Source organism: Gillisia sp. CAL575, from assembly GCF_000403785.1.
In the GTDB taxonomy this organism is placed as follows: Bacteria; Bacteroidota; Bacteroidia; order Flavobacteriales; family Flavobacteriaceae; genus Gillisia.
Genome location: NZ_APHJ01000018.1, coordinates 1 through 115,343, shown reverse-complemented (window position 1 = coordinate 115,343; position 115,343 = coordinate 1). Strand labels below are relative to the sequence as shown.

Here is a 115,343-nt window from a genome sequence, read left to right as displayed (position 1 = left end):
GTTTCTATTATAGCTGCCGTTTGCTTAATTATTTCAAAGGTATTTGCAATTCATATTGACGACTTCCATCTTTTGCGCTAATTTCAAACAGTACAATATTTAAAGTTGAGTTATCTCTTTTTTTGTGAGCTTCAATTGTAAAGTCAAATTTACCCCATTCAGGCGCGCCAGCATCTGTCATTTCGTAACCTTTTTTTAATTCATAATGACCATCTTCTATCACCCAATTAAAATTTGCTTCAAAAATTTGAGCTTCTCCTTGAAAACGGAATTTATTCGATGCTATTTTTTCAACTGTAACTTTGCGAAATCGTTGATTAGCATATTTCTCCGCAATTTCCTTTTTGGTTTTTATAGGATTATCTATTTGAGTTGAATCGCCGGAAATCAATACGTCATTTACCTTTAATTTTTCATCCTCTTTTTGATGATCATTACACGAAAAAAGAAGCAATATTATAAAACACGTTATAAATTTCATAGAAATAGATTTTCGTTTAAATCGATACATTCCTTAAAATAGTTCAAGTCTAATTAATCCGCTTAAACGTAAAGACCTTTAATACAAGAAATGTGATGTAGAGACGGATATCTTATCGGCTTTTTTGTTTTTTAATTGGTGTCTAAAATATCACTTTTCACTGGAACGCAGGCTATTTGCGCTTAACCGCTGTAATCTTTATAGGAGTTATTTTAACTAATTCTTAAAAGTTCATTTTCGATTGTTCTCCAATTATCTTTGGTAACAAGTATAGAAGCTTTTTTACAATGTATAAGAAAATTTAATGTTTTGAAATAGTCTAAAATGTTCTGGGTGGAAGACTGTTCAAAATCCAAAAATTCTATATTTAACAATTTTAAAGTTTCGTTAGTAATATCAACAGAATTATCTTTCTGATATCTTTTTAAAACGAGATTAATGTACTTGCATATTTTACTTTCTATTTCCAGTTTATCTAAAAGTTCAATATATAAACTTAGGTGATGTTTTATATCAACTTTCTTTTCAATAATCCATGAGAAGTCAATAATTCTTCCAAGCTCATTATCAATATTGCTTATTATGCCAATAAGCATCTTTGTGCCTTTATATTTATCAATATTAGAACAGAATACTAGAACTAGAAATAAATCTGTAAATTTATTTTTTAGAGGTCGTTCATAATCATTGTCTATTAAGTTTATAGTTTTAATAAAAGTGTCTTCCTCTTTTATTAAAACTTTTGACCTTTCAGAAACTGCATTTAACAACTTATCTGAACCAGTTTTCATAATACCAGATAAAAGAATAAAAATTTCTCTCCATTTAGAATTACCCAAATGCTTTTTCATTACATCATCTAATAATCTATAATCGTCAATATATTTAGCTACAAAATATTCTTGAAAAGTTAAATGAGAGAAAGAATATATATTTTTGGCTCTCTCTAATAATATACCTTGTTGAATTGAAATGGCTTTTAATATGTCGGAACCATCTAAATATTTTGGAGCATTTAAGTTATTACTCATAAATTCTGATATAAACTGAGACAAATCAATCTTGTTAAAAAAATATTCCTCTTTTATATAATAATTGTAAGCAATATGAGAGAGTAATAATTCTTCGAACGGTAAAGTCATGTCTTTATAAATAGGATTATTATGAATCCTTTTAGAAGCATTCCATTCTTTTAATTGAACATCAATAGCTTCTTTATATAATAATGACCGATTGGAAGGAAAATCCTGTTGATAATTATAGACTAGACACAACAGGGTTAGCATTAGAGGCGATTGAGCTAGTTCCATTGTAGCATGCATGTCCGGACTTGAAAGTTTTTTCCAACATTCATCTGAGATATCTTTAAAATCTCTATTTTCTTTACTTTTCTCTTTAAACCATTTTTTAATAAAATTCTCAATTTGTTTTCTATCAAAATTGGCAATTTCAATATTGGTAAAATTGTTTAAGCCTCCCTTATAGGCTGCTATTCTGCAAGAAACAACAAATTTGTTGCGAGAATATTTGTCGCTAAAGTCACGAATTTCATTTAACGTTTTTGCTTCTAGATCTTGTGGAATTTCATCCAAACCGTCAAATAGCAAAAGTAATTTTCCCTCTTTCAAACTCTTTTCAAGAAACTCGGGTGGGTTTGGGAAATTAGCTATATCGAGTTCATTTAATATCAATTGATATAGATCATTTTCATTATCAATATTTTTAAGTTCTATTAATACTGGGAGGAAATTTTTCAAAGCCTTGTTTTGCCCTTTAAGACTTTCAAAACCAATTTTCTTTAAATATGTAGACTTTCCGCCGCCTGGAGCACCTAAAACCATTAGCCTATTTTCTCTTTCCACAGTTTTAATCCCATCAGATTTATTTTCTTCAATGACTTGTAAACTCCTATTGGTTTCAAGACTTTCCTTAAAGGACTCCATTAACTTGATTATGGATGCATATCTATCGTTTCCATTGGAATCTAACATTTCAATATCAATAAATACGTTGTTTAAATGCATTGGTTTACTCATTCCTAAAACTTGAATATGACCATATCTATTAAAAAAATTTATCAAATATTTTGTAGATATACTATGGAAATAGTTACTATTATTCTTAACCTTCTTATTGATTAAATCTTTGACATCACCTCCGAACGATTTTGAAATTTCAAAAATTAATTTCCCAAATTGTTCTGCACTTTCTTGAATTATTTCATCCATTTTTTATATAAAAATTTGAGGTATTGAGTACAACTCGTTATACTTTATCTATTTTATTTCACAAACTCAACTTGTTCAGGGATAAGAATATTTTTAAAATTCTTTCTATTCTGAAATTAGAATCTATCCTACATCATACACTCTCAACAATCCCAATTTATCCATTGTCTCTAATTTTTTAAGAAATCATGAATCGCCAATAAAACTCCATTTTTCTAAGAACTTTCAACTATGGAAATTTCCTCCTCCGTTAAACCATAAAGCCGATAAACAAGTGGGCGAGATTTTGGGATCTAGACATCGGACTTTAAATTGATAATGATACATTCAATCTATTTACCATGTTTATATATACGATACTTTTTACCATCAGATTTCTTAGAACTAATAATCCCTTCCCTCTCTAGAGTTTCCAATAAAATTGTTGTGTCTCGATCTTTAGGGATTGATGGTCTTGAGGAACTATCAGCCAACTCCTTAAAAGGACTTTTCATATTGCTCAGATAAGATTGCATTTGTTCCTTAGATAATTTACCAGAAATTCGGTTAAAAAGTTTGATGGAACGATCAATTTTCAACTGAACATCAAGAAGTAGAAAAATAATTTCAGTCGGCACATAAAATTCCTTCTCATCTATAAGTAGGCTAGCTATAATTTGAAGCAACTGAAGATCATTATTAAAGTTTGAAGATTCTTGAAATTTAAATAGTTCCGCTTTTTCAGAACTGCTGAATTTGGAAGTAGTTAAAACCTGTTTTAATTCTCTTGTGTTAATTTTGTATTTGTCTGGATCATTTAAAAAATCAAATGAAAATTTTTCCAATAGTACAATAACTAAAGATGGAGCTTCCTTCCGCAGTTCATTTAAATTATCTTCCGATAATAAAAGAAGACCTTGGTCAATTAGAATTTTAATTTTCTCCTCTTCAATGTTTTCTAAAACAAGATTATCATATTTTAGGAATTTTCTAATTAGGAGATCATATTGTTCATTATTTATTTTAGAACTATTTAATATAAGAACTTCTAAATTTTCAACAAGAAGGTTTTCTTCCGTTAATGTTTGTTTACCCAGGGCTTCAGCAACTTCCCTTATATTCAAGTAATTTATTATAAGTTCTGGCAACTCTATGGGTGTCTTAGATTCGAAGAATTTGTGAACAAAATAATCCAAATTAATCCAGCTAGGTAGCAACTTTTGTTCATTGAACAAAAGCTTTACAAGTTCAAAATTTTCAACTTCTGAAACCTTGGAAATTTTTGTGATTTGCTTTTGTATTAAACTTACTTTATTATCAAAAGTAATGGACGCAGAATTAAGAAGTATCAAATAATATTGCTCATCCTCCACTTCATTCTGTGGAGTTTTCAAAGTTATAGAACTAACATATTTATCCAAGTTGTCTTGAACATATTGGTGCATCTTACTTAATAGGGGATCTTTTGAAATAATAGAATAAGGGCATTTTAAAAAATTTTCTCCCTTACTTTTAGTTCTGTTTTCATGTAACCCTACAAGCATTGATTGGGTAAATGCGTAATGATTGTTATCATAAATAAAATCTAGCATTTCATTATTGGTCCCTTGGAAATTAATGTTTGCCAGTTTTATTTCAGATCCTTTTAATATCTTTTGTAATCTGTCTTGGTTTTCAATCCTATTTAAGAAATTATCATCACTTATTATTTGTGCTTTAAAGTGGGATTTTTCGATCATCTCATGAAGTATTGGTAAATCTGCATATTTAAGAAGCAACTCATATAATAACTCTTCTTGATCTTCTGTTTTGGCACCAAAAGTCAGAAATTCGTCCCATAGTAATATATTACGATGTGATATTTCTTGGATGAATATTTTCAGATTAACCGAATTAGAAATAAAATAAATGATATAATTTAAAGCGGCTTCCTCACATTTAGCAATTGAATTAAATAATAAATCTTTTTCAGCTTTATATCCATTCTGAATCAATAAAAAATCTGTTAAATCTTTATTATAAACATGTTTTGATTCCAAATTTCGCTGATTGAGAAATCCAATAACACCTACGATTTTATCAAGCTTTATATCAAATTCCAGATTTTTGGAATTTTTTACATCTTGAATAAATTTAAAATCATTTCTCGTAATCCTTTCTTCATAGAAGATTGATATGTATGTAAAGTAGTCTTCATCAATAAATCCATTAGTTACCAAAGATTTTAAAAGCCCTCCTTTTTGATTTACTATTTTTTCAAGCTCCCCTTTTACTGTTTCTTTTTGAGAAATAGAAGTGAGATAATTTATGAGGGTATTATCAATTATTTTCTCCGTGATTACCTCACTTAAATTGGCTTTGTTAACTTCTGATATTTTAGTTTTAAGTGCGGAAATTTTATTTCTATTAATTGAAATTTGGTTATTGGACCTACTGGAAATTAACGACTCACGTTCCTTATACGACCTTAACGAATCAACTTTTTTTTCTATTTCTTCAAATCTGATTGGAAAATCTCGTGCTCCGTGATTCTGAAAAACATATTTTACCCGATTATGAATCAGTGCATCAAAATTTTCTTCTGTCTTCATTTCAACAATCGATAAATTTCGATGTCCAAGCCAAAATGACTTAAAACTAAGATTAGGATTACTTTCAAGACTTTCGACAAAATGCAATAGATAAATAGAACGAAGTTCTTTTAAATCTACAAGAAAATGTTTTTCAATTTTCTCAACTTCACTTCTTAATTCTAAAATTTCCTTTTCCAATTCTTTCCCAAAATCAGCTATTATTTCTACTTTCTTTTCAAAAAGAGCGTGCAATAACCCCTGATTTTGGGATAGAAGTGCAAAATCATCTGGCAAAAGATTTTTGTAAATAATAACAGCCAATATCTTATCTCGACTCACATCTGGAATCTTGGAATCATATATTAAAAATTCATTAAATATGTTAAGTAAGAGCCGCATATCATCAATGTAAATTGCTAACTCGTTAATTAATGTGTTGCTCACCTCCAAATGATGATCTTTTTTTATTTTAAGCAACTTGTCTATAGAATTATTCACATTAACAACCGGAATAATAGGTAAAATGAAATCAAAAAATTTGGTTCGATCTTTTTTATTCTTAAACTGATCATCTTTTATGGCATATATAAACACAATATGTAAACTCTTCGTGATTTCAGAGTTGTTGAGAATAAGATTAATCTCTCGAAGCTTCGTGAAAATTTCAGTAGTCTCAAATCGATCAATATCTTCTATAATGACAACTTGATATTTCGTTTTTTTAAAAAAATAGATTATTTCATCTATATATTTATTGAGCACTGATAAATCATCATTTTTTTTAGCCAAATCAACCTCTAAATTTTTTACGCTCAATTTATTTAAAGTAAGACTTTTAAGTCTCCAAAGGATAAGAAGAATTACTGTTATACCTGAAATTACAAAACTATTAGAGATTTGTTTATTTGTCAATTCCCATCCTAAGGAAGTGTTGATTTCCTTGAAAAAGAATAAGGATAATGATAGCACGAAAAAAACTATTGGTATTGCAAATAGGAGATATTGAAAAGTTAAGTTTTCCGGTATTTTGCTGAACCGAGAATTTGGGATTTTATTATCCCTTACATTATAAAAAATTTGTTGCAAAATACTTTCTTCAATCTCCTTTATAGTATCTTTAGTAACATCGGTTGTGTCAAAATCTTTAAAAGTGGCAAGAGATAGAGAAAGGAAATTAAATTTATGATTATAGTGTGCAATAAAATTTTTAATAACACTACTTTTTCCTGAACCGTAATATCCGGTTATGGCGATATTTTTAATGTCTTCATTTTTCCTATTACTCAGAGCCCAATCCAGAGCCTCATGATAAATTTTAGGATTGTCAATTTCTACTGTTGGAGCAAGAGATTTGAATCTTGAAGATTTACTCGTTTTAGTCAATGAATCAATCATTGCTTGACATGATTTAATGATTTTTTTTAGGAGTTTGATTTTGGTATTCTTCATATTCTAATTGGCTTCTATAATCTCGATTTCCTCCTCCGTCAAACCATAAAGTTGGTAAACCAACTGGTCGATTTCAGTTTTTAACCTTAAGGCATCCAATTCTTCATCTTCTTTTTTGATCAATTGATTTACTTTATAGCTTATTTCTTTATGTAAGTTGGTGTTGTAAACTACTGGAAAGGTTTCAACATACGCTTTTGACATTGAAAAATATCCACCTCTCATTTTTGAGACAATAAAATCGAAATAGAATTTTGCAACACTAGAATTTAGAACACCCATTAATCCTGAATCAAACATTGGAGTAAAAAAGCAAGTTTTATTCAAATAAAAACCAGAAGGCACTAAGCAGAACTGGTTGTCTTGAGATGTTTCGGGCCATACCAGTTTGTTCTTTTCAAATTCTTCATAATAATCACAAGCTCTTAGCTCCCACCAAAATTTCCCTTTATCAGAACGTTTCTTGGCCTTATCTTCAAATTTTTCGAGGTGTTGCATAATAGCTGGAAATGCTTTACTGATTTGAAGAAAAGCTGCATTTTCGTTTAATTCCCCGAACAGTTTATGAGTTTGTCCGTTTTTAAAAAGAATAAGATACTTATTACTTTTAGGTTTTTGATATTTCTTAATATCTCGTCCAGCTAAAAAAGGTTTTATTATATCAGCAGATTTTGGGTCTTCCTTTATTAGGTTATCCTTAATTAGCTCATCGATAATAAAGGCTTCGTTAAGTCCTGTCAAGATTCCTCTATTAATAGTTCCATTTACATATGCTCCGAATGGTTTTCCTTCCTTACGTAATTTTTTCAAGAGATTCTGCACTTTTATATCAGTAAGGCTCCATCCATTGCTTTGGAGAAGTCTACTATCTACTAGAAATAACTTATCAATCAGAAAGTGACCTAATTCATTCTCAAAAGAAAGCGTCTCTATATTTGCGCTTTGAAAATAATGATCTGCTGTTGATTTATTAACTTCTAATATACAGGGATAAGTAGTTGCTTCTTCAAAAACTGGAAGGTCTCCAAAATTCAATATTTTTTCAATTTGAAATTTTAAAAGATACTTGCGCAAATTCAAACCATATCCAGCTCTCATCCATTTGTTGGGAAGAATATAAATAAATTGCCCTCCTTTCCGAAGTACGGAAAGACCTCTTTCCACAAAATAAACGTAGAGATCAGCTGTTCCTAAATAAGTTTTATATATGATTTCAAGATAAGGCTTCACTACTTTTAATTCCTCCTGACGTATATAAGGCGGATTCCCAATCACCACATCAAAGCCAATATAATCCCCTGCATCATCCAGTACTTCCGGGAACTCAAAGCGCCATTCAAAAGCGTTTTCGTAGATTTTGTTATCCTTGATCTCCTGAATTTCGATTTCCAGTTTTTTGCTGTCTTTGGAGAGTTTTTCCAGCTTTTTGTTCCAAGTGGCCTTTTCCCGCTTGGACATCTCGAACATCTGAGTTTGGTTGGTCAAAAGGAATAACTCCCCTTTAACTTTTTGCAGGCGTTTTACCTTGGGATCGTTGGAGGAGATCTCGCTCCTAAAGTCATTCTTGATGTCATGAATGATCTTTTCCATCTCCCGCTTCTGTTCCTTGTTTTCGGCATTACGGTAGGTGTCTACAGCCACACGGTAACTGTCAATACTCCATTTGCTCTCCTTCAGCGCCTTGCTTAAATCGGCATCCAGATCGAAGCGACTGATAAGGGAATTCCCACATTTGATGTTGATATCTATATTCGGCAGCGTTTCCAGCTCCGTTTCGTTCTTGTAGTAAGCGTTCTTTAGCAATTCAATCCACAATCGAAGTCGGCAAATCTTAACTGAATTCGGGTTGATATCTACCCCAAAAAGGCAGTTTTCAATGATTTGCTGCTTTTCATGAAAAAGTGCTTCTTGTATTCGCTGGCTTTCTTTTCCGGAGGGATTGTATTCAAAGAGCTCGCCATCTTCATCGGTTACAATAAGTTCATCGTTCACCACTTCCACTTGGTATTCCTTGAGACGCCTTCCTGAGCGATCCTGCAGAATATTCAGATCGTTTTTAATTGCGATCATCTCATTGAGCGCAGAAACCAAAAAATGGCCCGAGCCAACAGCCGGATCACAGATCTTCAGGCTATTAATAAGCTCATTGGCTTCCTTACGGTCTTCTATATTATCATACAATTCTTCCAGATCTTTACACGCCCAGCCTTTGGTTTCATTGAACTTTTGCACCACCGCTTTCCTGATGGTCTCTCGGCACATATACATCGTAATAAACCCTGGCGTAAAGAAAGAACCGTCTTTATAACCATTAATCTTTTCAAAAATAAGTCCTAGTACAGAGGCGTTGATTAGTGTCTTGTTATCTTCCTGGATGCTCTCCCCTCCTTCACTGCTAAAATCGTAGGAGTTTAGGAATTTAAACAAATATTCCAGCGCATTGATTTCGCCGCTGCGCTTCTTTCCTTTCTTGTCCTTAAGAACCGTTCCACTGTAAATCGGTAGCATTTTATCATCCCGAAGGTTGCTAATAAACAGGGTTGCATGTTCTATATCTGTAGGTTCAAAAAGGGAACTGTTGAGATATGGTACCTTTTCAAAAAGCACTTTTACATCTTCATTTCGTTCAGAATGTTTTCTCGCCAGTACCTGAAAGAACAAACTATTAAGATCATCGTAATTATGGATCCTGTCCAGGCTTAAAAATTCGTAGGATTTATCTCCCTTCTGATAGGTGAGCAACTGTGCTTCCAGCAGCTTAAGGAATAATATCCTGTTTAGCCAAGTAATGCTTAGCTCTAGGCCTACATTAAAAAGCCGATCTTGGTGGGAATCACCAAATTGAGAAGCATTCGGCAATTGCCCAATTTTATCCATGCTGTCCAGTTGGATAATGGCATTTTCCAGAAAAGAACCGGTATTACGGTTTCCTTCTTTATGGCGTTCAATTAATTTCTTTCCGCCCTGTTTGGTTTCGGTGAGGCCAATTATATGCAACAATTCGCCATAAAACCGTTTATCAAGGCTGTTACTGTCATTGATAAATGGGAGTTTTAGCAGATGTTCGGGAGATAAAAGTTTGAAAAGGGCGATTAGCTTATTATCATCCTTGGGGTTATTGTTCCGCAAGGGCTTTTCATAGTTTCTGATATCAAAATAGGTGAATTCCACCTCGTGTTGCATTTCAGAAATAAAAGGTTCGGCTATTTCTTTGTAGAAAAAATCGGTAGTTTTTCCTGCTAGTCTTCCAGCTTCAAAATCTATAAACTGGCTTACCAGCCGCTTGTTTTGTGCAAAGGCCTTTTCAAAAATATTGGCATCAAAAATAAACCACTCATTGATATTAGTGGCGACCACATATTTTACTTCAAGATTCTTCTGTGATATTCGCTCCCTTAAATAATACAACACCAACTCCTGAAAAGCTTTTACGTTTAACTTTTCTTTGCTGAGCATCTCTGCCCTGTTTGTTGGTTTTTTTGCTTCAATAATAACACCAACGCTACTCTTGGCTTTGTTGCCATTATGGATAACAAGATCTGTTCGGCCTTTTGTATTTATAAAATGAGCAGGTTCGTAGTATGTTTTCTTAAGAAAATCTGTGACTAAGTTCTTGTGGAATTCTTCACTTTCGGTATCATTAGTCCTATCCAGTAATTGAATAAGATTCTCTTTGAATCGTTCGATCTGTGATCGGTTAGGCTTTACCTTTAAAAATGCCTTGTTAAGTGCTTTACGCGGCTTAAGTATATTTGTATTCCCTGAATTGATTGACTGTTCTGTCTGCATGCAGAAATGGGGGTTATTTTTATTAACAAGAAGCTTGTAGGGATGCTCTTGTTTCACACCTTGTTAATGAGTTCTTAAAAATATGAATTTTTGGGAGATATTTTTAAAAAACAGAATAAGAATTATCAACCCAACTTACCAGAGCAAAGTAAATTGGATAAAAGTCATATACTGAATCTACTTAATTGATGTTTCTGTAAAATAATTTATTAAAACCTCTCATTGATTTCGCATATTATATAATTTAGACATCTGATTCTCAAGTATTTTCAAGGCTGCACATTGTCATATTTGGTAAGGAAAAAAAATTACATTCTCTATGATCATGAAGGTTTTAAGGTTCTATTCATATTCAAAAATTGATTAAATTGTATGTTAAAAATTTCAATATGTGTTATCGCACAGAATTAAATTCTAAGTTATCTGCCATTGAGAGATCATTTGATGCTCGGTTCATAGAGCCTGAAGCCTATTCCCCCTTGGGTGAGATTAATGCTTTCACGTTTATTAAAACCCCAGTTATTACAGATGAAAATCAAGGAGAAATCCAATTGTATAATTGGGGTTTAATTCCATTTTGGGCAAAGGATGATAAGATTAAAAAAATGACTCTAAACGCAAGAATTGAAACAGTTACCGAGAAACCTTCCTACCGAGAGTCAGTAAGAAACCGCTGCCTGATTATTGCAGATGCCTATTATGAATGGCAATGGCTTAATGCTAACGGTAAGGAAAAACAGAAATTTTTAATTAGACGAAAAGATCAGGAAATTTTTGCATTTGCAGGAATTTATTCAAGTTGGAAAAATCCCACAAACAATGAACTTGTAAACTCCTACTCTATTGTTACAACCGAAGCCAATGAACTAATGAGTAAGATACATAACAACAAAAAAAGGATGCCCGTAGTGCTAAAAGAAAAAGATAGAAATAGATGGTTAGGTGGCGAAGAAGTTAGAAGTTTTGCTTTTCCGTATGATGTTAATCTAGAAGCTAGAGAAGTTTAAATTTGAAATACTTAAATCACATTATTAATTCAATCTTCGAAATAAATTAATTGAGTACTAATATTACTTATCAATCTAACTAAAGCCAAAAATATAATATTTTATATATTCCATTCTAAATATTAAATTCCTACCACTATTTCAAGTTGAATTGTTTCAAAATTTTCCTCTCAAACCATATTAAATTTATCTACACCTCATGCATTCCCCTTAAAAATAATTTTATTGCTGAAAAGGTTTTTCTTCCGCATCAATATAAAATCTGAAATGATCATCAGAATCATCAGTAAAAGAAGGTTGAATAATTAGGATTTCAGTGGTGACTTTTCGTTGTGGAATAAAAAGAATCGTTGGGTAAACCCCATCTGGAGAACTACAATTGTATATCATTATGGGCGGAATTGTCTGTTTTAACTCCTTGCTCAGAATTTTTAAAGTTTGAAGATCGTATCCAAAGTTAGTCTCTGTTTTAATTAGAATCGTTTCCTGTTCAATTGTTATAGTCCTATTTATAATTGACTTTTCTCCAGATTCCAAATTTTCTGTCATTGGAGAATAATAGATATCCTGCCCCAAGAAAGAAGATGTATAAAAAAGAATTATAAATGCTAGAACGATTTTCATAAGGATCATTGGACACTCTAAATTAGTAAAAATAGTCTTGCACTGGAAATACCACAATAGAGGATCCTAATATTCAAAAAAACAATGTTTCAGCTAGAAAAATTCTAAAACATTTTTTCTCTAACTCCACTCTCTGTAACCTTCCACATACCTTCATCCTTAATAAGTTTAAAGATCTCCGGTTTTTCCTCATAAGCGGTAGTGAATTTTACCCACGCATTGTTTCCATTAATGCTGTCGCGAATCAGATTAAAATTTGACTTTTTAACAGTATTCTCCTGAGTAAACAGTTCTTGCACATTTAGGAAAGATTCATAACTTTCAGAAGTAGTGTATTTCTTTAAGTCTGAATTTTGCTTTTGGTAAAAACTTTCTACCACAGTCTGAGCAGTTTCAGCAGGGCTCATTTGAGATTCCCCACAGGAAATAAAAGTGGTCAGAATCAAAATAAAAATTGAATTTCTCATGATAAGTTTTAATTAGGACTATTTATAAAACGCTGTTTAACTTTCAGTTTTAAATTTCGTTCACCATTTTTTTCGTTGAGATCTAGCATAACCACTTTATCATCTGCAATAGAAAATTTTGGCAGTACATAAATAAATCTGGCAGATTGACCTTCCTTAATTATCTCAGGCATTTGAAATTTCAGGGATGGCTCTTGAACCAGTTTTTGCATAGATTTCCTTTTTCCATTCTTCTCAGTTTGCACCGATAGTTCCAGAAAGTTTACTTCATAATCTATAGTAGATCTATTTTGAATTTCTAGCACAAAAAACAATTGCTCCTTCTCGAATACAATATTTTCTAAGCTTAGAACAATATCATTTTTTCGCTTTTTAATCTTTCCAATACCTTGCTTCTTTTCAATTAAATAAGAACAAAACTTCCTGAAATAATTTTCATTAGAATAGGATATGCTTTTAGCTGAATCCTCCTTCAAACCTTCATCTTTCTTGATGTCTTCATTATCTTCAGAAACCGGAATAACATTGCCTATACTATTGGATGCAGCAATAAAATAATTCAGTTTTTTAAGATCGTTGGAATACTTTACAATATACGAAAAAATAGCTCCTGAATCACTGATTACAAGCAAGTTACTTACTCTTCCAGGTGTGGCCTGCAGCAATCCGAAATGTTGTTCTTTCTCCCGATTATAAGTGAAAACAAAATTTTCTGAACCTGTAATTCCTTGCTGAATAGGAGAAGGAAAAAATAAGGCTACATTCTTATGATCATTAGCGTAAATAGTGTCCAATTTTAGACTCTGGCTGTATAATTTGAGCGAGGACAGAACCAATAGTATTATTAAAATTGCATTTTTCATTTCTTAAAAATTTAGTTTTTATAAGTTTTAATTAACCTGTTTTAAAATGAGCTTATAGTTATTGGTAATAGTCACTTTGATATTTTTATTATTTCTCTGAAAAATCTTTTTGATCCCTCCTACCTGCGGAACTCCTGCAATATTAATATCATCCACCACATCGCCAATTACTTCTCTAGTGGCATCTGCTCGAAAACTGTTCTCTATATAAATACCCTCACTTCCATCCTGAAGATCGTAAGCTTTCAGTTTTACCGGATGCTGATTGATATTCTCAATTTCGATGATCGCACGGTTGGGCTGAAAATGGATAAACCCATAAATAAGACTGTTCTTTTTAATAGCCAATCCATCGATTACTGTTTCTTTTACCAACCTCATACGCAATCGGCTATTCACCATAACCATTTGCTCCCCATCCACTTTTGCATAAATAAATTCTTCAGATTTTGGGATGGTTACAGTAGTATTCTTCAGCGGATTTGAACTAAAAAACAACTGATGTTCCAGGCCGATTTCCTTGCTGGCAATCTTATTTTCTTTATTCTGAATAAATGAGGTGTCCACAATTACTTCAGTAGAATTGGCCTTTTCAGTTACACTATTACGATAGCGGTTTTCAGTATAATTAATCCGTCCAGAATTATAGATGCTGTCCACAATCCGCTCTTTTTCCTTTTCCCTTAAATCAGGATCATAAAAACCAAGCGAATCTATCAGTTTTTCATCATAGATGCTTGGCGCGTTGGTTTCCCTTACCTCCTTAAGTGCATTGACCGCATCCAGCTTAGATTTGTATTCTTTCTGATCCTGTTTCAATTCAGGAACTTCAGTTTGTTCGAGGGTTTCAGACTCACTATCCCCATCCCCCATCACAATAACAGAATATGATATGATGAATATGAGGATCAATGCCAGCACACTCCCGAATACGATTTTGTTTTTCTCAATTTTCATTAGTTATCTTTTTTAAAGTGTTTTCAAAATAATTTGTGATTAGCAGTCCGTGGGTATTATTTGGGAAGTTCCTATCAACTTTAATCAGGTTTCCGGTGGAAACCAGTTCATAAGTATCCACAATAGAACCCCTATTGATTTCAAAAACTGTAGTAGTCCTGAATTGGTAAGGTTCCACTTCCAGATCTACTTCAGATTCTATGCTTAGAACATTCTGTACCAAAGAATACTGAAGCAAACGATTATAGACGCCATCTGCCTTTTTCTGACGGTATAAATTATCTACCGAACTATTCCCAAGCCATAGTGCTTTTTCAAGATTTCGTTCATAATTGCTAGCATCGATATCATAAAAATAGCGATGGAATAATTCCAGATGCGCCAGTGCCTCCACCTTCAGATTTTCTTTCTGACTCACCCATTTTAAAGGAATTACAGCTCCGTCGGAATTAATAGCAAAAGCATTATTTAAGGCCTCCTGATTTATTTGAAAAACAATCCATGCAGAAATTGAGGTGGAGAAAAATGCCATCAGAACAACGCTGATCACTACGAACCGATTGATTTTAAGTACCGAGTAAATATTTTTATAAGGTGTTTTCATTTCTTAGTTATTAATCTTTTTAAGATGTAAAGAGTTTAAGGGTGAATGAAGTTGCACGGGTATAAAGCTTGAATTTTAGAAATACGATAAAACCAATTGAGCCGGCTTCTACAATGATTTTTATAATACTATTATCTGATGATGAGCCCAGAAGGTTTGACCAAAAATTAATGTTGATCTCTGAATAAAGCGTATTCACGAAAATATTTACCAGAAAAAATGCCGGTACAAGCATGTACACCCCTGCATACAGTCTGAAAAAATTATAGGCCATCGTGCGGAATTTTTCAAAAACAGCGAGACTGATCACCAAAGGAAAAAAAGCTTGCATGATCCCTAGTAAAAAATACCTTTCCGCTAAAAACAACGGGTAAATAAAAAGATCCAGAACCCATAAAAACAGCCCTAAAACAAAAGAGATAACCTTTACCGGGTATAATGGAGTTACTAGGGCTTCATACAATAATGCCATTGCTTTCTTCGCAGCTTCCAGTGCACCTACGTCCTGTTCAATATCTATATCTTGAAGCTGCAGAGGGATGAGCGCGGGTGCCGTATCCCGATAATTAGATTCAACAGCCACCAAGATTCCGTCAAAAACTCCTAACACTTGGGTTGAAAAAATGACCAGCAGAACAACCGCAAAATTTTTAGCAAGTTCCCCGGGACTCAATCCCCAGGTGTAGCCTGAATTTTCCGCAATGCCTTCATTGTATTTTTTTAGAATATTCACCAGAAAAAATAGTACGCCAAGGCTTTTCATCCCTGTAATGGTATATTGGGAGAAATCACTGCTTTTTATAGTTTGAAAAACAGCGTCTACATATTCGAGCCCGATTCCTAAAAAAATAACTGCAGCCATGGGTTAGTAATTTGATTCCCTGTTATTGATCTTGTCCTGCATTTCCCTAAATGAAATTATATCCTGATACCTTAAGATCTTTTGATTGATCTCCGCTACCATCTCTTTCGAGCTGAGTTCTTTTTCTTTAAGAATAATCGCTCGTTCCGCATCGGTCATTTTTAAATAGTCGCTGGAAAGAACTTCATCAATAAAATCCAGGTCTTCCAGGGAGTTGTTGATGATGGCGTTGAACGAATCAGAGATTCGAGTAACTTCTTCGGCTTTGATATACGGAGAGTTGAGAATTTCCCGAAGGTCATCCCGAACTACATTGAAAAGACGCTGATTATTTTCTGTGATCTCGCGTACAGCTTTCAACTGCTTGATTACGCTGTTTACTTTTTCCAGATTTTCCTTCTGTTGTTTTAGAAAATCTACCGTTTTAAGCAATTGCGATGTCTGTTTCGCCGATTCTATCAGCGATTTGGCCAGGCTTATAAAATTAGTGTTATCATAAACTGGCATTCCCTGAGCCGCAGCACGGCCAGGCATTAATAAGACAATGGTCATTAAGACTAAAATGGTCTTAATTTTAATTTTGCTCACGACACTCTTAATCTTTAAGTGTTCTTGAATTTTCTGTGAAATTTTCATACTACTTGATTTTTGGATTAATAAATTCTGTGATTGCTTTTTCCATATTCTGATGCTTTTCATAAAGTGACATTATTTCTTCATTTTCGACACCATCAGTCAGGTAGGCAGCATAAACTTCTTTAGGAACTTCCAGACGGAACACATTGCTCTGCTTTCCTATCTTGATAAATATTTCGGTGTATTTTCTTGGGCCTGTAAGGTTGTTTTTTATGGACTTAAGTTGATTTAGATCATGACTGGAGAGGTTAAGTCGTTTCTGCAGTTCATCATATCCTTTTTCATTATGAAGGCTGTAGATCACCTGAGTGTTTTCCAAGATGCTTGCTGAAACGGAATTATTCGGAAGCTGGTTGATGGACTGTAGGATAATACCAATTGCCCCATTCTGCTTCCGGATTGCCTGATAGTAGAATTCCACGCTTTCCAATACATTCTCGAACTTCAGTTGCTTCGCGAACTCATCAAAAAGGATGATCCCCTTCTCTGCCCTATTTTTCCAGATGGTACGCTGAATGGCCGATTTTATCAATTTCAGCATTACAGAAAGGACCTCTTTATTATCCTTTACTTCATCCAGTTCAAAAACAATTAGCCGTTTATCTTCAATTTTATAGGTCTGATCTTCTCCTGCTTCAAAAAGAAAACTATAAAGACCATCTCCCACATATTCTGACATGATGTGCAGGAAGTTTTGAATGTTGAAATAATCTGAATGGATACTTAGATCCGTAAGCAGGGTTTTCTGATTGTTTTCTATAAACCGATAAAAACTCTCCAAGGAATGCTGGCTTGGTAAAGTCTGATAATAATGAAGCAGAATCTTTTTAGCGGAAACCGATTGACTTCGGCTAATTTTTACATCTGAAGCAAAAAGTTCAAAAATAAAGACCGATAGATCTTCCAGCCTTTCCGGACTCAAATCATCCAGGCTACTTATATAAAATGGATTTATTCCTAAATTTTTACCGCTCTCATAACGTAGAATGGTATATTGGCCAGGATATAATTTGGCAAATTTGGTATAGGAACCACCAAGGTCAATAATCACTAAACGCACTCCGGTTTCGAAATACTGACGGAGGATGTTATTGGCTAGGAAAGATTTCCCTTCACCCGTGGGTGCGAAAATGGCAAAGTTCCTTGCTTTAATCCGTTTTTTCTTCTCATCCCAAACATCTTTAAGTACAGGAATATTAAACTCTCGATCATTGAAAATAACCCCTGTGAAATCCGATTTATAGTTGGTGTTATTAATAAACAGGCAGAGTGCATGTTTAAGATCGGTTACATACAGATCTTCATTTGAAAAATTGGGGGAAAAGCAGAAAAAGCTATTCAGAAAATAATTCTTACGCTCTTCCCCTCCCGGTGAGTAAGGAATGATATCGAGTTCCTTGAATTCGGTCTTTATCTTAGAGGCTATTTTTTTGAGCTCTTTAGATTCCGCAGCCCAATAAATTACATTTAATTGTCCGCGAATTATGCGTGAGCTGTCATCAGCATTGATCTGTTCCAGAATCTGCTGGATCTTTTTAAGCACTACTTTGTTCTGCGATCCGAAATTGGAACTTTTACTAAGCTCTTCTATTTTCTTATCCAGAAGTTTTCGCCATTTCTGTTTATCATCTAAATAAATAAGCTGGTTTATAATATGGTTCTCATTCAAAGTAAGACCGAGACCGTCTATAAATCCTTGGTGAAACTTGAAATCGTCTGAGGTAAAATGTTCATTGGTCTTACTGCTTTGAACGTTTTCTCCAAAACATAGCTCACTATTCACGGCCAGAACATCAAAATAATTTTCTCCAATATGGATGTGGGATTTATCTAATAGAATATCAGCATCGAAATCCTGATTAAATCCGTTGAAATAAGTGTTACAGATTTCCTTGATTTTTTCGGAAGAAAGTGGTAAAAGTTGAAGCTTACGGCTATTATTTATATAGGAAACCGAATCGCTTACAGCTCCAATAAAACTATGAACGTTCTCATCCAACTGCTGAGGGATCTGCTTTAAGATATTTCGAAAAGGATTTACAAATTTTGAATTATTTAAAGCCCTGTTCTTGGTGTAGATAAAAAACACGTAACAATCGTGTATAATATAATCCCGCCCCTTAAAATGTTGATAGGTAGCTTTTTCAAGAAAAGTAGTATTGGGTAAGTCTGTAGAGGAATATTTCATTTTTTGATAGACATCCTGTTTATGAACGATGGAACCAACAGGCAAAGACTTTAAAGCCTGAAACCAGCTAGTATGCAGATCCTCAAAATCCTTTTCAGATAAAGAATGGATCTCCGGTAATTTGATTTCATAGCAAAGAGCCACATTACCATTTCCGGTAAATACAATATTCTCCTGAATATTGGCTATAGGTGGATGAGATGTTAGATTAATCCTGCTCATAACTGAAAAAATTTGATTTCTTATTGCTGATGATCTCGGGAAACACCTTTGAATAATGAAATAGCTGAGGAGAATTCGTAATTCTGGTAAGTGCGATATACAATGCGGCATTAAAAATGAATATTCCGACTATCACAGTAAGACTGAATGAAAAAATAACTATTAGCAGCGATCCCACTATAGAAAGCATTATTAGCGCAAAGAGCGAAATGGGCAAGCCCCATATCAGTGCTCTTTTCCTGATGTTTTTATAAATTTCAAATTTCTTCATAGTGTATTGATAATTAAAAGCTTTACAAGGCTTGATTATACTGTGATTGAAATGAGGTAGGTGAAAATGCCCACTACTGCTCCTGCAATTAACACGAATACTAAAACCCTGGTAATACCTTTTTTTAGATCCGCGTTTTCACCAAAAAAATGACCGGCATTAAAGAGGAATCCTACAAGAAATATCACTCCTAAAAGGATGGGGAAAATTGTTCTAACAGTATCAGAAATATCCGATACAGAATTTTCTATTCCACCAATTTGTGCGAAAAGTGGAATAGAAAAAAGAGATAAAAAAAGTGTTGGGTAAATTGATTTTTTCATAATGAACGTTTTTTGATCTGCTCTCGCAGAGTGGTTGATGAGACCACTTGATGATGAATTTTTATGAAATTTATTGTGAAAAGGAAAGGATGGGGCTAAATGTTCAAACTTTAACGTGAGCTCATGTTAAACTTTGGAAGATTGTTAAAAAATAGATTGATTCTTTGAATTTTGTTGAAACAAAGAATCATTTATGGAACTCAGGAAGTCAATATTCAGCATCTTTTTTTTAAGCACTATAGCTTTTTTCCCAATTGAAAATTACTCTCAGACGGTGGAAAAGGATCAAATTACCATTGTTGTAGATCCCGGACATGGAGGAAGTGACCCAGGTGCAATTGGAATCAATGGAAATAAGGAAAAAGAAGTGGTATTGAAAATAGCCCGGAAGATGATAGAAATAAGTAAGTCTTCTCCAGAAAATGGATTTAAAATATACCTCACGAGATATAAAGACAGCTTAATCTCTTTAAATGACAGGACTAAACTTGCAAAAGCTTTAAAAGCCGATGTCTTTATCTCGTTGCACTGTAATCATTCCAATAATCCCAATGCCCACGGACTTGAAGCTTATGTATCCAACATCAGATCCCAGCAGTCCAAAGAGTCGATCCTATTTGCTTACCAAATCCAAAAAGAACTCAGTAAAGAATTGGGATTAAAAAGTAGGGGTGTCAAATTTTCCAATTTTCAGGTACTTCAGGAATCTATTGGATTTTATCCATCGGTGTTGGTAGAATTGGGATTTTTAAGTAATTGGGAAGAGGAAAAATGGTTGAGTAACCTAGAAAATATAAATCAAATTGCTTATTCTATATTAGTTGCTATTCGGGAAAGTTTGGATTTTAGATAAATAAAACGAAATCTTGATTTATCCTGAAGGGTTTTTTATTAATATGGTATATTCGATTGCATACAAAACGTTGGTGTAATTTTGATAGAACTTTGTTTTTTGTCCAATCGAGATGAATCAGAATAAGTGTCTGAAAAACCCAACTTAAACCCCTGGCATTTTCAATACTGAATATCTTGATTAAATCATTGGAATTAAGAAAGAATTATATGTGCTTCTGGCTGGAATGCTTTGTAATATTTTGAAGATTTTGGTGAGGGAAATGAAGAGGACTTTTAGGAAGAAATGAGAATTGGAATAATTGGTATTTCGGGAAAGGTGATTGGTTAGTCAACCGGGAGCTAAAAATAAATCAATAAAATTAAAACCTAAAAGTGGCGTCATTCAAACTGTAATATCCACCTGTGCCTGGATGTTGACTGTAAATTAAAACATCGTGATAATGAGTGCCTTTTTATAGAAATTAAGATTTTGTATATTTATTATGATTAGTTATGAAAATTAAAAAATAGGTTTTAATGGATTGCCAAATACATCGGTATTAAAAGAAGTATCCAGATAGACATTGCAATTAGGCATACGTTCTTTTAACTCAAATGCTTTTTCAAGTATGTTTTCTTCTTTGTCTTCTGAATCCAAAAACACTTCTTTTAGACTTTGATTGTTTAAAAGTTCACATATATCGGTAAGGGTGATTTTTGTTTTGGTGATGTTTAAGCTTAATAAAGATTCCATTTTATTAAAATACGGAATGCTTTCTTTGGTGATTTTTTTATGGTTTCTTAAATACAGAATTTCTAAATCCTTGAACTTGCTAATATGTTTGATACCTGCATCTGTAACCAGTGTTTCTTTTAGATGAATCTCCAAGATAGAAGTAACACGTAAGCTAAGAAAATAGAAGAAATCGTCATCTTCTTCGGAATCTATCCTTTTGAAGGTGCCCCATTCTTTGGGAATATCTTCTGCTTTTTCAATGTGAAAATGCCTTTGCCAGAATTTTTTCTCTTCTTTTGTGAGCTTCATTTTTTTTATAAAATAGTTGTAAATCGATCGCATGTGTGGCTGGGTTTTTATAAATTTTTACTAATTTTTTGACGCTTACCTCCTCATATCTCTCATTAAAGCGGATACTCAGTAATATAACCTCAATACGTGCTCGTGCTTCTTGCAATACATATTGCTTATCACGTTTTGCATTCGCTCTATAAAATAAGGTTTGCAACTCTATGGTCTATTTTTCAAATTTTCGCCCACTATGTACTTGAATTCCTCCAAATCCATTTGTAAAGCGGAAGATAATCAGCAATACATCATATGTTGTTTTGTAAACCGATAAATTATCAAATGTATTAATCCCTAAGGGCGCGCACAGACAACCCTTTATCCTTATTGTAGTTGCCACTACCGTTAACACTACCATTACTGTATTGTAGGAAGCTGATCCAAGCGCAACAACTAGTATTCTCCGTAGAACTCCACCAGTAACCGTACTCACCAATACCATCGAAATTTCCATAGTTGCGCCATCCGCCAGGCAGACCTAGATAACCGCTTTTATTCGTTCCTTTGCCCTTATGCATCCAACCACTTTCGCTTTTCATTTTAGTGCCTGCTTTATCTTCTCCTCCCAAATAGTCAGTTAATTGAGTCCACTCTTTATTACTCGGTATATGCCAGCCAGAAGGTGCCAAGCCACGTGAGTCGCTTACTGCATACCAATTATACAATTTCCCATAGGTGGTGCCATTTTCTGAATCATTTTCGTAGTAGCACCAAGCGGGTTGTTCATTTATTCCAGCATTTTCCCATTCTTTCTTGGATTTGACTTCAGGAATCAAATCACCATTGCTGAACTTGTCCACATTTAGGTTTTCAGCCATCCAGGTTTGATCACCGATTTTAATTTGTTTAAAAGTTTGCGAAAAAAGAGTATTAGTACAAGATATTAGCGCAATTGCAAATCCTGTCATTAAGAAGATTTTTCTCATTTTTTTAAATTTAAAGGTTAATTCTTATTTTTTAATTTTATTAAATCTTCAAAGGCTTTATAAATCTTAGTTTGCTCAACATCTTCATCCACTTCATAATAGATATTGACGTCGTAAGATTCATCTGCTGTTATAAACGCCAATTTCCCTGTAATCGGAATAACGAGTGTTTCAAAATCATAAATTTCAACCACGTCTGTGCCATTGGGCTCAAGACTTATCACTTCTTTTAGGTTGATGGTTATGGTTTGGTTATTAAGGTTCTTTTGTTCATCAAATGTGTCAAATGTCAATGTAAAGATGAAACCGGAAAATATTGCTTTGTAATTGTTTGAAAGTACTATATCCTTGCCATCAAAATCATAGCCTGTCGAGAAAGAGGAATAATAGTCTTGTATATAAATTATTGAATTGTTTTTCACACTTTGTCCTATTAAATTAAAAGAGTAGAATAATAGAATTAATTGGAGTGTTACGTTTTTCATTTATTTTTTTTGTGATTAATGCTATTTAACTTTTTGTAACTCGACACTGTCTTATTTTTTTGTTTAAATTTAATCTTTTACCAAAAAATGGAATCTTAAAAGAATCCCATAACTAAATGCGTCTAAATCTGGCCGATAATCAATCCCTAGTGTCCATTTATCGGTAGGATGTGTAATAAATGCATCATTGTATTCTTTTGTAATTTTATAATATTTTGGAGACAATTCTGTTGTGATATAATCAACAATTCTGTTGAACTCTTTAACCCTATCAGTCATAGTATTAAGTTGCATATAATAGAAATAATCCGAAAGTTTTTCATTTTTAAACGCAAGTGTTTCGATTTGAGGAAATTTCTTCCTTGAATTATAAGATTTATAGCTTCCACCATCAGATGTGTACATATTTTTCTTTCTAAATAGCTCTTCAGCTATTTCGGTATTCTTCAGTCTATAGTCATCCTCTGTCATGCCCATTTTTATTTTGAATGATTTAGAAATACTATCCATAAACATAATGGTTTTCTCTACTTTTTTTGCAATATCTACTTTTGCCTGCATCGTTCTAATAGAACCTGGATGTTTTTTTACAAAATCTTCCTTTTCCATTTTAAACCAGTCATTGTTTTCAATTTCTAACTTTTCTTTTTTTATCAACCCCATATCTATTTGTTGTGCTATACTTAGTTGATGAATAGTTTTATAAAGGTTTGAATTTCTTATTTCCCCACTATATTTTGCATAGACAATCAAATTGTTTTGGTAAGTAGAATCGATTACTTCGCCGTTATCAAAAATTTTGGTGGTTACATAAAATTTACCAAAATGCAACTTATATAAAATTACATCATTGTCTATTAGTTCTATCGTTATTCCCACTAATCTAGACATAGAGAAGTTTTCACTTAGATATAAAAGCTCTTTTCCGTTTATTTTTTTATAAACGCTATTTGTAGCTAATTGACTATTGAATGCTACTGAAAAGTTTGATTCCGGAAAACTAATTTCAACGTCGGATGTGCCATCATTATAAGTTTTACCATTGACTTCCAATTGTGCCTTGCTTATTTTTTTTGAAAATTCTTCAAGTTTTTCAAATGGAACTTTTTGTGCAAAACTTATAAAAGAACACAAAAGAAGGGTTGAAAGGAATAATGTTTTTTTCATGTTCTATATATTCGTTCTTACCGTTTTTTGTTTGTTCTTCATTATTAATTTTAAACATAGCTATACCAACTCCTATTCCAATCCACGGTTGATTCGATACACCCATTTTTGTTGTAAATTTCCAGAAGGGAAATCAATACCCATTAAAATACCAAGTTGAACATTGTTTTTTTCCCACATCCAACCAAGAGCTGGAGAAAAAGCAGCAATCGTATAGTCTTCCCGCGTTTCTTTTATTTTGGACTCATCCGCTTTGTAGCTGCTGATACCAGCATAAATTTAAAAACTATGTGTGAAATTAGTTTTCCAATTATGATGGACAGTCCAAGAAAAAGTAGTTCCAACTGAGAATCCATTGGTAAAATCAAACTGACCACTTTCAGTAGCAAAAGGTCTTAATTTTATGGGTAAAACTAAAAGGCCTATACTCCATAAACCATTTTTATTCTCAAATTCTGTTGAATTGTTTATAAGGGTTTTGGTTTGTGCTAGATAATATGTTTTAGATAAGTCGTAATCCTTACCATCAATCACAGCCGTCAGTCCTTCTATATTCATTTTGTCAAAACTCTTTTCTAATTCTAACTCATTTCTTTCTAAAGAGTCATTGTTTTTATAAGATTTTATCTTTCAATTAAACTTTCTGCGTGTGATACTTTTAAATTCCAAAATTTTATCACACTAAATGAGCCTATTTCTTGAATAATAGCAAAAGCATTACCTTTTTCTATTAAAATATTTTTAAGTAAAATAGTGTCTTTTACTGATTTTTTAGTAAACATTTCTTTGTTAATGCCATCTACAGCAACCATTACTTTTATCTTAATTGAATCTTCTTGTATTTTTAAAGATATACCATCATTCCCTCCTATCAATCCTTCTTTGCTATATGACTTTGTAATATCTATTGGGCAAAGTAATGTAGCATGTTTTAAGTATCTTGGCTTTTCAAATTTGTTTGTTTGCCCAAAACTATTTATCCCAAATATTAAAATGACTATAACGATAAGAATTTTCATAAGTGTTGATATTTAATTTTTCTTGATAATTTGAAACAGTTTAATCTGGGATTATTATCCAACCAGTTTCTTTATTTAGTTTTTGTAAATCGTAATTTAACGTATATCTATTTACGTTTTGAATAGAACATTTCGTTCTAATTCCACCAGAATATCTTGGTTTTTTTATATATGCAATCGCCGCTTCATTATTGTTGTAAAAATCATAAAAATTAGCAGAAAGACTGATTATATCACCTATGTATTTAGAACTACTATTAGAAGTGTAGGCATGGATAACGCTATTCTTGATATCATTCTGTAGTATCCTTACAAATTTATTATTTCCATCAATTTCTACTTTATTACCTAAATGATCAATAATGATGGAATATTTATACACTGAATTGTTATAATTACCTTCTTTTTTTAAAACTTTCACTTCAAAAAAATTAGTGTTTAAAATTTTGACAATTGAATTAAAATCTTCAATAAATGGGAAAACAGCAACTTCTTTGCCTTCCAATTTAAAACCATACACTTTACGATTACTATCTTCAAATCCTTCAATATTTTTTAATTCAAGTGTTGAACGGGAGCCTTTAATATCTGACTTAACAATACCTTTGTTTGCTATATCCTGATATTTATCTCTCAATTCATCAGAAGCTTTTTTATCGGCTAATGCTTGTTCCTCTTTTCGTTTATTTTCTGTAGCTTCTGAAGCAAGTTTGGCTTCATAAGCTTTCTGTTCAGCTTCTTTTTTAGCCGCTGCCTCTGCCCAGATTTTTTCATTGCGTTTTTGTACTTCGGCAACTTTAGCTTCTTTTTCTTTTTTGTCTTCTGTAGTACAAGTGGCACACTGTGGACATCCTTCCATATTAGTACATCTGTTTTTGGCGTACTTACATGCGCTACCAGCAGTGATATTATGCGATTGTGCAAAAGCCATTGGGCCAACTAATAGTATAATCATCATTGATAGTGCTTTAATTGATTTCATAATTACTGAGTTTTAGTTTGTTTTGTTTTTCAATTTCTCTTCTGCTTTTTTCTGTGCTTCAATTCCAGCTTTGTCTGGTTTAGTACATTCTAATTCTCTATCCTTCTTAAATCTTGCCGCTTTTACTTCTAATTATTTTTTCGTCATTTCTAATTGTAAACCAAATAACTGCCCATCGTTTTTAGAAACCAACCAAAGCTTGTGGGTATCTAAACCACTTGGTGTGCATACCATTTTGAGACATCATAAGTTTTTACTACTTTGTTCTTAACAAAATTATATTCAATTACAAAGGTTCTAATTTTTCTATCAGCTGAATCTTTTTTTTCCTGTCCAAATCCTTTATTGAAAAAGCGAGTATAATAAGGAATTTGAAGAATGTTTTCATAGGAATAATTTTTATTTCAAATAAATTTTACCTAGAATTTCCAATAAAATGAAATTAACGCCATCAATAAGTTAAAGGCTATTAAATAACATGAAGCCTTAATTTTATAATTAGTTTCTTATTAAAAGAAGTAAAATATTAATTAGAAAACAATACCCCTAAATAAGTATTCTTTATGAATTATATCAAACCTTTAAGAATGCTTTCCCTAATCAATTGAGAAGTGTTTTTACAACTAGATTTGTTTAAAATATTGGTGCGGTGTTTTTTTACGGTGAGAGGGCTGATAAAAAGCTGGGTGGCAATTTCATTATTGGTATTGCCCTCAGCTATAAGTTTTAGCACATCCAATTCCCTCTTTGAGAATTCAACGGTTGTGTTTATTGATTTGTTAACCTCAATATTCATATAGGAAGAAAGCCCGTTGAGCCCAATAAGAGAAAGTTGATTGGTGTTACTTTTAGTCAAATGGTCAATACAGGTATGGATGTTAAGTGATTTTCCAAACCTTCCAAGCTCATCTATCGTTAATATAAGAGCCTGGTGATTTAGCATGGCATATTCCCCGCTTTTCCTTCTACTTCTAAACGAATAGCTCGTTTTATAGTTCAATATTTTGTCCTTTCCTATAGTATCGTAAATAAAATCAAAACTTGCCTTTTCTGCTTTTATTACAAAATCTATATCATCTGGATGTATGGTGTTTAAAATATCATTAAAAGAAACGCTATCTGGATCTAATTTATGAATGTCACCAATAGACTGGCTAACATTTGATAAAGACATATCATAAAAATCAACTATATAGTAATAAAATGGACCGGTACTTATAATAGAATTTATTAATTCCTCAAATTTAAATTGAGGCAAAAAAGTATCCTTTTTAGATGTTTGCTGGGTTTGTTCCCAAACTGAATGAAGTTTAATGATTTCGTCGCCCATATATTTATGAGGTATTTATCATAAATATATTACTTTTTTTCTAATCATTTACGCGCATTCACAATAGCTTCAATCCACGGCGAAACTTCGAAATTATTCTTTTGGGTAATGTGCCCTATTCCAAGGGGCATATTCACTAAATGGTGTCCTGCTTCTTTTAGAACATCATATCAATGTAAAAATCTGAATCATTTGAATTGAAGAATAGGGAACTTCGATATTTTTCCACAACAATGTAATTTGCTTATTTGAAAGGTATAAAATGTAGGGCAGTAAGTAATATAATAAGAAGCACAAAACTTCATTTAAATAATCAACGTCCTTTATTTACCAACCACCTGTTATGGGGTGATTTTAATTGTCCAACTGCCAAGGTTTTAAAAAGATACTTGATTAGATCTTTGATTGCATTGATTGATAAGCTCAACTTTAAATTCAACATTTCCATATAAATCGTGAAATGCCTGCGCTGCACTTTGCCCATTAATACAAGAAACATCATTTACCATCGTTATTGCTACAATACCGGAATTAATATTTCCCGATATAAGATTTGCACTATATGAATTAACTGCAATAGAATACTCTGTAGCTCCAGGATTTAAAAAGTATAATCGAACAGGATAACAGGTTTGTGCTGGATCACAACTTAAATACCCACTATAGGGAAGAATACCTGTCCCATTTGCTGTAAATGAAACTAGAATAGCAAACCCATAATTTGTATAGCAGTCCAATTGAACGTCTGTAATTATAGGTGCTGACATTGTACCTCGAATACAAGGATTTGATGATAACACCATTGCATCCATTTTTTTTGCTAGGCCTATTGTAAAGCTGCCATTGGTATAATTAACATCATAAGTAAAGGTTTGGTCATTATCATCAGTGCTAGTGGCCTTAACTAGGATGCTGCCATCAGGTTGGTTCAATTGCTGTAAAGTTACATTGGGGTTGCTTATATTGGAAATGCCAACATATTTATTGAATATTGACCTTGTGGTAGAGTTGAATGAATTTTTTAAGGACGTCATCACATTGCTCGGTCTAAAGACTGAAGGGAAATAACTGATAAAGCCATTATATTGATCTTTAAAATAATTGTACTTCTCCACAATTGTAATTATAGTACTTCCATTTCCTGCATTGCTGCCGTCAGAAGCCATTAATGACCGATATTTTGCTTGAATAATTGTAACAGTTTCAACGCCTGAGCTAAAGTTGTCTTGAGAAGTTTGGGCTATAAACTCATAGGGTATTAAGGACTTATTGGTCAGTGTAACTGCAGCGGACGCCGTTTCGATTACGTTAAACATAAAGCTTGTAACAACTAAACCGGTTGCTATTGTTGCCCCAATACTGGATATGCCAGTTGGAGTTGCTACCAGTTTTGCACCGATTAAAATAATGGGAACATGAGCAACTGTATATTCTAAGCTGTTTATAAACTGTGTTGCACTCAGTTCGACCGCTGCTTCATAATCTTGAACAGGTTGAGAAGTTCTTAATAATGCGTTACTTGAATTTAAAGCCGCAGTAAGAGCATTGTATTCGTCAATTATGTTCTTGTTTGCAGCCATACTTTTAGCAAACTCTTGTTTCTCTACTGCAGATAAATTATTGTATAAAGCTTTATAATCATTGAACAGTTTGGTGTATTTAATAACGTCATTTTGAAGATTTGTATATTCATTTGGATTGGTTGAATTTTGTTCCAATTGGGTGATTTGCAAGTTTATTTCATTAATATTCTGATTAATGCTAGTTTGAACATCATTAAAATATTGGTCGGCACCTAATATATTAGGCAATGAAGAAACAGTCATTGGAACAAAATAATTTTTAGTATTTAGGGTAAACTCTAACTTGTAATTACCATTATTCAAGTTTGGTAAAACGAAGGCGGCACTATTTTCATAAACGACTACCACTATTTCCATATCATTTATTTTTGCTGTAAATGACTGTACTGTAAAAAAATTTTCAGCCGCTGGAATGGTTACTATTTCGTAAGGTGCATATTGACTTTTTTCTGCACTTAAACCTATGGGTTCAATTTTGGTTACTTCTACTGCTTCTACTGCTTCTACTTCAGAACAACTGTTCAATGAAAAAATGATTATTGTACAGAATATAACAATACAATAAAAAACTAAAGAGGATATTTTTTTCATAATTAGTGCTTTTGCAATGAATTATTATTTTTTATATTAAAGAAAATTATGATTTATTAATGCACATCACAATACATCTAAATGAGTATTTTTTCTCGATAACTTGTATGTTTTTTATCAAACGTTCAGCATGGGTCAAATACTTCTCAAAAAGAAAACCCCATACCTATATTAAAAATAAGTCCTGAAATTAAGGAAGATATGTTCACAGGGGACTCTTCTGAATCAAATTCTATTTTTTGCATTTCTGAAGAGCCATCATTAAAATCCACTCTTCTGTCAATAGATGTAGGGAACTTCTTTAGGGAGTATCCTACTTCGGAGCGAAAATAAATTAACCCTCCCAATTTGGCTCCTAACTTTAGGTTGACTGCACTATGTGAAAAATCGTAAAACCCTTTTCCTGATTTATTTTCGTCTATATCTGAAGGCACATCCTGTTCAGATCCTTTAAATTTTAAATTCCCATAGTTGATCCCTGTATAAACACCTTTACCAGGTTTAAAGATATAATAGTTTATACCGCCTTCGAAATATGAAAATTTAAGATCGGTATCACTCGCGGTATCCCCGCTCGAAAACCAAGATCCATTTATAGAGGAATAATCTGCATTCGCCGCAATTTTATTTCTTAAAAGTGGGGTTACATACTCAATATTCCCGCCCACCAAATTAGGGAAGCCCAGTTTAGCGCCTATTCTGAATGGTCTAATCCTATTTGCTTTAGTTTCTTTAGCGATATCGACCTTGTCTACAGAGATTGAATCTTGTGAAAAAGCGATGCCTGATACCATTATAATAATTGCTAATGGTAAAAATTTAAGTGTAGTTCTCATAATTAATAATTTATTGGGTTATAATTAGTATTATTAAGTTGTTACCTATTATTAATAATTAATAAAGTTTCTTTTAAATAAGGGTTAGGGAAAATTATGAAACTATTGAATCCTTAATACCTTCTAGGGAGGGCATCTATTTAAACAATTAAAAAAGTTGGTAGGGATATAGAATTTAAATCAATAGAAGATTTTAAGTCCTTTTATTTTATGAAGCTGTATAATCATTGAACAGTTTGATGTATTCAGTAACGTCATTTTGGAGATTTGTATATTTGTTTGGACTGGTTATATTTTTCTCCAATTGGGTGATTTGTAAGTTTGATTCATAATTATTCTGATTAATGCTAGTTTGAATATCATTAAAATAATGGTCGGCAATTAAGAAACAGTTCTTGGAACAAAATAATTTTCAGCATTTACAGTAAATTTTAAATTGTATTTACCATTATTTAAGTTTGGTAAAACGAAAGAGTTACTATTTCCATTAGAGTCTACGATTAATTCAATATCATTTATTTTTGCTTAAATGACTGTACTGTATCAGCCGCTGAAATAGAAATTATTTCATATGATGCTGATTGACTTTTTTTAGCACTTAAATCGATAGGTTCAGTTTTAATTACTTCCACTGTATTACTGCTTCTTCAGAACAAATGTTCAATGAAAAAATGATTATTGTACAGAATATTACAATACAATAAAAAACTAATAAGTCCACTTTTTCATAATTCTGTTGTTTTTGTAATGATTTATTATTTTATTATCTTAACTAAAATTATAATTTATTAAAGCACTGCACAATACATCTAAATGAGTATTTTTTTCGATAAGTTTATATGTTTTTAATCAAACTTTCAGGACAGGTCAATATACAACAGAAGAAAATGAAAACAATATTCGGAATTTTAAGCGTAATTCTATTATTTGGTTGTCAGAGTGATTCACCTATTCAAAGATCAAAATTCAAAACAATGATGATTAAGGCTCATGGTGAAATAGAAACTTTACCTGATAATGCTACGTTTTATATTAATTTGAATTGTCTTGAGAATTCTGTTAAGTTTTCAAAAAAATGTCTTGTAGATAAATCTAATGAATTAAACAGTAAACTAATCTCATTTGGAATCAACAAAGATGATATTCTGACGACCTCAGTAAATATGAACAAAAGTTATACTTGGGCTAAAAACACAAGAGTATTTCAGGGATATAGTAGTTCTACAATGATGTATATTACTATTCGGGATATTAATAAATTAGATGAAATTTATTCTGAACTTTTGGAGAATAGAAATCTAGATTTGGGCGGACTTTCCTATTCAAATTCTAAGATTGATAGTTTAAAGAATGAGGCGTATTTAGACGCATTGAAAAAAGCAAATATTTTAGCAGACAAATTATTAATGGAACTTCCAGAATCAGAAAAAGAGATTCTCAAAATTGGTAATATTGAAATTTCTGCTTCACTACCACAAGCTTATGAATCAAGTGATGCTTCCAATGTAGAAGTAGCAGAAACCTCGGTACAAAATCAATCGATTAACATTAGTAAAGGAACCGTAATTGTAAATTCGACTTTATACGTGGAATACCAATTTGACTAAGTATCTCCACACAACATAGGTAAACAGCAAATAGCTCGCATATTGGTGAAAAGTGCTATTTTAGAAACCAAGTAAAATACAACAAAGCCGACAAGAACGCATCCCTACTCCACGCCACTTGCGTTAAACAAGACCGTTGGCTGTAATCTAAGATGGTGGATTTTTATGGAACATTCTAACTGAAGATAAAGAGCAAAATGTTTGAAAACAAATAAAATTTACAAAAACAAGTTTGATGAAATAAAGCTTATAAAAATTCTAAATTCCTAATATGAAAAAAAGTATTAATTATACATTATTGTTAACATTATTATGATTACTGGTTGTGGTTCAAGTGATGATGAATGTATAAAAACTGTATCTATACCTCAAGTCTATTTTGTAAACAATCAATCGTACAGTTATAATATCACTCAAGAAGTTCCCTGTGACTTTCCTGAACCTGAAACATCAGTGCAAATCACACCACCTAAATTAGATAACTTCTCATATGAAATTTTAAACTTTAATTTTAATCCTGACACTGGAAACAACACCTCTAGATTACAATTTGAGATTAAGCTCCAAAACAATAATGGTTATGTAATTAAAGGAATACCAATATTGACCCTTAAAATTGATGGAATAGAGTTTACTGGGAGTTACTCTTCTAATGCTTCATTTCCTTGCTATCAACTTGAAGCTAATTCTGATTGTATCTTAACGTATGACAAACAGTCTTCGTTAGATTTAGAACAAATAAACTCCATAGAATTGATAAAAGTTGAATACTATTTAACCAATTGATATAAAAGAGCAACTGACTCGTCCTTAATTGAAGCTATTAACTATTACAGATTAGTAGCCTTTATTGATCAAATAAGATCCTCCTTGACTCAAACATTGCTGAGCTAAGATTTAGATTTTCTAATTCCTTGCATTTAATAAGGATTCTGATCCTTTTTGTCGTGACCTTCCAATTTTACAAGCTTATTATAAATCCCTAAAAGCAAGAATGGTGCTGCCCATTGTCCAACAAAAAGTGCCGTTTTACTTCGATTCATTAACTTTAGTGTCAAAGATCCTCCCATAGAAGCTATAGCAGCCGCTAAAAATACTCCGGATGGAATTTTAGAGGTTTGTTTTTCAATTTGTTTGGTTGTTTCCCCTTCTGTGTGATCATTTTTTAAATTTGTCATAGTTTCAATTTTTTTAATTTTAATTAAAGCTATTTTATTCTTATTTACTACAAATCACAATTCGTATAACATTAACTATCGTTTGATTATTAGTAATTTATCAACTTGTTGCGCTGCAAATTATTATTTTAGTTGACTAGATATGTTAACCTAATATTCTAATAGTGAAAACTCATTTATTAGAATATTTAAAAGTGATAAATCTAAATTTATAAATTATGTGCTACGAAACAACCTCCACTAAAAAAGCTAAACAAATTGAAAAACATTTTAAAGCTGATTTTGAAATAAGTGATGAATATGAACCGTATTTTCATAAATCGGGTTTCAGTTATTCCAATTTGCAAATAATTAAAATGGATGAAGCAGAGAAAATCTATCCTGCATCTTGGGGCTTAGTTCCAGATTGGGGAACCAAAAATATTGAGGCTTTCAGAAAGAAATACAATACACTAAATACTAAGAGTGAAACCCTATTTAGCGGATTATCTAAAGGTAGCGCATTGAATAAACGTTGCATAATCTTAGTAGATGGATTCTTTGAGCCTCACAAACAGGGAGGAGTCTCAATCCCTAACTTCTGTTATATACCATCCAAAGAATATGATGATGGAAAAGATCTTCTTGCTTTCGCGGGAATATATTCAGAAATTGATAAAAGCTCCGATTCTTACACTTGTTCAATATTAACTACCGCTGCTAATGATTTTTTTGAAAAGGTTCATAATGTAAAAAAACGAATGCCCTTAGTTTTAGCTAAAGAACTTTATAGCGAATGGTTTAATGATGGATTGAGTAAGGAGAATATTATAGAACTAATGAAGAATGGATTTACCTCCAAGGAATTTTCAGCTCATCCTGTAAGTCGTGATTTATATAAGAGAGGATTAAATACTAATAAGGAATATATTATTGAACCTATAGATAAGGCTACACTGTTTTAAAAATAATTTTAAATTTGTTCCAGTTAATTTATTTATAATTTCATTATGCAAACAACTAATTTAAATTAATATAATTTTGAAACAAACTCATACTATTTGTTATGTAAGTAAGGCAAATCCTAATTTGACAATTGAGGAAATTAATGAGATTTTTAAACTTACTGAGGAAAACAATAGATTAAATCATGTTAGAGGTATTCTTTTACACTCTCTAGGGAATTTCTTTCAGGTATTAGAAGGCGAGGAAAAGTATATCGAGGATTTGTATGAAAATAAAATTTTAATAGATTCGAGACATTCTGAAGTTTTCGAAGTTTATAGACGAAACGTAACAAAACCTGTATTCCAAAATTACTTTTCTCAATTTCAGGCTATAACTACTTCAAGTCAGCTTGATAAGGTCCGAAAGTATCTTGAATTAAATAAAAGAGATTCAATATCTGAAAAATTAAGTCGATTATTAAATCCGTTTATAATTTGGGATTAATAAAAATATTAACGGTGCCTATGAGCTAATAAAACTGGTGGGCGACCATCAAAAGGATTTCCTTGATTCCCTATAGTTTTAGATCCCTCTCCAAGTGTAGCTGCACGTCTAACCAAATGATCACCATATTTATTTCTGATGTTATCCATGGCAGTATATAAATTCACGGTTTTCTTTGTGTTTTCAAACATATCAATTTGATAATGCCCATCAGCCAAACCGCTAAAACGCACTCCTACAAGCCTAATTAAAATTCTACGATTATATAATTTATCGAACAATTCGGTTACGGCGGGTATTAATATATGGTCTGCAGAGGTGTGTTTTATGCTAATTTGCTTTGTATAAGTTTGAAAATCCGAATAACGAACTTTAACCATAATCGTAGAGGTTAATTTATTACCTCGTCTAAGTTGAAATGCTAAATTCTCGGCCATGGCTAAAATTGTCGTTTTTATCATAACCTGATCAAAAGTGTCTATTCCATAAGTACGCTCGCTAGAAATAGATTTTCTTTCATGGAAGGGTTTAATTGGGCTGTCATCTATTCCATTGCAACGTTCCCAAATAGTTCTACCATTTTTACCAAATACAGAAATCAATCTTTCAATTGGCATTTTTTGAACTAAACCTACATCTTGTATACCAAGAAGAGTGAATGTCTTGTATGTCTTATCTCCAATCATTGGAATCTTCTTAATAGATAATGGAGCTAAAAAAGTTTTCTCATAACCATGAGCAACATTTATTTGATTATTAGGTTTTGCTTCCCCAGTTGCAACCTTTGAAACGGTTTTATTCACGGAAAGTCCAAATGAAATAGGTAGTCCAGTTTCTCTAATAATTTTTGATCGCAATTCTTTAGCAAATTTATAACAGCCAAAGAATTTATCCATTCCAGTTAAATCTGCGTAGAATTCATCGACACTAGATTTTTCTACAATTGGTAATTCTTGCATCAAGATATTAGTTACCTCCTGCGACATTTTACCATAGAGACTTCCATTACCTCTTATATAAATAGCCTCTGGACATAATTGTTTAGCCATGCGCATATTCATTGCACTGTGAACACCAAATTTTCTAGCTTCATAACTAGCAGCAGTTACTACTCCACGGTTTCCAGTACCTCCAATAATTACTGGCCTATTGTTAAGCCTGCTGTCCATTCTTCTTTCACATGAAACAAAAAAAGCATCAAGATCAAAATGTATAATTGATTTATTCATATTTGGAATTTATCCAAATTTATGGAATAATTCCTTATTTTAAATTAGTTTTGTATTTCTAATTATCAACAATGTATTTAAATTGTCACTCTTATTTTTCTCTTCGCTACGGAACATTTTCTGATAGTGAGCTTCTCAATTTGGCTAAAGAAAATGGAGTTACGCAATTAGCTCTTACTGATATAAATAGTACCAGTGCATGCTTAAATTTCATTAAAATTGCTCAGGAAGAAAATATTCATGCTGTTATTGGAGTGGATGTTAGGAATGGAGTAGATCAATTATATATTTTATTAGCAAAGAATAATGATGGGTTCCAAGAATTAAATGAATTTATATCGCATCATCTACATAATAACTTGTTGTTTCCTTCAGAAGCACCAACTCTTAAAAATGTTTACTGTGTTTATACTTTCGAAAAGGCGATGGAGCTTAAGTCCTATCAATTCAGAGAAAATGAATATATTGGAATTTCAATTAGGGAATTAAATAAACTACCCTATTCTCCATTTGCCGAAATGAGAGACAAATTAGTGATACTACACACTATAACTTTTAGAAATCAATCAGATTTCAATGCTCATAGATTACTGCGAGCAATAGATTTAAACACTCTTTTGAGTAAAGTCCCGACGACAGAACAAGGTAATAAGCTTGATGTTATTTTACCTCCAGAGCTTTTAAAGATTAAGTATCAGGAATATCCGGAACTTTTATTTAATACAGACAGGTTATTGAAATCTTGTAAAGTCAATTTTTTCTTTAATGATCACAGGGTTAATCAAAATCAGATAATTTATGAAAAGGATAAAGCTTCAGATTATATAATTCTTGAAGAACTCTGCTATAGTAAAATTAAAGATCGTTACCAGAATCCTAGTTTAGAAGTCTATGAACGAGTAGAAAAAGAACTTACTGCGATTAAAGACATGGATTTTGTGTCCTATTTTTTAATCAATCATGATATTTTGGAATATGCACGGTCTAAAAATTATCCCTATATAGGTCGGGGTAGTGGTGCAAATAGTGTGGTTGCCTATATTATCGGGATTACAAATGTAGATCCTATAGAATTGGATCTTTATTTTGAACGTTTTATAAATGTATATAGAAGTAGTCCTCCCGACTTTGATATTGACTTTTCCTGGAAGGATCGAGATGATATAACAAACTATATTTTTACCCGATTCAAAAATACCGCATTAATGGGTACCTATGTAACGTTTCAATATCGTGCCGTTATTCGGGAATTGAGTAAAGTATTTGGGGTTCCAAAATTAGAGATCGACAACTATCTAAAAGGTTTTAAAGTAGATAAAAGCTCTAGTAGCGACTACATTAAATTAGTTGAAAAATATGCACATTATATCCATGGCTTTCCAAATTACTTAAGTGTTCATTCTGGTGGAATAATTATCACGCAAAAGCCAATAAGTTATTACACCAGTACCTTTATGCCACCTAAAGGTTTTCAAACGGTTCAGTTTGATATGAATATAGCTGAAGAGGTAGGGATATTTAAATTTGATATTCTCGCACAACGAGGTCTTTCAAAAATAAAGGACACCTTAGAAATTATTAGCTACAACCAACCAGATGCACAAGTTTTAGACATAGAAGATATAAACGCTTTCAAAAATGATTCAGAAATAAATAAATTACTTAATACAGGAGATTGTATGGGAGTTTTTTATGTAGAGTCACCTGCCATGAGAACTTTGATGACGAAGCTTCAAACCAACGATTATCTAAATCTTGTGGCGGCTAGTAGTATTATTAGACCAGGAGTTTCTAACGGTGGAATGAAAAATGAATTTATTCTTAGACATAGAATACCAGAAAAAAGAAAAGAAGCGCATCCAGTGATGTTAGAAGTTCTTCATGATACTTATGGAGTAATGGTGTATCAAGAAGATGTATTAAAAGTAGCGCACAAGTTTGCAGGGCTTTCATTAGCTGAAGCAGATATTCTTCGAAGAGGAATGCGTGGTAAAGTAAAATCTAAAGGACAATTTGAACAAATTGAAAAGAAATTTATAAGTAATTGCCTAGAGAAGGGGTATAGTGAGAGTCTAACAATGGAAGTATGGGATCAAATAAAAGCATTTGCAGGTTATGCATTTGCCAAAGGTCATTCTGCATCTTATGCTGTAGAGAGTTATCAATCTCTTTATCTCAAAAAATACTTCCCATTAGAATTTATGACCGCTGTTTTAAATAACGGCGGTGGATTTTATAATATGGAGACTTATGTTCAAGAAATTAGATTACAAGGCGGGAAAGTGGAAGCGCCGTGTATCAATAAAAGTGACCACGGAAATTGGATTGTGGGCGATACCGTTTATTTAGGATTAGGAATGCTAAAATCTCTTGAGTTTAGAACATCAGAAAAAATTTTAAATGAAAGGGGAATGTATGGTGATTTTGAGAATTTTGATGATTTTGTAAATAGAATACATTTAGGAATCGAACAATTAATCATTTTAATTAGGATAGATGCCTTTAGATTTACAGGTTTAGATAAACATCATTTACTGTGGGAAGCTCATTTAAAATTAGAAAAGAATGCTTCCAAAGCACCACAACCATTATTGTTCAAACAAAATAAAGTAACCTTTGATATTCCAAGGATTTCTACTGAAATGGCAATAGATGCTTATGATCAACTAGAATTAATAGGATTTCCATTATATTCTAGATTTCAATTAATAGATTGCAATCTTCCCCAATCATTACAAACCAAAGATTTGAAATCTCATATAAATAGACAGATTTCAATATGTGGAAGTTTGGTTACAGCTAAAGGCACTCCAACTAAAGACAAACGTCTTATGCACTTTGGAACTTTCTTAGATATTGATGGTGAATTTTTTGATACGGTTCACTTTCCTCAAATCTCCGAGAAATATGATATCAGTTCTCTCGGGGTTTATTTTATTAAAGGAAAAGTAGTAGATGATCTAGGATGTTTGGCGATTATTGTAGATTATATTGAGCGATTACCAATGATTCAAGATCCACGTTTTAAAGATTCCGATACTAATGCAAAGCTTATTTAAATATACTTATTAAGATTAATAAATCTTAAATACTTTTCACAGCTTTTTAATCAGATTTATCGATCTTGTCCATTTCTGGTAAAGCGCAATAGGTTTAGGATAATCTGAATTCTCATATTCCCAAGGTATTAAAATTTCCATATCGTTATAATTCTTTAATTCTGGAATCCATTTCCTAATAAACTCTTGTGATTTGTATTTATTAGATTGATTTACAGGATTTGTATAATATATCTCATATGCTTGAACGTGCCAATTTAGCCAATTGGCACTAACGTCATAATCTATAAGTTTGCTTTCAAAATATGCAGCGCCCCAAGTCCAGTCAATTTTTAAATCATGTATAAGATAACTAGAACAATTAACTCGACCACGATTACTCATATATCCTGTTTCATTTAGCTGTCGCATATGTGCATCTATAAATGGAATTCCAGTATTTCCTTCACACCACCTCTCGAAATAATTGATATTATTTTCGAAAAGAAGTTCTTTCTTTTTAAAGCCTTTGGTTTTAAAAATTTCATTTCCAAATTTCATTCCTTTAAATGTGAAGTAATCTCTCCATACAAGTTCAAATATTATCCACCAAGTGCTTTGATTCTTTTTAACTACAGTTTCATAGTGCTGAACATTTCGATAAATCTCCCTAGGAGAAATACATCCAAGTGCCAAATACGGAGAAAATTTAGAACTATATTCCATTCCTAAAGATCTATTTCTAGTCCATCTATATCCCGTTAGTAATTCAGTCTCAAAAGTATAATGATACAATCGTTTTAGACCATTATCTTCACCACCTTCAACATACGTCTCAGCCATTTCATATTCTTCCTTCGTAAATCCGAGCAAGCTATAAGAAGGAAATTCTGTGCTCATTATATTAGTATCAGCGTTTAAATAAGAAGGACTTAAATATGGAACTCTCGGCTCTGATTCGTTTGACGTTGGAATCCTGTATGCTTTGCTTGTTAAAGGTATATTTGAAATGGTAAAAGGAATATCATCGATGTGATACAAGGTTTTTCCCCAATAGAAATTGAAAGAAACATTTGGTAGCTTTTTTTGAACACTGTCTACAAGAATGAGTTCTTCAGGAGCATATTCCATTTCTCCATAAACTTCTGTGATATTGTGCTCCTTTACTATTTGAGGTATAAATTCTTTTGCACTTTTTGTGCTTATTAAAAGATGTCCAGACAATTTCTCGAGATTCGATTGCAAATTAAGTACGGAATCTTCAAGAAATTTAAATCTACTGATATCCGCTTTTCTAAATCCTAAATCCAGTTTTTGAAATAAAGATTCCTCAACACAATAGCAAAAAATTAGCTTATCACAATTAGATATAGCTTTGCACAAAGCTTCATTATCAAATAACCTCAAATCATTTTTAAACCAAACAAGTCCTATCTTCATTTCAATTTGGATTTAAATCAATAAAATTCTTAGTTAACCGGTTTGACTGATTAACTCTAAATTAAGTTTACGTTTTTCTATAAATCATTTAAATTATAAAAGCCCTCCCAATAAAATTAGGGAAGGCTTTAGTGTAGGGACTATTTTTAAAATTTTTAGTCTACTAAATCTTCTAACCTTTTAACAGCGGAAAGAGAATTTTGAACTTTGTTTTTTTGCTCAGTTAGCATAGACTTTACTCCTGGACTGAAAAATGACTTATTTAACGTTTCTTCATATTCAGAAACGCTAGCTTTTTCGCCACGAATACACTCTTCCAATATAGATTCATCTTTGTCAAAACTTAATGCTGTTTTTACATCAATCCAAACTCTGTGAGCAGAACCTGCAGTACTACCTGATTCTTTTGGTTCTACATTAAGTTTTCTTAACTCGCCATCAATTTCATTTGCAAATTGAGAACGCTGTGTAGCTTGTTTTTGCATCCAAGATTTCAACTGAGAATTTTCTGCTTTCTCCATTACTTGTTTGAAGCCTTTTTCAGCATCATAATTCTTTTGTAATAGGTCTTGTAGAGAATCTTGCATTTCTTTATTTCTTTCGTTGGTTTCCATAATCTAGTTATTAATTGTTAAAAGTAAATTTATATGAACCATAGTGATACTACAGTTTATGATTTGTTAATTAGGATTAGTTTAATAAATCTACGTTCAAAGAGATGTTGAATCAATTGTTTATAGTTTTTATCGCTCTAAGGATATTTAGAATAAAATTTATAAATGAAAATTTTTATTTAATCCTATTATTCTCAGTTTGCTGAACATACGTATTACGTTTCTTTTTAGACTTTTTCTCTTTATACATTTGATAACCTTGATAAATAACTTGTACTACCGTGAATATTCTGAAAAACTTCTTCATTTTAATTTTTTTAAGCATTAAACAATTATTCATTACTCTATAAAACTAATTACAGACATCTCATCTTGAGATCCTTAGATAAAATTTAATTTCATAATGACAATATTATCACAAACTGCTTTATCTCAATATTATTTAATAAAATTTTCACAGGACTTAAAGATTATTCGTTAAAATATTTAAAGAGTTATGAATTGCGTTGATTGTTGAATTATTACTACAAAACTACCACTCGTTCAAAAATCTAAAATTCCCCAAATCGCAGGATGTTCACTAGCAGCTTGATTTTTTTTATTTATGCTTGGAAAGTAAGACCACATAGGTTGCTTTTCTGGCCAAATTCCTTTCCTGTTTAATCCGCTACTTTGTACTGTATTAAAAAGATCAGGCGATAATAACAAATAATCTTTTTGCTTTATATTGACTCCCATTCGATACGCTCCAAGACTATGATATCCGGCACCTACTCCTCTATCCACATCCACATGAAAGGTTTGGTGTTTTGTTATATCTTTTAAATTGGTTTTGATAAGTAGTGGGGAAAGGGAATAACAATAAGAAACAGCATTTAATGTACCCACAATTGCGATGTGTTTCTTACCCTTAGCATATAATTGCTTATAAACCTCAGCAATCCTCTTGGTTTGTTCTTCCCTTATATTATCAGAAATATCTTTATCTTCTGTTTGTTCCTGCAGATGAGTAGCCAATATGTATATAATATTTCCTTTAGCGCTACGGATTTCATACTCCAATAAATCCTTATTGAAAATAGATTCTCTCTTGATTTTATAATAATAGCTGTGACTCCGAACCGACAGAATCTCAATACCACTGCGAGTAAGAAGTCCTATTTCTTGACCACGTTTATCATTTCCTTGCACCACGAAAGTATAATCAAAGGGTTTACAATTAAATTTCGGCAGAAACCCTTCGTTAAATTCTGTTAGAGAAGCACGATCTTCGATTTCCTGAAGAATTAAAATATCTGGATTCACTTCGGCGATTACCCGAGCTTTATTTTCGACGGCTCTATGTTCTAATGGATAATTCTGAAGTGCAATCCATCCATTCCAGTCTGTTAGTTCCCCTGCTTTTAACTCTTTTGAATAATTCATCCCTTTCAAAAAAAGAAAACCAGCTTTTCTTCTTAGAACTGCATATGGTAATTGAAGACTATTATCCATACCTAGAATGAATATCAATTCTCTTAAACGATCATTATCTCCATTTGTCTTTACAGGTTTGTCCATTAAAAAGTCTATTTCTATAAGCCACTCATTCCTATATTTATCATAGGGATTGACCAAATAACTTCTGTCACGATGGAATAAATTCTGAATATTAAATGTGGCTATTTTCATATTATTTTCTCTTGTCTTTAATTTTTTCATCGAAGGCTACTAGATTGAACATTTTTTTCATTCTACTCCTAACCCGTAAACCGTATAAATCCTCGAGTTCGTGGGCACTTAAATTAGTGGTAGCGTGGGTTTTTAATTTAGTTTGAAGAAATAATTCATACCGTGAGAGCAGGATTTCACCAATCACATTACAATCTCTACCGTAATGTCTTCCTATTGGCTCCACACCCATATCGTCAAAACAAAAACAACTACTGTCTCCGTAATCTTCAATAGTTTTGTAACCCAGATGGTTAAATGCAAAAACGATATTCCTGCATGGCATTACGACATAATTACGCTGATGTGGAACTAAATACCTTAAAAGTTTCATCATGCTGGTTTTGCCGCATCCCACAGGTCCAGAAAGCAAAATCCCTTTCTCAGGATCCATTTCAAATTTCTCGCAGTAATTCTGATCCTTTATAAAATAATTACATAGCTTGAATAAAACATTTTTATCCTCTTCATAAATATTAAAATGTTGGCCGAATAGGGTTTTACCTTTTGCTTCAAGAAACACCAGGATCTTTGGGAAGTCATAGACTATTTTAGTTCCGTCAAAATTCCCGAGGGAATACTCAATTCCATCTTCTATAATACTAGAGGGGTTCGCCATAGTTCTTATTTTTAGTTGTTTTCAGGTTGTCCCGTTTTTGAAATGCTGTCGGAGCCTTTTCAAATTCATTTGCTTTTAACATCCAGTTTTCAGCAGTTGCATGCCAGTCTATAATTTTGATTTCATTCCTAAGCTTCCATCCAATTGAGCTGTAGTGGTTGTAGAATTTTTTTCCTTCATTAGCAGACCAACTTTTATTTTTAAAAAGATCCAAAACCTCATTTTCATTTTGCGGGAGCTCTCTTTTATTAAAGTTTGTTTTTTGTTTATTATAGTTTATTAAAGGGGTTAATGCTTGTTTACTACTTGTTTCATACTTGTTTAAAGCTTGTTTAGAACTTGTATCAAAAATGAGCATCCTCACCCTGCTCCCTTTATAAGGATTATGTGATGGCTGATATTGGATATATTTTTGATCGTGCAATTTATTCAAACAGCGATGATACGTTGGATTGGAGCCAATTTTTCCCATTCTCATAATTTCTTCTCTTTGGATATAGAATGTTTTTTTGAATCGATGAATATTCCAAGACTGGAACAATGCCATATATAAACTAATGTGGGTGGCATTAAGACTTGGATCCTTTGAAAATTGCTGGAATACAGCATTCAGATGTGTGATATAATTCATAGCTCAATTATTTTTCACAAGATTATTTGCCAGTACTTTTTGAATAGTAGCGGAATCGTAATAAATGATCCCTCCTATCTTACTAAATGGCAGTGTACCGTTGGCCCGGAAATTATTAAGTGTTCCCGCACTAATTTTCAACATTTCCATGACTTCTGTAGATTTCAGCCATTTTTTAGAAACATTTCCTGATTCCCTTTCGAGTAGTTTTTGGATTTCTTCAAGGAGTTCCATTTTGAACTCCATTAAATCTTCTGTAGTAATAATAGTTGTTGGCATAATTAAATGTTTTAAAAACAATCCCACCGCAGGTTAAAAGGTTTAAAGCGATGGGATTGCTCTGGTTTGACTTTCATTTACAAAATTGCTTGATGTCAGAAGATAATTTAGCCAAGGAATGACCAACTTGGTGAAAATTATTTTTGGAAGAATGTATAGTATAATCGAATATATATGGGATCAAATATTACGGATTGGAGTAGTATTTCCTACCCAGATTAAGATTTTTCCCAAATGACCAACTTGGTGGTATCTTGGTTGTTTATGCATCGAGTCCTGCCATATGTTCCAACATGGAATTTTTCATTTTCTCGATGAATTTTAAAGGTTCTGAACGTCCCCTTAATTTTAAAAAAGTATGATGATAATCCCCCATATCTAAACCGGTCAGTATCTCAAATATTAAAAAAAGTTCTTTGAGAGTTGTGTTTCCGTTATTTATGGCGCCGCTAAGTTGCAAAGCATAAACTAGTTCGGTTAGTGCCACTTTAGATGTTGTCCAGTTGATTTTTACAGGTTCTTCTAAAACTAGGGAAGAAGATTGCTTTACTTGAATAGATAATTTATTCAAATATTGAAGTAGGAACTTATGGGAATTTAATTCGCTTAGAAGTAAATCATGTGAAGTACTAAATAAAGGATCCCTTTCATAATTCTTATAATTGATCATGTGATTTTTAGAGGAATATCTGCGTGTGAAATAGAATTCATCCAAATATTCTTGGTCTAATGACATATATTGAAGAAAGTTTTTATGAGCAGAGAAAAATCTGTTGATTCGTTCGATCAATTTAAAAATGAACTTTTGTCGAAAGGCTTCTCCAGTGGATGGGATTTCCAATTCGATGGATAATCGATTTTCGTAATAAATTAAATATGTTAGAGGGAGCGATTTTTGTTCTTTAAAAAAGAGTATTTCTGATGCAATATCTTGAAAATCATTCAAACGAATTTCTTTTCGGTAAGATTCAAGAATCTCTCGGCAGTAAGAAATAATCTTGTTATATGCCGATAATTTATTAAGAAAAGTCTGCTCAATTCGCAAGATTTCAGCCTCTAGTTCTTCTTTTGTAATCAGAAAGTCCATTTTATTGATATTAAGAAGTGTCATCTTAAATATCCGTCTATTTCTTATGTTCTGAAAACTGAGAAGCGTTCCATTTATAAAGGAACAGGGTCATTTATAAAGAATAGGAAAATAATTTAAAGGAATTTAAAGTTTAACTGCGAAAGGATAATTTCAATTCTTCATATTGGATTTCGCAAAACTAAAAATCTTACTATATAGTCTTATTGTTTCATTAAAATCACCATACGTTTCGTGCCCAGAATCAAAATCTATATCCATTAAAATGGGTGAATTTGTAGTATTGTATTTCTGGAGCTTGGCGATATATTTACCGTTATCCCATAGAGGAATGCGATCATCATTGTAGCTTGGCATTATAAGCGTAGCTGGATAGTGGATGTTAGGTTTAATATTTAAATAGGGATCCATTTTTATTAGTCCTACATATTCTGCACTGTCCCTTACAGTTCCATATTCCAGATAACTTGTGCTGCTTGCAGTACTGGCAGATTCTAGACCAAAAGGGTTTAATCGGGGTACTTCAGCAATAAAAGATGAATAAAGATCAGGTCTTTCATTAACTGCCATTGCCGCGGTAACACCTCCCGCACTGTTTGTATATAATGAAATCAAACCTTCTTTAGTAAGATTCATGTCTATTAAAGCTTCCGTACAGGCTATAAGGTCTTTCCATGAGTTATATTTAAGATTTTTCATGCCTTGTTCATGCCACTCCTTTCCTTTCTCCCCTCCACCTCTGACATGCGGAAATGCCAGAATTCCACCCTGTGCCGCCCAGTCTAAGAAAATAGGAGAGAAAAATGGACTCAGGCTTTCACCATAGGCTCCATAAACAAAAATGAAGACTTCATTTTCTGAATTCTTCTTAATCCCCTTCTTATATACCAATGACATAGGAACTTCTATTCCGTCATGCGAGCTGACCATTACCTGTTCTGAAATAATATCTGCAAAGTCTTGGTATTCACTTTCAGTTGAAAGTGCCTCTTTTTGAAAATTACCTTTTTCATCTATTAAATATCGAGTATAATCCGAAGTCCAGCCATCCAATCCTACTCCCACGGTATTATGAGAAAGAGATTCTCCAAAAAAAGAAATATAGCCGGGCGTAAAAGGAAGGTCGAGTTGGGTAAGCTGATTCCCAGAACTTATTTTAAACAAGGAAACATTTGCACCGTACAAGGATCTTGTGAAAAATATATGATCCCTATTTAATACAAAATTCGTAATTGGATCGTCTTTGGTTCCTTCTGCTAAAATTTTGGGATTATTAAAATCTGGATTTGAAATATTTATCTTTGCTAAGCTATTTCCCTTCAATTTTCCTTGGCGGAAAATAAACTCTTCTCCACGCAGTTCGCCTTGATCGTAGTATATTTTATCCTCTTTTTTAAAAAAAGGTTTCCAATCTGGTTTTCCATTAATAACATCACTCATTTCAGCGATAAAACTGTCATAATAATCATCTGAACTGGCTACATAACCAATAATATACTTATCCTTGCTCGAGCCAATCTTTACTTTAGGATAAAAATCTGCTGAAATTTCTAAATTTGTATCAGCTCCAAAAATTGGACTAGCATTTATATTGTCCTCCCCTAGTTTGTGTAGCACAGAAAATGATTTTTTTTTAAAATCTGGCTTAGATGCGTCAACCTCAGGAAAATATAAATAGATAAAACCAGAGTTATCAGATAGCCATTCTATTCCGCCAAAATCAGGATTTATATTTGTTATTTCATCATTTAGGAATTTGCCTGCTTCCAAATCGTATATTTTAATCTTACTGGAAAAATCATTGTTTTCAATAAATCCAATGGCGATTTTTTTTCCGTCGAAAGAAGGTTTTAGGTAACTGATTTCTTTATCCCCATTAGCATAATGTTTAGCATCGAATAATTCTATTTCCTCAGCATCTAGATTCTTTTTATAAAACAATTTTTCCATTCCTAGACTGTCATCTTTTTTCAAGTAGAAATAATTTCCAGCCTCATTTACACTAATCATACTCACTTTAGATTGAGTAGAATTTTGAAGTTGTTTAAATCTTTTCAGGTATTTCTGCATTGATTTAATGGTATCAAAATATACTTCTGCCAAAGAATCCTGTAATTTAAACCACTCTTTTACTTTCTCATTTTCAATATGGTTTAGATTATAAAAATCATCTGTAACTTTTACGCCAAATTTTAGCTCATGTTTAATTTCCCCATTAATATTGGGATATTTAAAATGGTTAATTTGTTTTTCCTGAGAATAACAAATTATTGGAAATAAAATCAGGTAATTGGTCAGAAAAAGTTTAATGAATTTTTTCATAATTAGAATTTAAAAATTCCCGAGACCTTAAATTTGACTCGGGAATTTAGGAATACATAGACAATTCAATTTATCTTCCTGCCTTTGGTCTTTTAATTTTGTCCCTATCTATAGGTCCATCCTCTCCCCCACCTCGAATTTTATCCAAATTCTTCAGTTCTCTTCCTTTGAAATCTTTTAGTACTTTTTTCATGATTTAAGTATTTGATTAATAAAAATTTACATACACTAAGTAATCACAAATGAACACATTCAGCAAAAAATTTAAACCGTCATTTATAAATGGCGACTAGTTTCCCTTGATTTTAGTTCATTTAAAAACATTGAAGGAGAAACTCCGGTTTTCTTATAAAAAGCTTTGGAAAAAGATTCTCCTGTCTTAAATCCGAAAATTTCTGCCAATCCCTGATAGTTGTATTTTAGTAAATCTGGATCGTTACTAAGACGAGTGATGGCTGCTCTTATTCTCAGATCCTTAAGGTAATTGGGGAAATTCACCTTTTTATAATGGTTAATAATGGTTGAAAGGTATGTTGTGTTAGTGCCTAAATCATTGGATAGAATAGACAAATCAAGATCTTTATTTAAAAATCGATCTGAATTTTCAAAGGTATTAAGTCTTGATAAGATCTCTTTTCTAATTTCTATCGGTACCGAAGATGGGTGTTCAGTAACTTGCTTCGGTTCATATATCTGAACTTCAACACCTTCCATTAAAATATTTAATCTTTTTCTTATGTTTCTTGAACGGAAGAAAAAGTAAATACCGATTAAAATAGCAATCCCTGCAAAAACAGCGAATCCAATTATATAAAAAGTTTTTGCTTCTAGTTGTTTTTCAGCTTTCAGTTTTTGCCGTTTAAGATCGGGTATATCATATGCTATTACGACCTGATTATTAACATTTTCCTGAGCCGATGATAATATGCTATCATTATGAATCAATTTTTCTATATATTTAATTTGCTCTTTTTCGTTATCCTCAAGAACAGAATAGATAATAAGCTGCTGATAAACATCCTTAACTTCTCCAAAAGGATCCCCAGTTAGTGAAACGATAGAATCTATTTCTTTAAAATAAGCCATTGCAAGCTTATCATTTTTTAAATATTTTTCAATTTTTCCTAGGTAATAAAGTTTAATTGCTCTCTCGGTACCCTCTAATTTATTAATATATTTCAACAAGCTATCTTTTGATTTTTGGTAATCTTTCTGATAGTAATTTATTTGGGCATCAACAAGCACGAAATCCCTGAAATCATCAGTTTTTTTTAAAGATTGCGACAGTTTTAAACCTTTTCGCACATAAAATTTTGCAGTGTCTATTTGTGATAATCTTAAATAAGTAAGGGAAAGATTATATAACAAGGTAGAGTAATCTTCATAATATGCATCAGGAAAATTATCATTCTGCTTTAGTAAGCTTAGGGACCGTTTATAAAGATCGGCGGCGGCATAATGCTGACCATTAATATTTCGAATTGCTGCGATTGCCAGTGATATTTCCCCTTGGTCTTCTTTGTTTTCTTTTTCTAATGCCAGATTATAGGCTTTTAAAAAATTATCAAGTGCCGGTTGGAATTTTCCCTGATCATAAAACAAATTTGCTTTAAGGGTGTATCCTAGCGTAGGATAACTTTTATGATCACTATTTTCTGTAATTAAAATAATAGAATCTGCATAAGCTAATGCGAGCTGCGGCTTTTCAATAAAAAATAAATAATAGAATGCCCTTGCTAGTTCTATAGGATTATTTTCTTTCTTTGACTTGTTTACATGAATTCTGATTATATTTCGAAGTTCGTCAAATTTTGATGCTTCCGTGGCCTCTTCTTCCATTATATGTAGTAGCTCATAAGAGGTAGCAATCGAATAGTCAGAAGGTGACTTAGTATTTATAGTTTGTGAAAATCCCATCTGAGTTACACAAAATACGAGTGCTAGGCCGATCAAGACCTGGAATCGAAAATATTGTATTAGAGAAGAGAAGATCATTCTTTATCATTTAAAATTTCTGATTTGACCATAAATGCCTAAATTGAAAAAAAACTCGGTCCATAACTGTTACTTCATTAAGCAAGATTTCAGCAGTACCTTTCAACTCTTGATGAAATTGCAAATTTTTACCATACGATGTCTTAAGGTGATCAATATCTAGATAAACAATATATGTAGGGTTCTTACCTGTTTTAGGTACTTCAGAAATCGATCCCACCTTCGCTCTTACCATTCCCCATTCCCGATATGGATAATTTTCAAGTTTCAAATTTACCTTTTGGCCTGCTTTAAGTTTACCAGAATTTCGTAATGGAACTTCACATTTCCCGATTAAGTTTTGCTGAATTAAAGGAACCACCGTGAAAATGTTTTCCCCTTCGGTAATATTCTGATACTCTCCCCAAACTTCGAAAAATGAAATTCGTCCCTCAATAGGGCTTTTTAGAAGATATTTATCTTCCCATTCTGTAATGGAATTAAGTAAATTTTGTCTGGATAGCTCTAAATCCATCTCTAAATTATTTTTATTCCTAATAGAACTGTGAGTGGTAAGTTTTTGTTTGTTTTGAAATCCGCTATTTTCTAACTTCAACTGGTTAATTTCTTGTTTTAATAAATGAAATTGCCGTTGTACACTTAAAAGTTCTTTTTCTGTTGTTTCCAGATCCAGTTGAGATATCACACCCTTTTGAAACAACTGCTTATATCTACTAAAATTATTTTGAGAAACCTCCAGATTTCTTTCCATAGTAATTAATTCCTCTTTTTTGTTCTGAATTGAATTTTTCTGATTGATTAATTCTGCTTTGATTTGTTCATCATAAATATTAAAATCCTGAAGAGACTCATCTAATATCAATTGCTGATAATTATTCCAAAAAGTATTATAATACAATTGGATATCGCTTCCTAAATGCAGTTGTGGTGAAAAAGTTTTTGATAAATCTTCAAGAGAGTAAATTTCATCTAAGGAACTCTTTAGTTGATTTTTAAGATAAAGAATATCCTCTCTCTTTCCGTTATTTTCTAGTTCACCTAAAATAGCTCCTTTTATAACCGTATCTCCAGCTTTATAATTAATTGCCAAAATCTTTCCGGCATTTTTGGCTTTAATATGTGCTGGTGGGTTATCTGAAGTAATCATGACATTTCCTTCAACCACTTCATTAAACGGGAAGAAGGAAGCAAGTAGGAGTACAAGAATTAACATTACAAAAATAAAGATAGTTCCGTTACGTAATACCCATCCAGGCTCCTTATCAAGCTCTCTAACTTTATTAGAATTAAACATTTTATAGTATTTATTTTAAAGTTGATTCTGTATTAATTGGAAATAAAAACCTTGTCGTGATAGCAGTTCCTGATGATTACCTTCTTCGACTACATTACCTTTATGCATTACTAGAATTTGATCCGCATTTTTTACCGTGGACAATCGATGAGCTATTATGACTACAGTTTTGTTTTTATAAAACTGATTTAAATTTTCAGTAATTACTTTTTCATTTTCCGCATCTAGGGAGCTCGTTGCTTCATCGAAGAACAGATAATCAGGATTCTTATAAATTGCTCTTGCAATAAGTAATCTTTGCTTTTCTCCTCCGCTTAATAGCTGGCCTTGCTCCCCAATTTTAGTCTGATATTTAAAAGGCAGTTCATCAATGAAATCCGACAAATTCGCCAGTTTCACTGCTTTATCAATTTCGTGTTGGTTGACAGGCTCTTGGGATTTAGATTCCGTAATGTTTCTTTCTATGGTATCATTGAAAAGTATTCCATCTTGTAATACCGCGCCACAAACCTGTCTCCATTTATCTGCTTTAATATTCTCAAGATTTTGATCGCCAATGCTAATTTTTCCTTCAATGGGGTTATAAAGTTTTAGTAATAATTTCAGAAGTGTTGTTTTACCCGAACCACTGGCACCGACAATGGCAGTAACTTTACCTTGAGCTATAGTTATAGAAATATTATGAAGTATAGATCTTGAATTGATGGGATTGAATTTAAAACTTACATTTTTAAACACTATGTCACCAGGATCCATATAAAATCCGCTATAAGCATTTTTAACTTCAGGTTCTTGATTATGAATTTCGGATAACCTATCTAAAGAAAGTCTAGCTCTTTGGTACCCGACAAGGAAATCCATGCTGTTTGAAATTGGAACATATAAACTTCCCACGATAAATTGAATCGCCAGCATAGTTCCTAAGCTAATTTCTCCAGCTATTACAGCCTTTGCTGACCAGAATATTATAAGGATACTCGTAAATTCATTTATAAATTTACCTCCATTAATTTGTGCCTGATCTACTATCAAAATACTTGATTGCAGCCCAAAAAGCTGGGCTTGGTTGATTCTCCATTCAGATTTTCTTCTTTCCTCAGAATTATTTAGTTTGATTTCCAGCACACTTAATATTATTTGAAGGAATAAAGATTGGTCTTTTCGGTTTAAATCGAATAGCTGATGATCTAGCACCTCCTTTTTCTTCATAAATATCAATGACCATCCCATAAACAAAATGATTCCGGTAATAAAAATCATAAAAATAGAAGTATTAAAAATTCCCAGGATAATGGCAAAAATGAAAATTGTAAGTAGATCAAAAAGAATCGTCAGTGATCCTCCACTTAAAAATTCTTCTATTCTTTGATGATCATAAATGCGCTGCATAAAATCCCCAGTAGTTTTGGAATCGAAAAACGCTATGGGAAGTTTTAAAATTTTATCAAGGTAATCGGAAATCATTGCGATTATAACCTTAGTTCCAATATGTAACAATATCCAATCCCTGATTATTCCTGAAGCAGATCTGACAAGAAATAAAAAAAGCTGTGCTATAACGATGAGGGATATAAAATCAATATTCTCGTAATTAATACCGTAATCGACGATGCTTTGAGTTAGAAAAGGTAATATTAACTGAACAACAGAAGCGATGAACAATCCTAAAAAAATCTGGTAGATATATTTTTTATATGGTTTCAGATAATCAATTAGAAATCCTAACCCCTGTGCTTTGTTATCTTCTAAATCTTGTATAGAAAAATTTTGATTAGGTTCAGCCAAGAGCAATACGCCTTCATTATTTTCTTCTACCCAGCTATTCCGAAATTCAGCATGAGAGTATTTCATACATCCTAGAGCAGGATCAGATACAAAAACATTCCTTTTATCTGTTCTGTAAACTACCAAAAAATGATTGTTTGACCAATGAGCGATTGCAGGGAGCGGCACTTCATGAAGAAGCTCCTGAACAGTTGCCTTAATTCCTATAGAATCCATTCCTATTCTTTTTAAGGCATTTGAAAGACCTGCCAGAGACACACCTCCTTTTTGAAGACAAGATATTTCTCTTAGATAATTCAGATTATAATTTCCTCCATAAAAATCTGTAATTATTTTTAGGCAGGTGGGACCACAGTCCATCTGATCGAGCTGGCGATAAACCGGAAAATTCTTAGCTCCAAACATATTATATAATTGAAAGTCAGAACACTAAATTAATTTTGAAAAATGATAACTGTAGACGAACAAACTATCCATTTATAAATGACGGTAAATTCAACTAAAATCTATATACCTTTCTATTGGGAAAAATAGATATTATTATGGGGGAGAAAGGAAATAAACTTAAACAGGAATTTTGTAAATCATTGATTATTATAAATTTATTAAAAAAAATGATATTGAAATTTTTTATTTTTAGAATTTAAATTCTAAAAATAGAGCCCTAATAAAAAAATTTACACTTATTTATAAAATATGTTCCAATTTTGGAAACTTGATTTATTCCTATTTTAAATTTTATCGTTAATTCCATTTTTAACTAGGTAAATAATTAATTAGAATTAACTAAATCCCCTACATATTTAAACTTGAATTTATTTTTTGATCCTACTTGTACAAATGATTACAAATTCATATATTTAGTATTAGACGAAAAGTATTTTAAAAAAAAGTTCACAAATCGGTCAACAAAGAAATAAAACACCTCAAAAATCCCAGTAAACACAGGGGTTTCTAAAAATAAGATGATCCTGGCGCGATCACGCTAAAAACCCCGTACTTACGGGGTTTTTTTATTTTAAGAGAATTTTTAACTGCAAATTTTTATTGAAAACGCACACTTTACGCACACAAATCGATGCTTAATATTATTTTAGATAGTTCATTCCATTTGATTGTATTCGTTCTCAGAAACTTTTAGAGATAATTAATTTGCGACAAACATATTTTAAAAAATTGATTTTAAAACTTGTTAGTGGTAATACTATAAGTGGAGAAAACACACTCAAAGAGGGAAATAGATTCCATTTAAAAAATATAGCAACAACTCTGTGAGCCTGTCCCGACATTGACATGACGAATCTGAATTATTGAATGTTTTTAATACTACAGATAATTACACCATAAATGGGGAGTCTTTGATGCTATAAAGTAATCTTATAAAGTCCTAAATTAAAATAGCACATAAATATAAATCTGATATTTTATTTTATTTACATCTAATACCGAGTCCCTTAATATTATTACAAATTCAACGGTATAAGCATAGTCGAAATAATCCTCAACAAATACCTTCACTACTTTGTTGAATTTTCTTTCACTTTATTCAGTTCGGCACCTTTTGATATTTTTGATGAATCATCTTCTCAATATGGCTAGTCATTTTTACCGAAAAATCATTTACGTACCTTCCTTTGAAGCATTCTCAGTCATTTGAATTATCTTTTTGTAGTTCTGTCAGGTTTCTAACCTGAGTAAGCTTATCCCTCAGTTTCACTATACCCTGTGACAAATATTAAAGAAAATATTCTTCAATAAACGTTTATTTTACCATATCCCAGTGTTAAGTTCAAAGGTTTTGTTGAATAATTATATAATTCTTTTTACTGTTCCTCTATGATCCATTTCAACAATAATTAAATATCAGTATATTATAGGTCATTTTTGCTGAAATCATTAAAAAACTGAAAAGAATTCGCTCACATAAAATTTAATATAATAATATTATTATCCCTTTTTAAAATCCTCTCCTATTTCGGACAATTTTGTCGTTTATATGATATGCATCATATTTTGCATTCTAAAGGTTGCTGATATTTGAAAAAAATTAATTTATTTAAATTCTGAAATATGGAATCTTTAGTAGAAAAACCAATCGGACAAATAGTAGCAGAAGACTACCGCACAGCACTAATTTTCAAAAATCACAAAATAGATTTTTGTTGTCAAGGAAACCGGAGTATCCAAGAGGCAGCAGAGAAAAGTAAAATAGAGCCTCAAGTGCTTATAAACGAAATTAATGCGATTAAGCAGGAAGTAAAAGAAGGAACTGTAGATTATAAAACCTGGCCCTTAGATTTACTTGCAGATTATATTGAGAAAAAACACCATCGCTATGTAGTAGAAAAAACAGCCATTCTTAAAGCATATCTTGAAAAATTGTGTAAGGTACACGGAGAGCGCCATCCCGAATTGTTTGAGATCACACATCATTTCAACAAATCTGCCGGAGAGCTGGCTGCACACATGCAGAAGGAAGAAATTATTCTTTTCCCCACTATCCGAAAAATGGTACAGGCCAAACAAAACGGAAGTAAAATGGAAAAACCTCATTTTGGAACAGTGCAGAATCCAATTCAAATGATGATGACAGAACACGAAAATGAGGGCGAACGTTTCAGGCTAATAGATGAGTTGAGCAACAATTATACTCCGCCTCGAGATGCCTGCAGCACCTACCGGGTTACTTATGCTTTGCTTCAGGAATTTGAAAATGATCTTCACCAGCATATACATTTAGAAAATAACATTTTATTCCCAAATTCCACTGAACTGGAAAAAGAGCTAATCGAAAATGCGTAAATCTTTTAAATTAAATTAAACCTAACAGAATTTTAAATCCTGTTAGGTTTTTTTTATGACAAATTAGGCAAGCTGAATAATCACTCTTTCGGTTTCCTCATTAAATTATTTTTTTCATTTAAATTATATTTTTATGTCTAAAGAAAAAAAGCTTTGGATTGCATTCGGCCTGGTTATGAGTCTTTCATTCGCCGTATTGCTTTATTACGGATACGAAATTTACCAACAGGCACCTCCTGTTCCCGAAGAGGTTGTGACAACAGAGGGCCAGGTATTATTTACCGGCCAAGAGATCAAAGACGGGCAAAATGTCTGGCAAAGTATGGGAGGTCAGGAAGTAGGTACCATATGGGGACACGGTGCATATGTCGCTCCCGATTGGACAGCAGACTGGTTACACAGGGAAGCTGTTTTTATCTTAAATAAATTTGCCCAGGCAGATTTTAATAAAAACTATAACGCTGTTTCACAAGAACAACAGGCGGCACTCAAGATCCGTTTACAAAAAGATCTAAGGACCAATACTTATAATGCTACAACCGGAGAAATAACCATTTCCCAAAACAGGGCCGAAGCCTTTACTTATTTAAGTGATTATTATAAGGGGTTGTTTACAAATGATCCCGCTTTCGACAAATTGCGTTCTGATTATGCGATTCCAAAAAATGCCATTAAAGACGATGCGAGAATGGATCAAATGAGTGCGTTTTTCTTTTGGGCAACCTGGGCCACTGTAACCGAACGTCCCTTCAGCAATGTATCCTACACCCATAACTGGCCATCAGATGAACTTGTTGGTAATGTTCCAACAACAGACCTTATGGTTTGGTCTGGCGTGAGTATTATACTCCTTATACTTTGTATTGGGATTTTAGTGTTCTATCACGTTAAATCCGGGGAAGACGAAACCATACCTGCTCCTACCGAGGATCCTTTGCTAAAGGAAGGTATGACACCCTCTATGCATCTCATCAAAAAATACTTTTGGGTAGTAAGTTTACTTATGGTATTGCAAATGTTACTGGGTATTATCACCGCGCATTACAGCGTGGAAGGCGATGGTTTTTATGGATTTGCTTTAGACCAGTACTTGCCGTATGCTGTAACGAGAACCTGGCATACACAACTTGCTATTTTCTGGATTGCCACGGCTTGGTTGGCAACAGGACTTTATATAGCCCCGGCCGTTTCGGGAAAAGATCCTAAATTCCAGTCATTTGGAGTAAATTTTCTGTTCATCGCGCTTTTAATCATCGTTGTTGGGTCAATGATCGGGCAATGGTTTGGGGTAATGCAAAAACTAGATCTTATTAGCAATTTCTGGTTCGGACATCAGGGTTATGAATATGTGGATCTGGGCCGCTTTTGGCAGATATTTTTATTGGTAGGTTTACTATTATGGTTAACACTCATGGTTCGTCCATTGCTGCCAATATTAAAACGAAAAACAGAAGAGAAGAACCTAATCATTATGTTCCTGATTTCTTGTACGGCTATTGCATTGTTTTATGGAGCCGGACTAATGTGGGGAAGACAAACCAATTTAGCCATTGCAGAATATTGGAGATGGTGGGTAGTTCACCTTTGGGTTGAAGGCTTCTTTGAAGTATTTGCTACCGTGGTTATCGCCTTTCTTTTTGTGCGATTAGGACTGTTAAAAACAAAAACAGCCACATTAAATGTGCTTTTAGCAACTATCATATTTATGTCTGGTGGTATTTTGGGAACCTTCCATCATCTATATTTCGCAGGAACACCTAAAGCAATTATGGCATTAGGTGCGACCTTCAGTGCACTGGAAGTAGTTCCATTAACCTTGATTGGATATGAAGCCTATCATAATTATAAATTATCCAAAGCTACCAAATGGATCAATGATTACAAGTGGCCTATCTATTTTATGATCGCTGTAGCCTTTTGGAATTTCCTTGGCGCAGGTATCTTCGGATTTATAATCAATCCGCCAATAGCCTTGTATTATGTTCAAGGGCTAAATACAACTCCGCTTCACTCTCATACCGCATTATTTGGGGTTTATGGAATGTTGGGAATTGGGTTGATGCTTTTTGTATTGAGAAGTTTATACCGAAACGTTTCCTGGAACGACAAACTTTTAAAAATCACCTTTTGGTCACTTAACATCGGATTATTGGCAATGGCATTATTAAGCCTTTTACCAATGGGAATCTGGCAGGCAATTGCGAGTATAGAACACGGAATGTGGTATGCCCGTTCTTCAGAATTAATGCAGGACCCGGATATGATCACTTTAAAATGGCTGCGTACCATAGGAGATGTTATTTTTGCTGTGGGTATGCTTAGTCTTTGTTATTTTGTATTTGATCTTACACTTAGAAATAAAAATAAGGTTCATCACACACCCGTTATGAATAAGAGGATTTCAAAGGACAAATTAAAAATTAAAGAACCGGTTGAAGTTTAACATTTGAACAGGAAAAATTTCGAAAGAAATTTTTCCTGTTCATTTTAATTCAGAAATTATGGAACTCACAATAGAAAAACATGTGCTAGTATAAACCATAATCATTAACAAATATTTCCCTTAAGATGGAATAAACTTTATAATGAAAGCGGGAGTTTCAATTTATAATCCAAATTACATGGTAAAGATAAAGCTTGTAATTTACACGAATTAAAACTGCCTCTTTTTATAGGTAAAAGCTATAACCCTAATAATTTTATCTATTTGTGCAACTTGTAAAAAAACATACAAATATTGCCCTTGCCTATTTCCTTCTAGTGGGTTTAATGGGGGTTCTTTTGAGACTATTTTTTATATTTCCAATTCCTGCAGATTTTAGGTTTATAGTACATGCACATTCTCATGTTGCACTATTAGGCTGGGTGTATATAGCTTTGATCACTCTTATTTATAAGCTCTACTTTTCTGAAGTCGAAAAAATCAGAAGCTATAAACTTATCATTTGGTTTACGAATATCTGTGTCCTGGGAATGCTAATCAGCTTTCCTTTTCAAGGATATGCCTTGTTTTCGATCATTTTCTCTACACTTTTTTTAATTGCCAGTTATTGGATGGGTTGGTTTATTTTTAAACATATTCCAATAAAATTTAAGAACACGCTGTCTTATGTGTGCATAAAGGCTTCAATCTGGTATATGCTTATTTCTAGTATTGGGCCATGGGCCGTGGGAGGCATTATGTCTACCTTGGGAAGTGCTTCTATTTGGTATAAGCTTGCCATTTATTTTTACTTACATTTTCAATATAACGGCTGGTTTATTCTTGCATTAATAGGAATTCTGTTTTATTTGATCGAACAACTTCCTGTAAAGATTGATAAGAAAAGGTTTAATGTCTTTTTTTATCTCCTCAACCTCAGCATAATTTTAAGTCTTTTTCTTTCTGTTTTGTGGACCAAGCCTCCAATCATTTTTTATATCCTGGCAGCTTTGGGCGCAATAATACAGGTTGTGGCTTTCCTCTATTTTTTCAGAATTATTAAAAGTTCATGGCCTCTGCTTAAACAAAAACTCTCTCCCAATGTTCGGAAGCTTTTAAAACTTAGCGGACTATTATTAGTTGTGAAAATTCTTTTTCAGCTAATTAGTGCACTCCCCTATTTCGCCGATCTGGCCTTTAATTACAAGGATTTTGTGATTGGTTATCTTCACTGGACATTTTTAGGAGTAGTAAGCTTGTGCCTGCTGGCTTTTCTGGAACATTTTAAATTAATAAAACTTAATGGCTACTTAATTTCGCTTTATCTTTTTGGATTTATTATTTCTGAATTTCTTATATTTTATAATGGCGTACGTCTCTGGTTAAGATGGCCGGCTATTCCGGAACAGCCTCTTCTCCTGGTAGGGATTAGCGCATTAATCCCAATTAGCATTGGTATTTTACTGGTGAAAAATTTAACTTCAAGGCTTAAGTCCTGAATTTGCTGAAATTTAGCGTGTTCTTCATTAGTATTCTCTCTTCTCTTTGATTATGAATATTTCTGAAAGTAAAAAGCCTTAATAATCAAGAAAAATAATATTTCTTATTTATGATAATTTTGTCCGAAATAATAAAATACTATATCTTTGACCATACCACAATCCTATAAGAATGTTTTCAAAAGCTTGCGAATATGGCATTAAAGCCAGTACATATATAGCACTAAAATCTCTGGAAGAAAAACGTGTTAGCCTAAAGGAGATTTCAAGTGAAATAGATTCTCCAATGGCATTTACCGCAAAGATATTACACCAATTGGCCAAGAATGATATTTTGGTATCTGCCAAGGGACCATCCGGTGGATTTCAAATTCAGAAAGATAGGATCGAATCTATTAAGTTAGCAGATATTGTTTATGCAATAGATGGGGATTCTGTTTATAAAGGTTGTGCCTTAGGTTTTAATGAATGTAATGCTAATAAACCCTGCCCTTTGCATGATAAATTTGTGGTAATTCGGGATGAACTTAAAAAGATGTTGCAAAATACCAGTCTTTTTGAATTAACCGAAGGCTTGGAAGTTGGGCTTACCTTTTTAAAAAGATAAATATTTGTTTCGAAAACACCCCTGCTAGTTTTAAAAATCAAATTCCTTTCAGGAGAATTTAAAATCAAGTTCAATGCAAAAAGAAATCTTAGATCTAGACGACATAAAACTCCTTGTAGATAGCTTCTATGCTAAAGTTCAGCAGGATGAGCTACTGGCAGCTGTTTTTAATAAAGTGATAAAAAACTAATGGCCAAAACATTTGGAGAAAATGTACAGTTTTTGGCAAACAGTTCTTTTGGAGGAACATACTTATTATGGCGCTCCATTTATGCCTCACATGAACCTGCCTGTAAGCAAAAAACATTTTGACAGATGGTTGGAATTATTCTTTAAAACTCTGGATGAACTATTCTCTGGAGAAAAAGCAGAAGAAGCCCGATGGCGTGCAAATAAAATGGCAGAAATGTTTCAGCTTAAAATTGCACATTATCAAAAAACCAATTCCAAACCTTTAATATAAACCAATTACTACCAATTCTTTAAATCTTCAGTAGAAAATAATAATTTAAACATATCAGATCTTTAAATCGCAGGAGAGTGAAAAAGCTATTTTAAACATCCTTAATCAATCAATTAGGCCTGCGTTGACATTAGTAGGAAAATAACTAGTAGCAACTATTACATTAGTTGCTTAATTCCTAGTTGGATTAAATTTGAATTACATCTAAAGTAAACTTATAAGTTTGCTTTTTTTGAATTATGGAAACCTTTAGTTTTACTTTATGTCATAGCAGAGAATAAGTAGTCCCGGCTTCCTTATTTTTACAGAATGATAATAATACTTGGAGCAGGACTATCCGGCCTTCTTATAGCCTACCGATTAAAACAAGATGGGATTCCCTTTAAAATTCTGGATGCCAGATCCAGAATTGGAGGAAGGATCCATGCGGTATCAGTAACAAACAAAACCCCGGCATCACCGGGGTTTTATTACAAACTTTTTGTTTAAGTCTTATTTAAAAGAATCCAACCGGTTTCTTGTCGTAAGAGATCAACATGTTTTTTACAACACGGTAATGATCTAAAGCCATTTTATGGTTTTCACGACCGAATCCTGATTCTTTAACACCACCAAACGGAGCGTGTGCAGGATACGTATTGTATTGGTTTACCCAAACTCTACCTGCTTTAATTGCACGAGGAACTTGGAATAATTCGTGAGCATCACGAGACCAAACACCGGCACCTAAACCGTAAGGAGTATCGTTTGCGATAGCAATAGCTTCCTCAGTAGTACTGAATGTTGTTAAAGCTGCAACTGGTCCAAAAATCTCTTCTTGGAATACACGCATCTTGTTATCCCCTTTCAATACTGTAGGTTGGATATAATACCCATCTGAAATATCACCATCGTAGTTACCAGCGTCTCCACCAGCTAATACTGTAGCTCCTTCTTCTTTCCCTATATTGATATAACCTAAGATTTTATCGAATTGTGCTTTAGACACTTGAGAACCAATCATTGTTTCTGGATCAAGTGGATTTCCTTTTTTAACTAACTCTAAACGTGCTTGCATTCTTTCGATAAAAAGATCAGCAATATCTTCGTGAACTAGAATACGGGATGGAGTCGTACAAATTTCTCCTTGATTAAGTGCAAACATTAACGCTCCTTCAATAGCTTTGCTAAAGAATTCGTCATCTTGATCTGCTACAGAAGGGAAGAAAATGTTTGGTGACTTTCCACCTAGTTCCATTGTTACAGGAATAATGTTTTCAGCTGCATTGTGTAAAACTTTTCGACCTGTTTCAGTTGAACCAGTAAATGAAAGTTTTGCAATACGTTTAGACGTTGCTAAAGCTTGCCCAGCTTCTGCACCAAAACCAGTTACGATGTTTAATACTCCTGCAGGTAAAATGTCACCAATAAGTTCCATTAATGCTATAACACTGGTAGGAGTTTGTTCTGCTGGTTTAACAACAGCAGTACAACCCGCAGCTAAAGCTGGAGCAATTTTCCAAGCTAGCATTAACATTGGGAAGTTCCAAGGGATAATTTCACCAACAACTCCAACAGGCTCGTTTAAAACGATGCTTAAAGTGTTTTTGTCATGTTCAGAAATACTTCCTTCATCTGCACGAATAACACCTGCGAAATAACGAAAATGATCAATACAGTAAGGGATATCTGCTGCACGAGCTTCACGAATTGGTTTCCCATTATCGATAGTCTCTAAAGTTGCTAGGTATTCAAGGTTATCCTCCATTACTTGAGCAATCTTTAATAGCATATTACTACGATCGGTTGCAGAAGATGTGCTCCAAGATGGAAAGGCTTCGTGTGCTGCATCTAAAGCAAGATCGATATCCTCTTGCGTAGAACGTGCAGCTTGAGTAAATACTTTACCATCTACTGGAGATACGTTATCGAAATATTCACCTTTTACAGGAGCAACGAATTTACCGCCAATAAAGTTCCCATATCTTTCTTTGAATACGGGTTTAGTTACATTTGCCATAATTATATATTTAAATTTAATTCTAATTATTGCTTGCAAAAACAAGCAATGTGTAATTACAGTGCAAATATATATTGGGATGTCTCTTTCTTATTTATTGATACGGTTCAATAACTTATGAAAACAGGTCAATGTATAGATTATTATGAAGAGAGGGTTTTTAAATATGTTTAAAACTCTGATTACTAGCATTTTATAATTGTAAGATTTTATTCGGAAAGATCTGTTGGACTAAATCCGAACTTATTTATAAAGGCTACATTGAAGTTAGACAGGTTGTTAGCATATATCTCCAACAACCTATATTGCAATAGTATGTGCGCTAAACCCCAATAAGTTCTCCTTGAAAAAAGAGTAGAAATCTAAGAACTAAGATAATAGCTTTGGCAGCTTATTAATAAAAAAAAAGGCCTGCCATAAAAAGCTCGATCCTCACTTTGGCTGTATATTAGCGAACTTAAAAATAACCTACAGGAAGACATTTAATGTTTTTTTAATTAGCATATATTATGAAGCGCTTATTTTCCAATTTACTATTTAAAGTTTTTCTTGCCATCGTATTAGGTATTGTTTTCGGCCAGTATTTACCAGAATCCATCAACCGAATATTTAGCACCTTTAATGCGTTTTTTGGACAATTTTTAAATTGCTCCATTCCGTTAATTATAATGGGATTAATAATGCCAGCCATTTCTGATTTAGGTAAAGGCGCAGGGAAACTATTATTGCTCACTGCTGCTATAGCTTATGGTTCGACCCTGTTTTCAGGGTTTATGACGTACTTTACAGCGTCCAACATATTTCCACAACTTTTAGAAACTCACGTTAATAATGCCGCTCAAATTGCTGATTCTGGCCGTGAATTAACGCCCTATTTTAGTATCAACATTCCGCCAGTATTAGATGTCATGACGGCATTGGTACTAGCATTTGTTATTGGTTTAGGACTTTCTTATCAAGAAAAATCAAGTTTGAAACTTGTAGTTAAAGATTTTGAAAAGATTGTCATGCAATTAATAGAAAACGTTATTGTTCCTCTTTTACCGCTATTTATTTTAGGCATATTTACAAGTATGTCTTTCAGTGGGCAAGTATTTTCAATCCTATCCATTTTTATAAGTATTATTGGAGTCATTTTCGCCTTACACGTATTACTACTATTGCTTCAATACACTATTGCAGGAGTGATTACAAAGAAAAATCCCATTAAATTATTAGCTACAATGATGCCCGCTTACTTTACGGCCCTAGGGACACAATCATCTGCAGCTACCATTCCGGTTACTTTAGAACAAAGCTTAAAGAATGGGGTTTCAGAAAAAATTGCAGGCTTTGTCATTCCTTTATGTGCTACCATACACTTATCTGGTAGTATCATGAAAATCACCGCTTGTGCAATGGCATTAATGATTTTACAAGGAATGCCCTTTAGTTTTACACTCTTTGCGGGATTTATTTTTGTGCTGGGAATCGCTATGATTGCTGCTCCAGGGGTTCCAGGAGGCGCGATTATGGCTGCCGTAGGGCTCATACAATCTATGTTAGGTTTTAATGAAGAGATGATTGGCCTAATGATAGCCCTATATATCGCTATGGATAGTTTTGGTACTGCTTGTAATGTTACTGGCGACGGCGCTATTTCATTAGTTGTGAATAAAATAACGAAAGAAAAATTAGTAGCTCAGATTTAAGAATTTATTTTATTTCGAAATATCTGTTGGACTAAATCCGAACTTATTTTTAAAGGCTACACTGAAGTTAGACAGGTTGTTATAGCCAATATCTAAGTATATATCTGAAGCTTTTAATTCCCCGCCTTGTAACAATTCTTTAGCTTTTTGTAAGCGCTTATCTTGCAGCCATTTTCCAGGAGGTTCGTTATATTCGTTTGTAAAATGTCGCTTAAAGGTGGATAGACTCATATTACATAAAAATGCGATTTCCTCTAATTTCAAATTGGAATTTACATTGCTTTCTACTACATTTTTAAATGGAGAAATCTCTTTGGAGATTAAAGAGTGTAAATAATATTCAAAACTAGATCCGTATTTATTTAGTAAATACAACATAATTTCTTCGAATTTCAAAAATAACAAAGCATCAGTATAACTATGCTCTGCCAAGGCAATAGATGATAAAGAGTTTATAAAAGATGATATGTAATCATCATTCTCAATTACAAAATACGGCACATCTTCCTTATATGGCTTTACATCGTTAGTATACTTACTTAGAAAATCGGTGAGTTTCTTTTCAGAAAAAAAGAAGAGCTTACAAAAATAAATAGCTTCCGTATCCAATAATTCTGTCCACAACCAATTTCCTTTTTTGAGCAGTATAGATTGTTTATTATTTACTGCCATAGAGGTATTGGCAAAATGAACTTGCTTTTTACCCACTTGTAGAAAGCTAAACATATTCATGCTTAAATTGACCTTGCTTTTAACAACATCGCTAGTCATTTTGAAATCGTAGACGAATAAGTCTTGACAGGTCTTTTCATTCTGAAAATAAATTTCAGGAATATTTTCTATGGGCATATTCTTTCTCTTTGATATAGATAAAGGTTTTAGGCTGCACAAATAATGCCGATATTGGCATAAGTCTATCTACAAAACTCCTATTTCAAAGACTTTCCATGGCGAGGGTATCAACACATGTTAAAACTTTTAGTCTGTCATCAAACCGATTAATTATTCTGTTAACATTTGAAACATCACGAGTAGATTCTTTTACTGCCTGAATGTTATCCTGTTTCAGCAATTCTTCGAACATATCAAGGCTAACTTGAATTTTATAATCCTCCGGATTATTATAAACCTTAATTGGAAGCGAAGTGCTCTTGGCAGTTTCCCTATAATATTCCACAGTTTCTCTATCATCTGCTAAGTATCGCATTGGTGGAAGCATCATAAGACCAGAAGCTCCATCCTACTCAGCAATTTCAGCGGCTTTAATAGCTCCCTTAGTAGTTTGTTCCGCAATGTTCATGATCACGGGAATGCGGTCACCAACTATTTCTTTAGAAAATCTTGTAAGATCACGCTTCTCCTCTGGTAGTAGCGTACTCGCCTCTCCTAATGTTCCTCCTAGAATGATACCATTCACCCCGGCATCCAAATGAGCATTGATATTATTTTTAAATATCTCGAGATCTAACTTATCATCAGCAGTAAATTTTGTAGTAACGGCTGGCATGACCCCTTACCATTTAACTTTCATAATTCCATTTTTAAGATTATATGCAAATATTCAATCTAATAATGGCATTCAACACTTAAAATAACGTATTATATAATACTATTGTGCTGTTTTCTTTAGATTATTAGTTCTTCTACCAATTAGCCTTAGCGGCAAGCTGAACCCGAAATTTTAAACTGAATTTTGGAACAATGATTAAACTCTTCTCTACTTTTAGTATTCTGTAAAAATTAAGAAGTTGCTAAGCCTTTAGGAGTTTTGATCATTTTAAATTATCCGAAATGTCATAAAGAAATGTCAAAGTGCTCCCAAAGGGGTATTAAGCTTTTATTAATTTCTAAATTTAATAATACAAAATTCTATAAATCCATTGTAAACCCTTAATAATAAAAGGTTTTTGATTTATTAATCAATTAATTTATTTGAATTTATGACTTCAGACTTAACCGAAATATCAGATTTATCCGAAAAATCGATTAAGCTAATATTAACAGTTGTTGATAATGAAATGGAAATTAATGCCTCTCTTCCTGGAGGAGGCGTTTTGCATATAGAAAAAGAACTTCCATATTTAATAATTTATAGGGAGATACCAAATGATCCAGAAACATATAGAATGGTCATTAGTGAATCTTCATATCTAATAATTGGTACTTCTGATTTTAGTGGATATCACAAATTGTTATTTGAGTTATCAAATTTGTTATCTACAAAGTATAAGAGTTATTTATTGCTGGAATTATATTCTGGAGATCCGTCTAGTAAAAGTTTCATAATAAAAGGTCCTGAAAAAAAACTACCAACAACTCTAAAAGTATTGAAGGAGGAATTAGAAACAATTAATTCAAGCTTTTCCGGGATTTACTTAAAGACCGAGATCAAAGACACTTCTCATAGACAAGCAGAGGGCCAAATAGAGCTTTTAAGTGTTGAAGAAGCTAAACAATGTGGTGCATTAGTTTTAGGTCTGGAGATCCCACCTATTTACCGTGATGAAAATTTTAAAACTTATCCGGTGTTCTTTAGAAACTTCAGAGATTTTATAAATAGAGCTGTACACATTGCAATTTTTGATTATATAAGGGTGCAAACTTCGTGCGGTGTGGCAAGCTATAATGCACTTGGAAGAAAATATTTAAAAGATAAAGTTTTTGAGATCGACAAAAAGCTTGCAGACATTGAAAAATCATATCAGTTTCTGTGGTTAGTCTCTCCAATGAATATTCATGATATTAAGGAGACTTTTTTTAAAAGTAAGCATGAGAAATTACTTGATTATCACTACCGATTGCTGCCAATAGATCCTGATGTACTTAAACGCAAACTCTATAATCTAAAAATTGAAGACGTGGATGATCCTGCAATGTCTTATCTCTTCAGAGAAAAAAGAGAGGAATTAGATCAGCAAATAACCATGTTAAGTGAACGTGGAACTAAGAATTTCCTATATGATAGTGTTAGGTTATATCAAGGACTAGACCCTCATTTATGTAGTGAAGCCAAAAAAATTCTTGAGAACATACCTGAAGTAGAGAACACTGAGGCCGATAAAATATTGGATTGCAAAGCTTTTAGCAGTCTCGCTAGAAGAGAATTTGACCTATTCAGAAATCAAGATGAAAATTTTAAATGTAAAGTTCACATCCGAAAAGATGTGAATATTATGATGGTCTCCCAAGGTGAATTATATATTCCAGAAGATTATAGATTAAGTGAAATTGATGCACGAGGCCTTATTCAACATGAAGTTGGTACCCACGTGCTTACTTATCATAATGGCTTACAACAACCTTTGAAACAATTAAGTATAGGACTTGCAGATTACGATCCCCTTCAGGAAGGATTGGCTGTAATGTCTGAATACCTTGTAGATGCACTAACTCCAAACAGACTTAGAACACTCGCGGGAAGGGTAGTTGCCGGAGAAGCCGTTACACAAGGAGGCGATTTTCAAGAGATCTTTAGGCTGCTTACTCTTACTTATGATTTTTCTTCAGAAAGAGCTTTCAACATTACTTCCAGAATTATGCAAGGAGGAGGGTTTTTAAAAGATATAATTTATTTAAAGGGGTTGGTAGATCTAAGAAAATACCTCCAAGAAGGCGGTGACTATGAATCTTTACTTGCGGGTAAATTCGCCTTAAAACACACCAAGATCATACAAGAATTAACAGATAGAAAAGTCCTTAAAAGTGGCGCATTACGCCCAAGTTATCTCATTAATGAGGAATCAGCTAAAAGAATTAATTTAATTAGAGAAGGGCTTCCCATCTCGCAAATGATAACCAAATGAAAATATGTTTTGTAGTAAATGGTATTGACACAGAAACCTGTGGTACCACTATGTATATTATGTTTGAAGCTTTAAAAAGAAAGCATGAAGTACATATGATGGGAGTTGGAGACTTCAACTTCAAACATGATGAGTCAATAAGCATTAATAGTGTGTCTATTTCAAAAAATGACGATCCAAAATCTCCAGAAGAATATTTGGAATTATTACAAAGTGATAAGTCTAAAAAAAAGACAATTGTCGCAAAAGATCTGGACGTGTTATTCATTAGAAATAATCCTACTGAAGAAGGTAGTTCTAGACAATGGGCAGAACAAGCTGGAGTTGCATTTGGAAGAATGATACAACAAGAAGGAGTGCTTGTTTTAAATGATGCCTATGCCTTATCTAATGCATTTATAGATAAACTCTATTTTGAAGAGCTCCCAAGCAGTATTAAGCCGGCTTCCCTAATCACTAGAAAAAAAGAAGATATTTTAGATTTTTTCGAGAAGCATAAAAAGAAAATGGTTTTAAAGCCACTGGAAGGATCTGGTGGAAGAGATGTGTATTTGATAGACAAAAATGAAAAGAATTTAAACCAAATAATAGAAAATATAACCCAACAAGGATATGTGATTGCACAAGAGTTCCTTCCTGCAGTTAAAGATGGAGATGTTCGTGTTTTACTTATGAATGGTAGGGTGATGGAAAAAGATGGTACTTATGGTATAATTCGTCGTGTTGCTGGAAAGGGTGAATTCCGTAGTAATTTTTCTCAAGGAGCATCAGCAGATAGCAGTCCGCTTACAGATGCTATGAAAAAAATAATTGAGATCACAGCACCAAAATTAATTAGGGATGGATTATTCTTCGTTGGTTTAGATATAGTGAAAGATAAATTAATTGAGATAAATGTTTTGAGTCCTGGTGGCCTTGATCATTTTAAGGAAATTGGATTACCAGATTTTAGTGATGTCATCGTAAAGTCTATCGAGAAAAAAGTAGAATATAAAAGGTTATATGGCAATACAATTTCCAACAGGGAATTAGCAACTATGGCCTAAACCAAGATTTTCGGGGAATGCCCTCCTTAAAATATTGGGCAGTCCCACGAGGTATGAATGGGGAAAAACTTTTTAAAAATTCGAGGCAAGTCCGCCCGAACGAAATGGGCAGACCTCTGTTAATTAAAACCTCAATTAGGGATAAATTTATTGAAATATGGAAAATACTTCCAGAATTATTGGAAAATATTCAAGTGGGGAAAATGGACCTCTATTGTTTATAACTGCAGCAGTACACGGCAATGAGCCTTCGGGAATAGAAGCTTTAAACAGAGTTTTTACCGCTTTGCAAAATAAAAAGCCCAAAATTAAAGGTTGTATTGTTGGGGTACTTGGGAACAAAGCGGCATTAGAGAAAAACGTACGCTATATAGACGAAGATTTAAATAGGACTTGGACAGAAGATAATATTAGTAATAAGAAAAAAGAAACCAGTGAACAGAATGAAATGCATGAAATAATTGAAGTTCTCCAGCAATTTCCTGAGGCAGATTATTCTAAACGTTATTTCATAGATTGTCATACAACCTCCTCAGATAGTTTGCCATATGTTTCAGTACAGTTAGTAAACGACAATAATAAGTGGGCGCATAATTTCCCTACCTATATTGTGCAAGGATTCAGCGATATTGTCTATGGAGCTATTGATCATTACCTAAGTAGAATTGGTTTAACAGGTTTTACTTTTGAAGCAGGTCAACATACGAGTAAGACCTCAGCAGAAAATCATGAAGGTATGATCTGGCTGGCGCTAAAAGAAGCTTGTAATTTAGATCTTACTCAAATCCCCGATTATCCTTTATGCGTCGAAAAGTTTTCAGTAAAAAATGCGCCAAATCAAAAGACTTTTAAAATAATATATAGGCATGGTCTTGAAGAAAACGATACTTTCAAAATGAAATCTGGATTTAAAAATTTTCAGAAAATATATAAAGGAGATCTTTTAGCAATTCAAAATGACAAAGAATTAAAAAGTGATTGGGATGCACGCATCTTTATGCCACTATATCAAGCTCAAGGAAATGATGGTTTTTTTGTAATAGAGGAAGTGAAATAATTATTTTTTCAACTACAAGAATTAAAAAGGCTAGTAATATTACTAGCCTTTTTAATTACTGTATAAATTTTCTTTCCCAACATACTTAAAATATAGTAGATAGCTTCACCCTGAATTTATTTCAAGGTCTCATTTTATTTTAATCAATTAGAGCACATTATTATTCTGAAACTTCCGAAGTCTCTGGATAGTAGTACATTATTTATAAGTTTGGGACACTAAACGCATAATAAAAAGAAATTTCATTAATCTAAAAATTCAATACAAACTGGAGTCATGACATCTAATTTCTCACCAATGTTAGTAAGTTTCCCAGATTCTGAATCAATTTTGAAACTTACCAGATCGTTAGAATCTTGATTAGCAACATATAAAAAATCACCTTTTGGAGAGATAGCGAAATTTCTGGGAGTAGCTCCTTTTGTATTTGTAAATCCTATATTCTCAAGAATTCCTGTTTTTTGGTCTATTTTAAAAGATCCAACACTATTATGCCCACGGTTAGATACATATAGAAAATTACCTGAGGGATGTATATGAATGTCTGCAGCAGAGTTTTCTCCTTTGAAGTCTTCTGGTAAGGAAGAAATATCCTCTAGATGAGCTAAACTCCCATCTTGCTCTATTTTAAAAGCACTTATACTTCCATTAAGTTCATTGATAGTATAGGCATAATTATTCCTTTTAGAAAAAGCGAAGTGTCTTGGCCCGGATCCTTCAGTAATTTGTACATAAGGAGTTTCATTTGGTTTTAATGATTTGGCATTCACATCCAAATTAAAAATCCAAATGCGATCATTACCAAGATCTGTGATATAAACATACTTGTTATTGGAGGATATATTTACCGAATGCGGGTTGGATCTTTCAGGATATTGAAGGCTTATCTTTTGCAACTTTTTTAAACTTCCATCAGCATTTTTTTCATACATCATAACCACTCCCCCAACATAATTGGCCACAAAAATAAATTCTCCAGATTTATCTTCTGCAATATAACAAGGGGCATAACTTTCTGTAGAAATACTTCCTATTTGCTCCAGACTATGATCCTCATTAATTTTGTAAGAATAGATTAATCCCGACGGTCCATCTCCCGGACCAAGCTCACTTACCGCATAAAGATTTTTGTAATTGGCAGAGGTTTTTACAAAAGAAGGATTAACCACATTAGCAACAGTTTTACCCATTTCCAAAGCACCGGTGTCCGGCTTTTGGTATACCGTATAAATCCCTTCTGCTTGTCCATCTACATGGCCTTCCTTTTTGGTGTAAGTTCCTATATAAATAGTGTTCATAGTAGACGTCGAGATATCTACTATCTCAGTTTTTTGCTCCTCTTGTGTGTTTTTCTTACAGGAATTTAAGAGCAGTAAAAAACAAAAACTGATAAAGAAAATTCTATTCATTTTGGTGGGTTTAAAATAGTTGTTTAATAAAGTGGTATGGAAGTCTATAACCATTTCTTCCGTTTAAAATATATAATCATACCTAAGAATACTAAGATCATGAGACCCCAAAGCACAAAATAACTATATTTCCATTGTAATTCTGGCATATATTCGAAATTCATTCCGTAGATACCCGCCATAAAGGTCAAAGGGATAAAAATGGATGCCATAATGGTTAACACCTTCATCACTTCGTTCATTTTATTGCTGATAGTAGTCATATACATATCCATGAGCCCCCAAGTCATTTCTCTATAGATCTCAATATTTTCTACAACTTGGATGATATGATCATAGAGATCCCGAATATAGTTAAGTGTTTTTACTTGAATAAGTGTACTATCTGTTTTCTCTAACCTACTAATTACCTCTCTCAAAGGGGATACAGCTCTTCTTATTCTAAGCACTGTTCTTTTTAGTTCTTGAATTTCAAAAGTAATATCATCGTTAGGCTGAGCAATAAATAGTTGTTCTTCTAAGGTTTCTATTTTATCACTTATCTCTTCAATAACCACAAAATAATTATCTATAATCGAGTCTAAAATTGCGAAAACCAGATAATCTGGTCCATTGTTTCTTAAACGCCCTTTATCATTAGTTAGTCGTTCCCGAATTGCATCAAATACATCTCCATCTGCCTCTTGAAATGTTAGAACGTAATCTTTCCCAATTACTATACTAATATGCTCATGTTCTAAAACGCCATTCTCTTTATGATACAGCATTTTTGCAACTATAAACAAATAGTCCTGATATTCATCAATCTTTGGACGTTGATTGGTATTTACTATATCTTCAATAATAAGAGGATGAAGTTTATAATATTTACCCAGCTTTTCAATTTCAGAAGTATTGCTTAGCCCATCTACATTTATCCAAGTAATATTCTCCTCATTTTCAAATTTAAAAGTGGCTTCCACATTATCAAAAACGAAGCGCTCATAGTTTACTTTATTATAATCTATAACCTCTATCTTAATTTCTGCAGATTCCTTTCTTCCCACATAAGCAACCGTGCCTGGAGCTTTATTGAGCGCATTTGTAGATTTAGGTCTTCGCTGTAGATGCCTATGTCGTTTTGCCATAAATTGAATGTTTGCATAAAAATAACAAAGTTTTTCGTCTAAAATGATTCTAAAAATATTAAGGTTAAGTTTTACACTTCTACTTAGCAATACTTAAACCTATCTCCTATTTTTGCCACATGGAAGAAAAGCAACTTTTTGGTGCGTTAAAAGAGTATTTTGGGTTCGACAGCTTTCGTCCACTTCAGAAGAAAATTATAGATGCCGTTTTTCAAGGAAAAGATAATGTAGTGATCATGCCTACTGGAGGTGGTAAATCTATTTGTTATCAATTACCCGGAATTCTTTTACCAAATATCACGCTTGTAATCTCTCCATTGATCGCTCTTATGAAAGATCAGGTAGATGGTTTAAAGGTAAACGGCATCCATGCAGCATATTTAAACAGTAGCCAGTCTGAAAAAGAACAACAGGAAATTATTGCTAGCGTTGAAAAAAACGAACTAAAATTACTTTACGTTGCTCCAGAAAGTTTACAGTTTGTAGATAGGTTTCTTACAGATGGTAAAGTGAGTCTAATTGCCATAGATGAAGCGCATTGTATCTCTAGCTGGGGTCACGATTTTAGACCTGCCTATACGCAATTAGGATATTTAAAAAAGCGCTTTCCCTCTACTCCGGTAATTGCCTTGACTGCTACTGCAGATAAAGCAACCAGAAAGGATATTTGCCAGCAACTAAATATCCCGAATGCAAAAATACATGTAGCTTCTTTTGATAGAAAGAATCTTTCCTTGGAAGTCCGCCCTGGAACTAAGCGATTAGAACAAATTCTACAGTTTACTGATGGTCGAAAAAATGAAAGTGGGATAATCTATTGTTTAAGCAGAAAGAATACTGAAGATGTTGCTGCTAAATTAAAGGCAAATGGTATAAAAGCTGAAGCATATCATGCAGGCTTAAGCCATACAGAGCGAAGTAGAATTCAGGAGGATTTTATTAATGATACGCAGCAAATTATTTGTGCTACCATCGCTTTTGGAATGGGGATAGATAAATCTAATATTCGATGGGTGATCCATTATAATATGCCTAAAAATTTGGAAGGTTATTATCAGGAGATTGGTCGTGCAGGTCGGGATGGATTACCTTCAGAAACCATGCTTTTTCATAGTTATGCAGATGTGATCCAACTTCAGAAATTTGCTGCAAATGCAAAGAATGAAGCTGTGCAGATGGCTAAACTGGACCGCATGAAGCAATATTCTGAAGCTCTTACCTGTAGAAGAAAAATTTTATTAAGTTATTTTGGTGAGTTAAAAAAGGAAGATTGCGGCAATTGTGATATCTGTAGGAACCCACCGCAGTTTATGGATGGTACCTTAATCGCCCAAAAAGCCTTATCGTGTATTTATCGTCTAAAAGGAAAAGAACCTATAACAGTATTGATAGATGTTCTTAGAGGCGCCCAAAATGAGGCCGTGCTAGGAAAAGGCTATCAGGAGTTAACAACTTATGGTATTGGAAAAGATATTTCCTGGAAAGATTGGCAACTGTATATAATACAGCTTATCAATCTAGGATATGTTGAGATCGCTTTTCATCTTCATAACCATCTTCAGTTAACCCCAATGGCAAAGGATATCTTATTTAGCGGAGGAAAATTAGAATTGGCGAAAAATATTGATCAGAAAGAACTTCAGACAGAACAAGCTAATTCGTCAAAAATTAAGGATAATAGTCTTTTCGAAAAACTTCGTCAGTTGAGATTAGGTATAGCAAAGGAAGAAGGAATTCCAGCTTATCTTATTTTTAATGATGCCACGTTAAAGGAGATGGAAAAGGAGCGCCCAATGACAGATGAGGATTTTATCCAGATCAATGGAGTTGGAAGAAAGAAAATGGAGGATTACGGATACCAATTCATAAAAGAAATAATTGCTTTCAATAAAGAGAAACAGTTTAAGAAGAAACCTAAAAAATCTGGTAATTCACATAAAGAAACTTTGAAACTTTACTCGGATGGACTTAGTGTAGAAGAGATATCTGTATCTAGAAAATTGGCGCCTTCTACCATTAATTCTCATCTGGTCAAACTTTATGAGGAAGGTGAAAACATAGATCTTTTACAGTTGATTTCTAAGGGAGATGTTGATGCAGTAAGAAAAGCTAAGAATGAAATTGAAGATCCCAAAGGTTTAAAAACCTACTACGAATACTTTGATGAGGCATTAGATTATTGGACCATTAAGTTTGCATTAACAATCTTGAAAAAAGAGGAGAATTAAGAACTTATTAAAATTCTATTTTATGTAAAATTAATCCAGAGGCAGGTGCGATATATGTCATTTGATTATCTACATCTGCTTTTAAACTTCTCTCTATATCCTCTAAGCTCAATTCACCTTTCCCAAGCTGCACAAGTGTACCCATCATTAACCTTATTTGATACCTTAAAAAACCACTTCCTTTAACAATAAGAACATAGCTTTTTTCTGGGAAAAAATTGGCCGTATATATGGTGTTTTCTTGTATTTCAGAAAACACTACTTCTCGCTCGTATATACTTTTCCCGGAAGAACGAACACAGAAGTTTTGAAAGTGATGAATACCCTTAAAAAGCTTTGCTCCTTCTTCCATTAATTGAATGTTCAAATTATCTTGAAAATTAGACATTAGAGGAGCAGAAAAAGGATGGTTCTTTTCTCCAAAGGAAAATAAGTAATGATATTCCTTTTGTTTGGAATCTTGAATAATATTGAATTTCTTATCTACCTCATGAATACTTAGAGCTTTGATATCTGGAGGTAAATTTTTATTTAATAATTTCAGAAAAACAGCAAGGTCTATTAAGGGATCATCCTCCAAAAATAATTCGAAAGCAGATTCATTGGCAGATACCATTGCATCTGTTCGGCTAGAACCAAGCACCTTTAATCTCCGATCTGGAAGGATAAACTTAAATGTCTTCTTAATTAGACCTGCTACGGTTTTAAATCCTGGCTGGCTTTGCCAACCGTGTAAACGGTATCCTAAATATTGAACTTTGATAAGGTAGTAAAAGCGTTTTGGCTGCAAGTCTAATGTTTTCCTGCGAAGATAGAGAATAATAGATTTTAAATGGTTCTTATATTATCTATCACTTTTAACCTATAAAACTTTAATATCCTCAGAATTATCTTTGATGCTAAAAATAATATGTTAATTTTAACAAATATATTTATAGTTTTTTCATTTTAACCCTAAAATTGGTTGATGGTCGATTTAAAATGAGTTTAACCGCAAATATGTGCAATTACAAATCCTTTGAAGAGTCCTCTTTTATTAGTCTTAAAAAGAATCAATTAATGGCTAAAAATAGAGTTAAGTACTCTTCCATCTTTACAGTTTAATTTTTTTTGTTTTCGCAGTCATTATTAATAGAAAGGCATTTTCAAAGGATGAGATCCCTCAATTTAAAAGTAAGGAATTTATAAAGTTCGATGGGTTTTATAAAAAGAATAATTGTTGTGGTTAATTATCCATTTGAAAGTAACATCATGCATGATATAAAAACTGGTATTGAGCATCCTTACAAGTTTAGATTTATTATCAAACAATTAATGAATAGAAATTATATTGCAAGATTTTCCAATTATAATTTCAAGAGTACAAATAATTAAAAAAATTAAGTTCGATTGATTATAAAAGTATCAATTGGAATCGTGCTTTTAGAATCAACTATTCTAAAATATTTAGGTAATATGTTTGTATAGTAGAAATCCCGGTTGGGAACATGACTTAGCTTTTAAAATAATCTTTTAACAAATATGCTTTTAAAGAAAAAATTGATCATAATTCTATTGAGTTTTATTTCCATTATAACTGGATGTAATAACACAGAAGTTAAAGAAATCAATATTGGGTATATCGCCCCAATGTCTACCAGGGCCACAGATTTAGGGATTGCTCCATCTAAAGCTATGCAGCTTGCTATAGGAGAGTATAATTCTTCCAAAACTAAAGATCAACCTAAGATCAACTTTTTTATTGAAGACGATAAATGGGAGAAAAGTTTAGCTTTACCCGCCTATGAGAAACTACGCAAAGAACATAATATAGATGTTGTTTTTATTAGTAATACAGATGGTACTGTAGAATTGCAAGATAAGATCTTGGAAGATGGTGTTATTGCTGTGAACCCATTAAATAACGACAAACTACTATCTTCCCTAAATAAAAACACCTTTAAAATCGCAAAATCTACCGAGGAAGCACACAAGGCTTTAGGGATAAGAATTATAGAATTAGGTCTAAAAAAGGTAATTATCCTGCATTATCCTAATAACTTTATGAGCGTAGGAGGAAATGCTATAAAAAATATCTTAACAGAGAATGGTGTTGAAAACGAGGTGATTAAAACAGAAAAAGACCAAATCGACTTTACTGAAATTTTAAAAAAAGCTAAAGAGAAGAAAGCAGATGCTTATGTGTTTTTAGGTTATAAGAATTTTGGATTTGCCATGAAGCAGGCTAGAGATCTTGAAATTAAAGCTTCATTTTTTGGATCTACAACTTTATTGGACCCCGATTTTTTCTCAAATTCTGAAGGCGCAATAGTTGGGACAGAATGTACTTTCTTCACTCCTTTAGATGGGAATTATATTTTAGCAAGTGATTTTTTGCAGGATTATAAAAAGAAATTTGGAGAAGAGCCTTTTTCTATCTGGCCACCTATGCAAGCATATGATGCTATGAATATTGTAATTAACGAAATTAAAAAAGTTAATGAAGATAAGACAAAAGAGCAATCTCAAGTAGATTGGCTAAGAAATCGTTTATTGAACGTTAAATATTACCAGGGAGTTTGTGGCAATATTTCAATTAAAGAGGATGGCTCTTCTAGAGGGATTTATTTTTCATTATATAAAGTAGAATCTGATGGCAAGTTATTAAAGATTAAACGCTAACAACCTTCTCCAAGCTTAACAATAATTATGAGAATAAGTACTAAATTAATTTTAAGTTTTGCTGTCATAATTAGTGTATTGTGTATAGAAATTGTCCTAAATCAGATTATAAGTGATAACGCTGCAGATACTTACCAAAAATTAAAAAATCAGGCACTTCCCGCTCTCCGCATTTTAGATAAATTTGAATCTGTTAATAATGAATTTTATTTACTAACCTCTAATAAAGTTTATAACAGTAATCTTCCCTTAGATAGCCAAAATAGATTAAACGGAATTTTAGAAGTAGAATTTCCGTACTTAAAGACGGAACTTTTTCATTTATCCGAAAATTTAGATAAGCAGGATGAGATCACTTTAAAGTCTCCGGAAATTTTAAAATTAACTAATGAGTTAATTGACTTGGGTAATCAAATCAATAATCTTTTAATTATTAAAGATAATTACTCTGATAGTGCTAAAATGAAAGTTGCTATTTCGCTAGTAGAAGAAGATATTTCTGCTGCACATGCAAACTTAAATACTAACATCCTGATTTTAAAAATTAACTATGGAAATTTACTAGAGGATTATCAAAATGAGTTTGCGCAAAATTTAAAATCCTTATCTAATATTATCTTAATTACGGGTGTTTTAGGTATCTTATTCGGTATTCTAGTAGCATTTCTGGTTATTAGATCAATTTCTAAACCCATTCGTGCTTTAAATTCCGCAGCTTTAAGAGTGAGTAGCGGAGATTATGATACAGACATTATTCTTAGCGGGGAAGATGAACTCGCCTCTTTAGGGGAGTCTTTTAATACGATGACTTCTTCGCTGAAAAGTAATTTTGAATTAATAAAGATCAATAATAAAGAGATAAAGCAGCAAGAAAATAGAATTAGAAAGGTTATTGAAGCCTCACCGTCGGCTATTATCCTAATGGATTCTGAAAAGAAAATTTCTTTGATAAATGCTCAAACAGAAAAAATATTTGGATATGCCAGGCATGAACTTATTGGTGTTTCTGCAGAAAAATTGATCCCTTCCCGATTGTTGAAAATGGAATCTAAGGTTGATGATATTTTCTCTTCAAAAAACAAAATCGATACACTTGGGATAGATAAAAACTTTTATGGAATCACTAAAGACAACGAGGAATTTCCTGTAGAGATCAGATTGAGTTTTATTGAAATCCATGGGCAAGATATGATATTAGCTTCTGTAGTAGATATTACTGAAAGAAAGCAACAGGAAGAAGATATTAAGAAATATGTAGACCAGCTTAAATCTAAAAATAAAGAATTAGAACAATTCTCTTACATAACCTCGCATGATCTACAAGAACCTTTAAGAACGGTTTTAAGTTTTATAGATATAATCCAAGAGGATTATAAGGAGAAATTAGATGATGATTTAAATACGTATCTAAAGTATATTTCTGAAGCATCTACCAGAATGAGCAGTTTAATAAAAAGCTTGTTAGATTATTCTAGAATCGGACTAAAAGCAAAAGTTGAAACTGTAGACTGCAATACTATATTAAACAGTGTAACGGCAGATCTTAAATATAAAATTGATAAGTCTCGAGCAGAAATCAACTACTTAGCACTACCAACTATTGGAGGTTTCAATTTAGAATTAAGACTGTTATTTCAGAATCTAATTACAAACGCTATAAAATTTCAAAAGAAGACCGAAATACCTAAAATAGACATCTCTTTTGAAGAGAATAGGACACATTGGCAATTCAGTGTTGCCGATAACGGAATTGGAATAAAGGAAGAATTTCAAAATAAGATATTTATAATATTTCAAAGACTACATAATAGGGAAGAATACGATGGTACAGGAATAGGACTTTCACATTGCCAGAAAATTGTAGAACTGCATGGAGGAGAAATATGGGTAGAATCTGATGCCGGCGTTGGTAGTGTTTTCCATTTTACAATCTCTAAAAATATTTAGAGACTTTTATCTGTCCCTTTTATTATTGAAAATTGATTTAAAAAAATACTTACTCTCTATTGCCCTCATGCTGTATGGTTTCAGCATCTCACTTATGGGAATTGTCCAATGCAACTCACGATTATTTTGGACAAAAGAGCGCAACTAATTAAGATGAAATAATAATTCAGTTCCCTCTAAATGAGATGAATAAAGAAATAATTTGATTATGCGTAAAGCATCCTAAACTGAAAAAGGACGTCATTCTGAACTTAATTCAGAATCTCATTTCAATTTAAATCAATGTAATATTGAGACCCGAAAATAAATTCACCGTGACAAAAGAACTGTTAGGACAAAAAAACAGATATACATAAAAAATAAAAAAACTTTTCATCTATCAACCACTGAGTCTGGGAAATTCAAAAAAAAGCTCAAAAAAAGCACTGCTAAAATAGATTTCGATTTTAGCAGTGCTTTAGTATAAATTCAACTTATTTTGCTTCCTCTTAGAATTCAGCATTTATTTGTTGGCGCAATTTTCTAGCGTAATCTTCTTCTAACCAATCTCTATAATTTTTTGTGCTTTTACTAATACAATAGGAATATTGTTTTATTCTAGAAGAAATATCATCTTTTAATTCTTTTGCAAGAATTCGTGCATCGAAAACATCTTCGCTATTTTCCACACACATTTTTACATGTTGGTCCATAGACCATTCTAAAACAGCTTTAGATCTAAGACCTTTCCTAATTACAACATCATAAGCAGCTTCAACATCAAAATCTACAACTTCAGATTGCTGAAATTGCTCTCTCATTTCAGGAGGCATTACATATTTAAACTCACGCTCAATTTCTTCATCGCTTAGTAAATTCTCAAAATAGAAATCTGGAGATCTAAAAAGCTGTTTCCAGTCTACCGGTGCGCTCCAATGTCCAAATCTTACTACATTATTACCAAGATCTATTACATTAAATTCAGATTTATTCTTCAAGATTCTAGAACCACGTCCTATCATTTGAAAATAAAGAGTCAATGACTTTGTCGCTCTGTTCAAAATAATGGTTTCTACGGAAGGTTCATCAAATCCTGTTGTAAGAATACTTACCGAAGTAACAATTGCCTCTGGGGTATGTTTAAACCATTTTAATATATCCTTCCTATCTTGCTTACTTGTAGTATTATCCAAATGTCTAATAGGAAAGCCTGCATTTCTAAAAGTTTCATATACTTCTTTGGAAGTATTTATTCCATTATTAAAAATAAGAGTCTTCTTATTTCTAGATTTATCTAAATATGCATTCAAGAGTTTTTCTTGCATACTCATGTTAGAGTAAAGCTCTTCAGAAGATTTTACAGTGTAATCACCGTTAATTCCCACTTTAAGAGATTGCAATCCAACATCGTAACTAAAAACCTTTGCTCTGGCCAAAAAACCCTTTCCTATTAATGAGCCAATAGAATCTCCAACTATAAGTTCCCGATAATTATCTTTCATAGGAAGTTTAATGTTAGAACTTAAAGGGGTGGCAGTTACTCCTAAAATAAAACACTTTTCAAAAAATTTAAATAATTTTCTAAATGAATTGTAATGAGCTTCATCAATAATAACCAATCCTATATCCTGAATTTCCAGTTTTTCATCATGTAACCTATTGTTTAGTGTTTCCACCATAGCCACAAAGCACATATAATCTTCTTGATCTGGAAGTTCTTTTACTTTACTATTAATTATTTTATTGAGCACCCCAAACTCCGAAAGCATTTTAGATGTCTGCTTACATAACTCAATTCTATGAGTTAGAATTAAAACCTTTTTATTAGTACGTTGGATAAATTCTCTTACAATAGAAGAGAAAATTACCGTTTTACCACCTCCGGTAGGAAGCTGGTATAATAAATTATAATGATTAGGATGCGTATCTATTACATTAAAAATCTTATCTATATCTACCTGTTGGTAGTCATAAAGTACTTTATCATTTTTTTTTTCTTCAAGTCCAAATGTTTCAACAGCCATATTTTCTGATTTCAGCAAGTTTGCAAAAATAGCAGATTTTTAAGTTATACTAAAATGTTTAGGCATATTTAAGTTTTATAATTATTCCTTTTTAATCATATTTAGAATGATTATTTTTAGATTAGTATTATAAAATTATAAGAATCAATATTTTAACCCTGCGCTTAAAGTTAGTTTCACAACCATCTGTAGCTTATATCTAGATAAGAATATTTAAATAAAAGCGCATTTCCTCCCTGATAGAATTTGGATTATGGGAAGGGAGCAGACATCATACAATAATTATTTACTGCAATTAAAAGATTGTGAGCTCATCCATGAGATGAATTTAAAATCTGCTGAATCTTTTTTCTCTCTCTTTCATGAAGAGACCTGGCCAAAACATTCTTGCATTCTTAATCATGAAAAATTATTCTACCATTTCTATATCATCCTTTCTGGCAGAATAAAAATGTATCAGGTAGATCCTATCAATGGGAAAGAACTAACTCTATTCTTATTAACCAAGAATGATGTATTTGATCTCTTTTGCTTATTGGATGGAACAAGGCATGATGCCTATTATGAGTGTTTAGATGAGGCTAAAGTTTTAGCAGCACCCATGAGTGAATTAAGAAAATGGTTAAAGGAAAATCCAGAGAATTATCAAAAGATACTTCCCTATGCGGGAAAGCAATTACGAATGCTAGAAGATTTTGTTTCCGACATCACATTTACAGATATTGATACAAGATTGCTACATCTGCTGCTAAAAAACGTGAATAAAAAATCAAAAAATCTAGAATTAATAAACGATTTATCAAATACAGAAATCGCAAATTTAATAGGTTCTACCAGAGCTGTTGTGAATAGACATCTTCAAAAATTAAAACAACTTGGGTCTATAAAGATTTCAAGAAAGAAAATGGAAATCAAAAATTTAAAACTCTTGATTAATTTATTTGGTAATAAAAATAAATATAAATAATTAATACAGTTGTGCTACTTGCGGCATAGTGAGAAAACATTCTCTGCTATATCTTTATTGTAGTATTAACTTAAATATTAATATTATGAAAAATGTAATCAGATTTTTATTCGTTTTATGTGGACTTGCCACTATGCAAGCACAAGAAGTGATCCTATTAGATGAAGCTCGATTAAATTTTGATGCAGATGCTATTACAATAGATTCAAAGCTTGGTGAAATTAGATGTATAGTTAAAGAAGACTATACAGGAGAGTTCTCAGATAATCCTATTAAATTCATGAAAGAAAAATTTGACTTTAATGAGTTTTTATCTGCAATGGACAACAGAAAAAATTTTGATGAATATCTAGTAACTTTTAATAGTTCTAAAGGATACCTAGAAGCTATCTATTCCAATAATGGAAATTTAGTAGGGACACATCAAAGATTTAAAAATATTACTTTACCGTCTGCTGTAAGAAATAAATTATTTATTGAAAACCAAGGTTGGACAGCAGTTAGTATTAAATATACAGCAAGTGGTAAAAGCGATAGAATAGATAAAGAATTATACAAAATCAAACTTGAAAATGGTAACAAAAATAGAGTGGTTAAAATAACACCTCCCAGCACTAGCTTAATTGGATATGTAAATAATTAAATTTAAATGTGAGGTGCGTTAAAAAATTAATTGAAGATTCAAGGAACTTAATTTCATTAAGCTCCTTGAATTTTTTACATAAATAGATCTGATGATAAATATCGATCTCCACGATCACAGACAATACTCACTACAATTCCTTCTTCTAATTCTTCACATAAGCGAACTGCTGCACTTGCAGAACCTCCACTACTCATCCCTGCAAAAACACCTTCATCTTTAGCTAGCCGTTGAGTCATTATTTTTGCTTCGACATCACTTACTTCTATAACTCTATCAACTTTTTTTGGATCGAATATTTTTGGTAAATATTCTTTAGGCCATTTTCTTATTCCAGGAATTCTAGAATTATTTGTTGGCTGTACTCCAACTATTTGAACATTACTATTCTGTTCTTTCAAAAATGATGAGGTTCCCATTATAGTTCCCGTAGTTCCCATTGAAGAAACAAAATGAGTGATTTTATTATTAGTATCTCTCCAGATTTCTGGACCTGTAGTTTTATAATGAGCTTTCCAATTGTCTTCATTAGCAAATTGATTGATCATAAAATAATCACCAGACTTCATTTTTTCTTCCGCATAATCTCTGGCATTTTCTATGCCTCCATCTGCATCTGTTAAGGTGACTTTTGCGCCATAGGCTCTCATCGTTTGTACACGCTCAATAGTAGAGTTCTCTGGCATTACTAGCTCTATATTCAGCTTAAAAATTCCAGCGATCATAGCAAGAGCAATTCCTGTATTACCACTTGTAGCCTCAATAAGCTTAGACTCCTTATTAATATCCCCACGCTCCAAAGCACTTTTAATCATGTTATATGCAGCACGATCTTTCACACTTCCACCTGGATTTTGCCCTTCCAATTTTAAATACAAACTAACCTTAGGGTTTTTAATTAAGGTTTCTGTTTTTACTAAAGGAGTATTTCCAATTAAACTTAGTATAGAATTATTCATTTTTTACAGAATTTTTAATTTTGATTTGAGGATTATGAGAAACCATAGAATTTGAAGGTACTGATGCTGTTAACCAAACATTCCCACCAATAATACTATTAGCTCCTATCACCGTTTCTCCACCTAAAATAGTAGCATTTGCATAAATTGTAACGTTATCTTCAATGGTAGGATGACGCTTTTTATTTCTTAATTCTCTCTTTACCGAAAGAGCTCCTAGGGTAACACCTTGATATACCTTTACATTATCTTTAATAACACAGGTTTCACCAATTACAACCCCTGTTGCATGATCTATAAAAAAAGGAACTCCAATATGTGCTCCAGGATTTATATCTGTTCCTGTTAGTCTATGCGCACATTCAGACATTAATCTTGGAACTAGTGGAAGCCCAAACTTATAAAATTCATGACTTAGCCTATAAATTGCTATAGCAAAGAAACCAGGATATGCTAAAAAAACTTCTTCTATAGAATTGGCTGCAGGATCATTTCTCATTATTGCATTCGCATCCTTATTTAATTTTTCCAAGATCTCTGGTAGTTTTTCTAAATAAGACTGCCAGATTTCTTTACAAGGTTTTCCGGGTTCCCAACAAACAAGATCAATCAATTCTTGAAAATCTAATTCTAGCTGGTCTATATTCTTTTCTACTGGGGTTGCCTCGTCAAATAAAGTGTAGAATAATTTATGAGTAAATGCTTCAGATTTTTCACGAATAGCATATTTTAAATTTGGAAACTGCTTTTGTTCCTGAATTTTTTGAATAATAGTCTCTCTCTTCATACTTTAAAAAATCATTATAGTAAGAATAAAGCTTTTAGAAAAAGGCGTTATTTTTATTCTTACCAAAACCAAAGTTATGGATTAATTAATGAAGAATTATAGATCTATGTTAAGGAAATATTTCAAAATATAGAACAAAAAATTTAACATTTAATACACGTTAAAAATTTATTAAGAGAAAAACAGTGTAGTTGATAAATCTTTAAATTAGTGTATTAATCATTTAAATATATAATCATGGCACAATCTCAAAATCCTTCAAAAGGACCAGCGAAACAAGATCAAAAAAAATCTGAACCTAAAAAACAGGATCAAAAGAAAACTCAACAACCTAAGCATTAATTAGGTTAAAATTTTGGAAGCCATCTTAAAAAGATGGCTTTTTATTTAAACTTTACTAGCTGAAATTTCCTGCCTCTAATCATTAACGAACTCAATTTTTGAAACTCTTTTAATTATCTTTTCACTTAAAGAATATAACCACTTTAATTGTGTATTAATTAAATGAACCTCTTGTAACTGTTCTGTATTACTTATACTGTAGGAATCACTTTTGTTGACGGATTCTTCAGAAGTTTTATTTAAAGATTCAAAACGACTATCAAAATAATTTTGCGCTTCAATTCTATGGTTAGAATCTAATACTTCAACATATTCATTTTCAGTTATTAAACCATTTGCAATATTCAAATTATGTGAAATGCCTTCAATATAATTTTGGAAATAACTGGAAGACTCTGTAGTTGGATGGTTTTGAATATAAGTCCCCATAGATGCAAGGGAGGAAAGAAATGTATGATTAAGTACAACTACCTCATAAAATTTGTCCAAAGGCATCTGTTTGGATTTTGGTTCTTGAGTCATTCTTTGGAAGGCAGAACTCAAATTCCCACTAGCTAAAAAAGCTCTTTTTCTAGACAGCTTGTAAGAAGTAGGAACCGCACCTTTCTCTTGATAATACTTTTGTATTGAAAACAGGTATTCTTTATTCGCTTTTAAACTTTCCCCAATAATTGAATTAATACTAAAATATTCCCATGAAGGCCAAAGTAACGCATTCCCTAAAGCCGCTAAACCAGCTCCCAAAACGGTATCTATTATTCTATATTGAATAACGTTAAGTACATCTGGCTTCAAAAGCGCATAGATAAAAACAACACTTAATGTTATAAAAGTTGCTGAGGTCTTATAGTTTCTTTGAACCATAGAAAATGCTAACACCAAACTTAATATTGCTAAAACCGCATATACAGTAGTATCCTGAATTAAAAGAACAATTCCTGTAGCAATTGCGCCTCCTATTAAAGTGCCTATAATACGCTGCTTAGATCTTTCTTTGGTTAGACCATAATTAGGTCGCATTATTACAATTATAGTAAGTAGAATCCAGTAAGGGTTTTGAACAGAAAAATATCCCCCGATAGTGAAACCAACCATTACAACGAGAGCTAGTCTTAATGAATGTTTAAAAATTGCCGACTTTAAACTAAAATTTTCAATTAAAATATTAAAATCATATTCCTGATGGGATATAAAGCGTTGAGCATCTCCGCTTTTTACAAAACTTAACTCTTTAAAATCCTTGTTACTTAAAATACGTTCTACTTTAAGGATCTTCTCTACTTGTTTACATTGATAATCATATAAATTTTTAAGCAAGATTGAACTTTCTAAAGATCCAATTTCTTTAGAAGGAGATACTTCATCTATATGTTTCTTTATTTTATGAAGATATTCTTCAAGTAAATTTTTGTTATTTAATTTTTTAGATTTCAACAAGAATTCTGAAATATGCTTCATTCTCGAAGCCATTTCAAAAGTTAGAGTTTGAAACAATTGTCGTTTTTCGGGATGTTTAGAAAGAATTTCATCCATCTTTTCATAGTCCACTGGATTAGCCATCGCTAATTCTAAAATATCTATAAGCTGAATAAATATAAGTAAACGTTTACCCTCATAATTAGAGCTTCCTGATGATTTTCTAGAAGATATAAGGATGTCACGTAATGTTTCATGATTAACATTTAAATCTGCCTGAAGCTCCAAAATTCTTCTTTGTAATTCTTCTCTATTAGAATTTGAATCCCATAATTCTCCTCGAATTTCTAAATATTTAGAAGTAAGCTCTAGACCTTGCGATAGAAACTGTTCCGTTTCTGCCTTTGGATTAACCTTATGCCATATTACCCTTAATAATAAATACCAAATTCCACCCAATCCTATGAAAAGTGCTCGTTCATAAAATTCTAACACATTCGAAATGTTTGCGAAACTAAGAACCAAAGCAAACAATCCTGAAAAGCTTATAAGTGAGGCTCTAAAGCCATATACCGCAAAATAGGAGAAAGCGAACATAATAATTCCAAGAATTGGAATAGTGATCCAATCTGAAGGATTAAGAAATCCACCAATTAAACTAGCAATTACTGCAAACAAGGCGGATAGAAGGATACCGAAATTTTTATTACGAATACTGCCAGTAACATCACTAGGAGAACTTAACAAAGCCCCCAGCGCTAAAGCAAGACCTATTTCAAAGGAACCTACATAAACACCAATCCCAATTGGAACTATTATCCCAAAAGCTAGAATTATAGCCTTAGTAAAATCTGTACTTTTTAAGAAAAGAATAAATTCTTTATAGGATTCCTTAAAATTAATCTTGAAATAATTCAAATTCTAGTTAAAATTTTGAAATGCAAAGGTAATGGCAAAACTTAGGCAGAGCGTTAAACTTGTCTGAAAAATATTTAGAACTGTTTTTATCTATGGCCTAGATTAAATTAGCAATGCTAGAGTTAGTTTTAAATTGGCATTATTTGAATAATTAGTGATAATTGAAGAAATTATAAACTAAACATTAATCAACTAAACTTAAAACATATAAAATCTGGTTGAATTTGAGAAGTGAAAAGCAGAAAATTGCTTTAAACATTATTACTACATCCTATTCTAAAAGATGCTACACACGATAATAAAACTTTTAAAACATCTAATCCCAAATAGAATTACCTACCATTTTATTCCAAACTGTATTATCGTCTAACCTTTTTAGTTTGGATTTGTTCATTATCTGAAAAACTATAGTTCCATCTGCTACTTCATAATTATCCTCAAAAGTTACAATGATATTTTTCTTCTCAACTTTGTACTCCCCACGCCAAATAATATCTGTAAGAATGATTTCGGCTACACTTTCCTCTAAAAAATTAATTTCTGAATGACAATTAATAAAAAAATCTGATGATGGTTGGGCATCTAAACACTCCTTTTCAGTTTTAAAATATAAAAAAATAAAGGTTTCATTTTCAAAAGAGTTCTTTTTAGGAAGTTCATTTCTCTCACAAAAACTTGCCATGAAAAAGATCGAGCAAATAAAGAGTAGCTTTACTTTCATAATATGAAGATTTATAGTAAGTTGTATTAAATTACTAAAAATCAATTTATTATACTTTATTAAAAGCAAAATTAAATTAACTATTTTCAAAAATTAAAATTGAGCACTTAACTTAATCTAATCCAATTAGTAAAGCTTTTAAAATATTGATTCCCCCGCCATTAAAATTTTCGGTTTTAATATGTTTTTCTTTTTACTTTAAAGACAATGATTAAATTCGATCATTTCAGACTAAATTTCTTACACCGAACTAAAGCAAAAAAAAACACCTGCCCAAATTCAGCAGGTATTTTAATAATATTTTATTTCTAAATTAATTAATAAGTCAGAAAATCTATCATTAAGATTTTGGAGGCATGGATGGTCGTACTTCAATTTTACTTGGTAAACTTCTAGGATTCATTTTCAATAGATCCACAACCAATTCTCCAATATCTTCTTTCTGAATTTTCCATGCATCTTCTTTACTTGGCTCATGATCGTTAAAATGAGTTGCCACAGATCCAGGCATTATAGTACTCACTTTGATCCCGTGTTTTCTAAGATCTAACATAGCCGCTTGAGTAAAGCCTGTTACTCCAAATTTACTGGCATTATAAGCAGTACCTCCTGCAAAGAAATTAGTACCAGCTAAACTTGAAATTGTAATAATATATCCTTCAGATTTTTTTAAACTCTCTAAGCTAGATTTCATACTATAAAAAACACCTGATAGATTAGTATCTATAGTTGCCTGCCAATCTTCTACACTCAATTCATCTATTGGAGCAAAATGACCGACTCCTGCATTTGCAACTAAGACGTCGAGTTGACCCCAAGTATCAATTACTTTTTTGACTGCCTTTTGTTGACTATTATAATCTCTAACATCTGCCTCTAAGGCTAGTACCTCTCCATTTCCTAAATTTTTCAACTCGCTAGCAGCTTTCTCTGCAGAATCTAAATTTCTACTGGTAATAGCTACTCTCATCCCGAATTTTAATAAAGCTTCTGCCACTCCAAATCCTATTCCTTTACTTCCGCCTGTTATTAATGCAACTTTTTGATTTGTATTTTCCATTTTATATGTCTTTTATAATAAGTTTTAAAACTACTAAACATCAATTGCTACGAAAAATATTACAGACTAATTAATTGTTAATTCTTGAAAGAAATAACCCGAGCTATCTATGTATGAACACTTTAAATAACCCAATAAATTCTTTTATAATTATTAGCTAAAATGGTTTCAAAAAAACTTTAAAGCAGTAACTTTGCGATCACCTGTAAAAAGCCTTTAAAATTAGGTGATGAAGGGTCTTAGAATTTGACAGTAACACAAAAAATATATAAGTTGAAAAATCCAAAAGCTCAAAAACTAATAGATAAAATTCAACGCGATTTAATGCGTAACGGATTAGTTATAAATACACTTGTAGAGGATCTAAAACAATTAAGGCCTTTTGCTATTGAAGAAGAAAATCCTCTTTTAGCTAAAGTGATTCGATTGACCTATGAACACATTGCAGCAACGAATTCTTTTGAAATTTCTATTCCCGATGATGAACCATTAGAAGAGAATGAGGATGAAGAAGCTACAGCTGAAGAATCCTCACCACAGGAAAGTTTAGATTATCTTTTATCTTTGATGCATGATACTTCAATTAAGAATAATGTGATTGATTTACGTGAATACAGTAAATCCCTAACTGAATTTGCTGAGAATAATTAATTGAATTCGAGTGTTATTATAAAAGTAGTTAGACTGCTTTTATAATAACATTTTAATATGCTTAACTAAATAACCAATGAATGAAAAAGGAAGCGAAATCTAAAAAGAAATCGCGAGCGCGCTTACTTCATCAGTATTACAGTTATACCGGTTTTTATAAGTTTGTAGCTAAAAGTGTAAAAAAGGCGATTATCCCAATTCTCCTTTTTATCGCTGCCATTTTCGCCTTGGATTATTTTGTCTTGGATCTTGATAAATTATTGGTAACAGTTACAGAAACTTATTCTCCAATAGGTATTCTTAGCGTTTTCTTTGCTTCTGAGTCCTTGCTTGGAATTATTCCTCCAGAGTTATTCATTGCTTGGGCAGGAAAATCTGAGCTCCCTATTTTCTATTTATCCTTATTGGCAGCAGCATCTTATATGGGTGGAATTGTATCTTATTTTATTGGTGTTGGAATCACTAAAATTCCAGTAGTTCATAAGCAGATTGAAACCAATATGGCTAAACACATTAAAAATACCCGGAAATGGGGTGGATTTTTAATTATTGTTGGTGCCTTACTTCCTATCCCCTTTGCAATGACAAGTATTGCTGCAGGGATTATAAGATTTCCATTTTTGAGCTTTCTTATGTATGGTTTATTAAGATTTGTAAGATTCTATGCATACGCATTAGTTATCTTTGAAATGGTATAAAAATTAATTCATTCCCGTTTCGATTTCTTCTTACTTTATACTAGATTTTTTTCTTAAAATTATGACCATCAATACATTTATAATTAAATGAGTGTTTTAAAAAATATAGCCAGAACTGGCTATATAGCTAAGGGTATTATATATTTGATAACAGGGATTCTCACATTTATGGCTGCGATTAATATAGGCGGTCAAAAAGCAGGGAAAGAAGAAGTATTAGGCTTTATTAGAAAGCAAGATTTAGGTAGTACTTTATTGATCGTATTATCTATTGGACTTCTTTGTTATGCAACTTGGAGATTTGCACAAGCATTTGTAGATCCTCAGAAACGGCATGGAAAACCAAAAAATAAGGGTCAACGTTTTGCATTATTTATAAGTGGGATTACTTATGTGAGTTTAGCCGGACTTGCAGTGTTAGCAGCTGGTGGAAGTATTGGGAATTCTGGAATCAAAAATTCAAGTATTTTAACTACTGAATTGGGATTATGGATTTTAGCCGGAATAGGCTTAATTTTTATTGGCAGAGGAGTATATCAAATCACTAGATTATTCAAGACAAATTTTAATAGAAAATTTGATCTGGAATCTATGATAGACGAAAAGAAACGAAAAATTATAAAAAATTCGGCCTACTTGGGAATGTCTGCCAGGGCTGTAATATTTTTTACAATTGGTTATTTTGCATTAAAAGGAGCTATAACTGCAAATCTTAATGAAATCAAAGATACTTCAGATGTTTTCTCCTTCATTGAAACCTCCTTTTGGGGATCATTTCAATTAGGAATAGTAGCTTTAGGTTTTATTTGCTATGCCATTTACATGTTCTTATCTGCAAAATATCGCAGCTTCTAATATTTTCAAATCTTCTATTCCCTTTTTATTTTCTGAATAATAAAAAACTATAATTTTAATTATTTTTCAACTTAATTTCCAACTTCAAATAATCACAATTTAATTATAAAGCCTTTTAAAGTTTCTGAGTTTTCTGATATATTTAGGCTCCAACCAATTTAAATTATGAATAATAAATTAAAAAACATTGCGCGAACCGGGCTCGTAGCTAAAGGAGTTATATATGCTATAATTGGAATATTAACCTTTTTAGCAGCCTTTAATTTAGGCGGACAAAAAGCTGGTAAATTACAGGTGATAGATTTCCTAGAAAAGCAAACCTTTGGAAAAGTTCTATTAATCATCATTGCACTTGGATTGCTATGTTATGCTTTTTGGAGACTAACTCAAGCTACAAAAGATCCTGAAAGCTTAGGCACTAATAAGAAAGCTAAAGTCAAGAAAATCGGGTATTTTGTTAGCGGTTTAATATATTTGGGAATAGGTGTCTTGGCTTTCTTAGATGCTATAGGATTTGCAAATAGCTCTTCTGGATCTTCAGGTAAAAATAGTAGTTTTTTGGCAACAGATTTTGGATTAACTGTTTTAGGAATTGTTGGAGTTATACTAGTAGGAGTTGGTATTTATCAATTTACAAGAATTAAAGAAGATAAATTCGAAAAGAAGTTTAGTGTTAAGGCCTTAAGTGAACAAAAACGTAAAAAAACTATTTACAATTCTGCTTATTTCGGTCTGGCGTCCAGAGGAGTTATCTTTTTAATCTTAGGATTCTTTTCTATCAAAGCTGCTTTCACTTCTAATCCCAACGAAATAAAAACCACTACAGAAGTTTTCTCCTTTATAGAAGAATCTTCTTATGGATCATGGTTGCTTGGAATTGTAGCCGCAGGACTAATAGCATATGCTATATACACTTTTATGCTGGCAAAATATAGAAGATTTAACTAAGCTTCTTATTTGATCTTAGTGAATTTTATACCAAGTTCCTTCTCTAATTCAAATATTTTTCTAGCTTCTTTTGGATTTACTAGAACCAAAGAAACTCCAGTATTACCTGCACGTGCAGTTCTTCCACTTCTGTGCGTGTAATATTCGGTTTGATCTGGTAATTGATAATGAACAACAAAAGCAAGATTGTCTACATCTATACCTCTTGCTGCAACATCTGTAGAAACTAATAATCGCAAACTTTTATTTTTAAAAGCTCGCATTACTTTGTCTCTATCTTTTTGATGCATATCTCCTTCTAATAATCCAACTTCATGATTCTTCGCATGCAATTGCTTTGCAAGGATCTTAGCTGCTGCTTTAGTTTTTGTGAAGATAATCCCTCTTTTTTTGCCTTGAGATTTAAGGAAAGAGGCCAAAGTATCTAATTTATTATTATCATCTCCAGAAACATATTGGTGTACAATACCAGTATTTACAGAATCATTTTTATCTATAGAAATTCTCAATGCATCTTTAGACACATAATTTTCTATAATTTCATTCAGTTCTTTTGGAATAGTAGCAGAAAATAACCAAACGTTACGATCTCCTTTTGTTTTACTTAAGATCTTGGTAAGATCATCTTTAAATCCCATGCTCAGCATTTCATCTGCTTCATCTAGAACTAAAGTGCTTATTTTAGAAATATCTAAAGCCTTTCGGTTCATAAGATCTATAAGTCTCCCAGGAGTGGCAACTACTATATGCGTTGGTCTATTTAATCTGTTTATCTGAATATCTATCTTTTCACCACCATATACCGCTTCAGTAAAAACTTGTTCAGAATATTTAGTGAATTTAAACAGTTGTTTTGCGATTTGCTGTCCAAGTTCCCTAGTTGGTGCTAAAACAAGTGCCTGAATATAATCTTTGCTGGTATCTACTCTTGCCAATAACGGTAAACCAAATGCAGCAGTTTTACCTGTACCTGTTTGTGCCTGACCTACAAAATCTATATTCTCTACAGATAATACAGGAATTGCGGCCATTTGGATTTTAGTAGGGGTTATGATCCCTAATTCATTTAATCCTTTATCTATATCTTTGGATACACCAATTGCAGTAAAACTCATAATTCTTATTTGAATTTGCAAAGATACCTTTTCTAATTCATAAATAGAATTGCTAAAGAGAAGTTATATTTAGTTAATTTATAGCTAAACCAAAATGATAAATAAAGGATTCTATGAGAGATTGGTTAAATTCGTTTGAAACCAAAAAACATATATTATGTCATTAATTACTATTATTTTAAATATACTATTACCTCCATTAGCTGTTTTCTTAAAACATGGTCTGGGAGTAACATTTTTAATTAGTTTATTACTTACTGCATTAGGATGGTTACCCGGCGTAATTCATGCCTTCTATGTAAATGGAAAATAGGAATAAAAAGAAAGCCACTTAAAATTAAGTGGCTTTCTTTTTATATTTGTTTTGGAAGCTTTCAACAGTTCCTAATCTTCATTTTTAAAAACTTTTTTCTCCCATTTCCATGCACTTTTTAAAGCTTCATCTAAACTATGTTCTGCTCTCCAATTTAATCCTGTATTTGCTTTATTTGTATCTGCATAAGCTGCTGTAATATCCCCTTCCCTTCTATCAACAATCTTAAAGGGTAACTTCTCTCCAGTAGATCTCTCAAACGACTGAATCACTTCTAGAACAGAATTTCCTTTCCCAGTTCCTAGATTAAAAACATCATAATTTTTCCCTAAAGCTTCTTCTTCCATTAATTTTTTAAGTGCTACCACATGTGCTTGGGCCAGATCTACTACATGAATATAATCACGTACACAAGTACCATCACTAGTAGGATAATCATTTCCAAAAACGGATAGTTGTTCCCTTTTTCCTATTGCGGTTTGTGTAATAAATGGAACTAAATTTTGAGGCGTTCCTATAGGCAATTCCCCTATTTCTGTGCTTGGGTGTGCCCCTATTGGATTAAAATATCTAAGAGAGATCGCTTTTAAGCTAGGATAAACCTTACAGGTATCCATAATAATTTCTTCTCCTATCTGCTTTGTATTACCATAAGGAGACATAGCCTTTTTCACTGGGGCATTTTCAGTTATTGGTAAATTATCTGCCTGACCATAAACGGTACATGACGAACTAAAAATAAAGCTGGCTTTATTTTTCTTACTTAATTGTTGTAAAATATATATTAGGGTAGATAAATTGTTTTCATAATACAATAACGGATTCTCCACACTTTCACCTACTGCCTTGGAAGCTGCAAAATGAATTACTCCAGTTATATCCTGATATTTCTCAAAAAAATCTATTACTGCATCTTTATTCCGAAGATCAATATTTACAAATTCTGGTGTGGTTTGTGTAATTTTAGTGATTCCTGCCAAGACGTCTATCGAGGAATTAGACAAGTTATCTATTATAACAACCTCAAATCCTTGCTGCTGAAGCGCAACCACTGTATGCGATCCAATAAATCCAAGTCCGCCAGTAACTAATATTTTAGATTTCATATTTTCTTTTTCTAATTCTGCGCAAAATAGTCAAATTGTAAAAAAAGAAGCATCTTTAAATTAAATTCCTAATAAATTTTGGTAGAGTTTTAACACGCAAAGTCTTTCAATAGCTATTTTATTGAAAGGATTTTTTATTAACTCTAAGTTTTAAAATTATCTTTGCAAAAATTCACATTAATGAATGAACATATTCAAATTAAAGTTTTTAAATGGGTAAGTATCTTAGAAGGTATTTCTTTTATCCTACTGCTTTTTATAGCGATGCCATTAAAGTATTTGTTTAACCTGCCGCAAATGGTTGAAGTAGTTGGAATGGCACACGGAATCCTTTTTATATCCTACCTTGTAGGCGCTGTAATAGTATATAATATATTGGATTGGAAATTTAAAACCTTACTACTCGCTGTAGCATGTTCGGTAATTCCATTTGGCCCATTTTATATAGAAAAAAAGTATTTATAATATGTTCGAAGATATTTTTGATATAAAACCTATAAGCTGCTTTCTTGAAAGTTATTTTATTCAGCAAGGAATGAACACGGATGCAGCAGGTTATTTAAATCTAGCTATAAATCTTCTTATCCTTTATGGATTGGTACATTTTATAAATTATATCTTAAGAAGATTCGTAATTGAATCTTTTAAAGCCTTTACTAATAAAACTAAAACCACATTTGATGATTTTTTAATCAAGAGTAATTTTCCAAAATATGTGGGGAGAATTATCCCAATTCTCTTGATCTATGCTACAATTCCGGTAATTCTTATAGATCATCAATTCGTTTTGAAGGGTGTTGTTTTCTTGACTAACCTATATATAATAATACTGGTGGTTTGGATCTTTAGAAGTTTATTGCGTACCAGTAAGAATTACTTAAAGACTAGGGAAGAATATTTTGACAAACCCCTTGAAAGCTACATGCAGGTACTTATGATCTTTATATGGATCGTAGGAATTATGTTTGTTTTTTCTGAAATAACAGGAAAATCTGTTATTAATTTCGCGATCTCTTTAGGGGCCGCATCTGCCGTTATCCTGTTGATATTTAAAGATACCATTATGGGCTTTGTAGCTTCTATACAGGTTTCTGTGAATGATATTGTGCGTATAGGAGACTGGATTACCTTTAGCAAATATGGAGCAGATGGAGATGTAACCGAAATCAATCTTGCTACAGTTCGAGTACAGAATTTTGATAATACTTTTACAACAATTCCAACATATAGTTTAATTGCAGATTCTTTCCAAAACTGGCGAGGAATGTTGGAATCGCCTGGTAGACGGATAAAAAGAGCTATCAATATCAAGCAAAATTCCGTGAAATTTGTGACTTTAGAAGATCTAGAGCAACTTAAATCCATTACGCTTATTGCACCATATTTAGAGCATCGCCAAAAAGAAGTAAATAAGTACAACCGAAAAAATAATGTAGACACCACGCTTCCAATCAATGGAAGAAATCAAACTAATTTAGGGATCTTTAGAAAATATGCCGATGCATATTTACATGATCATCCAGGTATTAATAAAGAGTTATATCTAATGGTAAGACACCTCTCCCCTACACCACAAGGAATTCCATTAGAAGTTCTTTGTTTTAGTAGTGATAAACGTTGGGAAAATTATGAATATATTGCGGCCGATATTTTTGATCATTTAATTGCGGCTCTACCTTATTTTGGTTTGCAACTTTTCGAAGCTCCATCTGGAGATGATCTAAAGTATTTGGCAAATAATATGAACCAGAATACAACCACAAATAAACAAGAATAACTAACCATTTAAATTACCTGAATGAAATTAAAATCCTTCCTACAAGGTTTTGGCCTATTTGCAGTCTTACTAACCTTAATTCCACTTGCAGCAGCAGATTTCTGGTGGATTAGAATGTTCGATTATCCACACATCCAGCTAACTATTCTAACTTTTGTAGCTATAGTTGTATATTTTATAAAATTTGACGTTAAATGGGTAGAAGACTATTTATTTGTAGTAGTATTATTGATGTGTTTCACATTTCAGATGTATAAGATTTTCCCATATTTACCTCATGGAAAGCATGAAGTTGAAAAAGTTTCAGAAAATATGGATCAAGCAGATGTTTTGAAATTTTATGCAGCCAACGTTCTACAGAAAAATACCAATCCAACGCTTCTAATCAAGGAAATTGAAGATAAAGATCCAGATATCTTATTGCTAACGGAAACAGACACGCGATGGATGAACGATGTGCATGATGCAGTTGCAAAATATCCTTATCGAGTAGAAATTCCTATCAATAATACTTATGGGATGCTTCTTTATTCAAAATTTGAAATGAAGAATCCTCAGAAGAGATTTTTGGTAGATGATAGTATTCCATCTATACATACGGTTTTAGTCCTAAGATCTGGGAAAGAGATTATGTTACATGCAATACACCCAACGCCACCAATGCCCCAAGAAAACCCAACATCTACAGATAGAGATGCAGAAATGATGATGGTTGCTAAAATGGCTTTGGAAAGAGATTTGCCAACTATTGTAGCAGGAGATTTTAACGATGTTGCTTGGTCTGCAAGTTCTTCATTATTTAAGGATGTAAGTTCTTTACTAGATATCAGAAAAGGTAGAGGTTTCTTTAATTCATTTAACGCAACAAGTTTTATTATGAAATGGCCTTTAGATCACTTCTTTGTTTCTGAAGAATTTAGATTGGTTGAAGTAAAAACTGGAGAAAATATAGATTCAGACCATTATCCTTTTTATATCAGTTTAAGTTTAGAGCCAGAAAAAGCAGAAGAGCAGAAGATTGAAGGCCCAACAGAAAAACAACTAGAAAAAGCGAATAAGCAAATTGAAGATGCTTTAGAGGAGCAAAAGGAAAAGAGAAGTAAAGGAGAGTAATCTTATTTATAAAAATTAACCACATTCACTTATTTGAAAGAATAAATAAATGTGGTTTTTTTATTAACTTCAATCCCTATTCAATAGGAATACCATCTAACTCAATTATAAATGCAAACCAACACTGAGGATAACTTAAGTATACAAGACTCATTCACTCACTTTTATGATGGGTTAGTTGCACAATTGCCTGGTATTGGTATGGGATTATTGATTATAATCTTAGGTGTATTAATAGGATCCTGGATTGGGAATTTTGCAATAGAAAGAATCTCAAGACGTACTAATGATCCTTTAATGAGCAAATTCTTGGGGAAAACAATTAAAATTATTTCCCTTATTATTGCTATCATGTTAGCTCTAAAAGCTGCTGGATTAGGTGGCATAGCCACTGCTATTCTTACAGCGGCTGGTGCAAGTGCAGTAGTATTAGGTTTCGCATTTAAAGATATAGGAGAGAATTTTATTGCTGGGATCATTCTCGCATTTAATAGACCCTTTGATATTAATGACACGGTAGAAATAGGAGATAACTTTGGAAAAGTAAAAGCCTTAGAGTTTAGATATACCAAGTTGAAGACTTTTGATGGAAAAGATGTATATATTCCAAATAGCGATGTACTAACCACACCCGTTACTAACTACACCGAGGATGGATTCTTTAGATGGAACTTTATTATTGGAATTGCTTACGAAGATAATATTGAAGGCGCCAAAGCGACCGTAATGGAAGCTTTAAGAAAAGAACCAAATGTGATTGAAGATGAAGAGCATGAAAATTTTGTTATAGAAGATGAATTGGCAACAAGCACAGTGAATCTAAAAGTGTTCTTTTGGGTAGATACCAAAGACTTTAGAAAAATGGCGCTTACAACAAAAGGTAATGTTGTTAGAGCGGTTAAAGAAGCATTAGAAGACAATGGTTACTATATGCCTGCCGACATCCAGGAAATCAAGATATACGGCGGAAATAAAGACGTAGATTTACCAATTAGGATCTCTTCTAGCAAACAAAACATCACCGATGTTACAAATACTAATCCTTAAGTCTATCCCTCACAAATTCTATTTCAGATTTTCCATGAGCTTGTGGTTTTCCATTTTCATCTAAACTTACCATGACAATATTCTCAATTGAGATTATAGTTTCCCTTGTCATTTTATTTCTTACTTCACAACGCAAGGTTAACGAGGCATTACCAAATTTAACTACATCAATTCCAATTTCAACGATATCTCCCTGTACTGCGGAGCTCTGAAAATTTATCTCACTCATAAATTTGGTAACTACTTTTGGGTTTTCTAGTTGGATTATGGAATAAAGTGCACATTCTTCATCTATCCATTCTAATAATCTTCCTCCAAATAGTGAAGCATTCGGATTAAGATCTTGCGGTTTTACCCATTTTCTAGTATGAAATCTCATATTATATTTTGTTTATTTATAGTTTATGGTCACGAAGATACTTCTTTGCATCTTTAATGATCTTAGAATGATCAAAAGCTAATCCTGGAAGTTCATTTAACCTAAACCATCCAGCAGTTTTAGCATCATCACCAGCTTTAATTATAACATCATTTTTAACTTTACCAATAAAGGCAATAGATATTGTTCTGCCCCGTGGATCCCGATTCAAACTCCCATAGGTTTTTAACTGTTTTAAAGCATCTACCTCTACACCCGTTTCTTCTAATAATTCTCTCTTAGCACCTTCTTTTAGGTTTTCACTTTCTTCAAGAAAACCTCCAGGTAAAGCCCATTGGTTCTTAAAAGGATCATTCTTTCGTTTAATTAAAAGAATTCTTGCTGAAGATTTTAAATCTTTAAATATTACAGCATCAACCGTAATTGCAATTTCTTGTCTCATCTAAGTTTAAATGTTTTTAAATCAATTAACTAAAATAAAGAATTAGATTTAAATTGTTCTATGGGTAGTATTGTTGATTCTTCATTGCTCCCTTTATATAAAAGATCTGATACTGGATGAGCATGGAACTCCTCATTGGTAAAACCATTTTTCACCAAATTTAAAATTACACTTTTAGATTGGTTCTTTGAGATCCATTCTTCTCTCAAATGAGTATCCAACACTAAGGGCATTCTTTTCTGTTTATTATGAACTTCAGCAAAAAAATCATTTGCTTCAGTAGTTACTAAACTTACATAATAATTATTTTTGATTTTGGAATATATTCCAGCAACGGTAAGTATTTGCCTGTTTAAAACCGAATTACCATCAGGAATATAACAAAAATATGGTTGCTGGCTTTTAGATGAATAATAATGAGGTTCAAAAAATCCATCAAAAATGATCCAACATCGTTCGTTAATAACATGATTTTTAAAAGATCTGGTTTCATAAAGATCTTCGCCTCTAGCATTATTAGTATATTGCTTTCCGCTCAAAAAGTCTTGAGGATCATTATTTTTCCATTCTGGAACTAATCCCCAAACCCCTTCTTTTATAACATTAGCATCATCTTGAGCTATGATATAAACATTTGGATTAGCGAAGGCATTAATATTATGGGATGGTAAATATTGGATCTTCTTTTTGAAATTTCTAGAGACCCTATCTTCTATCCTCCTTTGCTCTGCCGCTAAACTTCCCTTGTAACACATAAATCTATTTAGGCCTTTAGTTGATAACACATATAATTAACTGATATACACCGTTTTCTTGTTTACAAACTCTCTAATTCCATGAATAGATAATTCTCTCCCGTAACCGGATATTTTGGTTCCTCCAAACGGTAATCTAGGATCACTTTTTACTAATTCATTCACAAACACTGCTCCATCTTCAAATTCTGGACATAGCTTTTCAGCGAACTCCAGATCTTCGGTAAAGATTGATACACCCAATCCGAAATTTGATGAATTTACCAGATCTACTGCCTCTTTTTCATCTTTAAAGGTAGTCACAGAAATTACAGGACCAAAAGTTTCTTCTGCAAACACTGTCATTTCCTTTGTAACCTCGGTAATAATTGTGGGTTCATAATAAGTGCCATTTCTTACACCTCCTAAATGAATCTTTGCCCCTTGTTTTACAGATTCTGACACCTGTTTCTCAAGATCTTCAGCGAGATCTTCTCTCGCTAAAACCCCTATATAAGTATCTTCACTCATAGGATCTCCACTTTTTAGCTCTCTTACTTGTTTAGAGAAAAGTTCTAAAAATTCTTCGGCAATGGAATCCTGTAATAAAAGTCTTTTCCCTGCAATACAACTTTGACCTGTATTCTGAAATCTGGCTTGTACACAAGTATCTACAGCTTTTTTAATATCAGCATCTTTAAAAATCACCAACGCATTACTACCACCTAATTCTAAAACAGATTTTTTTATCTCTTCTCCAGCTATTGAAGCTACCGAACTACCTGCTGGTTTACTTCCTGTTAATGTGACCGCTTTAACTCTTTTATCTCTAATTATACCTTCTACTTTTTTACTGCCAATTGGTAAATTCTGAAAACATCCCTTTGGAAAACCTGCTCTTTCAAAAATCTTCTGAATATTTTCTCCAGATTTCATCACATTACTAGCGTGTTTTAATACTCCAATATTTCCTGCCATTAAAGCTGGTGCCGCAAATCTAAATACCTGCCAAAAAGGATAATTCCAAGGCATTACTGCTAAAACAATTCCTATTGGTTCAAAGGAGGTATAGCTCTTTATAGCATCGGTTTTTATTATTTCTTTTGCTAACTGCTTTTCGGCATTTTCAGCATAATATTCACAAACCCAAGCACATTTTTCTACTTCTGCAATTGCCTGTGTAATAGGTTTTCCCATTTCTAAAGTAATGGTTTCAGCATATTCTTGCTTGTTCTTTTTTAATTCTGCTGCTGCAGCCATCATTAATTTAGAACGCTCACTAAAGGAGGTTTTTTTCCAGGTTTGGAATCTTTTATCAGCAACATCTAATGCTTCATCTATATCTTTCTTGGAAAATTCTTTAATACTGGCTACTTCTTCACCATTGTATGGATTTCTAGATATAATCATAACTTTTTTCAATTTTATTAAAGGTAAAAATAACCATACAAAGGAATAAGCGATTAAGAGACTTTTAACTGAGCAGTTGTTTATAAATCGGTTTAAAAGTTGAATAATCAAATAAATAAACAGCGCTTATTTTATCTAAATTTAATAAACTTCAAAACTATGAACAATCGAGATATTGAATTGCTTCGTCTTAGACCAGAAATTCCATCGGCAAAAGTTTCAGAAAAAATGAGTCTGGAGGAGCAGTTCCAAAACAAAACGCTTCGCCCAGTTATTAAACTTCAAAATGAACTATTTGTAGAGGTCTTTAGAAACTACATAAAAAAACACAAGAATAGTTTTCATGCATATTCTGTGGAAAAGAAATTAAGTTTTATTGAAAATGCTATTCAGAGAGATATCAAATTCAGAAATAGCTTAAAAGGAATTGTTATCGGTCATTTTACTATTGAAGAATATTTACTTTATATAGAAAATTCTTCTGCTCTAAATAAGCGAATGATGAATCTTGTTAAAGAACGAATGTTTAGCAATATCCAACTTCTAGAACAAGAACTGGCGTATTAAAAGTCCTAAAAGGATAGTGATTGTAAAGCTTATTAATGTTCCTATAAGCACATATTCTGTTTGCTTTCTAGCTCCGGTTTCAGATTTATCGCTAAACCTTAAAATGGATTTGGCAGCGATCAGAAATCCTATAGCAGAGAAATTATTTGTTAGAATGAAGGTGAGCACTAGGATCCGTTCAAAAATACCAATATAACGTCCTGCATTATCTAAACTGTTCTTAGTATGAGTTTCCTTAATTTCATTTTGCCATTTTTTGGTCGCCTTCCCTATCAAAAAACCTGCTGGGAAAATCACAAATAGATAAGCTCCAAGGATTACTAATATGGATGTGGAATTGAAAATTTCTTTTAGAAAAGGAATAATTTTAGGAAATCCATTAATTAGATACACCCATACTAGTATTATGATTAAAAAATGAAAGAACTGATCTAGAATAAAATATTTGAGATTATCTTTTTTCTGATTCAGTTTCCACCAATCTATTAAAAAGTGTGTGATGCTAATAAATAATCCAATATACCACCATTCCAGTTTCTGAATAAGAATCACACTTAATACTCCTGCTAGCAAGGCATGAATTATTAAGTAATAAGATCTTACCTTATATTTTCTTTTATGCTTTATCCAGCTATTTGGTTGGAACACAAAATCTGTTAAAAGGTGAGCCAGTATTAATTGTATTAAAATAAGCATATTATTTTCTATTTACTAAATTGTTCGTGATTACAGCTTTATACCTGTCTAACAAAACTGAAATTGCGTCCCATCCCGCAGCCTTTTTTCGCTGATTTACGGCTGACTGACTAATATTGATTGCTGCAGCTACTTCTCTTTCTTTAAGGTCTTTTAAAAGGTAATAAACCACCTCTGCAGATGCTGTACTCCATTTATCGGTAATGGTATCTAACAGGAATAAAGAGGTATTAAATTCATCATTTATTTCCTCAAAATCGGTTTTTAATTTAGTTTTTCTATTCTCAGTTTTCATCTCATCTAAGCTTCGTCCCGAAAATTGAAATGCGGGGCCATTGGATTCGGAAATTGCTTCACGATCTAATTCCTGCTCTCCAATCCCTATGGCGATCTTAAAATCGGCTATTTTAGAATATGCTCTATTCTTCACTGTTTCCTTAAAATGAATTCTGTTTATAGCTGTTTTAATTTGAAGGGCTATTTTAAGAGCATCTTCTGGGTTTTTAATTATTCCTTGAAAACTATCTCCCCTATATATCTGAAGGCGTATATCCTCCTCCTTATATTCCCCAATAATACGCTCGAACTCTTGCTTAAGAGTATCCAATACTTCTTGTAAAACTTTCTCTTCATAAAGAGAAGAATCTATTAAATCTGCTGTTAAAACTGCTATCATAATCCAAATATATAAATTTTATTAGTCTGAAACCTTATAAATATAAAATATTAGTCTATAGACTTATAAATATACAATATAAGCTTAAGGACTTATAATTATTGTTTTAAGAAAGAGGAAATTAATTATTAAAATTTTGCAAATTATTATAACAGCTAAAAGTTGATACTTACTTTTATTTAAAACTATATAAATGATACCAAATAAAACCCAATTATTCAATAACTGCTTGGATACTGTAAACAAGCAAATACAACGTTACAAGTCTGAAATGGATACCATAAAAGAATCTATGGAAGCAAATGATGTACATACAGATTATGATGAAGAAGGAAGCAAAGGAGAATTATTAGGCGACTTTGAAAAGTACGCCAAATACCTAGATACTGCCCAAACAATGAAACTTACTCTAACTAAAATAGATAGAGAACATTATAGTGAGTCTATAAAATTTGGGAGTGTTATTGAAACTGAAGAAAGATATTATTTTATTGCATGTGCTTTAGGTGAAATAAAAATGGATGATGGCAGCAGTGTATATGTAATTTCTACTGAAGCTCCTGTTTATGAAAAAATAAAAGGTAAAAAAGCCGGAGACACATTCATGTTAAATGAAAAGGAAATTAAAATACTTGAAGTAAGATAACTAGCTATTCGGGATATTCTATTCTTAAATGAAAAATATTCTTCAGTTTTTGTTTTAATACCTTTTTGATTAGTTGGATCTCTTTGAAGGTGATGTTAGCATTTAAGAACTGAGCTTCATCCATTTGCTTATTGATAATTCTTTCTACAAAATCATCAATTTTAGCTGTTGTTGGCTCTTTTAAACTTTTACTTGCTGCCTCTACACTATCACACATCATTAAAATCGCAGTCTCTTTACTAAAAGGAATTGGACCAGGGTATCTAAAATCTAATGTAGATACTTTGTCGTTCATTTCCTTTTCTTTCATATAAAAGAAATATACTAAAGAGGTTCCATGGTGGGTTCTAATAAAATCTATCACTCTATCTGGAAGATTATTTTTTCTGGCAATTTCAATTCCATGAATCACATGATTTATAATTACTTCAGCACTTTCTGCTGGAGATAATTCGTCATGGGAATTCACTGAACTGGTTTGGTTCTCAGAAAAATAAGTAGGGTTTTCCATTTTACCAATATCATGATATAAGGCTCCTACCCTAGCCAACATTGCGTTAGCCCCAATCTCATTTGCAGCAGCTTCAGCCAGATTTGCAACATTAAGAGAATGATGAAAAGTTCCAGGCGCCTTCTCTGCTAACTCCTTCAATAGTTTGGAATTGGTATCAGATAACTCTAAAAGTGACATGTCTGAAACCAATCCGAAGAGTTTTTCATAAATATAAATAAGCGGCTGCACAAACAAAGTTGCCAATCCACCTAAAATAAAAGTAAGGAACATTTCAGAATTTAGATCTTGTATATTCCCCTCCTGAATAATAGTAAATGCAAAATAAACTAGAATATAAATAAAGGTTATTTGCCCTACTGAAATAAATAAATTAGCCCTTTTATACAATTCTGAAACAGTAAGAATAGTAACAATCCCCGCAGTGATCTGAAGGAACATATATTCGTAACTATTGGGAACTACAAAACCTAAAATAAGAACAGTAATTACATGGGTAAATAAACCCAACCTAGAATCAAAAAATGCTTTTAAGGTCAAGGGTAATATACAAAGCGGAACAATGTAAACATATTTAGCTTCAAAATTTACAACTAACGTGGTTAGAAAAACCATCAATAAAATATTGAAGAAAATAAATGAAACTTTTACATTATTCTCAAAAATATCTCTTCTATTTCTTCTAATAAACAGTAGCAACATCAGCAAAGCAAGACAAACCAATATACTGTAACCAAATAAGATCCAATTATAACTGGAATCACTCCAAACTTGAGATTCATATTCAGATTTAAGGGAAGTTAAAACATCTAATGTTTCACCTTCTACTATCTCCCCTTTAGAAATTATAATGGTACCACGTTCTATACTTCCACGGGTATAGGAAATGGAACCTAATTTACTGTCTAATTCCTTCTGAGTAAGTCCAGAATCATAAGTAACATTTGGTTTAATAGCATTATAAAAGAATTCTAATAATTCTGGTTTTAGAGAAGATAAGCTACTCTGGTTGATCTGAACATTTAGATATGGCCGAATTTCATCTTGAAGTAATAGTTTATCATAGTTGAGTTCAAATGCCTCATTCCCTCTCTTTAAATATACGAGTTTGTTAGCATCGGCAGGTTTAGCTTCAAGTAAAATTCCATTTTCATATATATCATCCAAAGTTTTTTCAATAAAACCAGATAACAGTCTTCTTTTCCTTTTTAAGATACTATCTGTAAAAGTTTTCTCTAATTGTTCTGGAACTTTTGACTTTACTTGCTCCACAACATTTTCATTAAATGTGTAGTAGGGAATATGGTTACTATTTATCTGAAGCTTTTCTTTAACTATTTCAGCATTGCTTTTTAAGATGGCAAAATCAAATGGCGCATATAAATTTTCATATTGCCAAGGTTTGCCCTTAGTGATCTCATATTTAAATTTACCTCCCTTTGGAAGCAGATAAACAATTAAAAACGCTGTGACTATAAATAGAAAAATCTTGTAGAATAAAGCCTGATTTTTATAAAAGTTGTTTACGTAATTATTCATGTATTTTAATACTATTTTTCAAATGTAGTAAAAAAACACGGTGCACCTAGAAGCCTTGGTTTGTTCTTGATAAAATCACTAAATTCGCAAGAGAAAATTAAAATTTTAAGTTATGAATAAGGAAGTAGTAATTGTAAGTGCTGCAAGAACACCAATTGGAAGTTTCCTAGGTGGATTATCTACAGTACCAGCAACAAAATTAGGTTCTATCGCAATTCAAGGAGCTTTAAATAAAATAGGATTAAAGCCAGAAATGGTTCAAGAAGTATTAATGGGTAATGTGGTGCAAGCCGGAGTTGGACAAGCTCCAGCTAGGCAAGCTGCGTTAGGTGCCGGAATTCCGGATACTGTTCCATGTACTACTATAAATAAAGTGTGCGCAAGCGGAATGAAGGCTGTAATGCAGGGAGCACAAGCTATTATGTTAGGAGATGCAGATATTATTGTAGCAGGAGGAATGGAGAACATGAGTTTAATTCCGCATTATATGCATCTTAGATCTGGACATAAATTTGGTCCAGCAACAATGATAGATGGAATGCAAAAAGATGGATTGGTAGATGCATACGATCATAATGCAATGGGAACCTGTGCAGATCTTTGTGCTACCGAGCATAATTTTAGTAGAGAAGATCAAGATGCTTTTGCAATTCAATCTTATGAGAGATCTGCCAAAGCATGGAAAGATGGGAAATTTGATAATGAAGTTGTACCTGTAGAAGTTCCGCAAAGAAAAGGAGATCCTATAGTAATAAAAGAAGATGAAGAATTCAAGAATGTAAGAATGGATAAGATTTCTTCTTTACGTCCTGCTTTTTCTAAAGATGGGACTGTTACTGCTGCAAATGCTTCTACTATCAATGATGGAGCTGGAGCAGTTGTATTGATGAGCCGCGAGAAAGCAGATGAATTAGGATTGAAAGTATTAGCGAGCATTAAGAGTTTTGCAGATGCTGCACAAGAACCTAAATGGTTTACTACTGCGCCATCTAAAGCGCTTCCTAAAGCATTAGCTAAAGCTGGTATTAATCAAGATGATGTTGACTTTTTTGAATTCAACGAAGCTTTTGCCGTTGTTGGATTAGCAAATATGAAGATCTTAGGTCTTACAGATAAAAATACCAATGTAAATGGTGGAGCTGTTTCTTTAGGTCATCCTCTTGGATGTTCTGGGGTTAGAATTATTATAACTCTGCTAAATGTATTAGAACAGAATAATGCTAAAACCGGAGCTGCTGCAATTTGCAACGGAGGTGGTGGAGCATCTGCAATTGTAATTCAGAGAGACTAAAATTAAAAATCTCGAGGCAGGTCTTAGAGGTACAAATGAAAATCACTTTTAAAATTCGAGATATAGGGCTCGTGGAATTAAACCCTCAATGAGGGATTAAATTAGTAAGTTTTAATCAATGCAGTACGGAATATGCAACTTGAGCATTGTGCCGGTTAGAATCCAACCGGCCGATGCTTCCGAAATGGTTACCCAACTCTTGTATGGGGAATATTTTAAAGTTCTTGAAGAACGTGGTAAATGGAGCCGAATTCGTATCGCATTCGATTCCTATGAAGGTTGGATAGATAACCGACAATATTTCAAAGTAGAGGAAGCTGTATATTTTGACCTTTCTTATGAAGAAAGAAAATATTCTGCAGACCTCATCGAGTTCTTAACCGATGAAACGCAAGGTTTGACAACCATTCCTTTAGGTTCTGTTTTGAATAGTAATGAGCCATTAAAAAACACTTTTGATGGTAGTAGTATTTCAGGAGTAAAAGAAAAAACAAATTTGGTTAATACCGCACTCTTGTACCTCAATGCTCCTTATATGTGGGGAGGGAAAACTCCTTTTGGTATAGATTGTAGCGGACTTACCCAAATGGTATATATGCTAAATGGCTATTCTTTATTAAGAGACGCCTCTCAGCAAGCTACACAAGGAGAAGCCTTAAGTTTTATAGAAGAAAGTGAACCTGGAGATCTAGCCTTTTTTGATAACGCTGAAGGGAAAATTACACATGTGGGTATCATTATGCAGGATAATTATATTATACATGTAAATGGTAAAGTGAGAATAGATAGAATTGATCATTCGGGTATTTTTAATACTGAATTGAAAAGACATACACATCAATTAAGAGTGATTAAGAAGATCATTTAGAGATTGGATCTTCTTAATATTGTGAAATATAAAGCACAAAAAAAGGCTGTCATTACTGACAGCCTTTTTAGTTTATAAGATAAATTCTTATTTATTTTCTTTAGCAGTTAATTTTGCTTGTAAAGCATCTGCTTTTTCATTTTCTCCTAGTTGATAGTAGATATTCATAGAAGTTCTGATTGCTTCAATGTTATCAGCATCATTTTCCATTACTTGTTCTAAATAAGGAAGGGCTTTTCTATATACGTCTTTACGTTTTTCCGCAAGTTCATCATACTTCTTAGTATCTCCTTTGCTCATTCCTAAAGTATTCATTTCCTCAACAATTTTAGCTTCGTTAGCTAATATTGCAGCAGCAATATTTAAACGAGCTTCAGTCATCTCTGGATCATACTTTAATGCATTTTCGTAATAAGCAATTGCAGCATCATTATCTCCAATTTCAAAAGAAGTTACTCCTAAGTTGTAATATAAAGTAGCATTCGTAGGGTCTTGAGCAACAATCTCCTCCATAAGCTCCTTATACTTATCTTTTTTACCCATTTTGTAATACATATCCGCTTCAGTTTGCATTAATGAAGCATCTTCAGGATTAGCCTCTTTTGCAGCTTTTAAAGCGCTTACGGCTTCTTCTTCTCTACCTTGCTCAATATATATTAAAGCGATGTTTTTAGTGATCTCTCCAGATTTTGATGGTGCAACTCTATCTTCTGGGTTAATATACTCACCAGTTTTAACCATTAGGTCACGTTGAGATTTTGGCATAGCCTCTTCTTCCCCAGTAGACTTATTAACTGCTAAATATTCTGTTTCAATACCAGTATATCCTAAATCTTTAAGATCCTCATAATACTTAAGAGCTGTTTCGTAGTTCTTTGCAGTAACTGCATTAGAAGCAGCAAAATATAGATATAAAGTATCTTTAGGATTTAATTTGTATCCTGCATATAATTTTTCTGCAGCCAAATCATACTTCTCAGCATTCTGGTCGTTGATAGCGCTTTGAATCAAGCTATTTGTAACACCAGATAAACCTTGAGCAGCAGCTTCTGCATTACCTAATTCTTCCGCTTTTTTAAAAGCTTCAGATGCAGTCATAAGGTCCTTTACTGAAGTTCCTTCTCCTGTACCTAGATAAGCTTGACCTTTAAAAACGTAAAAGTCTTCTTTTAGATTGTCATTAGCATCACCCAACATAGATTCTGCTTGAGTAAGCAAAGTTTTAGCTTCCGCATAACTTCCTTTGTCAATTGCCTTACCGGCATCGCGAACTTCCTTTTTCTGGGCTATTGCAACAACTGTTATTAAAGATAAGCCTATTGATAAAATATTCTTTTTCATTCTAATTTAGATTTTAGTTAGTTATTCTTCATCGTTATTGTCTGCAATAGTTGTGCCATCAGAATTTTCTTCACTGATATCAGTGTCTGACAGCTCTTCTAGTAACTCCTCTACTACTTCCTCATCATCCTTCATTACTTTGGCTACTGCCGCAATAGCATCATTACTCTTAAGATTTATAAGTCGAACCCCTTGCGTAGCTCTTCCCATAACTCTTAAATTATCTACACTCATTCTAATAGCAAGTCCAGATCTATTAATAATCATAAGATCATCGCTGTCAGTCACGTTCTTTATAGCTACTAGTTCTCCAGTCTTATCTGTTACTGAAATTGTCTTAACACCTTTCCCTCCACGATTTGTGATTCTGTAGTCATCAAGTTTTGATCGTTTTCCATAACCATTAGCAGAAACTACTAAAATATCAGTATCCATATCATTCACAGCGATCATACCAACCACTTCATCATTATCGTCTGCTAAAGTAATCCCTCTAACCCCTGAGGCATTTCTACCCATTGGTCTGGTCTTCTCTTCCTCAAATCTAATGGCTTTACCACTTTTAATAGCCAACATAACTTGACTGTTCCCCGTGGTAAGTTTTGCTTCTAACAGCTCATCGTCTTCTCGAATGGTAATGGCATTAATACCATTTATTCTAGGTCTAGAATATTGCTCCAAAGAAGTTTTCTTAACCTGTCCTTTCTTGGTGGCCATGATTACAAAGTGACTATTTATATACTCCTCATCTTTAAGATCCTGAGTATTAATAAATGCTTTCACCTTATCCCCTGGTTCAATATTTATTAAATTCTGAATAGCTCTACCCTTAGAAGTCTTACTTCCTTCAGGAATTTCATAAACACGCATCCAATAACATTTCCCTTTTTGAGTAAAGAAGATCATATATTGATGATTGGTTCCTGTAAACAAATGTTCAAGGAAATCTTCATTTCTTGTTGTAGATCCTTTTTGACCTACTCCTCCTCTATTCTGGGTTTTATATTCTGTAAGTGATGTTCTCTTAATATAACCTGCATGAGAAATAGTAATAACTACTTGTTCATCTGGGATCATATCTTCTATACTAAGATCTCCACCTGCGTATTCTATAACAGATCTACGCTCATCACCATATTTGTTCTTGATTTCCAACAACTCATCTGTGATAACTTGCATACGACGCTCTTTTCTAGCCAAAATATCTTTAAGATCCTCAATGGTCGTCATGATATCTTCGTATTCTGTACGTAATTTATCTTGTTCTAAACCGGTAAGCTGTCTCAATCGCATTTCTACAATTGCCTTCGCCTGAAGTTCAGATAAACTGAAACGTTCAATTAATTTAGCACGAGCTTCGTCTCCATTACTGGAAGATCTAATTAAGGCAATCACTTCATCAATATTATCTGAAGCGATGATCAATCCTTCTAAAATATGTGCTCTTTCTTCAGCCTTACGCAATTCGTATTGAGTACGCCTTACAACAACTTCATGACGATGCTCTACAAAATGAACGATCATATCCTTCAAATTCAACATCTCAGGTCTACCTTTTACCAAGGCGATATTATTTACACTGAAACTTTGTTGAAGCGCTGTATGCTTAAAGAGAGTATTTAAAACAATATTTGGTATCGCATCACGCTTTAGGATATAAACAATACGCATCCCGTTTCGATCGGACTCATCACGAATTGTTGAAATCCCCTCGATCTTTTTCTCATTAACAAGATCGGCGGTTTTCTTGATCATATCGGCTTTATTCACCTGATATGGAATCTCTGTTACAATGATCGCTTCTCTACCATTAACATCTTCTAAAGTAGATTTTGCACGCATCATCACTCTACCTCTACCTGTTTTAAAGGCTTCACGAACACCATCATAACCATATATTACACCTCCTGTTGGGAAATCTGGTGCTTTTATGTGAGTAATTAACTCATCTATCTCAATATCGTTATTCTCTATGTACGCAACCGTACCATCAATAACTTCAGATAAGTTATGAGGAGGCATATTGGTTGCCATCCCTACTGCAATACCACTAGCTCCATTTATTAATAAATTAGGAACTCGTGTTGGCAAAACGGTAGGTTCTTCTAAAGTATCATCAAAATTCAATCGGTGGTCTACAGTATCTTTATCAATATCTGCCAACATATCCTCAGCGATCTTCCTCATTCTGGCCTCAGTATATCGCATTGCTGCAGGACTATCACCATCTATAGATCCAAAGTTACCTTGACCATCTACAAGCATATATCGCAAACTCCATTCTTGAGCCATACGCACCATAGCGTCGTATACAGATGTATCCCCGTGTGGGTGATACTTACCTAATACTTCCCCTACAATTCTTGCAGATTTTTTGTGAGATCCAGTAGCTCTAATTCCCAATTCATGCATTCCGAACAAAACCCTTCTGTGAACAGGTTTTAACCCATCTCGTACATCAGGTAAGGCACGTGACACAATGACCGACATCGAATAATCGATGTAAGCCGATTTCATTTCATCTTCAATGTTGATAGGAATTAACTTTTCTCCTTCAGCCATATTAAATATTTTAATTTAGTTTGAAAATATAACGTGCCAATTTACGTATTTCGCAGTTGTTTTAAGCACTATTGACAAGGCTTTGTGTAAATTTTATTAACAAATAATTAGCGCCCCTTCGTTAATAAGTTAGCTATCTTAAATTTTGATTATTGAAAGTAATTTTGTCAATTAGCTAGCGACATATTAATTAATAGGTATAATTATTGAACTACCGCACATATTGTTAATATATAATTTTAGAGAAAGGAAATAAGATGGATGATAATTTTTCTCCCAAAGTAAAGGATGTGATTGCCTATAGCAAAGAAGAAGCTCTTAGGTTAGGTCACGACTTTATTGGTACAGAACATTTAATGCTAGGGCTTTTACGAGATGGAGATGGTAAAGCTATAAATATATTGAATGCCCTAGATATAGACTTAAGTCATTTAAGACGAAAAGTGGAAATATTAAGCCCTGCAAACCCGGAATCTTCAGGAATTTCTAATGAAAAAAAGAATTTACACCTTACAAGACAAGCAGAGCGGGCTTTAAAAACTACATTTTTAGAGGCTAAGCTTTTTCAAAGTACTTCTATTAATACTGCACATTTATTATTGTGCATTTTAAGAAATGAAAATGATCCTACAACCAAACTTTTAAACAAACTAAAGATTGATTATGATGGAGTTAAAGATCAATTCAAATATATGATTACAAATGATGACGATTATTTAGAAGCTCCAAGAGCTGAATCATTTTCAGATGAAGACGCGAGCGCAGATGATGCTACTAAGGATAATCCTTTTAGCAACGCTGGAAAAACCAATAAGAAATCTAAAACTCCTGTTCTAGACAACTTCGGAAGAGATCTTACTGCAATGGCAGAGTTAGATAAATTAGACCCTGTGGTTGGTAGAGAGAAAGAAATAGAACGTGTTAGTCAGATCCTTAGTAGACGTAAGAAAAACAATCCGCTTTTAATTGGAGAACCTGGTGTTGGAAAATCTGCCATCGCTGAAGGATTAGCACTGAGAATCGTCCAGCGAAAAGTTTCAAGAATTCTTTTTGATAAGCGCGTAGTAACACTTGATCTTGCCAGTTTAGTTGCAGGAACAAAATATAGAGGTCAATTTGAAGAGCGCATGAAAGCGGTTATGAACGAACTGGAGAAGAATGATGATATTATTCTTTTTATAGATGAAATTCATACCATTGTAGGTGCTGGTGGAGCAACTGGTAGTTTAGATGCGAGTAATATGTTTAAACCTGCCTTAGCAAGAGGTGAAATACAATGTGTTGGTGCCACTACTCTTGATGAATATAGACAATACATAGAAAAAGATGGTGCCTTAGAAAGAAGGTTTCAAAAAGTTATTGTGGAACCTACAACGGTAGATGAGACTTTAGAGATCCTTAATAATATTAAAGGCAAATACGAAGAACATCATAATGTTAACTATACACCCGAAGCTATTAGCGCTTGCGTGAAATTAACCAATAGATATATTACAGATAGATTCCTGCCAGATAAGGCAATAGATGCATTAGATGAAGCTGGCGCCCGTGTTCATATTACAAATATCGAAGTGCCAAAGCAAATTTTAGACTTGGAACAAAAGTTAGAAGCTGTTCGGGAAGAGAAAAATGCTGTTGTTAAAAAGCAGAAGTACGAAGAGGCTGCAAAACTTAGGGACGACGAAAAGAATCTTGAAAAGCAGCTAGGTATTGCTCAAGAAAAATGGGAGGAAGAATCTAAATTGCATAAAGAAACTGTTACAGAAGACCATGTTGCAGATGTGGTTTCTATGATGACAGGTGTTCCAGTAAACAGAATAGCACAAACAGAAATTACCAAATTGGCTGAACTGCCAAATCGTATAAAAGGCAAGGTAATAGGGCAAGACGATGCAGTTAATAAAGTTGTTAAGGCTATCCAACGAAATAGAGCTGGATTAAAAGATCCTAATAAACCTATTGGCTCCTTTATATTCTTAGGGCAAACGGGTGTAGGTAAGACTCAACTTGCTAAAGTTCTTGCAAGAGAACTTTTTGATAATGACGATACCCTCATAAGAATTGACATGAGTGAGTATATGGAAAAATTTGCCATCTCAAGATTAATTGGTGCACCTCCGGGATACATTGGTTATGAAGAAGGTGGACAGTTAACTGAAAAGGTTAGACGCAAGCCTTATGCTGTGATCCTTTTAGATGAAGTAGAAAAAGCGCATCCAGACGTTTTTAATATGCTTTTACAGGTTTTGGATGATGGATACCTTACAGATAGTTTAGGTAGAAAGATCGATTTTAGAAACACTATTATTATAATGACTTCTAATATTGGGTCTCGTAAACTAAAAGATTTTGGACAAGGTGTTGGTTTTGGAACTGCTTCTCAGAAATCTCAAATAGATGATAACGCTAGAAGTGTAATTCAAAATGCATTGAAAAAAGCTTTTGCACCAGAATTTCTTAATAGAATAGATGATGTAGTGATTTTTAATTCTCTAGATAGAGATGATATTCACAAGATTATTGATATTGAATTAGAAAAATTATACTCCCGAATTGGAATTATAGGCTACACTTTGGTGTTAAGTGAAAGTGCAAAAGATTACATAGCAGATAAAGGATTCGATAAAGATTATGGTGCAAGACCATTAAATAGAGCTATCCAAAAGTATATTGAAGATGCTCTTGCTGAAGAAATAATCACTTCTCATCTTGAAGAAGGTGATACTATATATATGGACCTTGACAAAGAAGGTGATAAGCTTACAATTAAGATTGAGAAAGCTACTGAAGAAAAGGAGGTTTAAAATCACTTTTCTAAAAGCAAAACAGCCATTAATTTATATTTAATGGCTGGTTTTTTAT

The 115,343-nt window shown here is 32.7% G+C and carries 95 protein-coding genes and 2 pseudogenes; 36 read left to right on the top strand and 61 right to left on the bottom strand.

The window, feature by feature from the left end:
* Nucleotides 1-28: 28 nt before the first annotated feature.
* The 4 genes from I130_RS00940 to I130_RS00925 form a co-directional block, all read right to left on the bottom strand.
* A complete protein-coding gene (locus tag I130_RS00940; protein ID WP_051119575.1) occupies nt 29-481 on the bottom strand; it encodes a Gmad2 immunoglobulin-like domain-containing protein in 453 nt (150 codons plus the stop codon).
* A gap of 212 nt (nt 482-693) precedes the next feature.
* Nucleotides 694-2,343 carry an NACHT domain-containing protein gene (locus I130_RS00935; RefSeq protein ID WP_198012024.1) on the bottom strand — a complete coding sequence of 550 codons (1,650 nt, stop codon included), beginning with the start codon at nt 2,341-2,343 and terminating at the stop codon, nt 694-696.
* A 698-nt stretch (nt 2,344-3,041) separates the two neighbouring features.
* Nucleotides 3,042-6,710: a hypothetical protein gene (locus I130_RS00930; RefSeq protein ID WP_034917704.1), complete on the bottom strand. Its 3,669-nt coding sequence runs from the start codon at nt 6,708-6,710 to the stop codon at nt 3,042-3,044.
* Between the two features lie 3 nt (nt 6,711-6,713).
* The gene (locus I130_RS00925; protein WP_051119573.1) at nt 6,714-10,499 is read right to left on the bottom strand and encodes a class I SAM-dependent DNA methyltransferase; all 3,786 of its coding nucleotides are present in this window, start codon (nt 10,497-10,499) and stop codon (nt 6,714-6,716) included.
* A 389-nt stretch (nt 10,500-10,888) separates the two neighbouring features.
* On the opposite strand from I130_RS00925, the gene I130_RS00920 reads away from it, so the two are divergent.
* Complete coding sequence (locus I130_RS00920; RefSeq protein WP_034917700.1) at nt 10,889-11,506, top strand: SOS response-associated peptidase; 618 nt, start codon at nt 10,889-10,891, stop codon at nt 11,504-11,506.
* Nucleotides 11,507-11,728: 222 nt separating this feature from the next.
* Here the strand turns inward: I130_RS00920 and I130_RS00915 are convergent, their stop codons facing one another.
* The 9 genes from I130_RS00915 to I130_RS00870 form a co-directional block, all read right to left on the bottom strand.
* Nucleotides 11,729-12,130, bottom strand: a complete 402-nt coding sequence (locus I130_RS00915) for a hypothetical protein (RefSeq protein WP_034917697.1) — start codon at nt 12,128-12,130, stop codon at nt 11,729-11,731.
* A gap of 104 nt (nt 12,131-12,234) precedes the next feature.
* A complete protein-coding gene (locus tag I130_RS00910; RefSeq protein WP_034917694.1) occupies nt 12,235-12,597 on the bottom strand; it encodes a DUF4878 domain-containing protein in 363 nt (120 codons plus the stop codon).
* A gap of 8 nt (nt 12,598-12,605) precedes the next feature.
* Nucleotides 12,606-13,391, bottom strand: coding sequence for a DUF4138 domain-containing protein (locus I130_RS00905; protein WP_316928437.1), 786 nt, complete (start codon nt 13,389-13,391; stop codon nt 12,606-12,608).
* A 96-nt stretch (nt 13,392-13,487) separates the two neighbouring features.
* Nucleotides 13,488-14,417, bottom strand: coding sequence for a conjugative transposon protein TraM (gene traM, locus I130_RS00900; RefSeq protein WP_034917689.1), 930 nt, complete (start codon nt 14,415-14,417; stop codon nt 13,488-13,490).
* Nucleotides 14,407-15,021: a conjugal transfer protein TraK gene (locus I130_RS00895; RefSeq protein ID WP_034917685.1), complete on the bottom strand. Its 615-nt coding sequence runs from the start codon at nt 15,019-15,021 to the stop codon at nt 14,407-14,409. Before I130_RS00895 ends, traM begins: the two co-directional genes overlap by 11 nt.
* Nucleotides 15,022-15,040: 19 nt before the next feature.
* The gene (locus I130_RS00890) at nt 15,041-15,883 is read right to left on the bottom strand and encodes a hypothetical protein (RefSeq protein WP_034917682.1); all 843 of its coding nucleotides are present in this window, start codon (nt 15,881-15,883) and stop codon (nt 15,041-15,043) included.
* 3 nt (nt 15,884-15,886) lie between these two features.
* Complete coding sequence (locus I130_RS00885) at nt 15,887-16,417, bottom strand: conjugal transfer protein (protein WP_410503373.1); 531 nt, start codon at nt 16,415-16,417, stop codon at nt 15,887-15,889.
* A 103-nt stretch (nt 16,418-16,520) separates the two neighbouring features.
* On the bottom strand, nt 16,521-18,929 hold the full coding sequence (locus I130_RS00880) for a TraG family conjugative transposon ATPase (protein WP_034917679.1): 2,409 nt from the start codon (nt 18,927-18,929) through the stop codon (nt 16,521-16,523).
* Between the two features lie 306 nt (nt 18,930-19,235).
* Nucleotides 19,236-19,523, bottom strand: a complete 288-nt coding sequence (locus tag I130_RS00870) for a hypothetical protein (RefSeq protein ID WP_034917673.1) — start codon at nt 19,521-19,523, stop codon at nt 19,236-19,238.
* Between the two features lie 193 nt (nt 19,524-19,716).
* Here I130_RS00870 and I130_RS00865 point away from each other — a divergent pair, with 193 nt between their 5' ends.
* Complete coding sequence (locus I130_RS00865) at nt 19,717-20,376, top strand: N-acetylmuramoyl-L-alanine amidase (protein ID WP_034917670.1); 660 nt, start codon at nt 19,717-19,719, stop codon at nt 20,374-20,376.
* Nucleotides 20,377-20,877: 501 nt separating this feature from the next.
* Here the strand turns inward: I130_RS00865 and I130_RS00860 are convergent.
* The 10 genes from I130_RS00860 to I130_RS00815 all read right to left on the bottom strand — a co-directional run bounded on the left by I130_RS00860 (nt 20,878) and on the right by I130_RS00815 (nt 30,360).
* Nucleotides 20,878-21,402 (bottom strand): hypothetical protein, encoded by a 525-nt coding sequence (locus I130_RS00860; protein ID WP_034917666.1) that lies wholly within the window; start codon nt 21,400-21,402, stop codon nt 20,878-20,880.
* A gap of 326 nt (nt 21,403-21,728) precedes the next feature.
* On the bottom strand, nt 21,729-22,367 hold the full coding sequence (locus I130_RS00855) for a fibrobacter succinogenes major paralogous domain-containing protein (RefSeq protein ID WP_034917662.1): 639 nt from the start codon (nt 22,365-22,367) through the stop codon (nt 21,729-21,731).
* A gap of 17 nt (nt 22,368-22,384) precedes the next feature.
* Nucleotides 22,385-22,852: a hypothetical protein gene (locus I130_RS00850; protein WP_034917658.1), complete on the bottom strand. Its 468-nt coding sequence runs from the start codon at nt 22,850-22,852 to the stop codon at nt 22,385-22,387.
* Nucleotides 22,853-22,921: 69 nt separating this feature from the next.
* The gene (locus I130_RS00845; RefSeq protein ID WP_034917655.1) at nt 22,922-24,019 is read right to left on the bottom strand and encodes a hypothetical protein; all 1,098 of its coding nucleotides are present in this window, start codon (nt 24,017-24,019) and stop codon (nt 22,922-22,924) included.
* A gap of 279 nt (nt 24,020-24,298) precedes the next feature.
* Complete coding sequence (locus I130_RS00840) at nt 24,299-24,577, bottom strand: hypothetical protein (RefSeq protein ID WP_034917650.1); 279 nt, start codon at nt 24,575-24,577, stop codon at nt 24,299-24,301.
* A 65-nt stretch (nt 24,578-24,642) separates the two neighbouring features.
* On the bottom strand, nt 24,643-25,038 hold the full coding sequence (locus I130_RS00835) for a hypothetical protein (protein ID WP_034917647.1): 396 nt from the start codon (nt 25,036-25,038) through the stop codon (nt 24,643-24,645).
* A gap of 40 nt (nt 25,039-25,078) precedes the next feature.
* The gene (locus I130_RS00830; protein WP_034917643.1) at nt 25,079-26,020 is read right to left on the bottom strand and encodes a hypothetical protein; all 942 of its coding nucleotides are present in this window, start codon (nt 26,018-26,020) and stop codon (nt 25,079-25,081) included.
* Between the two features lie 568 nt (nt 26,021-26,588).
* Entirely contained in the window at nt 26,589-27,350 is a 762-nt protein-coding gene (locus I130_RS00825) for a LuxR C-terminal-related transcriptional regulator (RefSeq protein ID WP_034917638.1), read from the bottom strand.
* 377 nt (nt 27,351-27,727) lie between these two features.
* Nucleotides 27,728-29,524, bottom strand: coding sequence for a hypothetical protein (locus tag I130_RS00820; RefSeq protein ID WP_034917633.1), 1,797 nt, complete (start codon nt 29,522-29,524; stop codon nt 27,728-27,730).
* Between the two features lie 146 nt (nt 29,525-29,670).
* Entirely contained in the window at nt 29,671-30,360 is a 690-nt protein-coding gene (locus tag I130_RS00815) for a hypothetical protein (protein WP_034917630.1), read from the bottom strand.
* A gap of 887 nt (nt 30,361-31,247) precedes the next feature.
* On the opposite strand from I130_RS00815, the gene I130_RS00810 reads away from it, so the two are divergent.
* Both I130_RS00810 and I130_RS00805 read left to right on the top strand, forming a co-directional pair.
* Nucleotides 31,248-31,967: an SIMPL domain-containing protein gene (locus I130_RS00810; RefSeq protein WP_034917924.1), complete on the top strand. Its 720-nt coding sequence runs from the start codon at nt 31,248-31,250 to the stop codon at nt 31,965-31,967.
* A gap of 312 nt (nt 31,968-32,279) precedes the next feature.
* Nucleotides 32,280-32,753, top strand: a complete 474-nt coding sequence (locus I130_RS00805) for a hypothetical protein (RefSeq protein ID WP_051119571.1) — start codon at nt 32,280-32,282, stop codon at nt 32,751-32,753.
* A gap of 134 nt (nt 32,754-32,887) precedes the next feature.
* On the opposite strand, the gene I130_RS00800 is transcribed toward I130_RS00805, so the two are convergent.
* A complete protein-coding gene (locus I130_RS00800) occupies nt 32,888-33,145 on the bottom strand; it encodes a hypothetical protein (RefSeq protein WP_034917624.1) in 258 nt (85 codons plus the stop codon).
* A gap of 218 nt (nt 33,146-33,363) precedes the next feature.
* Here I130_RS00800 and I130_RS00795 point away from each other — a divergent pair, with 218 nt between their 5' ends.
* Entirely contained in the window at nt 33,364-34,089 is a 726-nt protein-coding gene (locus tag I130_RS00795; RefSeq protein WP_034917620.1) for an SOS response-associated peptidase, read from the top strand.
* A 76-nt stretch (nt 34,090-34,165) separates the two neighbouring features.
* A complete protein-coding gene (locus I130_RS00790; RefSeq protein ID WP_034917615.1) occupies nt 34,166-34,576 on the top strand; it encodes a BLUF domain-containing protein in 411 nt (136 codons plus the stop codon).
* Nucleotides 34,577-34,584: 8 nt separating this feature from the next.
* Here the strand turns inward: I130_RS00790 and dinB are convergent, their stop codons facing one another.
* Nucleotides 34,585-35,805 carry a DNA polymerase IV gene (dinB, locus tag I130_RS00785; protein WP_034917609.1) on the bottom strand — a complete coding sequence of 407 codons (1,221 nt, stop codon included), beginning with the start codon at nt 35,803-35,805 and terminating at the stop codon, nt 34,585-34,587.
* A 71-nt stretch (nt 35,806-35,876) separates the two neighbouring features.
* On the opposite strand from dinB, the gene I130_RS00780 reads away from it, so the two are divergent.
* Nucleotides 35,877-38,864 carry a DNA polymerase III subunit alpha gene (locus tag I130_RS00780; protein ID WP_034917605.1) on the top strand — a complete coding sequence of 996 codons (2,988 nt, stop codon included), beginning with the start codon at nt 35,877-35,879 and terminating at the stop codon, nt 38,862-38,864.
* A gap of 36 nt (nt 38,865-38,900) precedes the next feature.
* Here I130_RS00780 and I130_RS00775 read toward each other — a convergent pair whose 3' ends face one another.
* The 13 genes from I130_RS00775 to I130_RS00725 form a co-directional block, all read right to left on the bottom strand.
* Entirely contained in the window at nt 38,901-40,283 is a 1,383-nt protein-coding gene (locus I130_RS00775; RefSeq protein WP_034917601.1) for a DASH family cryptochrome, read from the bottom strand.
* Nucleotides 40,284-40,438: 155 nt separating this feature from the next.
* Nucleotides 40,439-40,897, bottom strand: a complete 459-nt coding sequence (locus tag I130_RS00770) for a ferritin-like domain-containing protein (protein ID WP_034917597.1) — start codon at nt 40,895-40,897, stop codon at nt 40,439-40,441.
* A 175-nt stretch (nt 40,898-41,072) separates the two neighbouring features.
* On the bottom strand, nt 41,073-41,204 hold the full coding sequence (locus I130_RS16870) for a hypothetical protein (protein ID WP_262489265.1): 132 nt from the start codon (nt 41,202-41,204) through the stop codon (nt 41,073-41,075).
* A gap of 236 nt (nt 41,205-41,440) precedes the next feature.
* Nucleotides 41,441-42,568: a hypothetical protein gene (locus tag I130_RS00765; RefSeq protein WP_157480463.1), complete on the bottom strand. Its 1,128-nt coding sequence runs from the start codon at nt 42,566-42,568 to the stop codon at nt 41,441-41,443.
* A 1-nt stretch (nt 42,569) separates the two neighbouring features.
* Nucleotides 42,570-43,226, bottom strand: coding sequence for an ATP-binding protein (locus I130_RS00760; RefSeq protein WP_034917590.1), 657 nt, complete (start codon nt 43,224-43,226; stop codon nt 42,570-42,572).
* Nucleotides 43,210-43,857 (bottom strand): hypothetical protein, encoded by a 648-nt coding sequence (locus I130_RS00755; protein WP_034917588.1) that lies wholly within the window; start codon nt 43,855-43,857, stop codon nt 43,210-43,212. Before I130_RS00755 ends, I130_RS00760 begins: the two co-directional genes overlap by 17 nt.
* A gap of 3 nt (nt 43,858-43,860) precedes the next feature.
* Nucleotides 43,861-44,136: a helix-turn-helix domain-containing protein gene (locus tag I130_RS00750; protein WP_034917583.1), complete on the bottom strand. Its 276-nt coding sequence runs from the start codon at nt 44,134-44,136 to the stop codon at nt 43,861-43,863.
* 262 nt (nt 44,137-44,398) lie between these two features.
* The gene (locus I130_RS00745) at nt 44,399-45,223 is read right to left on the bottom strand and encodes an RteC domain-containing protein (RefSeq protein WP_198012022.1); all 825 of its coding nucleotides are present in this window, start codon (nt 45,221-45,223) and stop codon (nt 44,399-44,401) included.
* Nucleotides 45,224-45,376: 153 nt separating this feature from the next.
* A complete protein-coding gene (locus I130_RS00740) occupies nt 45,377-47,545 on the bottom strand; it encodes a prolyl oligopeptidase family serine peptidase (RefSeq protein ID WP_034917575.1) in 2,169 nt (722 codons plus the stop codon).
* 70 nt (nt 47,546-47,615) lie between these two features.
* Nucleotides 47,616-47,738: a hypothetical protein gene (locus I130_RS16865; protein ID WP_262489264.1), complete on the bottom strand. Its 123-nt coding sequence runs from the start codon at nt 47,736-47,738 to the stop codon at nt 47,616-47,618.
* 83 nt (nt 47,739-47,821) lie between these two features.
* Nucleotides 47,822-49,462, bottom strand: coding sequence for a helix-turn-helix domain-containing protein (locus tag I130_RS00735; RefSeq protein ID WP_198012021.1), 1,641 nt, complete (start codon nt 49,460-49,462; stop codon nt 47,822-47,824).
* An 88-nt stretch (nt 49,463-49,550) separates the two neighbouring features.
* A complete protein-coding gene (locus I130_RS00730; RefSeq protein ID WP_034917566.1) occupies nt 49,551-50,834 on the bottom strand; it encodes an HlyD family secretion protein in 1,284 nt (427 codons plus the stop codon).
* Between the two features lie 15 nt (nt 50,835-50,849).
* Nucleotides 50,850-53,024 (bottom strand): peptidase domain-containing ABC transporter, encoded by a 2,175-nt coding sequence (locus I130_RS00725; RefSeq protein WP_034917562.1) that lies wholly within the window; start codon nt 53,022-53,024, stop codon nt 50,850-50,852.
* Between the two features lie 1,665 nt (nt 53,025-54,689).
* On the opposite strand from I130_RS00725, the gene ric reads away from it, so the two are divergent.
* The 6 genes and pseudogenes from ric to I130_RS00695 all read left to right on the top strand — a co-directional run bounded on the left by ric (nt 54,690) and on the right by I130_RS00695 (nt 60,901).
* Nucleotides 54,690-55,421, top strand: coding sequence for an iron-sulfur cluster repair di-iron protein (gene ric / locus I130_RS00720; protein ID WP_034917558.1), 732 nt, complete (start codon nt 54,690-54,692; stop codon nt 55,419-55,421).
* Between the two features lie 133 nt (nt 55,422-55,554).
* Nucleotides 55,555-57,864, top strand: a complete 2,310-nt coding sequence (locus I130_RS00715; RefSeq protein WP_034917555.1) for a nitric-oxide reductase large subunit — start codon at nt 55,555-55,557, stop codon at nt 57,862-57,864.
* A gap of 338 nt (nt 57,865-58,202) precedes the next feature.
* Complete coding sequence (locus tag I130_RS00710; protein WP_232224005.1) at nt 58,203-59,342, top strand: hypothetical protein; 1,140 nt, start codon at nt 58,203-58,205, stop codon at nt 59,340-59,342.
* A 172-nt stretch (nt 59,343-59,514) separates the two neighbouring features.
* Complete coding sequence (locus tag I130_RS00705; protein WP_034917548.1) at nt 59,515-59,949, top strand: RrF2 family transcriptional regulator; 435 nt, start codon at nt 59,515-59,517, stop codon at nt 59,947-59,949.
* A 73-nt stretch (nt 59,950-60,022) separates the two neighbouring features.
* Nucleotides 60,023-60,412 (top strand): annotated as a pseudogene (locus I130_RS00700) (group III truncated hemoglobin).
* Nucleotides 60,413-60,721: 309 nt separating this feature from the next.
* Nucleotides 60,722-60,901 carry an NAD(P)-binding protein gene (locus tag I130_RS00695; RefSeq protein WP_034917544.1) on the top strand — a complete coding sequence of 60 codons (180 nt, stop codon included), beginning with the start codon at nt 60,722-60,724 and terminating at the stop codon, nt 60,899-60,901.
* A gap of 7 nt (nt 60,902-60,908) precedes the next feature.
* On the opposite strand, the gene I130_RS00690 is transcribed toward I130_RS00695, so the two are convergent.
* On the bottom strand, nt 60,909-62,411 hold the full coding sequence (locus tag I130_RS00690; protein WP_034917541.1) for an aldehyde dehydrogenase family protein: 1,503 nt from the start codon (nt 62,409-62,411) through the stop codon (nt 60,909-60,911).
* A 509-nt stretch (nt 62,412-62,920) separates the two neighbouring features.
* Here I130_RS00690 and I130_RS00685 point away from each other — a divergent pair.
* Entirely contained in the window at nt 62,921-64,102 is a 1,182-nt protein-coding gene (locus I130_RS00685; protein ID WP_034917538.1) for a dicarboxylate/amino acid:cation symporter, read from the top strand.
* A 9-nt stretch (nt 64,103-64,111) separates the two neighbouring features.
* Here I130_RS00685 and I130_RS00680 read toward each other — a convergent pair whose 3' ends face one another.
* Together I130_RS00680 and I130_RS00675 are read right to left on the bottom strand one after the other, a co-directional pair.
* On the bottom strand, nt 64,112-64,951 hold the full coding sequence (locus tag I130_RS00680) for a helix-turn-helix domain-containing protein (protein ID WP_034917533.1): 840 nt from the start codon (nt 64,949-64,951) through the stop codon (nt 64,112-64,114).
* Nucleotides 64,952-65,039: 88 nt separating this feature from the next.
* Nucleotides 65,040-65,609: pseudogene (locus I130_RS00675) on the bottom strand (dihydrodipicolinate synthase family protein); the annotation flags it as partial.
* 433 nt (nt 65,610-66,042) lie between these two features.
* On the opposite strand from I130_RS00675, the gene I130_RS00670 reads away from it, so the two are divergent.
* From I130_RS00670 to I130_RS00660, 3 genes are all read left to right on the top strand, one after another.
* A complete protein-coding gene (locus I130_RS00670; RefSeq protein WP_034917530.1) occupies nt 66,043-67,905 on the top strand; it encodes a flavohemoglobin expression-modulating QEGLA motif protein in 1,863 nt (620 codons plus the stop codon).
* Nucleotides 67,902-68,951 (top strand): glutathione synthetase, encoded by a 1,050-nt coding sequence (locus I130_RS00665; RefSeq protein ID WP_034917520.1) that lies wholly within the window; start codon nt 67,902-67,904, stop codon nt 68,949-68,951. The genes I130_RS00670 and I130_RS00665 overlap by 4 nt, the downstream gene beginning before the upstream one ends.
* Nucleotides 68,952-69,108: 157 nt before the next feature.
* Entirely contained in the window at nt 69,109-70,008 is a 900-nt protein-coding gene (locus tag I130_RS00660; protein WP_034917516.1) for a succinylglutamate desuccinylase/aspartoacylase family protein, read from the top strand.
* Between the two features lie 245 nt (nt 70,009-70,253).
* Here I130_RS00660 and I130_RS00655 read toward each other — a convergent pair whose 3' ends face one another.
* A complete protein-coding gene (locus I130_RS00655; RefSeq protein ID WP_034917920.1) occupies nt 70,254-71,417 on the bottom strand; it encodes a lactonase family protein in 1,164 nt (387 codons plus the stop codon).
* 44 nt (nt 71,418-71,461) lie between these two features.
* Nucleotides 71,462-72,544, bottom strand: a complete 1,083-nt coding sequence (corA, locus tag I130_RS00650) for a magnesium/cobalt transporter CorA (protein ID WP_034917513.1) — start codon at nt 72,542-72,544, stop codon at nt 71,462-71,464.
* Nucleotides 72,545-72,663: 119 nt separating this feature from the next.
* On the opposite strand from corA, the gene recQ reads away from it, so the two are divergent.
* Entirely contained in the window at nt 72,664-74,772 is a 2,109-nt protein-coding gene (gene recQ / locus I130_RS00645; RefSeq protein WP_034917511.1) for a DNA helicase RecQ, read from the top strand.
* A 7-nt stretch (nt 74,773-74,779) separates the two neighbouring features.
* Here recQ and I130_RS00640 read toward each other — a convergent pair whose 3' ends face one another.
* Nucleotides 74,780-75,562: a tRNA pseudouridine synthase A gene (locus I130_RS00640; RefSeq protein WP_034917509.1), complete on the bottom strand. Its 783-nt coding sequence runs from the start codon at nt 75,560-75,562 to the stop codon at nt 74,780-74,782.
* A 731-nt stretch (nt 75,563-76,293) separates the two neighbouring features.
* Between I130_RS00640 and I130_RS00630 the strand changes: the two genes are divergently transcribed.
* Both I130_RS00630 and I130_RS16155 read left to right on the top strand, forming a co-directional pair.
* Nucleotides 76,294-77,433, top strand: coding sequence for an ABC transporter substrate-binding protein (locus I130_RS00630; RefSeq protein WP_034917502.1), 1,140 nt, complete (start codon nt 76,294-76,296; stop codon nt 77,431-77,433).
* Between the two features lie 27 nt (nt 77,434-77,460).
* On the top strand, nt 77,461-79,380 hold the full coding sequence (locus tag I130_RS16155) for a sensor histidine kinase (RefSeq protein WP_051119569.1): 1,920 nt from the start codon (nt 77,461-77,463) through the stop codon (nt 79,378-79,380).
* Between the two features lie 488 nt (nt 79,381-79,868).
* Here the strand turns inward: I130_RS16155 and I130_RS00620 are convergent, their stop codons facing one another.
* Nucleotides 79,869-81,383, bottom strand: a complete 1,515-nt coding sequence (locus tag I130_RS00620) for a DEAD/DEAH box helicase (protein ID WP_034917499.1) — start codon at nt 81,381-81,383, stop codon at nt 79,869-79,871.
* Between the two features lie 253 nt (nt 81,384-81,636).
* Between I130_RS00620 and I130_RS00615 the strand changes: the two genes are divergently transcribed.
* Both I130_RS00615 and I130_RS00610 read left to right on the top strand, forming a co-directional pair.
* Entirely contained in the window at nt 81,637-82,350 is a 714-nt protein-coding gene (locus I130_RS00615) for a Crp/Fnr family transcriptional regulator (RefSeq protein ID WP_034917496.1), read from the top strand.
* Nucleotides 82,351-82,435: 85 nt separating this feature from the next.
* Nucleotides 82,436-82,993, top strand: a complete 558-nt coding sequence (locus I130_RS00610) for a hypothetical protein (RefSeq protein ID WP_034917492.1) — start codon at nt 82,436-82,438, stop codon at nt 82,991-82,993.
* 74 nt (nt 82,994-83,067) lie between these two features.
* Here the strand turns inward: I130_RS00610 and cysM are convergent, their stop codons facing one another.
* The 5 genes from cysM to I130_RS00585 form a co-directional block, all read right to left on the bottom strand.
* Nucleotides 83,068-83,952 carry a cysteine synthase CysM gene (gene cysM / locus I130_RS00605; RefSeq protein WP_034917485.1) on the bottom strand — a complete coding sequence of 295 codons (885 nt, stop codon included), beginning with the start codon at nt 83,950-83,952 and terminating at the stop codon, nt 83,068-83,070.
* Nucleotides 83,945-84,739, bottom strand: coding sequence for a serine O-acetyltransferase EpsC (gene epsC / locus I130_RS00600; protein ID WP_034917483.1), 795 nt, complete (start codon nt 84,737-84,739; stop codon nt 83,945-83,947). Before epsC ends, cysM begins: the two co-directional genes overlap by 8 nt.
* A gap of 417 nt (nt 84,740-85,156) precedes the next feature.
* The gene (locus I130_RS00595) at nt 85,157-87,415 is read right to left on the bottom strand and encodes an FUSC family protein (protein WP_232224004.1); all 2,259 of its coding nucleotides are present in this window, start codon (nt 87,413-87,415) and stop codon (nt 85,157-85,159) included.
* Nucleotides 87,416-87,731: 316 nt separating this feature from the next.
* A complete protein-coding gene (locus I130_RS00590) occupies nt 87,732-88,136 on the bottom strand; it encodes a hypothetical protein (RefSeq protein WP_034917479.1) in 405 nt (134 codons plus the stop codon).
* A 340-nt stretch (nt 88,137-88,476) separates the two neighbouring features.
* On the bottom strand, nt 88,477-89,196 hold the full coding sequence (locus I130_RS00585) for an SDR family oxidoreductase (protein ID WP_034917476.1): 720 nt from the start codon (nt 89,194-89,196) through the stop codon (nt 88,477-88,479).
* Nucleotides 89,197-89,469: 273 nt separating this feature from the next.
* Here I130_RS00585 and I130_RS00580 point away from each other — a divergent pair, with 273 nt between their 5' ends.
* From I130_RS00580 to I130_RS00565, 4 genes are all read left to right on the top strand, one after another.
* Nucleotides 89,470-89,847: a hypothetical protein gene (locus tag I130_RS00580; RefSeq protein WP_034917474.1), complete on the top strand. Its 378-nt coding sequence runs from the start codon at nt 89,470-89,472 to the stop codon at nt 89,845-89,847.
* A gap of 80 nt (nt 89,848-89,927) precedes the next feature.
* Nucleotides 89,928-90,545, top strand: coding sequence for a YqaA family protein (locus tag I130_RS00575; RefSeq protein ID WP_034917472.1), 618 nt, complete (start codon nt 89,928-89,930; stop codon nt 90,543-90,545).
* An 87-nt stretch (nt 90,546-90,632) separates the two neighbouring features.
* The gene (locus I130_RS00570; RefSeq protein ID WP_034917470.1) at nt 90,633-91,400 is read left to right on the top strand and encodes a DUF1206 domain-containing protein; all 768 of its coding nucleotides are present in this window, start codon (nt 90,633-90,635) and stop codon (nt 91,398-91,400) included.
* Nucleotides 91,401-91,565: 165 nt separating this feature from the next.
* Nucleotides 91,566-92,348, top strand: coding sequence for a DUF1206 domain-containing protein (locus tag I130_RS00565; protein ID WP_034917467.1), 783 nt, complete (start codon nt 91,566-91,568; stop codon nt 92,346-92,348).
* A 5-nt stretch (nt 92,349-92,353) separates the two neighbouring features.
* On the opposite strand, the gene I130_RS00560 is transcribed toward I130_RS00565, so the two are convergent.
* Nucleotides 92,354-93,463, bottom strand: a complete 1,110-nt coding sequence (locus I130_RS00560; protein ID WP_034917464.1) for a DEAD/DEAH box helicase — start codon at nt 93,461-93,463, stop codon at nt 92,354-92,356.
* A gap of 157 nt (nt 93,464-93,620) precedes the next feature.
* Here I130_RS00560 and I130_RS00555 point away from each other — a divergent pair, with 157 nt between their 5' ends.
* Complete coding sequence (locus I130_RS00555; RefSeq protein ID WP_034917460.1) at nt 93,621-93,776, top strand: YqaE/Pmp3 family membrane protein; 156 nt, start codon at nt 93,621-93,623, stop codon at nt 93,774-93,776.
* Nucleotides 93,777-93,847: 71 nt separating this feature from the next.
* On the opposite strand, the gene galE is transcribed toward I130_RS00555, so the two are convergent.
* A complete protein-coding gene (gene galE, locus I130_RS00550; RefSeq protein WP_034917457.1) occupies nt 93,848-94,882 on the bottom strand; it encodes a UDP-glucose 4-epimerase GalE in 1,035 nt (344 codons plus the stop codon).
* A 180-nt stretch (nt 94,883-95,062) separates the two neighbouring features.
* Between galE and I130_RS00545 the strand changes: the two genes are divergently transcribed.
* From I130_RS00545 to I130_RS00530, 4 genes are all read left to right on the top strand, one after another.
* The gene (locus tag I130_RS00545) at nt 95,063-95,347 is read left to right on the top strand and encodes a DUF3817 domain-containing protein (RefSeq protein WP_034917454.1); all 285 of its coding nucleotides are present in this window, start codon (nt 95,063-95,065) and stop codon (nt 95,345-95,347) included.
* Nucleotide 95,348: 1 nt separating this feature from the next.
* The gene (locus I130_RS00540; RefSeq protein WP_034917451.1) at nt 95,349-96,659 is read left to right on the top strand and encodes a mechanosensitive ion channel family protein; all 1,311 of its coding nucleotides are present in this window, start codon (nt 95,349-95,351) and stop codon (nt 96,657-96,659) included.
* A 21-nt stretch (nt 96,660-96,680) separates the two neighbouring features.
* Nucleotides 96,681-97,772 carry an endonuclease/exonuclease/phosphatase family protein gene (locus tag I130_RS00535; protein ID WP_034917446.1) on the top strand — a complete coding sequence of 364 codons (1,092 nt, stop codon included), beginning with the start codon at nt 96,681-96,683 and terminating at the stop codon, nt 97,770-97,772.
* A 111-nt stretch (nt 97,773-97,883) separates the two neighbouring features.
* The gene (locus I130_RS00530; protein WP_034917444.1) at nt 97,884-98,819 is read left to right on the top strand and encodes a mechanosensitive ion channel family protein; all 936 of its coding nucleotides are present in this window, start codon (nt 97,884-97,886) and stop codon (nt 98,817-98,819) included.
* On the opposite strand, the gene I130_RS00525 is transcribed toward I130_RS00530, so the two are convergent.
* From I130_RS00525 to I130_RS00510, 4 genes are read right to left on the bottom strand one after another with little or no spacing between them, the layout of a single operon-like run.
* Nucleotides 98,809-99,198 carry an acyl-CoA thioesterase gene (locus I130_RS00525; protein WP_034917440.1) on the bottom strand — a complete coding sequence of 130 codons (390 nt, stop codon included), beginning with the start codon at nt 99,196-99,198 and terminating at the stop codon, nt 98,809-98,811. The two genes, I130_RS00530 and I130_RS00525, sit on opposite strands and share 11 nt — an antisense overlap.
* Nucleotides 99,199-99,214: 16 nt before the next feature.
* Nucleotides 99,215-99,640 carry an NUDIX domain-containing protein gene (locus I130_RS00520; protein WP_034917437.1) on the bottom strand — a complete coding sequence of 142 codons (426 nt, stop codon included), beginning with the start codon at nt 99,638-99,640 and terminating at the stop codon, nt 99,215-99,217.
* Nucleotides 99,641-99,669: 29 nt separating this feature from the next.
* Nucleotides 99,670-100,395 (bottom strand): SOS response-associated peptidase, encoded by a 726-nt coding sequence (locus I130_RS16150; RefSeq protein ID WP_051119568.1) that lies wholly within the window; start codon nt 100,393-100,395, stop codon nt 99,670-99,672.
* Between the two features lie 36 nt (nt 100,396-100,431).
* On the bottom strand, nt 100,432-101,784 hold the full coding sequence (locus I130_RS00510; RefSeq protein WP_034917434.1) for an NAD-dependent succinate-semialdehyde dehydrogenase: 1,353 nt from the start codon (nt 101,782-101,784) through the stop codon (nt 100,432-100,434).
* Between the two features lie 159 nt (nt 101,785-101,943).
* On the opposite strand from I130_RS00510, the gene I130_RS00505 reads away from it, so the two are divergent.
* The gene (locus I130_RS00505) at nt 101,944-102,351 is read left to right on the top strand and encodes a hypothetical protein (RefSeq protein WP_034917432.1); all 408 of its coding nucleotides are present in this window, start codon (nt 101,944-101,946) and stop codon (nt 102,349-102,351) included.
* Here the strand turns inward: I130_RS00505 and I130_RS00500 are convergent.
* Both I130_RS00500 and I130_RS00495 read right to left on the bottom strand, forming a co-directional pair.
* The gene (locus tag I130_RS00500) at nt 102,328-103,047 is read right to left on the bottom strand and encodes a DUF3307 domain-containing protein (RefSeq protein WP_034917425.1); all 720 of its coding nucleotides are present in this window, start codon (nt 103,045-103,047) and stop codon (nt 102,328-102,330) included. The genes I130_RS00505 and I130_RS00500 overlap by 24 nt on opposite strands.
* A 1-nt stretch (nt 103,048) precedes the next feature.
* Entirely contained in the window at nt 103,049-103,723 is a 675-nt protein-coding gene (locus I130_RS00495; protein WP_034917423.1) for a SatD family protein, read from the bottom strand.
* 193 nt (nt 103,724-103,916) lie between these two features.
* Here I130_RS00495 and I130_RS00490 point away from each other — a divergent pair, with 193 nt between their 5' ends.
* Nucleotides 103,917-104,369, top strand: coding sequence for a hypothetical protein (locus I130_RS00490; RefSeq protein WP_034917421.1), 453 nt, complete (start codon nt 103,917-103,919; stop codon nt 104,367-104,369).
* A 4-nt stretch (nt 104,370-104,373) separates the two neighbouring features.
* On the opposite strand, the gene I130_RS00485 is transcribed toward I130_RS00490, so the two are convergent.
* Nucleotides 104,374-106,419, bottom strand: coding sequence for an HD family phosphohydrolase (locus tag I130_RS00485; RefSeq protein ID WP_034917419.1), 2,046 nt, complete (start codon nt 106,417-106,419; stop codon nt 104,374-104,376).
* 112 nt (nt 106,420-106,531) lie between these two features.
* Between I130_RS00485 and I130_RS00480 the strand changes: the two genes are divergently transcribed.
* Together I130_RS00480 and I130_RS00475 are read left to right on the top strand one after the other, a co-directional pair.
* Nucleotides 106,532-107,710 carry an acetyl-CoA C-acyltransferase gene (locus I130_RS00480; RefSeq protein ID WP_034917416.1) on the top strand — a complete coding sequence of 393 codons (1,179 nt, stop codon included), beginning with the start codon at nt 106,532-106,534 and terminating at the stop codon, nt 107,708-107,710.
* 118 nt (nt 107,711-107,828) lie between these two features.
* Nucleotides 107,829-108,578 (top strand): C40 family peptidase, encoded by a 750-nt coding sequence (locus I130_RS00475; RefSeq protein ID WP_034917414.1) that lies wholly within the window; start codon nt 107,829-107,831, stop codon nt 108,576-108,578.
* A gap of 87 nt (nt 108,579-108,665) precedes the next feature.
* Here I130_RS00475 and I130_RS00470 read toward each other — a convergent pair whose 3' ends face one another.
* Both I130_RS00470 and gyrA read right to left on the bottom strand, forming a co-directional pair.
* Entirely contained in the window at nt 108,666-109,919 is a 1,254-nt protein-coding gene (locus tag I130_RS00470) for a tetratricopeptide repeat protein (protein ID WP_034917412.1), read from the bottom strand.
* Nucleotides 109,920-109,940: 21 nt separating this feature from the next.
* Nucleotides 109,941-112,481 (bottom strand): DNA gyrase subunit A, encoded by a 2,541-nt coding sequence (gyrA, locus tag I130_RS00465; RefSeq protein WP_034917408.1) that lies wholly within the window; start codon nt 112,479-112,481, stop codon nt 109,941-109,943.
* 257 nt (nt 112,482-112,738) lie between these two features.
* Here gyrA and I130_RS00460 point away from each other — a divergent pair, with 257 nt between their 5' ends.
* A complete protein-coding gene (locus tag I130_RS00460) occupies nt 112,739-115,285 on the top strand; it encodes an ATP-dependent Clp protease ATP-binding subunit (protein ID WP_034917403.1) in 2,547 nt (848 codons plus the stop codon).
* The last annotated feature ends 58 nt before the right edge of the window (nt 115,286-115,343 follow it).

Coding starts and splice junctions, on each gene's coding strand:
- traM (WP_034917689.1), bottom strand. CDS start 14,417: ATGAAAATTGAGAAAAACAAAATCGTATTCGGGAGTGTGCTGGCATTG.
- I130_RS00670 (WP_034917530.1), top strand. CDS start 66,043: ATGACTTCAGACTTAACCGAAATATCAGATTTATCCGAAAAATCGATT.
- I130_RS00575 (WP_034917472.1), top strand. CDS start 89,928: ATGAAAAAGGAAGCGAAATCTAAAAAGAAATCGCGAGCGCGCTTACTT.
- I130_RS00615 (WP_034917496.1), top strand. CDS start 81,637: ATGGGAAGGGAGCAGACATCATACAATAATTATTTACTGCAATTAAAA.
- I130_RS00490 (WP_034917421.1), top strand. CDS start 103,917: ATGATACCAAATAAAACCCAATTATTCAATAACTGCTTGGATACTGTA.
- dinB (WP_034917609.1), bottom strand. CDS start 35,805: ATGAATAAATCAATTATACATTTTGATCTTGATGCTTTTTTTGTTTCA.
- I130_RS00585 (WP_034917476.1), bottom strand. CDS start 89,196: ATGGAAAATACAAATCAAAAAGTTGCATTAATAACAGGCGGAAGTAAA.
- I130_RS00565 (WP_034917467.1), top strand. CDS start 91,566: ATGAATAATAAATTAAAAAACATTGCGCGAACCGGGCTCGTAGCTAAA.
- I130_RS00500 (WP_034917425.1), bottom strand. CDS start 103,047: ATGCTTATTTTAATACAATTAATACTGGCTCACCTTTTAACAGATTTT.
- gyrA (WP_034917408.1), bottom strand. CDS start 112,481: ATGGCTGAAGGAGAAAAGTTAATTCCTATCAACATTGAAGATGAAATG.
- I130_RS00715 (WP_034917555.1), top strand. CDS start 55,555: ATGTCTAAAGAAAAAAAGCTTTGGATTGCATTCGGCCTGGTTATGAGT.
- I130_RS00460 (WP_034917403.1), top strand. CDS start 112,739: ATGGATGATAATTTTTCTCCCAAAGTAAAGGATGTGATTGCCTATAGC.
- I130_RS00695 (WP_034917544.1), top strand. CDS start 60,722: ATGATAATAATACTTGGAGCAGGACTATCCGGCCTTCTTATAGCCTAC.
- I130_RS00470 (WP_034917412.1), bottom strand. CDS start 109,919: ATGAAAAAGAATATTTTATCAATAGGCTTATCTTTAATAACAGTTGTT.
- I130_RS00840 (WP_034917650.1), bottom strand. CDS start 24,577: ATGAATATAGAAGGACTGACGGCTGTGATTGATGGTAAGGATTACGAC.
- I130_RS00870 (WP_034917673.1), bottom strand. CDS start 19,523: ATGAAAAAATCAATTTACCCAACACTTTTTTTATCTCTTTTTTCTATT.
- I130_RS00885 (WP_410503373.1), bottom strand. CDS start 16,417: ATGCCTGGCCGTGCTGCGGCTCAGGGAATGCCAGTTTATGATAACACT.
- I130_RS00685 (WP_034917538.1), top strand. CDS start 62,921: ATGAAGCGCTTATTTTCCAATTTACTATTTAAAGTTTTTCTTGCCATC.
- I130_RS00475 (WP_034917414.1), top strand. CDS start 107,829: ATGCAGTACGGAATATGCAACTTGAGCATTGTGCCGGTTAGAATCCAA.
- I130_RS00740 (WP_034917575.1), bottom strand. CDS start 47,545: ATGAAAAAATTCATTAAACTTTTTCTGACCAATTACCTGATTTTATTT.
- I130_RS00505 (WP_034917432.1), top strand. CDS start 101,944: ATGAACAATCGAGATATTGAATTGCTTCGTCTTAGACCAGAAATTCCA.
- I130_RS00805 (WP_051119571.1), top strand. CDS start 32,280: ATGATTACTGGTTGTGGTTCAAGTGATGATGAATGTATAAAAACTGTA.
- I130_RS00755 (WP_034917588.1), bottom strand. CDS start 43,857: ATGAATTATATCACACATCTGAATGCTGTATTCCAGCAATTTTCAAAG.
- I130_RS00760 (WP_034917590.1), bottom strand. CDS start 43,226: ATGGCGAACCCCTCTAGTATTATAGAAGATGGAATTGAGTATTCCCTC.
- corA (WP_034917513.1), bottom strand. CDS start 72,544: ATGGCAAAACGACATAGGCATCTACAGCGAAGACCTAAATCTACAAAT.
- I130_RS00930 (WP_034917704.1), bottom strand. CDS start 6,710: ATGAAGAATACCAAAATCAAACTCCTAAAAAAAATCATTAAATCATGT.
- I130_RS00725 (WP_034917562.1), bottom strand. CDS start 53,024: ATGTTTGGAGCTAAGAATTTTCCGGTTTATCGCCAGCTCGATCAGATG.
- I130_RS00655 (WP_034917920.1), bottom strand. CDS start 71,417: ATGAATAGAATTTTCTTTATCAGTTTTTGTTTTTTACTGCTCTTAAAT.
- I130_RS00890 (WP_034917682.1), bottom strand. CDS start 15,883: ATGGCTGCAGTTATTTTTTTAGGAATCGGGCTCGAATATGTAGACGCT.
- I130_RS00610 (WP_034917492.1), top strand. CDS start 82,436: ATGAAAAATGTAATCAGATTTTTATTCGTTTTATGTGGACTTGCCACT.
- I130_RS00570 (WP_034917470.1), top strand. CDS start 90,633: ATGAGTGTTTTAAAAAATATAGCCAGAACTGGCTATATAGCTAAGGGT.
- I130_RS00480 (WP_034917416.1), top strand. CDS start 106,532: ATGAATAAGGAAGTAGTAATTGTAAGTGCTGCAAGAACACCAATTGGA.
- I130_RS00770 (WP_034917597.1), bottom strand. CDS start 40,897: ATGGAAACCAACGAAAGAAATAAAGAAATGCAAGATTCTCTACAAGAC.
- I130_RS00525 (WP_034917440.1), bottom strand. CDS start 99,198: ATGAGATTTCATACTAGAAAATGGGTAAAACCGCAAGATCTTAATCCG.
- recQ (WP_034917511.1), top strand. CDS start 72,664: ATGGAAGAAAAGCAACTTTTTGGTGCGTTAAAAGAGTATTTTGGGTTC.
- I130_RS00530 (WP_034917444.1), top strand. CDS start 97,884: ATGCAAACCAACACTGAGGATAACTTAAGTATACAAGACTCATTCACT.
- I130_RS00555 (WP_034917460.1), top strand. CDS start 93,621: ATGTCATTAATTACTATTATTTTAAATATACTATTACCTCCATTAGCT.
- I130_RS16150 (WP_051119568.1), bottom strand. CDS start 100,395: ATGTGTTACAAGGGAAGTTTAGCGGCAGAGCAAAGGAGGATAGAAGAT.
- I130_RS00830 (WP_034917643.1), bottom strand. CDS start 26,020: ATGAAATCAATTAAAGCACTATCAATGATGATTATACTATTAGTTGGC.
- I130_RS00630 (WP_034917502.1), top strand. CDS start 76,294: ATGCTTTTAAAGAAAAAATTGATCATAATTCTATTGAGTTTTATTTCC.
- I130_RS00520 (WP_034917437.1), bottom strand. CDS start 99,640: ATGAGACAAGAAATTGCAATTACGGTTGATGCTGTAATATTTAAAGAT.
- I130_RS00815 (WP_034917630.1), bottom strand. CDS start 30,360: ATGAGAACTACACTTAAATTTTTACCATTAGCAATTATTATAATGGTA.
- I130_RS00680 (WP_034917533.1), bottom strand. CDS start 64,951: ATGCCCATAGAAAATATTCCTGAAATTTATTTTCAGAATGAAAAGACC.
- I130_RS00940 (WP_051119575.1), bottom strand. CDS start 481: ATGAAATTTATAACGTGTTTTATAATATTGCTTCTTTTTTCGTGTAAT.
- I130_RS00860 (WP_034917666.1), bottom strand. CDS start 21,402: ATGAAGCTCACAAAAGAAGAGAAAAAATTCTGGCAAAGGCATTTTCAC.
- I130_RS00910 (WP_034917694.1), bottom strand. CDS start 12,597: ATGAGAAATTCAATTTTTATTTTGATTCTGACCACTTTTATTTCCTGT.
- I130_RS00560 (WP_034917464.1), bottom strand. CDS start 93,463: ATGAGTTTTACTGCAATTGGTGTATCCAAAGATATAGATAAAGGATTA.
- I130_RS00545 (WP_034917454.1), top strand. CDS start 95,063: ATGAATGAACATATTCAAATTAAAGTTTTTAAATGGGTAAGTATCTTA.
- I130_RS00835 (WP_034917647.1), bottom strand. CDS start 25,038: ATGAAAATTCTTATCGTTATAGTCATTTTAATATTTGGGATAAATAGT.
- I130_RS00795 (WP_034917620.1), top strand. CDS start 33,364: ATGTGCTACGAAACAACCTCCACTAAAAAAGCTAAACAAATTGAAAAA.
- I130_RS00865 (WP_034917670.1), top strand. CDS start 19,717: ATGGAACTCAGGAAGTCAATATTCAGCATCTTTTTTTTAAGCACTATA.
- I130_RS00660 (WP_034917516.1), top strand. CDS start 69,109: ATGGAAAATACTTCCAGAATTATTGGAAAATATTCAAGTGGGGAAAAT.
- I130_RS00810 (WP_034917924.1), top strand. CDS start 31,248: ATGAAAACAATATTCGGAATTTTAAGCGTAATTCTATTATTTGGTTGT.
- I130_RS00705 (WP_034917548.1), top strand. CDS start 59,515: ATGTTTTCAAAAGCTTGCGAATATGGCATTAAAGCCAGTACATATATA.
- I130_RS00510 (WP_034917434.1), bottom strand. CDS start 101,784: ATGATTATATCTAGAAATCCATACAATGGTGAAGAAGTAGCCAGTATT.
- I130_RS00730 (WP_034917566.1), bottom strand. CDS start 50,834: ATGTTTAATTCTAATAAAGTTAGAGAGCTTGATAAGGAGCCTGGATGG.
- I130_RS00495 (WP_034917423.1), bottom strand. CDS start 103,723: ATGATAGCAGTTTTAACAGCAGATTTAATAGATTCTTCTCTTTATGAA.
- I130_RS00800 (WP_034917624.1), bottom strand. CDS start 33,145: ATGACAAATTTAAAAAATGATCACACAGAAGGGGAAACAACCAAACAA.
- I130_RS00895 (WP_034917685.1), bottom strand. CDS start 15,021: ATGAAAACACCTTATAAAAATATTTACTCGGTACTTAAAATCAATCGG.
- I130_RS00535 (WP_034917446.1), top strand. CDS start 96,681: ATGAAATTAAAATCCTTCCTACAAGGTTTTGGCCTATTTGCAGTCTTA.
- I130_RS16870 (WP_262489265.1), bottom strand. CDS start 41,204: ATGAAGAAGTTTTTCAGAATATTCACGGTAGTACAAGTTATTTATCAA.
- I130_RS16865 (WP_262489264.1), bottom strand. CDS start 47,738: ATGAAAAAAGTACTAAAAGATTTCAAAGGAAGAGAACTGAAGAATTTG.
- I130_RS00825 (WP_034917638.1), bottom strand. CDS start 27,350: ATGGGCGACGAAATCATTAAACTTCATTCAGTTTGGGAACAAACCCAG.
- I130_RS00590 (WP_034917479.1), bottom strand. CDS start 88,136: ATGAAAGTAAAGCTACTCTTTATTTGCTCGATCTTTTTCATGGCAAGT.
- I130_RS00780 (WP_034917605.1), top strand. CDS start 35,877: ATGTATTTAAATTGTCACTCTTATTTTTCTCTTCGCTACGGAACATTT.
- galE (WP_034917457.1), bottom strand. CDS start 94,882: ATGAAATCTAAAATATTAGTTACTGGCGGACTTGGATTTATTGGATCG.
- epsC (WP_034917483.1), bottom strand. CDS start 84,739: ATGAAGAGAGAGACTATTATTCAAAAAATTCAGGAACAAAAGCAGTTT.
- I130_RS00855 (WP_034917662.1), bottom strand. CDS start 22,367: ATGAGAAAAATCTTCTTAATGACAGGATTTGCAATTGCGCTAATATCT.
- I130_RS00540 (WP_034917451.1), top strand. CDS start 95,349: ATGTTCGAAGATATTTTTGATATAAAACCTATAAGCTGCTTTCTTGAA.
- I130_RS00750 (WP_034917583.1), bottom strand. CDS start 44,136: ATGCCAACAACTATTATTACTACAGAAGATTTAATGGAGTTCAAAATG.
- I130_RS00850 (WP_034917658.1), bottom strand. CDS start 22,852: ATGAAAAACGTAACACTCCAATTAATTCTATTATTCTACTCTTTTAAT.
- I130_RS00765 (WP_157480463.1), bottom strand. CDS start 42,568: ATGAAAATAGCCACATTTAATATTCAGAATTTATTCCATCGTGACAGA.
- ric (WP_034917558.1), top strand. CDS start 54,690: ATGGAATCTTTAGTAGAAAAACCAATCGGACAAATAGTAGCAGAAGAC.
- I130_RS00915 (WP_034917697.1), bottom strand. CDS start 12,130: ATGAAAATCGTTCTAGCATTTATAATTCTTTTTTATACATCTTCTTTC.
- I130_RS00880 (WP_034917679.1), bottom strand. CDS start 18,929: ATGAGCAGGATTAATCTAACATCTCATCCACCTATAGCCAATATTCAG.
- I130_RS00775 (WP_034917601.1), bottom strand. CDS start 40,283: ATGAAGATAGGACTTGTTTGGTTTAAAAATGATTTGAGGTTATTTGAT.
- I130_RS00820 (WP_034917633.1), bottom strand. CDS start 29,524: ATGAAAAAAATATCCTCTTTAGTTTTTTATTGTATTGTTATATTCTGT.
- I130_RS00620 (WP_034917499.1), bottom strand. CDS start 81,383: ATGGCTGTTGAAACATTTGGACTTGAAGAAAAAAAAAATGATAAAGTA.
- I130_RS16155 (WP_051119569.1), top strand. CDS start 77,461: ATGAGAATAAGTACTAAATTAATTTTAAGTTTTGCTGTCATAATTAGT.
- I130_RS00735 (WP_198012021.1), bottom strand. CDS start 49,462: ATGGGATTTTCACAAACTATAAATACTAAGTCACCTTCTGACTATTCG.
- I130_RS00690 (WP_034917541.1), bottom strand. CDS start 62,411: ATGGCAAATGTAACTAAACCCGTATTCAAAGAAAGATATGGGAACTTT.
- I130_RS00925 (WP_051119573.1), bottom strand. CDS start 10,499: ATGCAGACAGAACAGTCAATCAATTCAGGGAATACAAATATACTTAAG.
- I130_RS00665 (WP_034917520.1), top strand. CDS start 67,902: ATGAAAATATGTTTTGTAGTAAATGGTATTGACACAGAAACCTGTGGT.
- I130_RS00920 (WP_034917700.1), top strand. CDS start 10,889: ATGTGTTATCGCACAGAATTAAATTCTAAGTTATCTGCCATTGAGAGA.
- cysM (WP_034917485.1), bottom strand. CDS start 83,952: ATGAATAATTCTATACTAAGTTTAATTGGAAATACTCCTTTAGTAAAA.
- I130_RS00845 (WP_034917655.1), bottom strand. CDS start 24,019: ATGAAAAAAACATTATTCCTTTCAACCCTTCTTTTGTGTTCTTTTATA.
- I130_RS00485 (WP_034917419.1), bottom strand. CDS start 106,419: ATGAATAATTACGTAAACAACTTTTATAAAAATCAGGCTTTATTCTAC.
- I130_RS00745 (WP_198012022.1), bottom strand. CDS start 45,223: ATGGACTTTCTGATTACAAAAGAAGAACTAGAGGCTGAAATCTTGCGA.